This window comes from Vibrio sp. Vb0349 (assembly GCF_033338975.1).
Genome location: NZ_JAWOTS010000010.1, coordinates 1 through 115343, shown reverse-complemented (window position 1 = coordinate 115343; position 115343 = coordinate 1). Strand labels below are relative to the sequence as shown.

General features: G+C 44.5%; 102 protein-coding genes and 1 tRNA gene (1 of these 103 running past the window's edge). 50 read left to right on the top strand and 53 right to left on the bottom strand.

The window, feature by feature from the left end; genetic code table 11:
• The 9 genes in view from hutH to R7Q47_RS13325 are tightly spaced (at most 20 nt apart) and all read left to right on the top strand, a layout consistent with a single transcriptional unit that may run on beyond the window.
• Window positions 1-346: the 3' portion of a histidine ammonia-lyase gene (gene hutH, locus R7Q47_RS13365; RefSeq protein WP_169628622.1), read on the top strand. Its footprint begins 1208 nt before the window's first position; 346 of the gene's 1554 nt are visible here — the last part of the coding sequence; the start codon falls outside the window, past its left edge; the stop codon is at window positions 344-346.
• Complete coding sequence (locus R7Q47_RS13360) at window positions 346-792, top strand: acyl-CoA thioesterase (RefSeq protein ID WP_213893653.1); 447 nt, start codon at window positions 346-348, stop codon at window positions 790-792. The genes hutH and R7Q47_RS13360 overlap by 1 nt, the downstream gene beginning before the upstream one ends.
• Window positions 792-1412, top strand: a complete 621-nt coding sequence (locus tag R7Q47_RS13355; protein ID WP_318089133.1) for an outer membrane lipoprotein carrier protein LolA — start codon at window positions 792-794, stop codon at window positions 1410-1412. Before R7Q47_RS13360 ends, R7Q47_RS13355 begins: the two co-directional genes overlap by 1 nt.
• Window positions 1384-3726: an MMPL family transporter gene (locus R7Q47_RS13350; protein ID WP_239932230.1), complete on the top strand. Its 2343-nt coding sequence runs from the start codon at window positions 1384-1386 to the stop codon at window positions 3724-3726. Before R7Q47_RS13355 ends, R7Q47_RS13350 begins: the two co-directional genes overlap by 29 nt.
• The gene (locus tag R7Q47_RS13345; RefSeq protein WP_158173734.1) at window positions 3723-4334 is read left to right on the top strand and encodes a DUF3261 domain-containing protein; all 612 of its coding nucleotides are present in this window, start codon (window positions 3723-3725) and stop codon (window positions 4332-4334) included. The genes R7Q47_RS13350 and R7Q47_RS13345 overlap by 4 nt, the downstream gene beginning before the upstream one ends.
• Before the next feature lie 20 nt (window positions 4335-4354).
• Complete coding sequence (locus R7Q47_RS13340) at window positions 4355-5542, top strand: beta-ketoacyl-[acyl-carrier-protein] synthase family protein (protein ID WP_005388320.1); 1188 nt, start codon at window positions 4355-4357, stop codon at window positions 5540-5542.
• Complete coding sequence (locus tag R7Q47_RS13335) at window positions 5535-5999, top strand: hotdog family protein (RefSeq protein WP_005388322.1); 465 nt, start codon at window positions 5535-5537, stop codon at window positions 5997-5999. Before R7Q47_RS13340 ends, R7Q47_RS13335 begins: the two co-directional genes overlap by 8 nt.
• Window positions 5996-6721 (top strand): 3-oxoacyl-ACP reductase FabG, encoded by a 726-nt coding sequence (gene fabG, locus R7Q47_RS13330; RefSeq protein ID WP_005388326.1) that lies wholly within the window; start codon window positions 5996-5998, stop codon window positions 6719-6721. Before R7Q47_RS13335 ends, fabG begins: the two co-directional genes overlap by 4 nt.
• Window positions 6718-7941: a beta-ketoacyl-ACP synthase gene (locus tag R7Q47_RS13325; protein WP_042523982.1), complete on the top strand. Its 1224-nt coding sequence runs from the start codon at window positions 6718-6720 to the stop codon at window positions 7939-7941. Before fabG ends, R7Q47_RS13325 begins: the two co-directional genes overlap by 4 nt.
• 94 nt (window positions 7942-8035) lie before the next feature.
• Here R7Q47_RS13325 and R7Q47_RS13320 read toward each other — a convergent pair whose 3' ends face one another.
• Complete coding sequence (locus R7Q47_RS13320; RefSeq protein WP_005382296.1) at window positions 8036-9727, bottom strand: class I SAM-dependent methyltransferase; 1692 nt, start codon at window positions 9725-9727, stop codon at window positions 8036-8038.
• Between the two features lie 163 nt (window positions 9728-9890).
• Window positions 9891-9967 (bottom strand) — tRNA-Arg (locus R7Q47_RS13315).
• 203 nt (window positions 9968-10170) lie between these two features.
• Here R7Q47_RS13315 and folD point away from each other — a divergent pair.
• A complete protein-coding gene (gene folD / locus R7Q47_RS13310; RefSeq protein WP_005382297.1) occupies window positions 10171-11031 on the top strand; it encodes a bifunctional methylenetetrahydrofolate dehydrogenase/methenyltetrahydrofolate cyclohydrolase FolD in 861 nt (286 codons plus the stop codon).
• 68 nt (window positions 11032-11099) lie between these two features.
• Here the strand turns inward: folD and R7Q47_RS13305 are convergent, their stop codons facing one another.
• The 4 genes from R7Q47_RS13305 to R7Q47_RS13290 form a co-directional block, all read right to left on the bottom strand.
• Entirely contained in the window at window positions 11100-12299 is a 1200-nt protein-coding gene (locus R7Q47_RS13305; protein ID WP_005382298.1) for a NupC/NupG family nucleoside CNT transporter, read from the bottom strand.
• 257 nt (window positions 12300-12556) lie between these two features.
• On the bottom strand, window positions 12557-13501 hold the full coding sequence (locus tag R7Q47_RS13300) for a LysR family transcriptional regulator (protein WP_017634801.1): 945 nt from the start codon (window positions 13499-13501) through the stop codon (window positions 12557-12559).
• An 88-nt stretch (window positions 13502-13589) separates the two neighbouring features.
• On the bottom strand, window positions 13590-14561 hold the full coding sequence (locus R7Q47_RS13295; RefSeq protein ID WP_005388330.1) for a lytic transglycosylase domain-containing protein: 972 nt from the start codon (window positions 14559-14561) through the stop codon (window positions 13590-13592).
• Between the two features lie 48 nt (window positions 14562-14609).
• Entirely contained in the window at window positions 14610-14891 is a 282-nt protein-coding gene (locus R7Q47_RS13290; protein ID WP_005382303.1) for a YcgL domain-containing protein, read from the bottom strand.
• Between the two features lie 197 nt (window positions 14892-15088).
• Between R7Q47_RS13290 and minC the strand changes: the two genes are divergently transcribed.
• From minC to minE, 3 genes are read left to right on the top strand one after another with little or no spacing between them, the layout of a single operon-like run.
• Window positions 15089-15751 (top strand): septum site-determining protein MinC, encoded by a 663-nt coding sequence (minC, locus tag R7Q47_RS13285; protein ID WP_005382304.1) that lies wholly within the window; start codon window positions 15089-15091, stop codon window positions 15749-15751.
• Window positions 15752-15768: 17 nt separating this feature from the next.
• Window positions 15769-16581: a septum site-determining protein MinD gene (gene minD, locus R7Q47_RS13280; protein ID WP_005388331.1), complete on the top strand. Its 813-nt coding sequence runs from the start codon at window positions 15769-15771 to the stop codon at window positions 16579-16581.
• A 2-nt stretch (window positions 16582-16583) separates the two neighbouring features.
• Window positions 16584-16847: a cell division topological specificity factor MinE gene (gene minE, locus R7Q47_RS13275; RefSeq protein ID WP_005388332.1), complete on the top strand. Its 264-nt coding sequence runs from the start codon at window positions 16584-16586 to the stop codon at window positions 16845-16847.
• A 77-nt stretch (window positions 16848-16924) separates the two neighbouring features.
• Here the strand turns inward: minE and rnd are convergent, their stop codons facing one another.
• From rnd to R7Q47_RS13240, 7 genes are all read right to left on the bottom strand, one after another.
• Window positions 16925-18043 carry a ribonuclease D gene (gene rnd, locus R7Q47_RS13270; protein ID WP_031777213.1) on the bottom strand — a complete coding sequence of 373 codons (1119 nt, stop codon included), beginning with the start codon at window positions 18041-18043 and terminating at the stop codon, window positions 16925-16927.
• Window positions 18044-18122: 79 nt separating this feature from the next.
• Entirely contained in the window at window positions 18123-19814 is a 1692-nt protein-coding gene (fadD, locus tag R7Q47_RS13265; RefSeq protein ID WP_005382216.1) for a long-chain-fatty-acid--CoA ligase FadD, read from the bottom strand.
• Between the two features lie 106 nt (window positions 19815-19920).
• Window positions 19921-20775, bottom strand: coding sequence for an alpha/beta fold hydrolase (locus tag R7Q47_RS13260; RefSeq protein WP_005382215.1), 855 nt, complete (start codon window positions 20773-20775; stop codon window positions 19921-19923).
• 6 nt (window positions 20776-20781) lie between these two features.
• A complete protein-coding gene (locus R7Q47_RS13255) occupies window positions 20782-21339 on the bottom strand; it encodes a Slp family lipoprotein (protein WP_005382214.1) in 558 nt (185 codons plus the stop codon).
• Window positions 21340-21380: 41 nt separating this feature from the next.
• Entirely contained in the window at window positions 21381-21686 is a 306-nt protein-coding gene (locus R7Q47_RS13250; RefSeq protein ID WP_017819942.1) for a hypothetical protein, read from the bottom strand.
• A gap of 60 nt (window positions 21687-21746) precedes the next feature.
• On the bottom strand, window positions 21747-22448 hold the full coding sequence (gene tsaB / locus R7Q47_RS13245; protein WP_017819943.1) for a tRNA (adenosine(37)-N6)-threonylcarbamoyltransferase complex dimerization subunit type 1 TsaB: 702 nt from the start codon (window positions 22446-22448) through the stop codon (window positions 21747-21749).
• Window positions 22449-22477: 29 nt separating this feature from the next.
• Entirely contained in the window at window positions 22478-24418 is a 1941-nt protein-coding gene (locus R7Q47_RS13240) for an ATP-dependent DNA helicase (protein ID WP_005382210.1), read from the bottom strand.
• A gap of 218 nt (window positions 24419-24636) precedes the next feature.
• Here R7Q47_RS13240 and purU point away from each other — a divergent pair, with 218 nt between their 5' ends.
• The 3 genes from purU to R7Q47_RS13225 all read left to right on the top strand — a co-directional run bounded on the left by purU (window position 24637) and on the right by R7Q47_RS13225 (window position 27670).
• The gene (purU, locus tag R7Q47_RS13235) at window positions 24637-25470 is read left to right on the top strand and encodes a formyltetrahydrofolate deformylase (RefSeq protein WP_005382206.1); all 834 of its coding nucleotides are present in this window, start codon (window positions 24637-24639) and stop codon (window positions 25468-25470) included.
• 207 nt (window positions 25471-25677) lie between these two features.
• Window positions 25678-27297, top strand: coding sequence for a S1 family peptidase (locus R7Q47_RS13230; RefSeq protein WP_054576706.1), 1620 nt, complete (start codon window positions 25678-25680; stop codon window positions 27295-27297).
• Between the two features lie 4 nt (window positions 27298-27301).
• Complete coding sequence (locus tag R7Q47_RS13225; protein ID WP_005382200.1) at window positions 27302-27670, top strand: hypothetical protein; 369 nt, start codon at window positions 27302-27304, stop codon at window positions 27668-27670.
• 72 nt (window positions 27671-27742) lie between these two features.
• On the opposite strand, the gene R7Q47_RS13220 is transcribed toward R7Q47_RS13225, so the two are convergent.
• The gene (locus R7Q47_RS13220; RefSeq protein ID WP_025766980.1) at window positions 27743-28339 is read right to left on the bottom strand and encodes a VOC family protein; all 597 of its coding nucleotides are present in this window, start codon (window positions 28337-28339) and stop codon (window positions 27743-27745) included.
• Between the two features lie 220 nt (window positions 28340-28559).
• On the opposite strand from R7Q47_RS13220, the gene argS reads away from it, so the two are divergent.
• From argS to R7Q47_RS13205, 3 genes are all read left to right on the top strand, one after another.
• Window positions 28560-30293, top strand: coding sequence for an arginine--tRNA ligase (argS, locus tag R7Q47_RS13215; RefSeq protein WP_005388349.1), 1734 nt, complete (start codon window positions 28560-28562; stop codon window positions 30291-30293).
• A gap of 124 nt (window positions 30294-30417) precedes the next feature.
• Window positions 30418-30846: an HIT family protein gene (locus tag R7Q47_RS13210; RefSeq protein ID WP_005382194.1), complete on the top strand. Its 429-nt coding sequence runs from the start codon at window positions 30418-30420 to the stop codon at window positions 30844-30846.
• 150 nt (window positions 30847-30996) lie between these two features.
• Window positions 30997-31518: a YqhA family protein gene (locus R7Q47_RS13205; RefSeq protein ID WP_005382193.1), complete on the top strand. Its 522-nt coding sequence runs from the start codon at window positions 30997-30999 to the stop codon at window positions 31516-31518.
• A 108-nt stretch (window positions 31519-31626) separates the two neighbouring features.
• Here the strand turns inward: R7Q47_RS13205 and R7Q47_RS13200 are convergent, their stop codons facing one another.
• The 5 genes from R7Q47_RS13200 to znuA form a co-directional block, all read right to left on the bottom strand.
• Window positions 31627-31857: a FeoC-like transcriptional regulator gene (locus R7Q47_RS13200; RefSeq protein WP_005382192.1), complete on the bottom strand. Its 231-nt coding sequence runs from the start codon at window positions 31855-31857 to the stop codon at window positions 31627-31629.
• Window positions 31854-34130: a Fe(2+) transporter permease subunit FeoB gene (feoB, locus tag R7Q47_RS13195; protein ID WP_318089128.1), complete on the bottom strand. Its 2277-nt coding sequence runs from the start codon at window positions 34128-34130 to the stop codon at window positions 31854-31856. The genes R7Q47_RS13200 and feoB overlap by 4 nt, the downstream gene beginning before the upstream one ends.
• A complete protein-coding gene (locus R7Q47_RS13190) occupies window positions 34130-34357 on the bottom strand; it encodes a ferrous iron transport protein A (RefSeq protein WP_005382190.1) in 228 nt (75 codons plus the stop codon). The genes feoB and R7Q47_RS13190 overlap by 1 nt, the downstream gene beginning before the upstream one ends.
• An 833-nt stretch (window positions 34358-35190) precedes the next feature.
• Window positions 35191-38568, bottom strand: a complete 3378-nt coding sequence (locus tag R7Q47_RS13185; protein WP_318089126.1) for a helix-turn-helix domain-containing protein — start codon at window positions 38566-38568, stop codon at window positions 35191-35193.
• 202 nt (window positions 38569-38770) lie between these two features.
• A complete protein-coding gene (gene znuA / locus R7Q47_RS13180; RefSeq protein WP_033906913.1) occupies window positions 38771-39658 on the bottom strand; it encodes a zinc ABC transporter substrate-binding protein ZnuA in 888 nt (295 codons plus the stop codon).
• 78 nt (window positions 39659-39736) lie between these two features.
• Here znuA and znuC point away from each other — a divergent pair, with 78 nt between their 5' ends.
• Window positions 39737-40525 carry a zinc ABC transporter ATP-binding protein ZnuC gene (gene znuC / locus R7Q47_RS13175; protein ID WP_005382185.1) on the top strand — a complete coding sequence of 263 codons (789 nt, stop codon included), beginning with the start codon at window positions 39737-39739 and terminating at the stop codon, window positions 40523-40525.
• Complete coding sequence (znuB, locus tag R7Q47_RS13170) at window positions 40518-41303, top strand: zinc ABC transporter permease subunit ZnuB (protein ID WP_005382183.1); 786 nt, start codon at window positions 40518-40520, stop codon at window positions 41301-41303. The genes znuC and znuB overlap by 8 nt, the downstream gene beginning before the upstream one ends.
• Window positions 41304-41422: 119 nt before the next feature.
• On the opposite strand, the gene sucD is transcribed toward znuB, so the two are convergent.
• From sucD to sdhC, 8 genes are all read right to left on the bottom strand, one after another.
• Entirely contained in the window at window positions 41423-42295 is an 873-nt protein-coding gene (sucD, locus tag R7Q47_RS13165) for a succinate--CoA ligase subunit alpha (protein WP_005382181.1), read from the bottom strand.
• The gene (gene sucC, locus R7Q47_RS13160) at window positions 42295-43461 is read right to left on the bottom strand and encodes an ADP-forming succinate--CoA ligase subunit beta (protein WP_005382179.1); all 1167 of its coding nucleotides are present in this window, start codon (window positions 43459-43461) and stop codon (window positions 42295-42297) included. Before sucC ends, sucD begins: the two co-directional genes overlap by 1 nt.
• Window positions 43462-43674: 213 nt before the next feature.
• Window positions 43675-44883, bottom strand: a complete 1209-nt coding sequence (gene odhB / locus R7Q47_RS13155) for a 2-oxoglutarate dehydrogenase complex dihydrolipoyllysine-residue succinyltransferase (RefSeq protein WP_005382177.1) — start codon at window positions 44881-44883, stop codon at window positions 43675-43677.
• Window positions 44884-44911: 28 nt separating this feature from the next.
• Entirely contained in the window at window positions 44912-47737 is a 2826-nt protein-coding gene (gene sucA / locus R7Q47_RS13150) for a 2-oxoglutarate dehydrogenase E1 component (protein WP_318089124.1), read from the bottom strand.
• Window positions 47738-47908: 171 nt separating this feature from the next.
• Window positions 47909-48619: a succinate dehydrogenase iron-sulfur subunit gene (locus R7Q47_RS13145; protein ID WP_005382174.1), complete on the bottom strand. Its 711-nt coding sequence runs from the start codon at window positions 48617-48619 to the stop codon at window positions 47909-47911.
• Window positions 48620-48634: 15 nt separating this feature from the next.
• Window positions 48635-50401, bottom strand: a complete 1767-nt coding sequence (sdhA, locus tag R7Q47_RS13140) for a succinate dehydrogenase flavoprotein subunit (RefSeq protein ID WP_005382172.1) — start codon at window positions 50399-50401, stop codon at window positions 48635-48637.
• Window positions 50402-50746 carry a succinate dehydrogenase, hydrophobic membrane anchor protein gene (sdhD, locus tag R7Q47_RS13135; protein WP_005382169.1) on the bottom strand — a complete coding sequence of 115 codons (345 nt, stop codon included), beginning with the start codon at window positions 50744-50746 and terminating at the stop codon, window positions 50402-50404.
• Window positions 50740-51132: a succinate dehydrogenase cytochrome b556 subunit gene (sdhC, locus tag R7Q47_RS13130; protein ID WP_017634811.1), complete on the bottom strand. Its 393-nt coding sequence runs from the start codon at window positions 51130-51132 to the stop codon at window positions 50740-50742. The genes sdhD and sdhC overlap by 7 nt, the downstream gene beginning before the upstream one ends.
• Before the next feature lie 396 nt (window positions 51133-51528).
• On the opposite strand from sdhC, the gene R7Q47_RS13125 reads away from it, so the two are divergent.
• Window positions 51529-52818 carry a citrate synthase gene (locus R7Q47_RS13125; RefSeq protein WP_005382163.1) on the top strand — a complete coding sequence of 430 codons (1290 nt, stop codon included), beginning with the start codon at window positions 51529-51531 and terminating at the stop codon, window positions 52816-52818.
• 92 nt (window positions 52819-52910) lie between these two features.
• On the opposite strand, the gene R7Q47_RS13120 is transcribed toward R7Q47_RS13125, so the two are convergent.
• Entirely contained in the window at window positions 52911-53669 is a 759-nt protein-coding gene (locus tag R7Q47_RS13120) for a Nif3-like dinuclear metal center hexameric protein (RefSeq protein WP_213876688.1), read from the bottom strand.
• A gap of 232 nt (window positions 53670-53901) precedes the next feature.
• Between R7Q47_RS13120 and R7Q47_RS13115 the strand changes: the two genes are divergently transcribed.
• Window positions 53902-54675: a DUF1853 family protein gene (locus tag R7Q47_RS13115; RefSeq protein ID WP_318089122.1), complete on the top strand. Its 774-nt coding sequence runs from the start codon at window positions 53902-53904 to the stop codon at window positions 54673-54675.
• Between the two features lie 61 nt (window positions 54676-54736).
• Here R7Q47_RS13115 and pgm read toward each other — a convergent pair whose 3' ends face one another.
• Together pgm and seqA are read right to left on the bottom strand one after the other, a co-directional pair.
• A complete protein-coding gene (gene pgm, locus R7Q47_RS13110) occupies window positions 54737-56383 on the bottom strand; it encodes a phosphoglucomutase (alpha-D-glucose-1,6-bisphosphate-dependent) (RefSeq protein WP_005382154.1) in 1647 nt (548 codons plus the stop codon).
• 92 nt (window positions 56384-56475) lie between these two features.
• Window positions 56476-57018 carry a replication initiation negative regulator SeqA gene (gene seqA, locus R7Q47_RS13105; protein ID WP_005382149.1) on the bottom strand — a complete coding sequence of 181 codons (543 nt, stop codon included), beginning with the start codon at window positions 57016-57018 and terminating at the stop codon, window positions 56476-56478.
• A 92-nt stretch (window positions 57019-57110) separates the two neighbouring features.
• Between seqA and R7Q47_RS13100 the strand changes: the two genes are divergently transcribed.
• The 3 genes from R7Q47_RS13100 to fldA all read left to right on the top strand — a co-directional run bounded on the left by R7Q47_RS13100 (window position 57111) and on the right by fldA (window position 58794).
• Window positions 57111-57878, top strand: coding sequence for an alpha/beta fold hydrolase (locus R7Q47_RS13100; RefSeq protein WP_318089119.1), 768 nt, complete (start codon window positions 57111-57113; stop codon window positions 57876-57878).
• Window positions 57879-57990: 112 nt separating this feature from the next.
• Window positions 57991-58212 carry a DUF2788 domain-containing protein gene (locus tag R7Q47_RS13095; RefSeq protein WP_005393038.1) on the top strand — a complete coding sequence of 74 codons (222 nt, stop codon included), beginning with the start codon at window positions 57991-57993 and terminating at the stop codon, window positions 58210-58212.
• 48 nt (window positions 58213-58260) lie between these two features.
• Window positions 58261-58794: a flavodoxin FldA gene (gene fldA / locus R7Q47_RS13090; protein ID WP_005382146.1), complete on the top strand. Its 534-nt coding sequence runs from the start codon at window positions 58261-58263 to the stop codon at window positions 58792-58794.
• A 52-nt stretch (window positions 58795-58846) separates the two neighbouring features.
• Here fldA and R7Q47_RS13085 read toward each other — a convergent pair whose 3' ends face one another.
• The gene (locus tag R7Q47_RS13085) at window positions 58847-59350 is read right to left on the bottom strand and encodes a DUF4442 domain-containing protein (RefSeq protein ID WP_318089117.1); all 504 of its coding nucleotides are present in this window, start codon (window positions 59348-59350) and stop codon (window positions 58847-58849) included.
• Between the two features lie 200 nt (window positions 59351-59550).
• Here R7Q47_RS13085 and fcrX point away from each other — a divergent pair, with 200 nt between their 5' ends.
• Entirely contained in the window at window positions 59551-60000 is a 450-nt protein-coding gene (gene fcrX, locus R7Q47_RS13080; RefSeq protein ID WP_005382141.1) for a ferric iron uptake transcriptional regulator FcrX, read from the top strand.
• A gap of 222 nt (window positions 60001-60222) precedes the next feature.
• On the opposite strand, the gene glnS is transcribed toward fcrX, so the two are convergent.
• Window positions 60223-61893 (bottom strand): glutamine--tRNA ligase, encoded by a 1671-nt coding sequence (glnS, locus tag R7Q47_RS13075; protein ID WP_005382124.1) that lies wholly within the window; start codon window positions 61891-61893, stop codon window positions 60223-60225.
• A gap of 276 nt (window positions 61894-62169) precedes the next feature.
• Window positions 62170-63663, bottom strand: coding sequence for an N-acetylglucosamine-specific PTS transporter subunit IIBC (gene nagE, locus R7Q47_RS13070; protein WP_005384985.1), 1494 nt, complete (start codon window positions 63661-63663; stop codon window positions 62170-62172).
• A 489-nt stretch (window positions 63664-64152) separates the two neighbouring features.
• On the opposite strand from nagE, the gene nagA reads away from it, so the two are divergent.
• The 4 genes from nagA (at window position 64153) to asnB (ending at window position 70072) form a co-directional block, all read left to right on the top strand.
• Entirely contained in the window at window positions 64153-65289 is a 1137-nt protein-coding gene (gene nagA / locus R7Q47_RS13065; RefSeq protein WP_005384983.1) for an N-acetylglucosamine-6-phosphate deacetylase, read from the top strand.
• A gap of 2 nt (window positions 65290-65291) precedes the next feature.
• Window positions 65292-66506 (top strand): DNA-binding transcriptional regulator NagC, encoded by a 1215-nt coding sequence (gene nagC, locus R7Q47_RS13060; protein ID WP_005382105.1) that lies wholly within the window; start codon window positions 65292-65294, stop codon window positions 66504-66506.
• 81 nt (window positions 66507-66587) lie between these two features.
• Entirely contained in the window at window positions 66588-68177 is a 1590-nt protein-coding gene (locus R7Q47_RS13055; protein ID WP_005384981.1) for a cation:proton antiporter family protein, read from the top strand.
• 230 nt (window positions 68178-68407) lie between these two features.
• The gene (asnB, locus tag R7Q47_RS13050) at window positions 68408-70072 is read left to right on the top strand and encodes an asparagine synthase B (protein ID WP_005384979.1); all 1665 of its coding nucleotides are present in this window, start codon (window positions 68408-68410) and stop codon (window positions 70070-70072) included.
• A gap of 115 nt (window positions 70073-70187) precedes the next feature.
• On the opposite strand, the gene rfaH is transcribed toward asnB, so the two are convergent.
• Complete coding sequence (rfaH, locus tag R7Q47_RS13045; protein ID WP_213870012.1) at window positions 70188-70688, bottom strand: transcription/translation regulatory transformer protein RfaH; 501 nt, start codon at window positions 70686-70688, stop codon at window positions 70188-70190.
• A gap of 334 nt (window positions 70689-71022) precedes the next feature.
• On the opposite strand from rfaH, the gene R7Q47_RS13040 reads away from it, so the two are divergent.
• On the top strand, window positions 71023-72411 hold the full coding sequence (locus R7Q47_RS13040) for a peptide MFS transporter (protein ID WP_213874636.1): 1389 nt from the start codon (window positions 71023-71025) through the stop codon (window positions 72409-72411).
• A gap of 49 nt (window positions 72412-72460) precedes the next feature.
• Here the strand turns inward: R7Q47_RS13040 and hemH are convergent, their stop codons facing one another.
• The 3 genes from hemH to htpG all read right to left on the bottom strand — a co-directional run bounded on the left by hemH (window position 72461) and on the right by htpG (window position 76460).
• On the bottom strand, window positions 72461-73423 hold the full coding sequence (gene hemH, locus R7Q47_RS13035) for a ferrochelatase (protein WP_171344862.1): 963 nt from the start codon (window positions 73421-73423) through the stop codon (window positions 72461-72463).
• 167 nt (window positions 73424-73590) lie between these two features.
• The gene (gene adk / locus R7Q47_RS13030; RefSeq protein WP_005382094.1) at window positions 73591-74235 is read right to left on the bottom strand and encodes an adenylate kinase; all 645 of its coding nucleotides are present in this window, start codon (window positions 74233-74235) and stop codon (window positions 73591-73593) included.
• A 320-nt stretch (window positions 74236-74555) separates the two neighbouring features.
• Window positions 74556-76460: a molecular chaperone HtpG gene (gene htpG, locus R7Q47_RS13025; protein ID WP_213874635.1), complete on the bottom strand. Its 1905-nt coding sequence runs from the start codon at window positions 76458-76460 to the stop codon at window positions 74556-74558.
• Window positions 76461-76731: 271 nt separating this feature from the next.
• Here htpG and R7Q47_RS13020 point away from each other — a divergent pair, with 271 nt between their 5' ends.
• The 4 genes from R7Q47_RS13020 to R7Q47_RS13005 are packed head-to-tail and all read left to right on the top strand — an operon-like array spanning window position 76732 to window position 79239.
• The gene (locus R7Q47_RS13020) at window positions 76732-77610 is read left to right on the top strand and encodes a transcriptional regulator (RefSeq protein ID WP_158173724.1); all 879 of its coding nucleotides are present in this window, start codon (window positions 76732-76734) and stop codon (window positions 77608-77610) included.
• Between the two features lie 11 nt (window positions 77611-77621).
• Window positions 77622-78137, top strand: coding sequence for a transmembrane regulator ToxS (toxS, locus tag R7Q47_RS13015; RefSeq protein ID WP_005382091.1), 516 nt, complete (start codon window positions 77622-77624; stop codon window positions 78135-78137).
• 46 nt (window positions 78138-78183) lie between these two features.
• Entirely contained in the window at window positions 78184-78939 is a 756-nt protein-coding gene (locus R7Q47_RS13010) for a sulfite exporter TauE/SafE family protein (RefSeq protein ID WP_318089115.1), read from the top strand.
• Between the two features lie 21 nt (window positions 78940-78960).
• Window positions 78961-79239 (top strand): SelT/SelW/SelH family protein, encoded by a 279-nt coding sequence (locus tag R7Q47_RS13005; RefSeq protein WP_005382088.1) that lies wholly within the window; start codon window positions 78961-78963, stop codon window positions 79237-79239.
• Window positions 79240-79278: 39 nt separating this feature from the next.
• Here the strand turns inward: R7Q47_RS13005 and yfcE are convergent, their stop codons facing one another.
• From yfcE to R7Q47_RS12975, 6 genes are all read right to left on the bottom strand, one after another.
• On the bottom strand, window positions 79279-79824 hold the full coding sequence (gene yfcE, locus R7Q47_RS13000; RefSeq protein ID WP_213874633.1) for a phosphodiesterase: 546 nt from the start codon (window positions 79822-79824) through the stop codon (window positions 79279-79281).
• 75 nt (window positions 79825-79899) lie between these two features.
• Entirely contained in the window at window positions 79900-80109 is a 210-nt protein-coding gene (locus R7Q47_RS12995) for a hypothetical protein (protein WP_005382086.1), read from the bottom strand.
• A 149-nt stretch (window positions 80110-80258) separates the two neighbouring features.
• Window positions 80259-80666: a CBS domain-containing protein gene (locus R7Q47_RS12990; RefSeq protein ID WP_031781352.1), complete on the bottom strand. Its 408-nt coding sequence runs from the start codon at window positions 80664-80666 to the stop codon at window positions 80259-80261.
• On the bottom strand, window positions 80663-81013 hold the full coding sequence (locus tag R7Q47_RS12985; RefSeq protein ID WP_005382084.1) for a P-II family nitrogen regulator: 351 nt from the start codon (window positions 81011-81013) through the stop codon (window positions 80663-80665). Before R7Q47_RS12985 ends, R7Q47_RS12990 begins: the two co-directional genes overlap by 4 nt.
• On the bottom strand, window positions 81003-81794 hold the full coding sequence (locus tag R7Q47_RS12980; RefSeq protein ID WP_205390755.1) for a DUF1538 domain-containing protein: 792 nt from the start codon (window positions 81792-81794) through the stop codon (window positions 81003-81005). Before R7Q47_RS12980 ends, R7Q47_RS12985 begins: the two co-directional genes overlap by 11 nt.
• Window positions 81791-82525 carry a DUF1538 domain-containing protein gene (locus tag R7Q47_RS12975; RefSeq protein ID WP_005382077.1) on the bottom strand — a complete coding sequence of 245 codons (735 nt, stop codon included), beginning with the start codon at window positions 82523-82525 and terminating at the stop codon, window positions 81791-81793. The genes R7Q47_RS12980 and R7Q47_RS12975 overlap by 4 nt, the downstream gene beginning before the upstream one ends.
• Before the next feature lie 255 nt (window positions 82526-82780).
• On the opposite strand from R7Q47_RS12975, the gene R7Q47_RS12970 reads away from it, so the two are divergent.
• From R7Q47_RS12970 to R7Q47_RS12960, 3 genes are all read left to right on the top strand, one after another.
• Window positions 82781-83695, top strand: coding sequence for a TIGR01777 family oxidoreductase (locus R7Q47_RS12970; protein WP_318089111.1), 915 nt, complete (start codon window positions 82781-82783; stop codon window positions 83693-83695).
• Between the two features lie 44 nt (window positions 83696-83739).
• Window positions 83740-84567, top strand: coding sequence for an SDR family oxidoreductase (locus R7Q47_RS12965; protein WP_213912466.1), 828 nt, complete (start codon window positions 83740-83742; stop codon window positions 84565-84567).
• Window positions 84568-85039: 472 nt separating this feature from the next.
• A complete protein-coding gene (locus tag R7Q47_RS12960; protein ID WP_005388628.1) occupies window positions 85040-85894 on the top strand; it encodes a co-chaperone YbbN in 855 nt (284 codons plus the stop codon).
• A gap of 60 nt (window positions 85895-85954) precedes the next feature.
• Here the strand turns inward: R7Q47_RS12960 and R7Q47_RS12955 are convergent, their stop codons facing one another.
• Genes R7Q47_RS12955 through bcsQ form a run of 5 tightly spaced genes read right to left on the bottom strand, consistent with a single transcriptional unit; the run spans window position 85955 to window position 96507 of the window.
• Window positions 85955-89719 (bottom strand): cellulose synthase subunit BcsC-related outer membrane protein, encoded by a 3765-nt coding sequence (locus tag R7Q47_RS12955; protein WP_318089110.1) that lies wholly within the window; start codon window positions 89717-89719, stop codon window positions 85955-85957.
• Window positions 89710-90816 carry a cellulose synthase complex periplasmic endoglucanase BcsZ gene (bcsZ, locus tag R7Q47_RS12950; protein WP_161441528.1) on the bottom strand — a complete coding sequence of 369 codons (1107 nt, stop codon included), beginning with the start codon at window positions 90814-90816 and terminating at the stop codon, window positions 89710-89712. The genes R7Q47_RS12955 and bcsZ overlap by 10 nt, the downstream gene beginning before the upstream one ends.
• Window positions 90816-93101, bottom strand: a complete 2286-nt coding sequence (bcsB, locus tag R7Q47_RS12945; RefSeq protein ID WP_005388625.1) for a cellulose biosynthesis cyclic di-GMP-binding regulatory protein BcsB — start codon at window positions 93099-93101, stop codon at window positions 90816-90818. The genes bcsZ and bcsB overlap by 1 nt, the downstream gene beginning before the upstream one ends.
• Window positions 93091-95724: a UDP-forming cellulose synthase catalytic subunit gene (gene bcsA, locus R7Q47_RS12940; RefSeq protein ID WP_213874627.1), complete on the bottom strand. Its 2634-nt coding sequence runs from the start codon at window positions 95722-95724 to the stop codon at window positions 93091-93093. The genes bcsB and bcsA overlap by 11 nt, the downstream gene beginning before the upstream one ends.
• A gap of 3 nt (window positions 95725-95727) precedes the next feature.
• On the bottom strand, window positions 95728-96507 hold the full coding sequence (gene bcsQ, locus R7Q47_RS12935; protein WP_021484815.1) for a cellulose biosynthesis protein BcsQ: 780 nt from the start codon (window positions 96505-96507) through the stop codon (window positions 95728-95730).
• A 673-nt stretch (window positions 96508-97180) separates the two neighbouring features.
• Between bcsQ and bcsE the strand changes: the two genes are divergently transcribed.
• From bcsE to R7Q47_RS12905, 6 genes are all read left to right on the top strand, one after another.
• Entirely contained in the window at window positions 97181-98764 is a 1584-nt protein-coding gene (gene bcsE / locus R7Q47_RS12930; protein ID WP_213874626.1) for a cellulose biosynthesis protein BcsE, read from the top strand.
• Entirely contained in the window at window positions 98761-98937 is a 177-nt protein-coding gene (locus R7Q47_RS12925; RefSeq protein WP_213874625.1) for a hypothetical protein, read from the top strand. The genes bcsE and R7Q47_RS12925 overlap by 4 nt, the downstream gene beginning before the upstream one ends.
• On the top strand, window positions 98937-100562 hold the full coding sequence (gene bcsG / locus R7Q47_RS12920) for a cellulose biosynthesis protein BcsG (RefSeq protein WP_318089105.1): 1626 nt from the start codon (window positions 98937-98939) through the stop codon (window positions 100560-100562). Before R7Q47_RS12925 ends, bcsG begins: the two co-directional genes overlap by 1 nt.
• A 153-nt stretch (window positions 100563-100715) precedes the next feature.
• The gene (locus R7Q47_RS12915; RefSeq protein ID WP_005382060.1) at window positions 100716-101633 is read left to right on the top strand and encodes an SPFH domain-containing protein; all 918 of its coding nucleotides are present in this window, start codon (window positions 100716-100718) and stop codon (window positions 101631-101633) included.
• A gap of 3 nt (window positions 101634-101636) precedes the next feature.
• Window positions 101637-102098, top strand: a complete 462-nt coding sequence (locus R7Q47_RS12910; protein WP_167415062.1) for an NfeD family protein — start codon at window positions 101637-101639, stop codon at window positions 102096-102098.
• 324 nt (window positions 102099-102422) lie between these two features.
• Window positions 102423-102602 (top strand): hypothetical protein, encoded by a 180-nt coding sequence (locus tag R7Q47_RS12905; protein WP_086046573.1) that lies wholly within the window; start codon window positions 102423-102425, stop codon window positions 102600-102602.
• A gap of 336 nt (window positions 102603-102938) precedes the next feature.
• Here the strand turns inward: R7Q47_RS12905 and R7Q47_RS12900 are convergent, their stop codons facing one another.
• From R7Q47_RS12900 to zipA, 3 genes are all read right to left on the bottom strand, one after another.
• Window positions 102939-104348: a hypothetical protein gene (locus R7Q47_RS12900; protein WP_005382055.1), complete on the bottom strand. Its 1410-nt coding sequence runs from the start codon at window positions 104346-104348 to the stop codon at window positions 102939-102941.
• A gap of 510 nt (window positions 104349-104858) precedes the next feature.
• Window positions 104859-106871, bottom strand: a complete 2013-nt coding sequence (gene ligA, locus R7Q47_RS12895; protein WP_318089102.1) for an NAD-dependent DNA ligase LigA — start codon at window positions 106869-106871, stop codon at window positions 104859-104861.
• Window positions 106872-106961: 90 nt separating this feature from the next.
• On the bottom strand, window positions 106962-107918 hold the full coding sequence (zipA, locus tag R7Q47_RS12890) for a cell division protein ZipA (RefSeq protein WP_065274252.1): 957 nt from the start codon (window positions 107916-107918) through the stop codon (window positions 106962-106964).
• Between the two features lie 251 nt (window positions 107919-108169).
• On the opposite strand from zipA, the gene cysZ reads away from it, so the two are divergent.
• The 5 genes from cysZ (at window position 108170) to crr (ending at window position 113100) form a co-directional block, all read left to right on the top strand.
• Window positions 108170-108913 carry a sulfate transporter CysZ gene (gene cysZ / locus R7Q47_RS12885; protein WP_025998633.1) on the top strand — a complete coding sequence of 248 codons (744 nt, stop codon included), beginning with the start codon at window positions 108170-108172 and terminating at the stop codon, window positions 108911-108913.
• A gap of 164 nt (window positions 108914-109077) precedes the next feature.
• A complete protein-coding gene (gene cysK, locus R7Q47_RS12880) occupies window positions 109078-110046 on the top strand; it encodes a cysteine synthase A (RefSeq protein WP_047009545.1) in 969 nt (322 codons plus the stop codon).
• Window positions 110047-110346: 300 nt separating this feature from the next.
• The gene (locus R7Q47_RS12875) at window positions 110347-110604 is read left to right on the top strand and encodes an HPr family phosphocarrier protein (RefSeq protein WP_005382043.1); all 258 of its coding nucleotides are present in this window, start codon (window positions 110347-110349) and stop codon (window positions 110602-110604) included.
• Window positions 110605-110744: 140 nt separating this feature from the next.
• Window positions 110745-112469 (top strand): phosphoenolpyruvate-protein phosphotransferase PtsI, encoded by a 1725-nt coding sequence (gene ptsI, locus R7Q47_RS12870; protein WP_005389298.1) that lies wholly within the window; start codon window positions 110745-110747, stop codon window positions 112467-112469.
• Window positions 112470-112590: 121 nt separating this feature from the next.
• Entirely contained in the window at window positions 112591-113100 is a 510-nt protein-coding gene (gene crr / locus R7Q47_RS12865; RefSeq protein ID WP_005382041.1) for a PTS glucose transporter subunit IIA, read from the top strand.
• Window positions 113101-113196: 96 nt separating this feature from the next.
• Here crr and R7Q47_RS12860 read toward each other — a convergent pair whose 3' ends face one another.
• Together R7Q47_RS12860 and R7Q47_RS12855 are read right to left on the bottom strand one after the other, a co-directional pair.
• Window positions 113197-114321 (bottom strand): flagellin, encoded by a 1125-nt coding sequence (locus R7Q47_RS12860; protein ID WP_137281775.1) that lies wholly within the window; start codon window positions 114319-114321, stop codon window positions 113197-113199.
• Between the two features lie 116 nt (window positions 114322-114437).
• On the bottom strand, window positions 114438-115343 hold a 906-nt coding region (locus tag R7Q47_RS12855), incomplete at its 5' end, for a flagellin (RefSeq protein WP_318089099.1).

Genomic DNA, 115343 nt, shown 5'->3' with positions numbered 1-115343 from the left:
GTTGAAAAACACCATGCCAGCAAGCGTTTTTTCTCGCTCAACCGAATGTCACAACCAAGACAAAGTGAGCATGGGCACCATTGCGGCTCGTGATTGCTTACGCGTACTTGAGTTAACAGAGCAAGTTGCTGCGGCTTCACTCCTAGCAAGCGTTCAATCGGTTGAGATTCGTCGCCGTCATAACGAATTGGACGAACACCACATGAGTCAGAGTTTGCGAGTAATTCGTGACGCCGTACTGAGCGAGTTTGAATTTGTGATTGAAGATCGCCCATTGGAACAAGATTTGCGCCATTTCATTGAACGCATTCAGCAACGTCATTGGCCACTCTACGCGGAGGTATAATGCAAGAGCAGGTTCTCTACCCATTAGAAGCGGAGGTGACTATGGTCACCTCTTTTCAAGATGCTGACCCAATGGGCGTGATTTATCACGGCAACTTCTTTCGATATTTTGAAGAAGCGCGTCGTGTGCTGATGGAGAAGATCCAATACAGCTATCGCGATATGCAAGACTCTGGGTACATGTGGCCGATCATCGACACGCGCGTTAAATACGTGAAGGCGATTCCGTTTAATCACACCATTCGTATTACCGCGCAACTCACTGAGTGGGAAAACCGCTTGCGTGTGGATTACGTGATTTACGACGCCGAAACGAATCAACGTATGTCCAAAGCGCATACAACGCAAGTCGCCGTATCCATTGAAAAGCAAGAGATGTGCTTTGTGTCTCCAGCAGTCTTTTTAGATAAAGTAGAGCAATGGCACAACCATGGGAGCCTGAACTAATGCAAAAGTGGTTAATCTCTTTTTTGTTGATATTTTCTGTTCCAGCATTGGCCACACCGACAGCAAACGTAACGGATTTGGCGTCGCTTCAACAGCAGTTGTCTCAGCATGAAATAGTACGCGGAGATTTTACGCAGCAGCGTCATCTGGAAATGTTCAGTCAACCTCTAACCTCTAAAGGTCAGTTCACACTGAGCAAAACACATGGCTTGTTGTGGCAACAAACAGAACCTTTCGCAGTCAATTTGGTATTGACGGAAAACAAACTTCGTCAGACTTTTGCCAACCAAGATCCGAAAACGATCTCTGCTGAAGAAAACCCAATGGCGTTCTACTTTAGCCATGTGTTTTTATCCGTGTTCCACGGGGATACTTCTGCACTGCAAGAACAATTCACACTCGATTTTTCAGTTGAGAACAATCAGTGGCAGCTCGTTTTAGTGCCCAAACAGTCACCATTAAATGCGGTGTTTAAAGCCATCACCCTTTCCGGTAAAACGCATATTGATCGCCTAACCCTGCAAGAGCTGCGCGGCGATAAGACCGAAATCACGTTTACAAACCAGACCTCTCTACCTCAGGAACTCACGGATGCCGAAGACGCTCAATTCCGTTTCTAAACTCAGTCTTGGCACTCACACCTTTGCTCTGGTTTGGCTCAATCTCGTTGTTTTAGCGGGCGCGTTGCTACTCAAACAATGGGTTTGGAGTGCAGAATCTCCGATTGAGACCAACATTTTAAAACTGTTGCCGAAGAACCAACAAAACCCGGTGGCTGAGCAAGCCTTTGAGTCGGTCTCGGCAAGTATGAGCGACAAAGTCATTTTCGTGATCACAGCGCCGGACAAAAATGCCCTTTTTGCAGCAGCCGCTGAATTTGATAAGGGTTTGCGTCAGAGTAATCATTTTCGCGATGTGGTGGGAAAAATCTCACCTCAAGAGCAGCAAGCTTGGGCGAGTTACTACTTTAAGCACCGCTTCCAATTGCTGACGCCTGAACAACGAGAGCGTTTAAGCCAAAATCCAGAACAGCAAGTGCAGCATGTGATTCAGTCGCTGTACAACCCGTTTTCTGGAGTGACCGGGCAAGAGTTACAAAATGATCCTTTCTTGCTATTTCGTGATTATTTGAGCCAAGTTACCCAGCAATCGTCCTCTTTCCGATTGGATAACGGCTATCTGTCCGTCGAAAAAGACGGTGCTCAATACTTGCTTATTACTGCCGAGCTAAAAGACTCGCCTTATAGCCTAACTGGGCAACTTGCAGTCCCTGATATTCAAGCGCTAGAACAAGGCGTCGCGCAGAAATATGGCGCTGAAGTCGCACATACTGGCGTTCTATTTTACGCTGACTTTGGTACGCAAAGTGCAAAATCGGAGATCAGCACCATCGGTGTATTCTCTCTACTCGGTATCATTGCATTGTTCTTGCTGGTCTTTCGGAGTGTGATGCCGCTGTCCCTAGCACTGCTTTCCATCACCATTGGTCTGCTCGTTGCGTTGTCCGTTACGACGTGGATTTTTGGAAAAGTCCATCTGTTCAGCTTAGTGTTTGGCGCAAGTTTAATCGGTGTGTCTATCGACTACGCATTCCACTACCTAACGGAACGTCTTGCGGCGGGAAATGAATGGGATAGCGAGCAAGGGTTAAAGCATATTTTCATAGCGATCACACTGGGCTTAATCACCAGTTTGATCGGCTATTTGGGCATGTTAGTGGCACCGTTTCCTGGTTTGCAGCAGCTTGCGCTGTTTTCATCCATTGGTCTGATTGCCGCTTACATCACCGTGGTGGCTTGGTATCCGATACTGGCTCGTAACCCATCGCGCACCATTTCGACTTTACCGGGACAATCACTGTTGGCGAAATGGTTAACGCTTTGGAATCAACCTCGTATTAAAGTCGGATTGCCGATGTTATGTGTGGTTGCGAGTGGCTTTTTCTTGCTGCAATTGAACTACGATGACGACATTCGTCTACTGCAAACGATGCCGAACGATCTCAAGCAGCAAGAAACCTTGATTACGACGCTCAGTGGCATGCAATCTTCACAGCAAATGTTGGTCGTTACCGCCGACGATGACGAAAACCTAATGAAAAAGCTGGAGTCTTTGACGCCAACATTAGAAGCGTGGAAAGCGGACAGCACCATCGAAAGCTACCAGAGCCTGAGCCGCTACTTGAGCTCAGTGGAACGTCAGCAACAAGACTATCAATTGATTCGCGATCTTTACGCGACACAATCCAGCCCACTTACTTCCGGGCTGGGCTTAAGTAAAAAGCCCAAAATGGACGCCGACTTTATCCCTGTTACGGTTGAACAGTACTTGCAAAACCCGGTATCAGCGCCTGTACGTTTTCTTCATTTGGGTAAAATTAAAGAAAAATCGGCAACGGTTGTGGTGTTAAACCAATTGCAAGACTCCGCTGTTGTTAAGGCATTTGCCAAATCACAGTCTGATGTTGTCTACCTAAACAAAGCAGAAGAAATATCCGCCCTATTTGGTGAATACCGAATTAAAATCATGGAGCTATTGGCAGCCGCCAGTGCTGTGATCTTTCTGGTATTAATCAAGCGTTACGGTCTGCAACACAGTTGGCGAGTTTTACTGCCATCATTGATTGCTTGCGCGTGCGGTCTGGCAACTGCTGTCGCGATGGGAACAACATTAAACCTGTTCAACTTGCTTGGCTTGGTGCTCATCCTTGGTATAGGGATCGATTATACTCTGTTCTTTGCCGAGAAAGCCCGCAGTGTGAGCACACTATTGGCGATCACCCTTTCGGCAATGACCACTGTATTGTCATTTGGATTGTTGTCACTCAGCCAAACTCACGCGATTCACAGTTTTGGCATTACGGTGTTAAGTGGTATTTTTGTCGCTTGGCTGCTCTCTCCGATTGCAATTAAAACAGAGGAAACGACGTCATGATTTTCAATCACGCCTTTCGCTGCGCGACGTTATTCGCACTGAGTCTGTTATTAAGTGCATGCAGCTTGGTACCTCACCAATCGACGCCTCAGGTCGACATTGACGAGCACACCCAAGTTAGCTTACCCACTCCCGCAAGCTTGGGCTATCAGTTGTCTGCCAGTCAGTTAATTACGGCTTCTTGGGCAATAGATGGTAAAACCACATCTGAGCAACTTCCGGTACAACTGCAAGTGACCAACAACGAAGTGGTGCTGGCAGGCTTCTCATCCTGGGGGACAAGAGTACTCTCACTGTCTTACGATGGAGAACAAATTCAAACCGAAGTGCTCAATGGTTTACAAGGTTCGCTACCGCAGCCAGAACAGGTATTATTTAACCTGATGATCACGCTCTGGCCGAGTTCCGCTTGGGAAGGATCGTTAAATGAGGTAAGGTGGCGAATTATTGATAAAAATAATTCTCGCGCCATCTTTGATAGCGACGGTGAAAAGATCATTGAGATTCAATACAGCTCTTCTAACAAGTTAGAGGGTAAGATTGATTTTCATCACCTCAAACATCAGTTTTCAATTTCTATTCAAACACTGCAACATCAGATTAACTAAGAACAATTTAGAATAACAATATGCCTATTCGCTCTTCTCAACCTTTGTATATTCAGGCCTGTGGCTTTCACTCTGCCATGGGACAAGATGACGCGCTCATCCACCAGTGTTTATCGGGAGCGAAGCCATCCAACATGGTGGTTGACCAAGATATTTTAAATTCAGGCCGCCAAACAGTAATCGGTCGAATTGCACAGACGTTACCGCAATTACCGACCGCACTCAGCCAGTTTGATACGAGAAACAACCGCCTCGCACTTTCGGCTTTGCTGCAAATCGAAGGCGACGTGCGTGACGCCATGGCTAAATATGGTCGTGACCGTATCGCAGTCGTGATCGGCACCAGCACATCTGGCATTTCAGATGGCGAAATCGCATTTGGTGAAAAGCTGGCAAAGGGTAATTTTCCTGCCGACTACCATTACACCAAACAAGAGCTTGGCAACTGCAGCGATTTTATTGCCGCCTACTTTGATTTGAGCGGCCCACATTACTCAGTTTCAACCGCCTGTTCTTCTAGTGGCCGTGTCTTTTTAACCGCACAACGCCTGATTCGCTCTGGCATTGTTGATGCGGTTATTGTGGGTGGTGTGGATACCATTTGTCGCCTCACACTAAACGGCTTTAACGGTTTAGAAGCTCTATCCGATACCCTTTGTAAGCCGTTTGACCAACATCGCAACGGCATCAATATCGGTGAAGCCGCAGCATTAATGTTGCTAAGCAAAACACCTGCGCCCGTTGCTCTTCTCGGAGCTGGCGACAGCTCAGACGCACACCATATTTCCGCACCACATCCAGAAGGGTTAGGCGCAGAAGAAGCGATGAGAAAAGCGTTGGCCAATGCAGGACTTACAGTGCAAGACATTGGTTACATCAACGCGCATGGCACAGCAACGCCGTTAAACGATGCGATGGAAAGCAAAGCCATTCATCGCTGCTTTGGAGACTCCGTTCCCGTAAGCTCGACAAAGCCACTTACCGGACACACATTAGGCGCAGCAAGTGCAACGGAAGCCGCGATCGCTTGGCATATTCTCAAGTACAACCTTGATTTGCCAATACAACACTGCGAAACCAAAGCAGACGATATCCATATATCGTTAGTTGAGACGCCAACCAAACTGGGTAACAAAGCGATTCTCAGCAACTCTTTTGCTTTTGGTGGCAATAATATTAGTCTTATTTTTGGTTACGCTCATGACTAAACTTCCTCCCATCGAACAACTTTTGCCACACGACAAACCAATGATCTTGGTTGATCGTGCTTTGGATGTTCAACAAGATACGATTCACTGCCAGGTTGATATCGCAGAACACAACCCGTTCTTCGACTCGACCTCTCAAACCGTGCCAGCTTACGTTGGCATTGAGTTTATGGCGCAATCTGTCGCGGCGTGGTCTGGTTACCACGCATTAATGAAAGAACAAGCGCCACCGATTGGCTTTTTGCTTGGTAGCCGTCGATACACGTCTGAATGCGATACGTTTTCTCGCGGACAGGTGCTCGATGTGTATGCTGAAAAAGTTATGGAAGATAACGGTATGGCGGTTTTTTCAGCCCGTATTGAGCTACAAGGAACTGTTGTAGCGACTTGCCAATTGAACGTTTACGTTCCATCAGAAGAAAAATTACAAGAAATGAAAATCAGGAGTCAACAATGACCCGACAAGTCCTCGTTACAGGTGCCAGCAAAGGCATCGGTAAAGCCATTGCCGTTCAATTAGCCAAAGATGGTTTCCAAGTCATTGTCCATTACATGGGCGATCAACAAGGCGCGCAAGACACCCTAAACACCATCGAACAGCATGGTGGTAGCGGTCGTCTTATCCAATTCGACATCAGTGACCGTGCAGATTGTCGTGAGAAGCTAGAAGCCGATATCGCCGAACACGGCGCTTACTATGGCGTCGTAAACAACGCTGGCATCACAAAAGATACCGCTTTCCCTGCGATGACCGAAGAAGAATGGGATGGTGTGATTCATACCAACTTAGATAGCTTCTACAACGTTCTTCACCCTTGTGTTATGCCAATGGTGCAAAAGCGCAAAGGCGGCCGAATTGTTACGCTTGCATCAGTCTCTGGCCTAATGGGGAATCGTGGTCAAACTAACTACAGCGCAGCGAAAGCGGGCGTAATTGGTGCAACAAAATCACTCGCGCTTGAACTGGCAAAACGCAAAATCACCGTCAACTGCGTTGCTCCAGGGCTTATCGACACAGGCATGGTAGACGAACACGTGAAAGAACATGCGATGCCGCAAATTCCTTTGCGCCGCATGGGAGAGCCAGAAGAAGTTGCTGGTTTAGTCAGTTACCTTATGTCTGACATCGCAGGCTATGTAACTCGCCAAGTCATTTCGGTAAACGGAGGCCTAGTATGAGCCATCGAGTTGTTGTAACCGGAATGTCGGGTGTGACTGCGTTTGGTAACGATTGGCAATCTGTCGAACCAAAACTGCGTGACTGCCAGAACGCGACGCAATACATGCCTTCTTACGAACAGTATGATGGTTTGAACACCAAGCTCGCGGCACCAATTTTAGACTTTGAACTGCCAAAGCACTACAAGCGCAAGCAAGTACGCGGCATGGGGCGTGTTTCCAAATTGGCGACCGTCGCAACAGAAAACGCACTGAGCCAAGCAGGTTTGATTGGTAACGACGTACTCACCAATGGTCAAACGGGTATCGCATACGGCTCATCAACAGGCAGTACTGATGCAATCGGTGCATTTGGTGTCATGCTGAATGAGAAAACCACCAAAGCGATCACCGCAACGACTTACGTGCAGATGATGCCGCATACCACAGCAGTGAACGTTGGTCTATTTTTCGGTTTGAAAGGCCGAGTGATCCCAACCAGCAGTGCATGTACCTCTGGCAGCCAAGCAATCGGCTACGCCTACGAAGCGATCAAACATGGCTACCAAACGGTAATGGTTGCTGGTGGCGCTGAAGAATTGTGCCCAACGGAATCCGCTGTCTTCGATACCCTTTTTGCCACCAGTCTGAAGAATGAAGACCCGAAAAGCACACCAAGACCTTATGACTCCGATCGCGATGGTTTGGTGATTGGTGAAGGTGCGGGAACGCTAGTTCTGGAAGAGTACGAACACGCCGTCGCTCGTGGCGCGAAAATCTATGCAGAAATCATCGGTTTTGCCAGCAACTGTGATGCCGCACACGTCACTCAACCACAGATGGAAACCATGCAAATCTGTATGGAAATGGCTTTGCAAAACGCGGGCATTCCTGCTGAGAAGATCGACTATGTATCTGCTCACGGCACTGCCACCGACCGCGGCGATATTGCGGAAAGCAACGCAACAGCGAATGCTCTGGGCAAAGTGCCAATCAGTTCACTCAAGAGCTACTTTGGCCACACACTAGGCGCCTGTGGCGCGATTGAAGCGTGGCTAGGTTTAGAAATGATGCACACAGGCTGGTTCAACCCAACGCTCAACCTAAAAAACCTCGACGAGCAATGTGGTGATTTAGACTACATCGCCGGACAAGGCCGAGAGCTGGACGTGAAATATTTGATGAGTAACAACTTCGCCTTTGGCGGCATCAACACCTCCATCATCTTTAAAAAGATGTAATGCCCTTAGTAAATGCAAAAGCGCTGGTTAACCAGCGCTTTTTTGTTGGTTGCCTATCAGGTTCATATATCACGCTGTAACGGCAAACAAGACATTACCATTCCGCGATACAAAGGCGACTTTTAACACCACGAATTTGTAATCCCATCGCTTCAAAGACATGCTCAAAATCTTGACAAGATGCAGGCACATTAGGTAGCGACAATGAAGCCTCGGTAAAAAACGTCCGACTCAAATTATCCGTCTCTCCCCAAGCTAACTGCCACCAATCCAAAATTCGCGGCTTGGATGCGTTTAATCGATAGCTAGCAGGAATACGATCACGCTTGTTTAGGTTTTCAACCTTAGATGTTGGTAGTAAGTTCCACTTATCATTGTTGGGCCAATAAGCAAATGGCAAACAGTGATCAACGTGATACTCATTTCGTAATTTGCTTCCACTCCATACACTGACAATGTCGCAATGGCTGAGCTTCAACTGTTCAATTCTCTTTCGCACGACTCGCGTATCATGGTCTTTATCAATCCAGACCAAACAATCATGATACGTTTGCAGTGGAATACCCCGCTCTTGATTAGACCGAAATCGTTGCATTTCCATAATCCATTGGTTGACCACCAGCGGCTCAATCCAAGAGTTATACAATCGAAAACAATCCCAAAGGCTTTCATCCAACACAAACAGCCCATAACCTTCGAGGAACTCGCTATCCACAACAATTGAACGTTTTGGCTTCTTAGCTGAACGAATCATTTCAAAGTAAGGGTTTGATTTATCACCTTGATAGGTAAAAGTGACGGGACCATCTTTTATGGTTTTTAAGCTGTCTTTTATCGCTTTATCAAGCGCCACTGCATCTTCACCAAAAAATGTCGTGCCTATAGCAAGATCATCAGGACTTAAATGGGAAAGTCTGCCCCAGCCATCGGGCTTTATAAAACCTAGCCCTTTAGACGAGTTCGAGCTTTGCTGGATGTTCTCTTTATCGATTAAACGCTTAAATTGACGAATCCAATATAAGCCAACTAATCCTAATGGGATTGCAACTTTACCTTCGCTGCGATCAACCACTGCACCAGAATGAGCGTCTGCAATACGTAGTAAAGTACGTAGTAGTGCGAGCTTATAGGTAGCCGATTTGGAATCATTGACGATAATGTGGCGAACCTTATTCAGATCACCGGAACCATCATCAGGCAAAGACATCACTACAGTTTGCCAAGATACACCCGTTCGCTTTAACTGATCGTCATCGAGAGATACGTTTCTCACCATTAAAGCGCTATTCTTTGCAAACTTTTCGAGCTCTTCAACCGATACGGGATAAGCTTTACGACCGTCAGAAAAGTCACCGTGACGAAGGCTAATCACCAATCGACCATTAGGCGCTAACAAATTTGCAAGTTTGCGAAATGCACGTTCACGGTGCGTAGGCGCAAGATGCATCCATACCGCACTGACAAGAATTAAATCGAAGCGAAAGCCAAGATTAATGGTTTTCTCAAGCTTAGGTAATGCATCTTCAAGCCAAGTAACGGAATCGCCACAGTAAGACTTACCAAGCCTTAGAAGTGCTTGAGCAGGCTCAATCGCAACAACTTCACACCCATGCTCAGCCATCCATTTCGCGTCTCGACCAGAGCCCGCGCCAACATCTAACACACGATCTCCAGCCTGGGGCCAGAAGACTCTCCAACTCGCGTGGACATCCTCAAACTGGATCGATGTGTATTGCTTCGCGAAAGAGTCGGCGTGTCGGTCATAAAAGTTAGAAGTGGCAGGCATAAAGGTTAACGAAAGGTAATTAATATGCGTCCATATTAATTGCTAGAAATTGCAATGGCTAGAATGCCATTCAAAAGTTGTAGATAGAGTGGCAATTACAGCCAAAAACCTAAAAACGACAAAGCCCCGACAACTCAAAGAGTTATCGAGGCTTTTGAATAAATGGCACGCCCTATTGGATTCGAACCAATGACCACATCCTTAGAAGGGACGTGCTCTATCCAGCTGAGCTAAGGGCGCGCTACAGGGACAGGATTATACGAGTTCAAACGGGTAAATCAACGGGTTTTCATAACATTCTGATCTGAATGCCTAAAAAAAGTCCATTAAAACGCTTAATGTTCAAAAACACCACAAAGCAAACGTTTGCGTATGGATGTTGATAAGAAATTCTGCGACAATGCGCCGCAGATAATCTGCCTTCTTAATTTATAAGGAAAGTCATGACTGCTCAAAATATAGACGGAACTCTCATTTCCCAAACTGTTCGATCCGAAGTGGCTGCACGTGTTAAAGCACGTGTTGAAGCTGGGCTACGTGCTCCTGGTTTAGCAGTGGTTCTAGTTGGTGAAGATCCTGCTTCTCAGGTTTATGTCGGTAGCAAACGCCGCGCATGTGAAGAAGTTGGGTTTGTTTCTAAGTCTTTTGACCTTCCTGCGTCTAGCTCAGAAGAAGAGTTACTAGCGCTGATTGATGAATTAAACAACGATGATGAAATTGACGGCATTCTAGTGCAATTACCCCTTCCTGCGGGCATAGACACAACACATGTTTTAGAGCGCATTCACCCAGAGAAGGACGTGGATGGCTTCCATCCTTACAACGTTGGTCGTCTTGCGCAGCGTATTCCAAAGCTTCGCTCTTGCACGCCAAAGGGCATAATTACCCTACTCGACCGTTACAACATTGAGCTACGTGGTAAACATGCGGTTGTGGTTGGTGCATCAAACATTGTTGGTCGTCCAATGACACTTGAGCTGCTGCTTGCGGGCTGCACAACAACAACATGTCACCGTTTTACCAAAGACCTAGAGAGTCATGTGCGTCAAGCTGACGTTGTCGTGGTTGCGGTTGGTAAGCCTAACTTTATCCCTGGTGAGTGGATTAAAAAAGGCGCAGTGGTGGTCGATGTCGGTATTAACCGTCTTGATTCAGGCAAACTAGTTGGCGACGTGGAGTACGACAAAGCACGTGAAAGTGCGAGCTTTATTACTCCTGTTCCTGGTGGCGTTGGCCCAATGACCGTCGCAAGTTTAATTGAGAACACGATGCTCGCTTGCGAACAGTTCCACACAGACAAATAACGTAAAACTTCAGATACGAAAAAGGCTCCGCAAGGAGCCTTTTTGCTAATTGTTGATATCTATTTCAATTACAGACTTAAAATCACGCCCGCAATCGAAGCGCTCATTAAGTTCGCCATGACACCAGCGATAATCGCACGGAAACCATGCTTAGAAACAAATGCACGCTTTTCTGGTACCAATGAGCCCAACCCACCAATCAGCATCGCCATGCTTGAGATGTTTGCAAAGCCACACAAAGCAAACGTCACGATTGCTTGTGAGTGTTCACTAAGTTGAGACTTCACTTCTGCAAGCTGGATGAAAGCGACGAACTCATTCACCACAATCTTGTTACCAATCAGCGAGCCTGCTGTGGTTGCTTCTTGCCATGGTATACCCAACAACCAAGCGACTGGCGCAAACACAAAACCTAGGATGAGCTCAAAACTTAATGGTGTCCCAATAAGATCACCTATCCAGCCTAACATGCCGTTTAGCATTGCAATGACACTAATAAACGCCAGTAACGTACCACCGACCGATACAGCAATGCGTACACCCGCCATGGCACCATCGGCTAATGCTTCTACTACGTTGGTTGCACGTGGAATTTCAACTTGGCTAATGTCGATATCTGCTGCTTTATCCGTATCTTCTGGCATTAAAATTTTTGCCATCAACAAGCCGGCAGGTGCTGACATAAATGCAGCAGCAATAAGATAGTTGAGGTCGACACCCAGTGATGCGTAACCAACCAACGTTCCGCCAGCAACTGACGCTAAACCACCGGTCATAACTGCAAAGAACTGCGAGTCAGTCATGTGTTTTAGGTAAGGCTTTACCATTAATGGTGCTTCAATGGTGCCAACAAAGATATTCGCCGTAGCAGACAAAGACTCAGCACGACCGATACCCAGCAGCTTTTGAATACCACCACCGATAAAGTTAATGATTTTTGGCATCACACCAATGTGATAAAGACCTGAGATAAGAGAGGAGAAGAAAACGATGATACCCAGAACATTGATCGCAAAGGTGAAGCCCCCTGTAGCCAAATTACCGAATAAAAACGCAATGCCCTCTTGACCATAGTTGATCAAATTCGACACAACACTGCTCACTGAATTCAGCGCATCTCGTCCTGCTGGTACATATAAAACCAACAACGCAAACAGTACCTGCAAAGCAAACGCAAACGACACCGTTCTCAGCTTTATATTTTTTCTATTTGTAGAAAGTAGCCATGCTAGGAATAGTATGGCTACGATACCAATAATTGAGTTCATAAAATGAATCCGACAGAAGGGGGATATGGAAGGCACCGGATTGTATAGCGGACTCAAAATGCTGCAAGTTGAGGATGTTAACAGTGTGAAAAGTTTAAGCGACCAATAACTGACCAACAAAATAACCAATTGAATTTATTGAAGATAAACGTTTGCTTATTTTAATTATTTCCATATGGAAAATATGTTTCTGATTCAGGAAAAATTTTTGTGAAGTGAATCACCTTATGTGTCGTTCTACAACGTCATTGATCCTGTTATTTAGGAATAGAGATGTAAGGCGCCAAACGTTGGTCCCAATGACAAGGGTTGCCGATCTTCTGTTTGATAAAGTTAATCACTGCGGATATTTTTTTTGGCATATGTTGGCGGCTTGGGTATACCGCATAAAACGGCATCGACTGGCTGGCTTTCCAGTCAGGTAACAGCTGTATTAACTTACCCGTTCTGAACTCATCACCCAGCAAGTAAGTGGCAAGGTAGGCAATACCCCAACCTGCAATAGCAGCATCCCGGACGGCTTCTGCCAGATCTACTGAATAGTTACCCGAGACTTTTACGTTCAATTCTTGCTGATCTTTGGTAAACGCCCACCCCGTATAGTCACGCTCCCAGCTTCTGTATATGAGGCAGTTGTGAGCAGATAGGTCATCCGGTTCTGTTGGCGTGTCATGTTTCAATAAGTAATCTGGCGATGCCGCAACAACAAACTGGCAATCCGTCAAACGCTGCGCAATGTAACCTTCAGGCAAATGCTCGTTGTTGGTTACCCATAAATCGAGCCCTTCGGCTAACATATCGACCTTATAGTCAAACAGATGTACTTCCACTTGAAGTTGAGGATACAGTTCGCGTAACTCTTGAATCGCTGGAATAATGTGTAAGGTACCAAATGATTGCGACAACCCAAGACGTACCAAACCTGCCACTTCATCCCGCTGGGTTTCCATCTCTAATGTGGCGCTGCTCACCGCTTGTACCACTTGCTCACAGTGATGAAAAAAGGTTTTCCCTGCCTCAGTCGGCGTAAAGCTTCGCGTAGTGCGTTGAACAAGCTTGATACCAAGAGACGCTTCTAACTGACTCAACTGTTTACTCACATGAGACACCGACACGCCTAAGCTCTTTGCAGCAGCTGTGAAGCTTTTGTGTTTAAGAAGAGCGGAGAAAATCACCATTTGTGCGGCACGTTCAGATAACACGCTTTACCTCGATTTGGTTATAGAAAAAACAAAGGGCTCCGAAGAGCCCTTGTATTGAAGACTGAATGCCAAATTGTTTGATGGCAGATCAGTATTTAATGCGGTCAGCCAAGTGACTCACAGCAAGTGCGAAGTAGTAAGAACGGTTCCACTTCATCAATACGTTGTAGTTATTGTAAACCAGATACGTACGACCATTCTCGTCGTCCGGCATGATCAACCATGCTTTGATGTCTTCATCCAGTTTTGGCAACGGGCTACCGTCATATTTTGTGATACCTAATTGGCTCCACTCTTGAAGGTATTTGCCTTTTTCAGCCGTGCGCCCTTCTAGGCTGCGATCAATATTTTTAGGAACCTTAACTTGGCGACCCCAGGTATATTTATCATCCCAACCAGACTTGCTCAAATAGTTAGCGGTTGATGCAAACACGTCCGCTTCAGATTGCCATATGTCTTTTTTACCATCCCCGTTGCCGTCAGCAGCAAAACGAAGGAAAGAGCTTGGCATAAACTGGCATTGACCCATAGCACCAGCCCATGAGCCTTTAAAGTTCTCTAGCTCAATATGGCCTTGATCGAGGATCTGCAGTGCCGACATAGTCTCTTTACGGAAAAACTCTTCACGACGGCCTTCAAATGCCATTGTGGATAGTGCATCAATCACTTTAAAGTTGCCGGTAAACTTACCGAAGTTACTTTCAACTCCCCAAAGTGCCACAATAAAGCGCGGGTGGACACCGTACTCATCGCCTATACGCTTTAGCTCGGTGTAATGCTCTTTGTAGAGTTGTCTGGCTTGCTTAACCTTCCATTCAGGCACCGCGCGAGGAATGTACTCATCCAATGTCAGTTTCTTTTCTGGTTGGTTTCGGTCCGCTTTTACTGCTCGGGGCTTGTACTCAACATTAGCAAAAGCAGCACTAATGACCTGCTCTGAGATACCTTTATCACGAGCTTCAGCACGCAGCTTATTCAAGTATTCATCAAAACCCTCGCTACTTGCAAAAGCCGAGGTACACATACCAACGCTAAGCATGGTAGCCAGTATTTTTTTCATATTGCCCTCCTTGAGCAAGGCAGAAATCCCAGATGAAAAACGATGACGTTATTCGCCTTTCTGCTGGGCTTTTTGTTCTTTGTACTTTTCTAATAGGTTCTCCGGCGGTGGTGGAACCTGAAGAAAGAAGCCATCATTTTGTAATGAAGCCTTCACTTTTTCGATATCAACTTGTGCCAATTTACGGCCATCAAGTTTAATCGTCATGACAGCGATAGGCTTACCGAACATCTGCATTAAGGTGTCAGGAACCTGTGAAAAATCATCCTTTTTCGGAATATAGAGATAAGTACCTTCTTTTTTCGAGCTTTTATAAATAGAACAAAGCATGACACGCCTTTTATGCTGATTTAGCCGCGTTGAGTGCGGATTAGGTTGTAAACGTCAAATTCTCGCAAACTTAATAGCAAATTTGAGATTAATTCACCTATTTGCCCCCGAGAGAACTTGCTGCGTCAAAGGATGAAATATAACATGACATACCTAGTTTAAGGCAACGCTCTTTCAATAAAGGCAAGAAGTCCACGATGACCCATTCACCAGACCTTAAAGGTAGCAGTTTTACATTGTCAGTTTTACACCTTTCTGACAATGAGATCGCAAAGACTGTCGAATTTTTGCAAGAAAAAGTTTCTCAAGCACCTTCTTTTTTTGCATCCGCGCCTTTGGTAATCAATATAGCAAAAGTACAAGGCGACATTGATTTCCCTAAGCTTAAACAAGGCATCTCAGATGCCGGTTTTATTCCGGTCGGTGTAACGGGCTGTAAAGACAAGCGTGTACAAAACCTTGCTTCCGAAGCTGGCTTCGCCATTATGTCGGCGAGCAAATCGCCAAGCCAAGCACCTGCCAAAATGGCACCAACGAAAGTAGTTCGTACGCCTGTCCGCTCAGGACAACAGATCTACGCAAAAGATGGTGATTTGGTGGTGCTAGCGCACGTCAGTGCAGGTGCTGAAGTCATTGCTGACGGCTCTATTCATATCCATGGCACACTTCGAGGTCGTGCGATTGCAGGAGCAAGTGGTCAGCAGGAAGCGCGTATTATTTGCCACGATTTACAAGCAGAACTGGTATCCATTGCGGGTGACTACTGGTTAAGCGATCAAATTGAAAGCGAGTACTGGCAAAAGAAAGTAATGATCAGTAAAGCCGATGAATCATTACATTTAGAAGTTCTCGCGATTTAATCTAAAAAGGAAAAAAAATGGCACGCATTATTGTAGTAACGTCTGGTAAAGGTGGCGTTGGTAAAACCACTTCAAGCGCAGCCATCGCCTCTGGTCTAGCTCTTAAGGGGAAAAAGACCGCGGTGATCGATTTTGACATCGGTTTGCGTAACCTCGATCTAATCATGGGCTGTGAGCGCCGCGTCGTGTATGACTTTGTGAACGTCATTAACGGCGAAGCGACATTAAACCAAGCGCTGATCAAAGATAAGCGCACGGACAACCTATTTATTCTTCCTGCTTCTCAAACTCGTGATAAAGACGCACTGACAAAAGATGGTGTTCAGCGCGTATTCGGCGAACTTGATGAAATGGGCTTTGATTTCATTATTTGTGATTCACCAGCAGGTATCGAGCAAGGCGCGTTAATGGCCTTGTACTATGCCGATGAAGCCATTGTCACAACGAACCCAGAAGTCTCTTCTGTGCGTGACTCTGACCGCATTCTCGGTATTTTAGATTCCAAGTCACTGCGTGCAGAACAAGGGCTAGAGCCAGTAAAACAGCACCTTCTACTGACTCGCTACAACCCATCTCGCGTCACTCAAGGCGAAATGCTAAGCGTTGAAGACGTTGAGGAGATCTTACATATTCCACTACTGGGCGTGATTCCAGAAAGCCAAGCCGTGCTTAACGCGTCAAACAAAGGTGTGCCAGTCACTTTTGACGATAACACCGATGCGGGTATGGCTTATTCTGACACCGTTGATCGCTTATTAGGCAATCAGGTTGAATTTCGTTTCCTTACTGAGGAGAAGAAAGGACTCTTTAAACGACTCTTTGGAGGCTAGACATGTCATTATTAGAATTTTTCCGTCCACAGAAGAAAACTTCTGCGAATCTAGCTAAAGAGCGTTTGCAAATCATTGTCGCAGAGCGCCGCAGCCAAAATGATCCTGCGCCGTCTTACTTGCCTCAATTAAAAGAAGACATCTTGAAGGTGATCAGCAAGTACGTAGCAATTGATCCAAATATGGTTGACTTAACATTTGAGCACAAAGACGACGATATCTCAGTTCTTGAGCTGAATGTGAAGCTACCAGACGAAGAAAAGTAATCAGTTTCTCTCGCCAGACGAATGCTCTAATTAGAACGAAAAAGGTTGGCATCGAGGCCAACCTTTTTCATCTTTCATTACTTTAATGCTTTGTTCATCTTGTCGCCGAGTAAATCCAAACGCCACCCTTGCATCAAATCAGGCAATACTTCTGGGTCACGATCTTTTTTCCAAACCCAACTGATCAACTGATTGATCTGCTTTTTAGAGGCAAGGAACTCCGTGGCTAAACCTGACTTCTGCGAAGCCGATTTCACCAAGTCTTTCATATTTTTGAAGACCTGCTTGTAACCCGGATAGTCCATTAAACGCTCAATTTTCGCAGGATACTCTTCAGAAGGTGTTTGCTTCGCTTGCTTAACAATCGCGGCAATCTTCGCGCCATGGCGGTTAATCGCTCGGATATCAATATCTTCTGCTTCCATCTTCTTAAAGTTCGTTAAACCAAGACGAGCGACCGTTAATAGATCACCTTCTTTGAAGATAAAGTTCAGCGCTAAATCTCGTTTGATTGCTTCACGATAACGCCACGTCGCCAATGGCTTTAAAATCGCCAGCTCAGAAGGTTTTAATTGCCAAGCGCCCTTAATATCAAGGTAGGCATTCTCTTCATTGGTTACGCGAATACGTTTCGAAACGAGTAAATCACTTTCTTGCTGTACAGCTTCCCACCAACCTGCTTGCGTCACCTTATCGAACAGCTTTTCGTATAACGGTAACAAGTAATGAACATCTGCGGCAGCATAATCTAATTGCTTTTGTGTCAGTGGACGAGCCATCCAGTCGGTACGTGATTCACTTTTGTCGAGCTCTACGCCTAAATATTCTTCCACCAGCGATGCGAAGCCTGTCGATAGGCCGTGACCGAGAAAAGCGGCCATCAGCTGCGTATCCACCATAGGGAATGGTGTACAACCAAAAGCGTTTTGGAAAACTTCTAAATCTTCACCACATGCGTGCAGCACTTTTAGCACAGAAGTATCTTTTAATAGCGCTACAAACGGCGTCATATCCGTTAATTCAGTCGGATCAATCAGCGAGAGGCGATTACCATCGAAAAGCTGAATCAGACCTAACTGCGGGTAGAAAGTGCGAATACGAACGAATTCGGTATCCAGCATCACTACGTCTGCCTCTCGGGCATGAGTGCAAACCTCTTCTAGGTCTTTGTTTTTAGTAATAATTTGATAGTTCACATACTTCTCGCTATAAAAAATGCCAGCAAAACGCTGGCATTCTATCATTTTTTAAATCTCTCGACTCGACGAAATCGGCTTATGCGCTTTTCTTTGCAAGTTCAGCGTCATTCTCTTCGCGTAAAACACGACGCAAGATCTTACCGACATTGGTTTTAGGTAAGTCTTCGCGGAATTCAACCAACTTCGGAACTTTGTAGCCAGTTAGGTGTTCTCGACAATGCGCGATCACTTCGTCTTTGGTCAAGCTCGGATCGCGTTTCACGACATAAATCTTCACTAATTCACCAGACACTTCATGCGGCTGACCAATAGCAGCAACTTCAAGTACTTTGCCGTGTAGTGCTACAACGTCTTCAATTTCGTTCGGGTAAACATTAAAGCCTGATACTAAGATCATGTCTTTCTTACGGTCAACGATATGCAGGAAACCTTCGTCATCGAACTTAACGATGTCGCCAGTTGATAGCCAGCCGTCTTCGTTAATCGTATCTTTCGTTGCTTCAGGTCGTTGCCAGTAACCTTGCATAACCTGAGGACCACGAACTTGAAGTTCGCCAGTTTCAGTATTCGCAAGAGCGTTACCTTCTTCGTCCACGATACGAACTTCTGTTGATGGTACCGGCAGACCAATAGAGCCATTGTATTCAACAAGATCATGCGGATATGCCGCCACCAACGGAGAACACTCTGTTAGACCGTAACCTTCGAGCAAATAGCAACCCGTGGTCTTTTGCCATCTTTCTGCCACTGAGCGCTGCACTGCCATGCCGCCGCCAACGGCTAAACGTAGATTACTGAAATCCAACTCGTGGAAATCTTCATTATTGACCAATGCATTAAATAAGGTATTCACGCCCGTAATCGCAGTAAATGGATGCTTTTGTAGCTCTTTCACGAACCCTGGAATATCTCTAGGGTTCGTAATAAGTAAGTTACGACCACCCATTTCGACAAACAGCAGACAGTTTACGGTAAGAGCAAATACGTGATACAGCGGTAATGCTGTTACGACTAATTCACGCCCCGGAGATAAAACCGGTCCGTACGCGCCTTTTGCCTGTAGAACGTTCGCAATCATGTTGCGGTGAGTCAGAATCGCGCCTTTCGCGACACCTGTCGTCCCCCCCGTATATTGCAGGAATGCAATGTCATCCCCAGACATAAACGGTTTAACGTATTGTAGACGACGACCTTTACGTAGAGCCTGACGCATTGAGATTGCACCAGGTAAATCGTACTTAGGCACCATGCCCTTAACGTACTTCACGACAAAATCGACAATCGTACCTTTCGCTCGTGGCAGCATTTGACCAAGACTGGTTAACACTACGTGTTTGACTGGTGTTTTATCGACAATTTGTTCTAACGTATTCGCAAAGTTAGACACAATCACAATCGTCGTCGCACCTGAGTCATTCAATTGGTGTTCAAGTTCACGAGGAGTGTAAAGTGGGTTAACGTTTACGGCGATACAACCTGCACGCAAAATACCAAACAACGCCACTGGGTATTGCAGTAGGTTTGGCATCATCAGAGCAACACGGTCACCCTTTTGCAGTTTTAACTCGTTTTGCAGATACGCTGCGAATGCGCGACTACGCTCTTCCAATTTACGGAAGGTCATAACCGAGCCCATGTTCATGAATGCTGGTTGGTCTGCATATTTTTGTACAGACTGTTCAAACATTTCTACCAAAGACTCATATTGCTCTGGATTAATGGTTTCAGGTACGTCACTTGGATAACGTGAAAGCCATGGTTTATCCACGATGTTACTCCTCGTTTATAACTGGCTAAAAAATAGCGTCCTTTTTATTTTGAAAGCTATTACAGCACAGCGAACGTGCTTGAGCACGCAACTCTCAAACACTTGTTTAAATTTTGTTAACTACACCAAGAATTCGCGTTGCGACCTCGAGTATTTGCTCTAAATGACAGTGATGACCACCCTTGACAGAAACCACTTGCGGTGGGTTCTCTCCCCAATCAGCTTGGTTAGATGGTAAATTCTGAAATCCTTGATCGCCTAATACAATCAAATGAGGACAACGTATTTGGCTGGTAATCGAGTTAGCATGCGCTTGCGCCATTCGGTAAAGCGACGCACATTTTAACTTGGCGTCATGCCGCCAATACCATTTATCTCCTCGCTGCTCTGTTCCACGCTCGACTATCGGTAGAAGTTGCTCAGCGGTTAATTGGTTGGCTTGCATGCGTAATTTTAACGCCAGATCGAAGGAGGCAATGGCTCGCTCTGGCTTGTTTTGCTGTCTTATTCGACTTAAAACGCCATCGCGAAGACGAGGCAAACTGTTAGTAGGATCCTCATGAAGAGGTCCTGCTCCCTCAATTTGCACAAGAGCTTCGACCTGCTCTGGAAACGCTGCACTATAGCAACTTGCGATTAAAGCACCAAGTGAATGCCCTACTAATATCAGTCTGTTTGGTGATAATTCGTCCAAAAACTGATACAAATCGGCAATATAGTCGTGAAAGGGGTAATAATTATCGTGAGATTTATGACTCGATAAACCGTGACCAAAATGATCGATGGCGAGGAGGTGTAAGTGAGGATTAAGTTGATTCAACTGCTCCATGAGCGCTTTAAAGCTGCCCGCATTATCTAACCACCCATGAAGAAAAACGACTGACAAGTCAGCCGTTTTCTCGTTCCCTATCTCAAGGGCTGCCATTTTGCCGGCAGGAAGCTCGAATTGACGCTCATGCATCGCAGATTATTTGACCTGTTTTATCACTTTACCGTCTTGCGGGAAATCATTACGCCACATGCGGCAGTTAATCGAGTAACATGGGTAAAAGTAGGTTGGCGAGTCATACATGCGTACACGTTCTTCAATTTTCCATAAACGGTACCCTTCCCCCTTAATTACTGGGAAGATGTAACCGTGCTCACCGATCTTTCCTTCTTCTTCCCCTGCTCCTTTGCCTACAACCGTCACCAAACGGCCTTCACTAAAGGCGACAGGCTCTAAATAGCCATCAAAATAGGCGACAAAACGCCCCGTAGGCTCTTCATCAATATCAGGTTTACCAGACTTACTGATAGGAAGGTTTACAATCTCTAGACGCGTTTTATCTTTAAAGTTATCCACTTTAGCGATGATTCCACCAAGGCGAACATCTTCACTCACTTGCCCCTGAGACTCAGCAAACGCTTTATAGTCTGTAACGACCAATTCTGTGCTTGCATTTAGCTCCTCTGGCAAAGAGCTACACGCAGACAAACCAACCGTAGCAAATAATGCGAGAAAAAACCGTCCAAAAACCTTCATAAACCACCTTTCAATATTAGTAACCCCAAGCTGGGGAGATCTCACACGTAAATATCGACACCAAGTAATTGAGCCAGTTCCTCTTTTTTAGCTCGATTCATGACATCCATGTACTGCTCCATTGCTTTACGTGCGCCCCCTTCAGGAAGGTCATATTGCACTTGAGCTCGGTGAATTTGGGACTCATCCACGTGTTTTATGGAGTGCGCCACGGCGTTAGCAACCTTTGAAGGCTGACCTACAGGCTGCTTTGTTTGTGATTTATTTACCTGCTTCTTTTGACTGGCTTTATGAGTGCGATTTGCACCGGGAATCAAAGAAGGAGGCAAGCCATTAATCGACGCCATAGCACTCCATAAAAATACAGGGCAAACGCCCTGCTTTTTGTCAGGTTAATGAAAAACGGACTATTCGCGACCAGGAAGTTTTTTCCATGTCACATTATCACGTAAATAAACAGGGCTCGAATCTTCGACCGGCACGGTATTACCCTTTTTAAATTCTTGTTCAGCAAGAATCACGATGTCTTGTGAATCAGGGTACAGAACGTCACTATGCGTCAAATTAAACGGTAGGTCTGCTAATACTTCTTGGTAAGCATCCCAACCAGTACCTGCTGTCGTCCACGTTTTGTCGTCTGCTTGTGCTTCTTCAACGAGACGTGCTGGTGGAATTACGCACTCTGCATCCATCTCTGCCCACTCACCGTTTGCTTGGCGAGTGTAACGTGCCCAGTAAACTTCACCCATACGTGCGTCAATAGCCACAGCGACATCGGTCACACCATGTAAGCGATAGCTACCTTGAGCCATTGCAGCCAGCGTTGAAACGCCGATCATAGGTAAGTCAGCACCGAACGCCAAACCTTGTGCGATACCAATACCGATACGAACGCCAGTAAAGCTACCTGGACCACGTCCAAACGCTAACGCATCCAGCTCTTGTAGAGTCAGGCCAGCTTCTTTGAGTACTTCATCAACCATTGGCAGTACTTTTTTGGTGTGATCGCGTGGTGCAACCGCGCTACGTGAAATCACTTGATCATTAGCCAACAACGCAACTGAACAGTTTTCAGTCGCTGTATCGATAGCAAGAATTTTTGCGCTCATTTAACTCTCTACAACTCTCATTTATTGGGTTATGCCTCAGCACTTGCGTCTGTGACAGATTGTTCTGCTTTCAGGAATGCTTTGATTCCATCTAAGTCTCGCGTCCTTGGGATAGGTGGTAGACTTCCGAGGAAAATACCACCATAGTCTCGCGTGACGAGGCGATTATCACAAATGATCAACGCACCGTGATCCTTCTGATCTCGAATTAATCGCCCGACTCCCTGCTTTAACGTAATCACTGCATCCGGGATTTGTACTTCAGCAAATGGTTCACCGCCACGTAATCGACAATCCTCGATACGGGCTTTGAGTAACGGATCGTCAGGGGCGGTAAACGGTAATTTGTCGATAATAACACAGCTCAGCGCATCACCTCTAACATCAATCCCTTCCCAGAAAGCGCCCGTCGCCACGAGTAAAGCGTTACCCAGTTCCATAAACTCCGCCAAGGTTTTCTGCTTACTCATCTCCCCTTGCATTAACACAGGCAGCTCAAGTACTTCTCGGAACTTCTCACCTAGTTCACGCATCATGCTGTGCGAGGTACATAAAAAGAAGCAGCGACCATCATTTTCTTCAATCACCGGAGCAAGCATTCGGACTAACTTATCCGCTAAGCCGTTACTGTTTGGCTCTGGCAAATACCTTGGCACACAAAGGCGCGCTTGCTTTTGATAATCAAAGGGGGACGGCAGAGAAAATTGCTTTGTAGGCTTGAGGCCAAGGCGCTCAGTAAAGTGCTTGAAATCGCCCGATACGGCTAGGGTTGCTGACGTGAAAATCCAAGCGCCTTGTTTAATCTCTATTTGCTCATGGAACTTGTCCGCGACAGAAAGAGGCGTAATGTGCAGAGCGAAATGACGAGGCGAGGTATCGTACCAGTATGAGTAACCGGTAATATCGACATCACAGACGCGGTCGATACGGCCTTTGATCAAATTTGCTCGTTCAAAGGCGGTATCCAGTAATTGACTGCGCCCTAAGGCTATTTTGAGTACATCAATCGCCAATTCGAGGCTGTCAGTTAAGCGCAATAATTCTCGCTTAATAGAACCTGATTGCAACGCCTCACGCCAGTTGCCACGAAAGCCTGGCTCACCCAATACAATCCGCATGTCCATTGCGCTTTGCATGAGTTTGTCGCCCACTTTTTGCAATTGACGCATATCTTTGGCTTCGGTGCGATAGGCTATTTCAATGTCTTTGGCAAGATCGTGAATTTGGCGGCTTGAAACTGACTGGCCGAAATATTCGCTCGCAATATCTGGCAACTGATGAGCTTCATCAAAAATAAACACATCGGCTTCTGGAATCAGTTCACCGAATCCTGTTTCTTTGATCGCTAAATCAGCAAGAAACAAGTGATGGTTCACTACAACAATGTCGGAATCCATGGCTCGCTTACGCGCTTTCAATACAAAGCAATCAGTGTAGCTCGGACATTCTTTACCTAAACAGTTATCATTGGTTGAGGTGATAGTCGGAATGATCATGCTGTCTTCTGGCAGATCATCACAATCACCAAGGTCACCTGTTTTGGTTTCTGATGACCAAGCACGCACTTTAACCAGTTGAGTTAATAACGTCGGGTCAGATTCATTAGTGTGGCTTTCGACCATTTGGCGGCTCAAACGATCCAAACACAGATAATTAGAACGCCCTTTTAATAACGCCACTTGGCCATAAAAACCAAGCGCATTGACCATGAGCGGTAAGTCACGATGGTACAACTGCTCTTGCAAGTTTTTCGAGCCTGTACTGATGATCACTTTTTTACCGCTTAACAGCGCAGGGACTAAGTAGGCGAAGGTCTTACCGGTTCCGGTTCCTGCCTCCACCACCAACTGGGTTTGATCTTTGATCGCACTGCTGACGGCTTCCGCCATATCGATTTGTGGCTGACGAGCTTGAAAGCCAGGAATGGCCTTACCTAACGCGCCATCAGAGGAAAAAGTTTTTGCGATCATGCTTGGTATTGAGTTTGAAAAATTATCGAGAGTATATCAGAGGAATAGGAGTGACATCAGCCCACAATCTGACCAGCTTGCGGCGACACGCGGATATTTTGTTGAAACCAACGTAAGAATAGATTATTTATGGTGAAACATGGCAGTACAGTTACACCCGCCAGGGAATAATAACAAATTCGTACGCTAAAGTATTAATGCATGGAAGTACCTGATTTATGGAAAAGAAAACACTGTTGACCCACTGTTCTGACGCCCCGGGTCTCATCTCGAAAATTACTAATATCTGTTACAAGCACCAACTCAACATCGTTCACAATAACGAATTTGTTGATAATACCAGTGGCCACTTTTTCATGAGAACGGAGTTGGAGGGGTACTTCAACGATCAAACGTTTCTTGCCGACTTGGACCAAGCTCTCCCGCAAGGTGCTAAGCGTAAATTGGTTGGCTCTCGCCGTAAGCGCATCGTCATTCTCGTCACAAAAGAAGCGCATTGTTTAGGCGATATTCTGATGAAAACCTACGATGGAAGCCTAGATGTTGAGATCGCCGCTGTGGTGGGGAATTACGACAAACTGCAAACTCTCACTGAACGCTTCGACATTCCTTACCACCATGTGACCCATGAAAACCTTAGCCGTGAAGAACACGAGCAGAAGATGCTAGAAGTGATCGATCAATACGATGCTGACTTTTTGGTGCTAGCTAAATACATGCGCGTATTAACGCCGACGTTTGTTGAGAAATATCACCACAAAATCATTAATATTCATCACAGCTTCTTACCTGCTTTTATTGGCGCGAAGCCATATCAACAAGCTTACGATCGCGGTGTGAAAATCATCGGTGCAACAGCACACTTCGTGACTAATGATTTAGATGAAGGGCCGATCATCAAGCAAGACGTAATTCCTGTCGACCATACATTCAATGCCCAAGATATGGCGCAAGCAGGACGCGATGTAGAGAAGAACGTATTGAGTAAGGCTTTGAATAAAGTGATCAATGACCACGTCTTTGTTTATGGGAATAAGACCGTGATCCTGTAATCCCTCCGTACTAGTTACAACGATAGTGAAACCCGTCCAACGTGGCGGGTTTCATCTTTTCAGAAGATCCCCCCCTCCAATTCTAACCATCAAAGTTAAACCGATACGTTATAATTTTTCATTTCTCTACAACTATTTACTGAGAGAATGATTCCGTTTATCATTTGTCCTTCTTATAATAAACCACGTTAATATTACGGAATTAAAATGAAAAAAACGTTAGTGGCTTTTCTGATTGGGCTGACTTTACCAGCAACCACAATCGCAGATACTCTTGAGCCTGTTCAGAATGATGTATCCACTCGCATTATCGGCGGCGAACCTGCCAACACTTCCGACTGGAAATTTATTGCTTCACTGGTACGTAAAGGACAACCTACATCTATTGGTCACTTTTGTGGTGGCAGTTTCCTAGGTGGAAAATACGTATTAACTGCTGCGCACTGTGTGGAAGGTCTTAATGCGGACGATCTGGATATCGTTCTTGGTCTTTATGACAAAAACAGAGAGTCTCAAGCACAGCGCATCGCCATTAAAAATATCTATTCACATGATGAATATAACAACATAACAACGAACAATGACATCGCTCTTATTGAATTAGAACGCAATATCGATAGCGCAACTATTGACCTGGCAACGCCAGAACTTTTAGATAGCGTACGCGTAGGAGACAAGTTGCACGTGGCTGGATGGGGAAATACGTCCACGACAGACCGAATATACCCAACCGTTTTACAACAAGTAGATTTGGAATACGTAGATCGAGCTACCTGCCAAAACCTACCAGGAAACTACTCTAATGTATCAGATGACGGTATTTGCGCCGGATACTATTGGGGAGGTAAAGATAGCTGCCAAGGAGATAGCGGCGGTCCACTCATCGTTGATGATAACGGTATCAACAAATTGCTAGGCGTGGTCAGCTGGGGGGATGGATGTGCTCAACCAAACGCTTATGGTGTTTACGCCAACGTCGCTCATTTTCAACACAATGGATGGATAGATAGCCATCGCAATACTATCAGCTTCACTAAGTACCAAGATCTTCGTTTCGTTGAGCGAAAAGCGCAGCAAGAGACCTTTACTATTCGTAATGACGATACTATCCCATTCAACATCTACCAAAGCACAATATCATACGGAAGTACCATCGAGAAAAGCACTTGTACTGGTACCTTAAAGCCTTCGCAAAGCTGTCAAATTACCGTCGGCTACCAACCTAGCTATTCGGGATCAGAAACAACGATAGAGCTCTTTACCGATCATCCGAAACTGTCCAGACTCACAACAACTTTCGAGTATTCAGGTGTAGATAAAGCAAGCAGATCAGTGCGTAATGCCATTCCGCTAGCAGACGCAAATGTTTATACCGGTCAAAACGCTTGGACGGCTGAAAATGGTGAACTGCAATCAGCGGATATGGGAGCTTATCCTGGTGTATCTGAGCTGGTTTTGACCGATCTTCCGAAGGGCAAACTTACCATGGATCTCAAAGTAATGTCCGATGGTTTTGATTACTTGTTCATCTTAGTTAATGGTGAAATTTACGATAGCACCAACCAACTCCTCGATTATAAAGAGATCCAGATCGATCTTTACAAAGCATCTAATACGATAACGTTTGAATACGTCCAACACCCGTTTTCAAGTGGCATTTACAGCGCGCAAGCATTTGTTCGCAACATAAATATGTCAGTCAGCACAGATAATACGGGCGATGCTGGTAACGACGTTAATAAAAAGTCTAGTTCAGGCGGCAGTTTATCTATTGGCCTACTGGTGTTAATGGCTGCAGGTTCATTCGTACGACGCAAAAAAAGGTAACGAGATGAAACATAGACTCAAGATATTCCTACTTGGTTTGGGCACTATCAGTTTAACTGCATGTTCAGCAAACGCAGGACTGCAAACAAACCAGACGTCTGAGCACCAAGCAATGATGGTAGAGACTTATAGGACAAGTGAGAGTCAAATTTCATTTATCACAGAGTCTAACGGCTGCAGTAAGAACGATGATTTTAGCCTAAAAATAGAGCAAAGCTCACAGACAGAAGCTCTTATTACTATCGTTAGAGACAAGGCGGATCATTGTAAACGAATGCCGTTTGCCAAAACTTTTACACTGCCTTTAGATGAAGAGTTGAAAGGCAAAAAACTTTCCATTACCAACCCAAAAAGCAAGTCACTGGCTAAATAGTGATTCGCTTACGAAAGGGAGCCTCGGCTCCCTTTTTGCCTATCGCAACTCAGCAATTCTCACCCTAGCGTTTTACGCCTGCTCAGACTCCACAATACGCTTAAGTGAATGCGGGTGCAGTTTGATACAAATGCCTTGGTACTTAAACGCCACTGTTGGGTTATTCAAGCGTTCGCCATCCCCTTTCGGGCTCGACAGTTTGATCTTCACACCCAGCTCTTCTAACTCATTAAAGCGTGCGCCAAACGCTGGATAAGTGTGTCTCAAATCAGCAAGAAACTCATCTGCGGTTTCGGCATGAGACGGAATCACAAACTCCACATGTTCCCAGCTTTCAGTTGGGTAGATTTTGCCTTCCGCAGGGTATGGCAGCTCCAGACACTCAATCTTCCAGCCACGACTTTCCAACGCTTTATCGAACTCAATAACAATAATTGGGCGACCGTTGATTTTCGCTTGTGAAATCACCTTTCCGTATTGACTCCAAGCCTCATGCGCAGCTTTTGCGGTATCAGTATCGTTAATACGCAACGCAATATGGTCAGCTTGAGCAAAGCTCAGATCCAGTTTTAACAGGGATGCAAACTCTTCAATCTTCGCCATAAATGCATCCAAATCTTGGATCATCAATTCAGGCGCTAGGCGTTTTTCAACTAGTTGAGTCGTCATTGTGGTTCTCTTTTGGGGCGATTTATCTCATTACTCTGAGCGCAATAGTAAACGCAAACCAAACCACATTTCCATTCAATCGAAAAAGTATAAATTTCCCCAATTCCTCTCTGTATGAAAAGCAATAAAGTTGTTATCATTAGCCCCATTTTTGTGAACTCCAACAGAACTCGGCACTTACTTCGCCGAGTTCTTCGTCCTTGAATTGAAGGAAACGCGTGTGAATATCCAAGCACTTATTAATGACAAAGTATCTCAGGCTCTAGAAGCCGCTGGCGCACCTGCAGGCAGTCCTGCGGCAGTACGCCAATCAGCAAAGCCACAATTTGGTGACTACCAAGCAAACGGCGTAATGGGCGTTGCTAAAAAACTGGGTACTAACCCACGAGAATTTGCACAGAAAGTACTGGATGTTCTAGACCTAGATGGTATTGCAAGCAAGACAGAAATCGCTGGTCCTGGTTTCATCAACATTTTCCTAAGCGAAGAGTTCCTAGCAAAACAAGCGGAAGCAGCACTGGCTGACTCACGTCTTGGCGTTGCAGCAGACGAAGCTCAAACTATCGTTGCTGACTACTCTGCACCAAACGTAGCTAAAGAAATGCACGTTGGTCACCTACGTTCAACCATCATCGGTGATGCGGTGGTACGTACTCTTGAGTTCCTAGGTCACAAAGTGATCCGTGCGAACCACATCGGCGACTGGGGTACTCAGTTCGGTATGCTTATCGCAAACCTTGAACGTGTACAACAAGAGTCTGGCGAAGTTTCTATGGAGCTTGCGGACCTTGAAGGCTTCTACCGCGAATCGAAAAAGCTGTACGATGAAGATGAAGACTTCGCAGTAAAGGCGCGAAACTACGTTGTGAAACTGCAAAGCGGTGACGAGTACTGTGCAGAAATGTGGAAAAAACTCGTTGATGTAACCATGATCCAAAACCAGCGCAACTACGACCGTCTAAACGTGTCACTGACTCGTGACGACGTGATGGGCGAGAGCATGTACAACGACATGCTTCCTAAGATCGTTGCAGACCTAAAAGAACAAGGTCTTGCCGTTGAAGATGATGGCGCGCAAGTTGTATTCCTAGATGAATACAAGAACAAAGATGGCGAACCAATGGGCGTTATCGTTCAAAAACGCGATGGCGGTTTCCTATACACAACAACAGACATCGCATGTGCAAAATATCGTTATGAAGAGCTAAGCGCAGACCGTGTGCTTTACTTCATCGACTCACGTCAACACCAGCACCTAATGCAAGCTTGGACAATTGTTCGTAAGGCAGGCTACGTACCTGAGTCAGTATCTCTTGAGCACCACGCGTTCGGCATGATGCTTGGTAAAGATGGTAAGCCATTCAAGACTCGTGCGGGTGGTACCGTTCGCCTTGCCGACCTTCTAGATGAAGCAGAAGTTCGTGCAGCACAACTGATCGAATCTAAAAACCCTGAGCTAGATGCGGAAGAAAAAGAGAAGATCTCTAAAACAGTTGCAATGGCAGCGGTTAAATACTCTGACTTATCTAAACACCGTACGACTGACTACGTGTTCGATTGGGACAACATGTTAGCGTTTGAAGGTAACACAGCACCATACATGCAATATGCATACACTCGCGTAGCTTCTATTTTCGCTAAAGCTGGTGTTGCTATGGACGCTCTCCAAGGCGACATCAAAATCACTGATGAGAAAGAGAAAGCACTTATTGCTAAACTTATGCAGTTCGAAGAAGCGGTTCAATCTGTCGCTCGCGAAGGCCAACCGCACATCATGTGTAGCTACCTATTCGAACTAGCAGGTCAGTTCTCTAGTTTCTACGAAGCGTGCCCTATCCTAGTTGCTGAAGACGAAGCTGTGAAACAAAGCCGTCTGAAACTAGCTGCGCTAACAGCGAAGACCATCAAGCAAGGTCTGTCTCTACTAGGTATTGATACTCTAGAGCGTATGTAATCCGCTTTTACGTAGGTAGCTTAAGTAGCACAAGCTAAATGATGACAAAGGTTGACGTGAAAGCGTCAACCTTTTGTTTTATCTGGCGTATACTGATGTCATTCAATTCAAATCGGACAACATAATGAGTTTTGAACTGCACCCTCAACTGGCAAAAGACACCACCGTTATCGGCCACTTCCCACTGTGTGTGGCGCTTCTGCATAAAGATAACGCCGTGCCATGGGTTATCTTGGTCCCTAAACGTGCAAACCTAAAAGAGCTTCACCACTTGCCAATGCAAGAACAGCAACAGTTTTTGCTAGAGTCTCAAGCGGTAAGCCAAGCACTGGAAGCAACATTCCGTCCAGACAAGCTAAACCTTGGTGCGCTAGGTAATATGGTGCCACAGCTGCACATTCACCATATTGCTCGCTTCAAAGATGACGTAGCATGGCCGGGACCGGTTTGGGGTAACACCAAAGGTGAATTCCGTACAGAAGAAGAGCAAAACGAATTGCTTGGTCGCATTAAAAATGTGCTGTCACTGAGTTCTATTTTCCAAAAAGCATAAGCACTGCTAGCGAAAATAATTCGCCTTTGAATACGGCTGAAATAGACAGAGAAAGATTAATACGTATTTGTAACAATCTTTCTCATTTTTCTGGGATTATCACTAAAATAAAACTTGTTTAGACTACCAGCTCAGTTAGAGAGGGTCATCATGAAACAAGTCTTCAACACATTCCGATACGTCAGCTGGATCGCCATTATCTGTTCTATGGCTGCTTCATTCTTGCTTTTTCTTATGGGTGCAGCAAAAACCTATTCGGCATTTGCGGTCTTCATTCTCAATCAAACACCTCCAGAAGCACTCGCACATTTAGATAAAGCAGACATCGCGATCGCTTATTTGATCAAGTCACTGGATACGTTTCTTGTCGCACTAGTTTTGTTCATCTTTGCTCACGGCATCTACACACTATTTATTTCCAACAAAGCTAAAGCGAAAACACAAGAGCAGTCGGTTTTGCATTGGATCAGAACCCCAAACATCGGCCATCTAAAAAACATTTTGGCTGAAGTCATCATCGTGATCTTGTTTGTGAAGTTCTTAGAGCTCGTGCTGATTAACTTCGACAGCTTAGATTGGACGATCTTAACATTACCTATTTCGATTTTAGTTTTAAGTCTTGGTTTAAAGTTCCTAGAGTTAGGCGCGACTAAACACTCTGAAGAACATTAATTTCGCTGTATTCACAAACAATAACCAGCAAAATAAAAGCCGCATCATTGCTGATGCGGCTTTGTCGTTTTTACGTGATAATTTTTAGGTGACTAATTTTGATAGTCGCTACATGGTGACTGTCAGAGACAAACCATCTTGTTTAGTCACTGAGTAGCGAACACGAGTCACGTCATGAGCTTTATTAGTGTCGACTAGGCGGCTAATTTTGCCCTTCTTAATCCACACGTTTAACATCGCGTCGGCGCCATCTTCACTCATCCCAAACTGTTTAGCCAGATCTGACTGGGAGACGGTTCCTTTGTCTGCAATGTATTGATAAAGCTCTTTTAAAATCATGCTACTTGCGCCTCTAATGCACCGTTTTGTTTCTTACCAACTTGTTTGAACACACGGTATGTGCCAAAGAAGATAGCTACGATCACAGCCATCCAAATACCACTTGTTACTGGGCTATCTGCGAAATGCGTCAATTGGTTGTAGAACGTCGCACATAGGTAAGCCAAGCCCATTGTCCAAACCGCGATAAAGCGTGCGAACTTATGACCAAACTCACGTACGTAAGCACCCATCGCCGCCACACAAGGAGTGTACAGTAGGATAAAGATTAGGTAAGCAAATGCGGCATTGCCAGAAGCAAACTGCGATTTAATGTTACCGAAGATAGAAGCATCGACTTCTTGTTCTTCGGCAACGGCATTTGAGTCAGTTAAGTCACCCACTTCAATGCCTAGTGGATCTGAGTAGCTCAAACCGGCTAAGTTTTCAGGGATACTCATTACTGCCTCTTCTAGGCTGCCCATTAGATCAAATTCTGCGTCTTCACCGTCACTTGGCGTGGTGTATAGACTGTTAAGCGTACCAACTACCGCCTCTTTTGCGAAGATACCGGTAATGATACCAACCGTCGCTGGCCAGTTATCTTCTTGAACACCGATTGGCGCGAATACTGGAGTTACAACTTGCGCAGCTTTAGAAAGCACCGAGTTTTCGCTGTCTTCATTACCAAAACTGCCATCAGTACCCAATGAGTTGAAGAAACTCAGAATAGCAACAACGATAACGATGGTTTTACCTGCACCAAGTACAAAGCGCTTTAGCTTTTGCCAAGTTTTGATCACCACGTTTTGTAGCGTCGGAAGCTCATAGTCTGGCATTTCCATTACTAGGCTATCACTGCTACCTGGGTAAAGCGTATACTTAAGGAAGAGGCCCGTGAAGATCGCTGCCACAATACCAAGTAGGTAAAGTGCGAATACAATGTTCTGACCAGAGCCTGGGAAGAATGCCGCAGCGAATAGTGCGTATACTGGTAGACGAGCACCACATGACATAAATGGCGCCATAGATGCAGCTAGTTTACGCTCACGTTCTTGGTCTAGAGTACGAGTTGCCATGATTGACGGTACGTTACAACCGAAACCAAGAACCAACGGTACAAATGCTTTGCCCGGTAGACCAATCTTCTGCATCACTTTATCTAGTACGAATGCGGCACGAGCCATGTAGCCTGAGCTTTCAAGTGCCGCTAAGAACAGGTACAAACACGCGATAACTGGAATAAAGGTTGCAACCGTTTGGATACCACCACCAATACCATCAGCAAGCACCGTCACTAACCACACAGGCAAATGACCGTCTAACAAGTGGTGTCCACCATCAACCAACAATGCGCCCACACCAATGTCAAAAAAGTCGATAAATGCACTACCGATGTTAATCGAGAACATAAACATCAGGTACATAACAACAAAGAAGAAAGGAATTCCAATCCACTTGTTCAAAATAAACTGGTCGAGTCTTTCAGTCACACTACGACTTAACTTGCCTTCGCTTCGGCGAACTTTTTTACACTGTTCATGCAGATGCGTGTACTTAGTATCCGCGACATGCAAATCGATATCCAAATCTAACGTCGTAATGACTTCCAAGACTTTGCTTCTATCAATATCAGAAAGACTATTGAGCACCATTGTGTCTTTTTCAAGCGCACGAATCGCTAGTGCACGATGAGCGACGTTTTGGTCGTTAAAAAGTGCGGAAACCGTTTGAATTGCCGACTCCATCTTCTCACCGTAATGCAAAGACAATTCTTTAAGTGGCACTCCTTGAACGATGGATTTATGGAGCTTTTCTTTAAACTCTGCCACTTGAGTTTTATTGGTTGCAGATAAACTGACAACCGGACAACCTAACGTTTTCTCAAGCTCTGCAACGTTAATCATCTGACGTTCACGCTTTAGCGCATCCATCTTGTTGAGGACTACAATCATAGGGCGACCAAGTTCGCGAAGTTGCAGCGTCATATATAAGCTGCGCTCTAAACTCGTAGCATCCACCACGTTAATAATGAGATCAGCAGGATGAGTTAGAACCGCACGCGATGCGATGGATTCATCAATACTATTACTATCATTACCACTGTCTAATGAGTAAATACCCGGAAGGTCAGTGAGCAAAAACTCATCCCCAGCATGCTTGAATTGTCCTGTTTTCTTTTCAACCGTGACGCCTGCCCAGTTACCAACTTGCTGTTTTGCGCCAGTTAAACCATTAAATAGCGTCGTTTTACCACTATTAGGGTTACCTACGGTTAGCACTTGATATTGCATTACACTCGCTCCACTTCAATTTTCTGAGCAATTGTTTCTCGCAATGCGACAGACACACCACGGACTTCGACTTGTAAAGGATCGCCCATTGGCGCACGTCGAATCACTTTGACTTCTGTATTGGGAAGCAGCCCCATTACCATGAGTTTCTTTCTGATATCTGATGAAAGACCATCTAACAACCGAATCGTCACCGTATCGCCAGGATTAATCTCTGATAACTTCATAGTGGCCCTTAAGAGTATTGCTAATGAGAAATATTATTATTTAATAAGTTTAGGTTGCCAATATTACTCCCCTATACCCCTTCAATCCCTGTGTGAAATCAAAGATTCCGTAAATGTTTTCACGCTTTCAAACGTTAACTTCGTAAATTTCCTCTCGTTATTTACGTCAAAATTAACAATTAAAAATGACACCTAACGAAACAAAAATGTCATAAACCAAGATAGAAAACAAAAAATGCAAATTAAAACAATTGGTTAAGTAAAAAACCAAACATTGTCGCTTTTCTCATATAAACATGGCGTTATTTTTATAAGAAAAATAAGTAACCTCTCGTATAGTTACTCCATCGAGAGGGCAATCTCTCTAATAAATTCCAGAGGTGGCATGGCAACATGTCACTCCGGCAGCAAGCGAAGGTGTCCTTGACACCCGTGGTATAGTCCCCCCGGCTATACCACGATATTTTTTTTCACCTCTTTCAAAACGTCTTTACCTTATTCATCTTTTCAACACAGTTTTCGTTTTCACGAATGTCGCACACCATCATTCACCCAAATGAACAACGCTCTTTTGATACAGCAATACAACTGTCATTTATTTGTTGCAACTATCAATAAATCATTCTCTTGAAGCCATTTATGCTTATTGCTATGAACATCGCGACTAACAGATAGAACGTGATCGTGCTTACGTGTTGAGAATGGATTTGTAGGCTAGATGTGATGAAGAAACAATGAAACTCACTGCGTTAGCAACTACAGCAATAATAGAGCACTGTATGCAGCTCCCCAGCATCTTAACTATTAACTAGGGAGCGTATAATGAAGGTTTTCTAGTTAATTTCTTGGCTTTCTTGAGTCAAAGCAAACTTGGATGGGGGCAAACCAAAATGCAGCTTAAACTTTTGGCTAAAGTAAGATGGATCATTAAAGCCACAGTTAAAGGCGACTTCACTGATTTTCTCACCCGCCAATAACTTTTCACACGCCGTTTCCAAACGAACCTCTGTGACATAGTCTTTTAACGTTCTTGACGAGGCAGATTTAAAACGTCTCTGCAAAGAGCGTTCAGACATATACAGCATTTTAGCGGCTGACGCAGTGCCAAATTCAGGATCATGGTAATGCTCTGCCACTAATTGATAGACTTTTTGCAACCACTCTTTCTCTGGTGTGACTTGATCTTCTGCAATAGTTACAGGATTGAGTTCTTGCTGCGGTTCATCCAGATAACTCCTTTCCTTCGCAGATGGCCATGTAATCTCGACTTTGTTTTGAGCATCAGAAGAGAAGACAGCCAAATAACCACCACTCGTTGTCACTAATTGGGCAAGGTGGTCAATACTCAACTCAGAGTGATTTAAGTTAGATGGAAACCCAGTCGCGACTTTATTAGGTAATTGCGTCCCGTAATCAAGAAAGCTCAATGACACAATATCATGCCCCTCTTCTAGCATAATTCTAACCGTTTGACCTCGGAAAGAGCGCTTGATGATATTGGCAAAAATGCTATTGAAAATAACATCAAGATTAAAGCTTTCCAGAGCAACCCGGCTCTGCTTACTCTCATCTTCTAGCTCTACCAAAATACCCGCTTTTGCAAAGTCATCTTGCCATACATCAACCACTGACTGAGTTATCTGACTCAAGTTGTAGTTCTGACTCCCACCACTTACATCACTTGGAACACTTTTGAGTTCATTTAACTGCCAATTCGTTTTAGCCAAATGATCCTCTGTCGCAGTATCCAGAGGCATAGGTAGTTTCGCCACAATAAAGTCGATGCTTGATTTTATGGATAGAGCTACATGGTCTACGAGTAGGTTTCTAACTTGAATCTGTTTACGTAATTGCTGGTTGCTCGTAAGCAACACTCTACTTTGATGTCTTAACTGATTCGTTTTGAGAGTCACTTGAGCTGCTAGATCACGGTTAGCCTGTACAACGTAGCGAGAGCGCCAGAAAACAAGTAATGCGACGACCGCAATACTAGCTACGACAAAGCCTAAAATAGCAAATCGCGATAGATACCAAGGATGAAGGACGATAAAGTGAGATTCTAAACCAACGACTCCAGTGGCAACTTGAGACTCATTACTGACCTGCAAGTGATATTCACCGGAACTAAGGTGCTCGAGTGTCAGTTGGCCCCCCTCTAACGTTTGCCATGGGTCATCGTTGTTCAATCGATAGTACAAATTTTGACTGTCTGGTTTTGGCATCACACCGAATAAAAAACTCAGCGAAGATCCATATGGCAGTGTGATCCCATTCAGATCGGCACTACCAACTTGCAGAACTTCATTTTCAAGCACAACTTGGCTAACAATAAACTTAGACTCTGGGGGATTAGATACAAGCAGCTTGGATGCTTCTGCTTTTACGAGTCCGTACTTCGACCCCAGAACAAGCTCTCGCTCACCAATTTCTGTCTGCTGTATAACGCTACAAATACCAGGGAGGAACTCATTGTTCATTAAGCCTGATGACGATGAGTAATGTTTCACTAACTCACCCGAAAGGTGGTAATAGCTTAAACCGACAGAGGAAGCTAACCATACACCTTGCCTGTCTCTGATCAAGCAAGCAGGTCTGGCGTTGGGCTCACTCATTTCAACAACACGTTTTTCATCGCTTCGTGTATCAGTTTTAAACACACCATAAGATGAAGCAAACCACTGGCTGCCATCAACCGCCGTGGTCATGTCTAATGATTCACCAAACTTTTCTGAAAAACGGATAAACTGGATGTTGTCATTACTGTATTGGTATACGCCATGATCGGTGCCTATTAATAGGGCATCTTCAGTATCATATAGGCGCGTAACCTTAGCAGGCAAATACTGACTTACTAGCCACTCACTTCCAAAGTTTCGTACGCTTGGTGCAGCAGTATCAACATTGTAAAGATGGTATCCGCTTGATACCCAAAGACGGTCATCACCATCAACGGTCACATGCTCTACGGCATGTCCGGCCATAACCTGTAAATAAGGAAATGTAATCTTGTTGAGACCATTTAGCTCAAATATTTCCAGTCCTTTTGAGGTCGCAAGCCAAAGCATACCGTTTTGAAATGCAAATTCATTGATCTGCGACTCCAACTCTAAGACTTGGTTAATCCCACTCTTTCCTGAACGATAAATCTTTCGGTCATCAGCAAACCAAAGCGCACCATCAGGACCTTCAATAGTTTGCCGAATTCGTCCTGATAGGGTGTGTGAGTCATAACTACTAAAGGTCACTCGTTCAAATTTTTTACTAAATAGCGAGTAATAACGAATACCTTGGTTAGTCGCAATCCACATCCCTCCTATATTGTCGCTCAACAACGAATAAATCTTCGTGTTGTCTAACTCTAACTCAAGAAAACTTGCAGGCGCGACTTCGGTGACCTCACCTGAAAAAAATGAGTACAAATAAAGGCCATGCTCTGTCCCCACCCAATACTCTTGATTTGTCTCTGCGAATGTCAAAACATGTGAGCCGCCAATTCTAATCACTTCTTTATCAGGCTGGTAAATGTTGAAAATTAAAGCGCCACGCAATGTACCTATCAAAATTTCTCTTCGCGTGTGTGAATAATAGACTTTTTCAATGTAGTTTTGACCTGAGGCAGCGACATGGTCAAACTTATCACCTTCAGAAAGATAGAAGCCGGAAGTCGTTGCTAGTGCCCACTTCGTTTCAACTAGCACCGCATCATTAATGTAAACGTAGCTATTATTACTATGTTGATAGAGCTGCAATAGAGAGAAAGAGTTTAATTCGCTAGTGTCGATATTGTAGGTATAGAAATGCGCGCCATCACTCACCCAAATATAGTTCTTTGAAGACCCTATTTTTCTTATTTGTGAGCCTGGATTTAAACTAAAGACTAAACGTCGCTCCTGATTTGGATAAGTTCGATAGACCTCATTTTCAATAAAGGTCCAAAAAGCACCTTTATGATAAGCCAACTGCTTAGCCGACGTTTGTAGGAAGCTACCTGATTTAGGCAATATAGTTTGACCATCGTAAAACAGGACTCGTCCGTGTACGTCATGAATCCACAAACCGCCCTTTTCACCCAAGAACAACTTTTTAGCCGCGATAAAAGTACCCTTTGCCTGAGTTGGCAAAGGGTAAAAGATTGCATTTGCATTATGAAGTGCAAGTGCTTGGTAGGATAAGACAAAGCCCAATAGAGCAAGGGCTAATTGGCGTAGCAAGACGAAAACCTTTTGTATCAATTTGTGCTCAGAAAGTGACCGCTCATCGTTTGTAAAGCATGGATTGATACGGTTATTTTGAGCTGATAATTATTGGTAATGATATCTCAATTACTTTCTGAGAAAAGGCTCGCCTTACCAAAGGTTGTAATTCTTACTACTGGATCACGTTAAAAAGACTACTCCTACATTACGACAGCACTTAATCTGACTTTTTGTTCAAGCATTGCTCAAAACTATTCGCCATATTGTTGAGAAAAGTAAAGTAACTGCCAGGTTTTGCTTCAATTGTACTCCCTAACGGGTCAAGCTCGCCTTTAGCGACGTCACTGCCTCTCATTACGCTCTGAACGACAGCCGGGGTAAACTGAGGTTCAGAAAATACACAAGCCACATCTCCACCACTTAGCTTTTGACGAATTTGAATTAAGGTCTTCGCTCCTGGCTTGCGTTCTGGGCTCACAGTAAAATGCCCCATTTGATTTAGTTCATAACGATCTTCGAAATAACCGTAAGCATCATGGAATACAAAGTAACCTTTGTTTTTTACTGGTGCCAGCTTCTGCTTTATCTGTTGGTCAGTGTCTTTTAGCTCGAGTTCAAACTTTTTGAGGTTCGCTTGATATTGAGCTGCATTTTCCGGATCAAGTGATACAAGTTGATTCACAACAGCCTTGGCCACTTGTTGTGCTTGGCTTACACCTAGCCAAAAGTGCGGATCATGTGAGCCATGATCGTGCCCATCATGGTCATGGTTGTGCTCACTATCAAATTCACGCAATTCTAGATTTGGAATTTGACTAATAGTCAAAGTATTCGATCTATCCGAAACAACTTTCTCTAGAAACGGTTCAAGATCATGTCCGTACCAGATAACCAAATCAGCCGAAGCGACCTTTTTAACATCCGATGGACGCAAAGCGTAGTCATGGGGTGATGTGTTAGACTGCAATAACACGTCTGGTGAAGTTACTCCTTGAGTAAGCTCTGTTACTAACAACTGAATAGGTTTGATACTCGTCAGTACCGTTACTGCCTGTGCTGGCAGTGTTAACATTGCTGAGGCAGCAAGAATTAATGCTCTTTTCATAGTTTTACTTGGGATATGGCGTGGAAAGTGAGATAATGTTACATTATAACATTATTGATTTGCAAATGAGTTTCATTCATGTCTTCCTTAGTCCATCTTGAGCAGTTATGCGTCGAGTTCGATGGCCGCAGAGTTCTCGATAACATTAGTATGGAATTAGAAAAGGGCAAAATAACTACCCTAATTGGTCCCAATGGAGCGGGAAAATCAACGTTAGTCAAAGTTATCTTAGGTCTTCAAAAGCCGACTAGCGGCAAGTTGAACCGACAAAGAAAACTGAAAATTGGTTACGTTCCTCAAAAGTTGAAGCTCAATGACTCCCTTCCATTGAATGTAACCCGCTTCCTAAATTTAGCAGGAAAATACAGTAAGCAGGAGTGCATTGATGCATTAAGGCTTGTTGGCGCTGAACATTTACTTAATAGTAATATGCATCGCTTATCCGGTGGTGAAAACCAACGAGTGTTACTGGCGCGCGCTCTGCTTCAGCGTCCTCAGCTGTTGGTATTAGACGAACCAGCTCAGGGTGTGGATATCCAAGGTCAAATCGATCTCTATGACTTAATTGAGAGCATTCGTCACCGCTTTGATTGTGGCGTATTTATGGTGTCGCATGACTTACATTTAGTGATGGCGAAAACGGACGATGTTATTTGTCTGCATCACCATGTTTGCTGCTCAGGTTCACCTGCCACTATTACTCAGCACCCTTCTTACATCGCACTATTTGGCAATGCTGCGAGAGAGTCTCTCGCGTTTTATCATCACGACCATGAGCACCATCATCACGATTTATCCGGAACGCCAGTAAGCGGTGATGCGACATCATGCTCCCACCATAAACACGGACATCACCATCATGATTGAGTTTCTCCTACCTTCTATTCTTGCTGGTATTGGTATCGCGATCATTGCCGGTCCACTTGGGTCATTTGTCGTTTGGCGTAAAATGGCTTACTTCGGAGATACCCTAGCTCATGCATCGTTAATGGGCCTAGCGCTGGGCTTCTTGCTCAACGTAAATCTCTACCTTGCGCTACTCGTCTGCTGTTTAGCTCTGGCCGTTTTGCTTGTCACTCTGCAAAAGCAACAACTTGTGGCTACAGACACGTTGTTAGGTATCTTGGCACACAGTGCACTCTCTATCGGTTTAGTATCGGTTAGCTTTTTGGAAAACGTGCGCGTCGATTTAATGAGCTACCTATTTGGGGACTTACTTGCCGTCTCTCCACAAGATCTGATGTTTATTTACGCAGGTGTTGTTGCGGTAAGCGCGTGTTTGTACGTCTTCTGGCGCCCACTGCTTTCTAGCACTGTTAGTGAAGAACTTGCCGCTGTTGAGGGCGTGAATACAGACTTAGTTCGATTGGTGTTAATGCTAATGGTGGGTGTAGTAATCGCAGTAGGTATGAAGTTCGTTGGCGCGTTGATCATGACTTCGCTCCTAATTATCCCAGCAGCAACAGCACGTAAAGTCTCTTCATCACCAGAGCAAATGGCATTGTTCGCATCTATTATTGGCTCAGTGGCAGTACTGATGGGGCTTAGCCTATCATGGCACTTCGATACACCGGCCGGCCCTTCTGTAGTGATCAGCGCAACATCCTTATTTATGCTGAGCCAGCTGATTAAAAGCAAAGCATAATCGCATTGAGCATTAAACGCGAAAGGCCTTGCTAACAACAAACATAAATCCACTGAAACGGAAAAAGAAAAGCCTGCGAAATCGCAGGCTTTTTAATACTTATTAAGTAGTGTGGTCGATTACCAACCCGTCACTTCACGTAGACCTTGGCCAATCTCTGCTAGAGATTTCACAGTTTTAACGCCAGCCGCTTCTAGTGCAGCAAATTTGTCTTCAGCAGTACCTTTACCACCAGAGATAATCGCACCAGCATGGCCCATACGCTTACCAGGAGGCGCAGTTACACCAGCAATGTAAGAAACCACTGGCTTCGTTACATTTTCTTTAATGTACGCTGCTGCTTCTTCTTCTGCAGTACCACCGATCTCACCGATCATAACGATCGCTTCTGTCTCAGGGTCTTCTTGGAACAGTTTTAGGATATCAATGAAGTTTGAACCCGGGATTGGGTCACCACCGATACCAACACAAGTAGACTGGCCGAAACCTTCGTCAGTGGTTTGTTTAACTGCTTCGTAAGTTAGAGTACCGCTACGAGATACAATACCTACTTTGCCTTTCTTGTGGATGTGACCAGGCATGATACCGATCTTACACTCATCAGGAGTGATAACGCCCGGACAGTTAGGACCAATCATGCGAACGCCAGTTTCTTCTAGCTTCACTTTCACGTCGATCATATCTGTAGTAGGGATACCTTCAGTAATCGTTACGATTAGCTCGATACCCGCGTCAATCGCTTCTAGGATTGCATCTTTACAGAAAGGAGCTGGTACGTAGATGACTGTCGCTGTTGCACCAGTCGCTTCTACTGCTTCGCGAACTGTGTTGAATACAGGAAGACCTAGGTGAGTTTGGCCGCCTTTACCTGGAGACACACCACCAACCATTTGCGTACCGTATGCGATAGCTTGCTCTGAGTGGAAAGTACCTTGACCACCAGTGAACCCCTGACAGATTACTTTAGTGTCTTTGTTAATTAATACAGACATTATTTAGCCTCCGCAGCAGCAACAACTTTCTGAGCAGCATCAGTTAGCGACTCAGCAGCAATGATATCAACATCAGAATTAGCAAGAACTTCGCGACCTAGGTCAGCGTTAGTACCTTCAAGACGAACAACAACAGGTACGCTTACGCCTACCTCTTTAACCGCACCGATAATACCTTCTGCGATCATGTCACAACGTACAATACCACCAAAGATGTTAACAAGTACCGCTTTCACATTGTCATCAGATAGGATGATCTTGAATGCTTCAGCAACACGCTCTTTCGTCGCGCCGCCACCTACATCTAAGAAGTTAGCTGGTTTGCCGCCGTGTAGGTTTACGATATCCATCGTACCCATTGCTAGGCCTGCACCGTTAACCATACAGCCAACGTTACCGTCTAGTGCTACGTAGTTCAGCTCCCACTGAGCTGCGTGTGCTTCACGCTCATCTTCTTGTGAAGGATCGTGCATTTCACGAAGCTTAGGCTGACGATACAGTGCGTTTGAGTCGATGTTGATCTTACCGTCAAGACATAGCAAGTTGCCTTCGCCAGTAATCACAAGTGGGTTGATCTCTAGCAGAGCAAGATCGTACTGAGAGAACATAGTGCCAAGACCCATAAAGATCTTAACGAATTGTTTGATTTGGTCGCCTTCAAGACCAAGTTTGAACGCTAGCTCACGACCTTGGTAAGCTTGTGGACCTACTAGTGGGTCAATTGCTGCTTTGTGGATGAGTTCCGGCGTTTCTTCCGCAACTTTTTCAATTTCCACACCACCTTCGGTAGAAGCCATGAAAACAATCTTACGGCTAGCACGGTCAACTACCGCACCTAGGTATAGTTCGTTCGCAATATTTGAAGCTTCTTCAACAAGGATTTTTGTTACTGGCTGACCGTTAGCGTCAGTTTGGTAAGTCACTAGGTTTTTACCTAACCACTTCTGTGCAAACTCTTTAACGCCTTCTTTTGTATCGTGTAGCTCTACGCCACCCGCTTTACCACGGCCACCAGCGTGAACCTGACATTTAACTACTTTCTTGGCTGTACTAATACGGCCTGCGGCTTCAAAAGCTTCTTGTGGTGTATCACACGCGTAGCCTTCTGGCACAGGCAAACCGAATTCTGCAAACAGCTGTTTGGCTTGGTATTCATGCAAATTCATTTCGATATTCCGTTTGTTTTTCCCTTAAGGGATTTATTATTTCCATAACGCTGCAGTCTTGGCTGCTTGTACGTCTGTAGGGTCTTCTCAAATCAATCCTTCATCATGAGTTCTCATACTGAAGGATTCAAATGAAGGCCAAACGTTGAGCTAGTCTAGCCATTGAAATTTTTAACGTCTAGCTACCTACGATAACTAGACGTTTTAGCGATATTAAACGTCTAATAAGAGACGTGCTGGGTCCTCTAGTAACTCTTTAATCGTTACTAGGAAACCAACTGATTCACGACCGTCAATTAGGCGGTGATCGTAAGATAACGCTAGGTACATCATCGGCAAGATTTCAACTTTGCCATCCACTGCCATCGGACGCTCTTGGATCTTATGCATACCAAGAATCGCTGATTGAGGTGGGTTGATGATTGGTGTAGACATTAGTGAACCGAACACACCACCGTTTGTGATAGTGAAGTTACCGCCCATTAGCTCGTCTACCGTTAGCTTGCCATCACGACCTTTAATAGCCAGCTCTTTGATGCCTTTTTCAACATCAGCGAAACCAAGCTTGTCACAGTCTTTTAGGACAGGTGTAACTAGACCACGTGGCGTTGATACCGCCATGCTAATGTCGAAGTAGTTGTGGTAAACAATGTCATCGCCATCAATCGAAGCATTTACTTCTGGGTAACGCTTAAGCGCTTCTGTTACTGCTTTCACGTAGAAAGACATGAAGCCCAAACGAATACCGTGACGCTCTTCGAACTGATCTTTGTACTGCTTACGAAGGTCCATGATTGGTTTCATGTTGACTTCGTTAAACGTCGTTAGCATTGCCGTGTTGTTCTTCGCTTCTAGCAGACGGTTAGCAACTGTCTTACGAAGGCGAGTCATTGGAACACGTTTCTGACTGCGAGCTGCTGCTGGCACGTCAACCACTGCTGGCGAGTCTTCTTTTGACGCAGATTTAGCGTTCGCAAGATGCGCTTCAATATCTTCGCGCGTAATACGACCACCAACACCAGTGCCTTTCACTTGGCTTGCTTCTAAGCCATGTTCAGCCAACAAACGGCGCACTGCTGGGCTTAGTGCGTCATTACTTTCTTCGCTAAGCGCAGCTTTGTGACGCTTATCAGGAGATGCTTCAGTACCTTCTGTTTTGTCTGCAGTTGGTTCACCTGCAACTGCGCCTGGCTTCAATTTAGCAATGATTTGTTTAGAAAGTACTGTCGCACCTTCTGCTTCAACAATAGCTTCTAAAACGCCAGCTTCCGGAGCTGGAACCTCTAGCACAACTTTGTCTGTTTCGATGTCAACCAAAACCTCGTCACGCTCTACTGCGTCGCCTGGTTGTTTGTGCCATGTCGCTACGGTTGCATCAGCAACTGATTCAGGTAAATCTGGAACCAGAATTTCAATTGTCATATCTGTTTCTTCCTTTAACTTCTAGTTCTTAATTCGAAGTTTTTGAGTTCACGTTCAGAGCGTCTTCAACCAACGCTTTTTGTTGTTTCAAGTGCACCGACATGTAGCCAACTGCTGGCGAAGCAGAAGCTGGGCGACCTGCGTATTTAAGATTTGCACCTGCAGGAATAGCGGCACGGAAGTTATGTTGGCTACAGTACCAAGCACCTTGGTTCTGAGGTTCTTCCTGACACCACACGAAGTCTTCAACGTTAGTGTATTGAGCAATTGCTGCTTGTACTTCTTCCATTGGGAATGGGTAAAGCTGTTCAATACGCACGATAGCAACATCGTCTTGCTCGTTGTTACGGCGCTGCTCTAGTAGGTCAAAGTAAACCTTACCAGCACAGAACACGACACGTTTCACTTTGCTTGGTTCTAAATCATCTACTTCTGGAATTGCAGATTGGAATGTACCATCCGCCAAGTCTTCAATCGTTGAAGTACATAGAGGGTGGCGCAGCAAAGATTTCGGCGACATAACAATGAGAGGTCGACGCATTGGGCGTACAACCTGACGACGAATCATGTGGTACACCTGAGCCGGTGTTGAAGGAACCACAACCTGCATATTTTGCTCAGCACAAAGCTGAAGGTAACGCTCTAAACGTGCAGATGAGTGCTCAGGACCTTGACCTTCATAACCATGAGGTAGAAGCATAGTAAGACCGCACAAACGCGCCCACTTTTGCTCGCCTGACGAGATAAACTGGTCGATAACAACTTGTGCACCGTTGGCAAAATCACCAAACTGTGCTTCCCAGATAGTTAAACCACCTGGTTCGGCTGTTGCGTAACCGTATTCAAACGCCAACACTGCTTCTTCTGACAATACTGAGTCAAAGACTTGGAATGGCCCTTGGTTGTCATGAATATTCGCTAATGGAATGTAAGTGCTTGCATCGGTTTGGTTATGAAGAACCGAGTGACGGTGGAAGAAAGTACCACGACCCGAGTCCTGACCAGAAAGACGAATACGCTTGCCATCGTCAACCAATGTAGCATACGCCAATGTTTCAGCCATACCCCAGTCAATGGCTTTTTCACCGGTCATCATTGCTAGACGATCGTTGTATAGCTTATTAACACGGCTTTGCAGTTTATGGCTTTCTGGGTACTGACACAGACGATTGCCTAGCTCAATAAGGCGTGTCTTGTCGTATTTTGAATCCCACTCCATATCCCATTCGTGCCCTAAGTAAGGGGACCAGTCTACAGAGTGCAACGCCATTGGACGCCATTCTTTAACAACCACTTCACCGCGATCTAATGCATCGCGATACTCATTGACTAACTGAGTCGCCGTCTCGATATCTGACTCATTTTTGTCGATCAGAACATCTGAATACAATTTGCGTGGTGTAGGATGCTTTTTGATTTTCTGGTACATCAAAGGCTGAGTCGCATTTGGCTCATCCGCCTCATTGTGACCGTGGCGACGGTAACATACAAGATCGATCACGACATCACGCTTGAACTCGTTACGGTAATCCAATGCAATGCGAGTAACAAAAGCAACTGCTTCTGGGTCATCTGCATTTACATGGAAAATTGGCGCCTGCACCATCTTCGCGATATCGGTACAGTACATCGTAGAACGCGTGTCACGAGGATTAGACGTCGTAAAGCCTACTTGGTTGTTGATGACGATACGTACCGTACCACCAACTTGGAACCCACGAGCAAGAGACATGTTGAAAGTTTCGGCAACCACACCCTGACCAGCGATTGCAGAATCACCGTGGATGGTGATAGGAAGCACTTTGCTACCTTGATTATCACCCAAGCGATCTTGACGTGCTCGAACTGAGCCCATGACTACTGGGTTTACGATTTCTAGGTGCGACGGGTTAAATGCAAGTGCTAAGTGAACATCACCGCCTGGAGTCGCAAAATCAGCAGAGAAACCTTGGTGATATTTCACATCACCCGTACCCCAAGTTTCGTCGTGTTTACCGGCGAACTCATCAAACAGGTCTTGAGGTTTCTTACCAAGTACGTTCACCAGCATGTTCAAACGACCGCGGTGAGCCATACCGATAACCACTTCACGCATTCCACTTGTACCCGCATGACGGATCAACTCTTTCGTCATCGGAATCAGCGCATCACCACCTTCTAAAGAGAAACGTTTTGCACCTGGGAATTTCGCCCCGAGGTAACGCTCCAAACCTTCAGCGGCTGTTAGCTCTTCTAGGAATGTTCGCTTCTCATCTTTGTTGAATGATGGCTGGCCTACGACAGACTCAAGGCGTTGCTGAATCCAACGCTTTTGCTCTGTGTCAGTCATGTGCATGTATTCAGCACCGATGGAACCGCAATAAGTTTTGTTGAGGGCTTCATAGATATCTTTCAACTTCATGGTTTCTTGCCCAACAGCAAAAGAACCTACGTTGAAAGTTTCTTCGAAGTCATCTTCGGTAAGATTATGAAAAGCAGGGTCTAACTCCGCCACTGTTGGGCGTTGCCATAGACCTAGTGGGTCTAATTCTGCAGCTTCATGCCCGCGGAAACGGTATGCGTTGATTAGCTGTAGAACTTTTACTTGTTTTGCATCGACATCTGGGTCACTAACTTGGACATTGTAATGCTTTGTTTCTCTAGCGAGTCGTCGGAAGTAGTCACGGACACGTGAATGTGGTTGTTCTGCCACTTCTTCTGATGGCTTAGGCAAGCCTTCAAAAACACGTTTCCACTCCTCACTTACCAGATCGGGATCACTTAGATACAGTTCGTAGAGGTCCTCTACATACGTTGCATTGGCGCCAGCCAAGTGTGAAGACTCGAGCCATGCCTTCATCACGCCGTTGTGCATATTTTCCCTTAACCAGTAGTTTTCACGTTTGCTTCGGTCTTTGCCGAGCTATAAGAGCCGACTAAAAATACGGTCGGCAATTTCTGTATTCTTTACTCGAATATTACTGAAGCAGTGAAGCGGTCATATCGGGTGATCCGCAACACTGCGACACTCCTAAGAGCGAGTAAATTAAACCGAACGATTAACCAACATCGACTTAATGTGACCGATGGCTTTCGTCGGATTTAATCCCTTAGGACAAACACTTACACAATTCATGATGCCATGGCAACGAAAAACGCTAAATGCATCATCAAGATCAGACAAACGTTCATCTGTTGCCGTATCGCGGCTATCAATTAGCCAACGGTACGCTGCGAGAAGACCAGCTGGGCCGATGAATTTATCAGGGTTCCACCAGAATGATGGGCAAGACGTTGTACAACATGCACACATGATACATTCGTACAATCCATCTAAATGCGCGCGATCATCAGGCGATTGTAGGTTCTCACGTGATGGTGGTAATGCACCATCATCAATCAAGAATGGTTTAACTTTCGCATAGTTATCATAGAACTGCGTCATGTCAACGATAAGATCGCGCACGACAGGTAACCCTGGTAGTGGACGAATAACTATCTTATCGCCTTGTAGAGCAGATAACGGTGTGATACACGCTAGGCCGTTTTTACCATTCATATTCAAACCATCAGAACCACATACCCCTTCACGGCATGAGCGACGGAAAGCGATGCTTGGATCTTGCTCTTTTAGCAGAATCAATGCATCAAGCACCATCATGTCTGAGCCTTCGTCTACCTCAAGGGTATACTCTTTCATGTAAGGCTTAGTATCCACATCCGGATTGTAACGGTATAAAGAGAAGTTTAATTTCATAGTCGTATCCTCCCTTTAGTATGTACGTACTTTCGGCGGGAAAGCTTCACGATGCGTTGGCGTCATGTTCACATCACGCTTAGTCATCGCTTCTGTTTCCGGATTGTAGATAGAGTGACATAGCCAGTTCTCATCATCACGCTCAGGGAAATCGAAACGAGCATGTGCGCCACGACTCTCTGTACGGTAGTTCGCTGCAACGGCAGTTGAAAACGCGGTTTCCATCAGGTTATCAAGTTCTAGACACTCGATACGCTGCGTGTTGAACTCTGAAGACTTGTCCGCTAGATGCGCGTCTTTCAAACGTTCGCGAATCACTTTCAACTCTTCTAGACCGGTTGCCATCGCATCGCCTTCACGGAATACCGAGAAGCTGTTTTGCATGCATGCTTGTAGGTCTTTACGAATCTGAACTGGATCTTCACCACCAGTGCTGTTTTCCCAACGCATAGTACGCGCTAGAGACGCTTCAATATCAGATTCTGTTGCAGGACGAGCTTCTGCTTGCGCTGCTAGCGTTTCGCCAAGGTGCAAGCCAGTGGCACGACCAAATACGACCAAGTCTAGTAATGAGTTGCCACCCAGACGGTTAGCACCGTGTACCGATACAGAAGCAATCTCACCACATGCGTAAAGGCCTTGTACTTCCATCTCGCTACCGTCGGCCTTCTGCTTAATTGCTTGGCCAGAGACTTGAGTAGGTACACCACCCATCATGTAGTGACAAGTTGGAATTACTGGAATTGGCTCTTTCACTGGGTCAACGTGTGCAAATGTACGAGACAGTTCACAGATACCTGGTAGACGTGATTCAAGTACTTCTTTACCAAGGTGATCAAGTTTCAACTTGATATGTGGACCCCAAGGACCATCACAGCCGCGGCCTTCACGAATTTCAATCATCATTGAACGAGCAACCACGTCACGACCAGCAAGGTCTTTCGCGTTTGGTGCGTAGCGCTCCATGAAGCGTTCACCATCTTTATTTAGAAGGTAACCACCTTCACCACGACAACCTTCCGTCACTAGAACACCCGCGCCAGCAATACCTGTTGGGTGGAACTGCCACATTTCCATGTCTTGCATTGGAACGCCTGCGCGAAGTGCCATACCAACGCCATCACCCGTGTTGATGTGCGCGTTAGTGGTCGATGCGTAAATACGACCTGCACCACCTGTAGCTAGAATGGTTGCTTTTGATTTGAAGTAACAGATTTCACCCGTTTCCATACAAATCGCAGTACAACCCATGATTGCGCCGTCTTGGTTTTTCACAAGATCCAAAGCGTACCACTCCGAGAAGATGGTTGTTTTGTGTTTTACGTTTTGCTGGTAAAGCGTGTGAAGAAGTGCGTGACCAGTACGGTCTGCAGCAGCGGCTGTACGAGCAGCCTGCTCACCACCAAACTCTTTAGATTGGCCACCGAATGGACGTTGGTATATGGTACCGTTATCAAAACGAGAGAATGGCAGACCCATCTTTTCAAGCTCGATAACTGACTCAGGACCATTTTTACACATGTATTCAATCGCGTTCTGGTCACCGATGTAGTCGGAACCTTTAACGGTATCGTACATGTGCCATTGCCAATCGTCTTTGTGCGAGTTACCCAGAGCAACGGTAATGCCGCCCTGTGCAGACACAGTATGAGAACGTGTTGGAAATACTTTTGACAACAAAGCACATGATAGGCCTTGTTCTGAAATTTGTAGTGCAGCGCGCATACCTGCACCACCAGCGCCGATTACTACGGCATCAAACTCACGAACTGGAATAGACACTTACGCACCCCACAGAATAAATAGACCAGAGAAGACATAGCCGAATAGCACGGCAATAACACCAAGTTGTAGTGCGCCACGTAGTTTCGCGCACTTAATGTAATCAGTTAATACCTGCCACAAACCAACCCATGCGTGAATCAGGATCGAGACAAGTGCCAACATGGTGAATACTTTAGTGAAGGTACCACCAAAGAATTGGGTCCAAGATGCGTAAGAGATATCTGAAAATGCACAGAAGCTAATCAGATAAATCGTGTATAGCGTCATAATGATTGCAGTTGCACGAATTAGTAGGAAATCGTGTACACCATTACGACCAAATGAAGATACGTGTTTTACCATACCAAGATCCCCGCCAATAATGATAATACTGCTGTTGCACCAAACGCGACTTTAGCGCTCATCGTGCCTGAATCTAGTTCTTCAAAGTGACCTAGATCCATCAATAAGTGACGGATACCACCTGCGATGTGGTAGGCAAGTGCAGTAAGAATTCCCCACAGGATGAATTTTACGAAGAAGCTATCGACGATGTCAGCGGCTTCCATAAAACCCATTGGGGATGACAGAGAAATGGATAGTAACCACAGTAATATACCCACCGCAACAAACGTAATTACCCCAGACACACGGTGTAGGATGGATGCGATTGCTGTGATAGGAAAGTGGATGGTCTGTAAATCTAAATTAACAGGTCTTGACTTTCTTTCTTTCACGGGCTTGCTCACTCAGCTCCATTGAGCATTTATTGTTATAACCAATTTCAGCTTCCAAACGTACAAAAGTTAACATCTATTTAACAAATATCACGAGTAACCACTCAGATAATTGTAAACAAGTTGTTAACAAACGGAATCCAGCAACAAACCTCACTCTTTGTTTCTAGCCCCGAATTTATAAGGATTTAACTAAAATTTTCTTTGCCAATATACGGCGAGCAACATTCTAATACAATTGGTGTAACAAATTATGCTACATAGAACAGATTTTTAACGATTTTCATGAGAAAAATCATAACAAGTGCACACAAAGATGGAGAAAAATTGACTTTAAGCTTTAACAACAGTACAAAAATGGCACATAAACATCCTGGACGGATTAAATAATAAACAAAGGAGATTGTTATGGCGGATAAGAAAGCGACCCTTCATGTTGAAGGTCAAGCGCCAATCGAACTGCCAATTATGGACGGTACGCTAGGTACACCTGTAATTGACGTTCGTAAGCTGGGAGCCAATGGTTACTTTACTTTTGACCCAGGTTTTCTTGCCACTGCATCTTGTGAATCATCAATCACGTACATCGATGGCGGCAAAGGTATTCTTTTGCACCGCGGTTTCCCGATTGATCAATTAGCCAATAACGCAGATTACTTAGAAGTATGTTACATCCTTCTTTATGGTGAAGCCCCTACCCGAGAACAATACGAGCAATTCAAAACGACCGTTACTCGTCACACAATGGTACACGAGCAAATCGCAAGCTTTTTCCATGGCTTCAGACGCGATGCTCACCCAATGGCGGTAATGTGTGGTGTAGTTGGAGCACTTGCAGCCTTCTATCACGACTCTCTTGACATTAACAACGACGAACACCGCGAAATTGCAGCGTACCGTCTGCTGTCAAAAATGCCAACACTGGCGGCGATGTGTTACAAATACTCTATCGGTCAGCCATTTATTTACCCTCGTAACGACCTTAGCTACGCTGAGAACTTCTTGCATATGATGTTCGCAAACCCTTGCGAAGAGTATGAAGTAAATCCTGTGGTTGCCCGTGCGATGGATAAGATTTTCACTCTACACGCGGATCACGAACAGAATGCGTCGACATCAACTGTACGCCTAGCTGGCTCTTCTGGTGCGAACCCATTTGCATGTATTGCCGCTGGTATTGCATCCCTTTGGGGACCTGCTCACGGTGGTGCAAACGAAGCCTGCTTGAGAATGCTAGAAGAGATTGGCAGCGTCGATAACATCCCTGAATATGTAGACCGCGCGAAAGACAAAGATGACCCATTCCGCTTAATGGGCTTTGGTCACCGCGTTTACAAGAACTACGACCCACGTGCGACAGTAATGCGCGAAACGTGTCATGAAGTTCTCAAAGAGCTAAACATTCAAGACCCTCTGCTAGACGTTGCAATGGAACTTGAGCGCATTGCGCTTTCTGATGAGTACTTCGTGTCTAAGAAGCTGTATCCGAACGTAGACTTCTACTCAGGTATCATTCTTAAAGCGATTGGTATTCCAGTTTCTATGTTTACGGTTATCTTCGCGATTTCTCGTACCATCGGCTGGATTGCTCACTGGAACGAAATGCACAGCGATCCACTGAACCGCATCGGTCGTCCTCGTCAGCTATACACTGGCGAAACACAACGTGAGTTTTCTCCACTTCACGAACGTGAATGATCTTTTAGTACGAAGATAGACAAACAAAAGGGTTGAGATTTTCGTCTCAACCCTTTTTTCTTTTTTGCGTTTAACGTTATTAATGGAGAACGCTAAACCGGATTATCAATATCGATAAACTCCACATGTAGGCCATATTCATCCGCTAGCCATTTGCCTAAGGCCTGAACACCATAACGCTCAGTAGCATGATGACCTGCAGCAAAGTAATGAATGTCCATTTCACGAGCGGTATAAGTGGTGCGCTCTGAAATTTCTCCAGAGATAAATGCATCCAGCCCGTGCTGTACAGCAAGTTCAATGAAATCCTGCCCTCCACCGGTGCACCAGCCGACTGTCTCAATCATCTTATCGGTATTCTCTGGGGCGATATGCAGAGGCTCTCTATCAAGAACTTGGTTGATCTTACTCGCAAATTCAACACCAGACATCGGCTTTTTCAAGCGCCCAAACATAGCAACTGACTGAGGGTGCCCTTCAAGCCCACCTTCTACTTCGATTTCAAGTAAGCGAGCTAATTCAGCGTTGTTGCCTAGCTCTGGATGAATATCTAGAGGAAGGTGATAACCATATAAGTTGATATCATTTTTGATCAGGCTACGAATTCGTTTACCTTTCATGCCACGAATTGGCTCAGGCTCACCTTTCCAAAAATAGCCATGATGAACAAGCAATGCGTCTGCATTAAGCTCAATCGCTTTATCGATTAAGGCTTGAGAGGCGGTTACGCCAGTGATAACACGCTTTACCGCCGATTTCCCTTCTACCTGTAACCCATTTGGTGCGTAATCTTTAATTAACTGCGGTGACAGTTTGTCATTAAGAATCTGTTCTAGCTTTAAGTTATTCATTATTACTTCCAATTTCTAGCGCATGTAAACCTAAATAACCTCTCGATGGAATCAGACGAAAGAGTGCAACCTAGTTGATACAACAACGTTTTTGACATCTGGCACCTTGATATCATTTAGGTCTTTAAAGTGTATCTCGAACCCTAATATCGATGCTAGCCACCCTACCCTCAAAAGCAAATTTAGTTACAATAACAAAGCTTGTCGCCTCACCATAAATTTAGGGATACGGATGAACCAACTACAACGCTTTTACCAATGGATCGCCACTTCACCTCCGCTTTTCAAGTTAACCCCTCCGTTTGCAACCTTAGAAGATGTCTCGGTCAAACCTTTGAATAGCTCAGAACAATACAATGGTAATCCGAGACTGGGTTTTTTATATCAGCACCTATGCACTGCGGCTCTTTCTAATTCAGAACGATATCAGATTATTGCCGAAGAAATTCAGTTAAACGACGCGGAAGGTAAGACCATTGGTGCTGTCGATTTGGTGTTGAGGAATACAGAATCAAATCAGATAGAACATTGGGAAGTGGCGATTAAGTTTTATCTTCTTTACAACGGCATTTGGTATGGCCCGAATGCTCACGACCAGTTACATGCAAAATTGCATAGAATGCTCACGCATCAGCTGAAAATGAGCGATCGCCCGGAATTTCAAAAAATAATTCCTTTAAACGACTCTCCAGAAGAGCGCCTAATGATGCAAGGACGACTCTATATTAATCCGTTTACTCCAGAGCCAACTCCTAAGGAGTGCTTGGGTTATGAATTAAACCCAAGTCAGATTAGTGGTTACTGGTGCTATCAAAGTCAATGGGATTTAATTGGTAAACCCCTTTATCATTTACATAAGCCATGCTGGGCGATCGGTACAGGCGATTTCTCTCAACCTATTGAAAAGCCTTTAGATCGATTCATACACGCACAAACGGAAGACGGTCAATTCTGGTTTGTGGTACCAGATTCATGGCCCGGAGATAAAGCGGTTCGGGGCACTTAAACATGAAAGGGTTGATGTTTTCACATCAACCCTTTGCTAGATACATTGACCATTGGATGTTTTACAAACCAGCGGCTGCAAATACTTGATTAACTATTTCTTGTGCTTCAGCTTCGATTTGTTTCAGATGTTCTTCACCTTTGAAGCTTTCACAGTAAATCTTGTAGATATCTTCTGTACCTGATGGACGAGCAGCGAACCAACCGTTAGCTGTCGTTACTTTAAGGCCACCAATCGCAGCACCATTGCCTGGTGCATGCGTTAGACGAGCAGTGATCTCATCACCTGCTAGAGTTTCAGCCGCAACCATTTCTGGTGACAACTTCTTCAATACGTCTTTTTGTGGGCCATTTGCTACAGCTTGAATACGGTTGTACTTCGACTCACCGTGCTTCGCCGCTAGCTCTTCATAGTAATCTTGTGGGTTCTTACCCGTTACCGCAGTGATCTCTGCTGCTAGAAGGCATAGCAAGATGCCATCTTTGTCTGTTGACCAAGGCGTGCCATCTTTACGAAGGAAAGACGCACCAGCACTTTCTTCGCCGCCGAAACCAAACTTACCAGTGTACAGACCGTCTACAAACCATTTGAAACCAACAGGCACTTCACATAGCTCACGACCTAGATCCGCAACAACACGGTCAATCAGCGCACTTGAAACTAGTGTTTTACCAACAGCGACATCTTTACCCCACTCGTCACGATGACGGTACAAGTAGTCAATACAAACGGCTAAGAAGTGGTTCGGGTTCATCAAACCTTTTGGCGTAACGATACCGTGACGGTCGTAGTCAGGATCGTTACCAAATGCTAAATCGTATTCGTCTTTCAGTGCCAATAGACCCGCCATTGCGTAAGGAGAAGAACAGTCCATACGCACAACGCCGTCTTTATCTAGCGACATGAATTGGAAAGAAGGATCGATCGATTCACTTACTAGCGTTAGGTCTAGGTTGTATGCCTGACCAATTTGACGCCAGTAATCGATACCGCTGCCACCCAATGGATCTACACCAATCTTCAGGTTCGCTTTTTGGATTGCTTCCATATCGATAACGTTCACCAGGTCATCAATGTATGGCTTCACCAAGTCCATCTCTACAAACAGATCCGATGCTTTTGCTTCTGCTAGTGGTAGGCGTTTAACACCTTGTAAACCTTCAGCAATCAATTCGTTCGCACGATCTTCGATAGCTTGAGTCAACTCAGCTTCTGCAGGACCACCATGTGTCGGATTATATTTGATACCGCCGTCTTGTGGTGGGTTATGTGATGGGGTAATAACGATACCGTCTGCTTTTTCATCGTGTTTGATGTTGTAAGTCAGAATCGCGTGTGAAATACCCGGTGTTGGCGTGTAACCGTTGTCTTGTTGGACAATCACTTTCACACCGTTTGCAATCAGTACTTCAATCACACTTGAGAAAGCAGGCTCAGATAGCGCATGCGTGTCTTTACCCACAAACAACGGGCCAATTGTGCCTTGCTCAGCACGAACTTCTGCTACCGCTTGAGCGATCGCTAAAATGTGGTTTTCGTTAAAAGTGTGCTTGTCTGCAGTACCGCGGTGGCCAGAAGTACCAAATTGAACTTTGTGTTCTGCGTTTGCCGCGTCTGGTTGAAGTAAGAAGTAGTTAGCAACGAGTGCTGGGATATTGTGAAGATCTTCCTGCTGCGCTTTTTGCCCAGCACGAGGGTGCATAGCCATGTTTGACATCCTTTCTTTCAATACAAATAAAATTAAAAAAGCCTCATAATATCCGCTCACTGCGACGCATTATGAGGCTTCTATCAGGTTTCTTAGATTGAACCTGTTACTTTTTCTATTAAGTCAGGTTGGAACCCCATGTGTGCCATCACTTGTTCAACCATCTGTCTTTTACGACTTGTATTGTTATTCGTGATAACCCAAAACGGTGTGCCAGGAATGGCTTTTGGCTTGGTCGTATTACCGTTTGCTAGCAAGGTTTCTTCATTATCTGCAAAGTACACGCGTTTGCGTCCTTTTACATTCGTAGCCTGGGCGAAACCTTCTGGATTCAATTTATGTAAGGTCGATAATACCAACATAAAGCGATCAATCGCTTTTTTTAGACCGGCAAACTCATCAGAAATAAGCAGCGAACGCATTTCTTTCACTACATCAACAGATTCCGTTTTACCCGCATCTTTACTTACTACAATCCCTTGTGGCTTCTCTACTACAGGCGCGGCTTTAGCTTCCTGCAACTGACCATCAAGGTTTAAAAGGCGTCGCAAAATATCCGAGGCGCTTTCACCGATATGCTTAGTTTGACTAGCTATATAACGGTATAGATCCTCATCAACCTCAATTGTTTTCATTCGCTTTTCACATTCTCAATGTTTAAACTCTGGGGGATTATAACGAGATCCACGCGGATACTCCACGTTAAACCCATCACGAATAAGATAAAATGTCAGCATTACTCAACTATAAGCAGGAAGGCCAAGGCCAAACAGTTGTTTTGATTCACGGATTGTTTGGTAGTTTAAGTAATCTGGGTCTACTCGCCCGCGATCTTATTAAAGATCACACGGTGATCAGTATTGATCTGAGAAATCACGGCCTCTCTTTCCACTCCGAAGTCCATAACTATACCGATATGGCAAAAGATGTGGCTCAGCTCCTTCAGCACTTAAACGTTGAGCCATCTATTGTTATTGGTCACTCCATGGGCGGAAAAGTCGCGATGGCTCTTGTGGACATTGCGCCAAATGTAGTCAAGCAGTTAGTCGTTCTCGACATGGCGCCTGTTGCCTACACTACGAACCGTCACGATAATGTTTTTAACGGCTTACATACTGTTATTAATGAAAAACCAGCAAATCGACAGCAAGCCATGGATATCCTAGCTCAACATATTGAACTCGATGGTGTAAGACAATTTCTCTCTAAATCACTGTACAAAAATGGCGATAAGATGGATTGGCGGTTTAACGTACCGAGCCTTTTTGAGAATTATGACCAAATTATTGGCTGGCAAGAAATCACACCAACAGATATCCCAACTTTATTTATCAAAGGCGGGGACTCTGACTACTTAATGCCAGAACATCAGCCGGCAGTGAAGCGACAATTTAACCATGCTAAAGCACACATTATCGCTGGCACTGGTCACTGGTTACACGCCGAGAAACCGACAGAAGTAATGAGAGTCATTCGAAAATACATTTCGAGTTAACAAATTCGAAAAGCAACACTAGATTATTGAAATAACCCTTCTTGTAGTGCATTAACTTTACCGTTTAACAGTGGTATAGTGCGCCCAAGATTTTTCGGCATGAAGGGCTAAAATGCTTTACGACTATATGGATATGCTCGAGTCTATTGGGCTCGATCTTCTTTTTGCTGCTATCTTTTTTTTCATCGGGATGGCGATAAAAGATGTGCTAAAGCAAGGCAATGTACCTGTTTTTGGTCGTCGTATTGTGTGGTTAGTCCTTTTCCTAGGCTGTGCTGGCTTTATTGCAAAAGGTGTAATTCAGCTAACTTGGGAAGGCTCAGGGTTAGGTTAAACCCTTAGTAGCATCGCCAATAACAAACAATGTAAAGGTATAGACTCTATGGCAAGTGTAGGTATCTTCTTCGGTAGCGACACAGGTAATACTGAAGCCGTTGCAAAGATGATTCAAAAGCAACTAGGTAAACATCTAGTTCACGTTCAAGACATCGCGAAAAGCAGCAAAGAAGACATTGATAACTTCGATCTTCTTCTTCTAGGTATCCCAACTTGGTACTACGGCGAAGCACAATGTGATTGGGATGACTTCTTCCCTGAACTTGAGCAAATCGACTTCTCTACTAAGCTAGTGGCTATCTTTGGCTGTGGCGACCAAGAAGACTACGCAGAATACTTCTGTGACGCGATGGGCACAGTCCGTGATATCGTTGAATCTAAAGGCGGCACAATTCTTGGCCATACCTCGACAGAAGGCTACGAATTTGAAGCGTCTAAAGCACTTGTTGAAGGTGACGAAAGCCAATTCGTAGGTCTATGTATTGATGAAGACCGCCAACCAGAATTGACTGACGAGCGTGTTGAAAGCTGGGTTAAACAGATCTATGAAGAGATGTGTTTAGCTGAGCTAGAAGGCTAATCAAATTGAATGATACAAAGACCTCCACTTGGAGGTCTTTTTGTATGTATTGTCACACAGCATCGGTAAGTACTTCCTCTTCGCGATACTGAGGTTTCTTTCTTACATAAAGCTTGCGTTGAACCTCTGAAACCACATTCCCCTGTTTATCTTTTACATGAGTAATAAACTCAGGAAAACACTTTTCTCCATTCCGTGTCATTTGATAAATGTTTTCCAGCATCCCTTCAGTGATCTCAAATTCTGCAAACAAATCACTTTGCCCCGGCTTAATAAAGTTAATGCTTGCCTCTTTATCCCACACATAATATTCCTCTCGTAGAATCCCCATCAGCATCAACGAGTAAATAGGATCAGTTAAAGAGAAAATACTGCCGCCATATTGGGTGCGATTGGCATTTTTATTCCACCAGCGAAGCTTTAAACGTACCTTTACAGTACGGAAGTCTTGAGAAATATGTAAGATTTTAATACCCGCCCCCCAAAAAGGAGGCCAAATATTGAGTGCGAACTTTACAATTCCTGGTTTGTATATCTTCGCTAGTCGCCTATTCATCGCTATCCCTGCCCTCTCCAAGCTTAATGTTACACAATTGTAACTGGTCAGAGCTGTAATATAATGGACCTGTTTCTAATTTACAAAAAGATTCTATTAACCCTTTGAAGTTCGTGGTTTAATGTTCCGAACGCTTATCCTATAATGGTAGGAAGATTGAATTCTGTTAAATCGCTGCAGATGATCCAACGGGAAAGTATATGTCAGATAATAATCAGGCGCTGAAGGATGCGGGTTTAAAAGTAACCCTTCCGAGGCTAAAAATTCTAGAAGTACTTCAGCAGCCAGACTGCCAGCACATCAGTGCTGAAGATTTGTACAAAAAGTTGATTGATCTAGGTGAAGAAATTGGCCTAGCAACTGTTTACCGAGTTCTAAACCAGTTCGACGATGCTGGTATTGTAACTCGTCACCACTTTGAAGGTGGAAAGTCAGTCTTCGAATTATCGACTCAACATCACCACGACCACCTAGTGTGCCTAGACTGTGGTGAGGTAATTGAATTTTCTGACGATCTTATTGAAGAACGTCAAAAAGAGATTGCAGCTAAGTACAATGTCACACTAACAAACCACAGCTTATACTTGTACGGCAAGTGTAGCGATGGTGGTTGTAAAGACAATCCAGATGCACACAAACCGAAAAAATAAGGGTTTGTTAATTTAAAAAGTAAACGTCAGCACATGCTGGCGTTTTTTGTTTCTAGAAGTCAGTACCTTAGACGTCAGTACTTTGGTTACAGAACAAAAGCTACTAAACACCCATCTTTTTTCTCCACAGTTTTGCACATCTATATAGCACTCTGTGGGATTAGGTATAAAAAATGCCAGCGTTTGCTGGCATTTTTTCATCGTTCTCAGCATTAATTGAGATTATTGATTCTCAATTTTTGCCCAGGTATCACGTAGACCAACCGTGCGGTTGAATACTAGATTATCTGCTGAAGAGTCTTTCGAGTCTGCACAGAAGTAACCCATACGTTCAAACTGGTAACCTTTTTCTGCTTCTGCAGAAGCTAGGCTAGGCTCGACGAAGCCATTGATAACAACTAATGATTCAGGGTTGATAGTAGAAGCAAAATCTTCCGCTGCGCCTGGGTTTGGCACCGTAAATAAACGATCGTACAGACGAATTTCCGCAGGAAGAGCTTTATCAGCTGACACCCAATGAATAACGCCTTTCACTTTACGACCATCTGCTGGGTTTTTACCTAGCGTATCTGCATCATAAGAACAGAAGATCGTTGTGATGTTGCCTTCGGCATCTTTCTCAACGCGCTCAGCTTTGATCACGTAAGCACCACGTAAACGAACTTCTTTACCTAGCACTAAACGCTTGTACTTTTTGTTCGCTTCTTCACGGAAGTCTTCACGCTCAATCCACAATTCACGCGTGAATGGCACTTCACGCACGCCCATTTCAGGTTTATTTGGGTGGTTGGCAACTGTCAAGTTTTCTACTGCGCCTGCTTCAAAGTTTTCGATAACAACTTTAACAGGATCCAGTACAGCCATTGCACGCGGAGCGTTCTCGTTTAGGTCATCACGAATACAAGATTCTAATGAACTAAACTCGATCATATTTTCTTGCTTCGTTACACCAATACGCTTACAAAACTCACGAATAGATGCAGGTGTGAAGCCACGACGACGCAGACCTGAGACAGTCGGCATACGTGGATCATCCCAACCATTAACCAGTTTTTCAGTAACTAGCTGGTTAAGCTTACGCTTAGACATCACTGTGTATTCAAGGTTTAAACGACTGAACTCGTATTGATGTGGACGGCTTTCGATCGTGATGTTGTCTAGAACCCAATCGTACAGACGACGGTTATCCATGAATTCAAGCGTACAAATAGAGTGCGTAATGCCTTCTAATGCATCAGAAATACAGTGCGTAAAGTCGTACATTGGGTAAATGCACCACTTATCACCAGTTTGGTGGTGCGTAGCAAAACGCACACGGTATAAAACTGGATCGCGCATGACCATGAATGAAGAACCCATGTCGATTTTAGCACGAAGACACGCTTTACCTTCTTCAAATTCACCAGCGCGCATTTTTTCAAACAACGCCAAGTTCTCTTCAACAGAACGGTCACGGTATGGACTTGGTTTACCTGGCGCCTTTAGTGTGCCGCGGTATTCACGAATTTGCTCTGGACTTAGCTCATCTACATACGCTAAGCCTTTGTTAATCAATTCAATTGCATATTCGTAAAGCTTATCGAAGTAGTTTGATGAGTAACATACTTCACCACTCCACTCAAAGCCCAACCAGTTTACATCTTTCTTGATAGACTCAACGTATTCGATGTCTTCTTTTTCAGGGTTTGTATCGTCGAAACGCAGATTACATTGACCCTGGTAGTCCTGAGCAATACCGAAGTTCAAACAGATAGACTTAGCATGACCGATATGCAGGTAGCCATTTGGCTCCGGCGGGAATCGAGTATGCACGCTAGTGTGTTTACCATCCGCTAGATCTTTATCAATGATCTGGCGAATAAAGTTTGATGGACGAGCATCAGCTTCACTCATCTATAGCACCTCAAAAATATTAGTATTGTCAGAGAAAACGGAACCCTGTATCCAAGTATGGTTTCACAGAGTACATTGTTCCTAATGATCCACAATTCTAAGCAATTAGACAACAAGAACTCGCTCTAAAACGACAATATTTATCGAGTTGGCGTGAAAGCAAAGCAGATTCAAAGGGCCTAAACGAAAAAAGGCCTCCTGCGGAGGCCTTTTGCGATGTTGTAGTATCAATTGTTTGCAATACCAATAACAAACAATCGCACCACTATTAAACAGTTAAGCTGGTAACTGAACACCACTTAAGTCTTCATCTTTAGATACATTCTTCATCTCACCAGCAACAATCTCTGCTAGTGGACCAAGGATAACTTGTAGGTTGTTTGTACCTAGCTTCACAACTCCCATAGCTCCAAGATCTTTCAGAGTTTTCTCATTGATAACGCTCATATCTTTCACAGAAAGGCGCAAACGAGTAATACAGGCATCGATAGAACTTAGGTTGTCATGACCGCCAAGTGCTTTCAAGTACTGACGAGCAAGCTCAGAAGAATTGCTTGATCCAGCCACGTTAGATGAAGCTTCTTCATCATCTTCACGTCCCGGTGTTTTAAGGCCAAACTTAACAATCACGGTTCGGAACACGAAGTAGTAAACCGCAAAGAAACCAAGACCTTGTACAATGAGCATGTACCAGTTTACCGCTAGCGGGTTACGAGTTGACAATACTAAGTCGACTAAACCAGCAGAGAAACCGAAACCTGCAATCCACTGCATTGATGCCGCGATATAAACTGATAGACCAGTCAGCGCTGCGTGAAGAACGTACAGTCCTGGAGCAAGGAACATGAATGCAAATTCAAGTGGTTCTGTTACACCTGTAAAGAATGAAGCAAACGCAGCCGCAATCATGATAGATGCCACTTTCTCTTTATTCTTTGATTTCGCAGTATGGTACATCGCTAGAGCAGCGCCTGGTAAACCAAACATCATGATTGGGAAGAAGCCCGCTTGGTACATCCCCGTAACACCTACCGTTGCCGTGCCTTCAGCTAATGATTTCGCACCGCCAAGGAAGTTTGGAATGTCATTAATACCAGCAACATCAAACCAGAACACTGAGTTTAGTGCATGGTGCAGACCAACAGGAATTAGAAGACGGTTGAAGAATGCGTAAACACCTGCACCTGCTTCACCCATACCTTGAATGCTTTCGCCAAAACTGACCAGACCGCCGTAAACTGATGGCCAAACGTACATCAGGATGAACGCAATAACGATACCAGCAAAAGACGTTAGGATCGGTACAAGACGCTTGCCAGAGAAAAACGCCAGTGCTTTGTGCAGCTCTACGTGAGAAAAACGGTTGTACAACTCAGCAGAAACAATACCAACCAAGATACCTACGAACTGGTTATTGATTTTACCAAATGCAGCAGGTACTTCACTTGGGTCAATGCCTTGAATTTGTGATACTGCACCAGGGGCCAAAAGCGTTGTGACAACTAAGAAGCCCACGAAACCTGAAAGTGCAGCGGCGCCATCTTTGTCTTTAGACATTCCATAAGCAACACCAACAGCGAACAATACTGACATGTTGTCAATGATCGCTGCACCAGCTTTAATAAGAAATGCAGCAAGTGCACTGTTTGCGCCCCAGCCATTTGGGTCGATCCAGTAGCCAATACCCATGAGTATTGCTGCTGCAGGAAGTGTGGCAACCGGCACCATAAGCGCCTTACCCACCTTCTGGAAGTATCCGAGAATGTTCACCTTAAGTTCCCCCTATAGGATTAGATGTTATGTTGAATGACTTATTTCAGCCGTCCAATTTAGTCATCCTAAGTTTATGATATTAATTTTGCTCCGCAAATTAAAAGCTCACCGTTTGTGATCATAATCACCACAATTTGCCCTTTCGGAAGGTTTTTGCTAGCGAGATCATAAAACTTATTTTATTATACGAAAAAATGGCGTTTTAAAGATAATATTCTCGCACTTTATGCAAGGCAGAATCAGTGTTATTTTGGTATCTAGGCGGGTAAATCACTGTAACTTTGCTCTGAAAAAGAATCATAAAAAACCATACAATTATTACTTTTCAGTTAGTTACTATGACAATAACATCGATAAAACGCGACTTGCTGTATGTGACTCGTTATCTAATTCAGTGATACAAACTAAGTACCCATATGACTGAAGCAGTCTCTACTTAGATAACGATATAGAAATTGAATTCTCATCTATAAGGACTAGCTGACTATGTACGCGCTAAGTAACTGTAAAATTTATACCGGTAGTGATGTTCTTACCGATCATGCGGTCATCATCGAAAATGATCTTATTCAATCTATTGTGCCGGTTTCTGAGCTACCTCAAAGCATCGAAGTAAAAGACCTTGCAGGCGCTAATCTAAGTCCAGGCTTTATCGATCTGCAGTTGAACGGTTGTGGCGGTGTAATGCTAAACGATGCAATTACCCCTGAAACCATGCAAATCATGCACCAGGCAAACCTCAAATCTGGCTGTACTAGCTTCCTGCCAACACTCATTACGTCATCTGATGAAGATATGCGAACTGCAATTGCCGCAGCTCGTGAGTACCACAACAAGTATCAAAATCAATCGCTTGGTTTACACCTCGAAGGTCCTTACCTTAACGTCGCGAAAAAAGGCATCCATAACGTAGATTTTATTCGCCCATCAGACGAAAGCATGATCGACCTTATCTGCGCAAACGCCGATATCGTAGCGAAAGTAACACTAGCACCTGAGCATAACGACCCAGAGCATATTGCGCGATTAAAGGCTGCTGGCATCGTAGTTTCAATTGGCCACACAAATGCAACCTACGCCGAAGCACGTAAAAGCTTTGAAGCAGGCATTACTTTTGCTACACACCTCTTTAATGCAATGACACCAATGGTTGGTCGTGAACCAGGAGTTGTTGGTGCAATTTACGATACTCCTGACGTATATGCTGGCATTATTGCTGATGGTTTTCACGTCGACTACGCAAACATCCGAATTGCTCATAAAATCAAAGGTGAAAAGCTTGTTTTGGTGACGGATGCCACAGCTCCAGCAGGTGCTAACATTGATCACTTTATTTTTGTCGGTAAGAAAGTATATTACCGAGATGGTAAGTGTGTTGATGAAAATGGCACGCTAGGCGGCTCAGCTTTGACAATGATTGAAGCAGTTCAGAATTCAGTTGAGCACGCGGGGATCGCTTTAGACGAAGCTCTACGAATGGCCACGTTATACCCAGCAACAGCAATTGGTGTTGAGGATCGCCTTGGCCGAGTTCGAAAAGGGATGGTTGCAAACCTGACTATTTTCGATCGTGACTTTAAAGTAAAAGCGACGGTTGTTAACGGACAATACGAGCAAAATTAAGCATGAATGGCGGACAGATTGGTAATGTAGATTTAGTAAAACAGCTTAACAGCGCTGCGGTATATAGGCTGATTGATCAGCAAGGTCCTATCTCCCGTATTCAAGTCGCAGATGTGAGCCAGCTCGCACCTGCTAGTGTTACCAAAATAACCCGCCAACTTTTAGAGCGCGGCCTTATTAAGGAGGTCGCCCAGCAAGCTTCAACTGGTGGTCGTCGTGCAATCTCTCTGACCACCGAAGTCAAACCCTTCCACTCTATTGCGGTTCGTTTAGGTCGAGATTACGTACAGTTCAGTTTATACGATTTAGGTGGTACCGCGCTGGCAGAAGATCAGCATGAACTGCACTACACTAACCAAGCAGACTTAATCGCAGGACTTATCGATTTATTAAAAGATTTCGTAAGCCGTTGCGAAGACAAAATTGATCAACTCATCGCTATCGGCATCACTTTACCGGGCCTTGTTAACCCAACAACTGGCGTGGTCGAATACATGCCTAATACCGATATCGATAATCTTGCTCTCGGTGAAATTGTTGGAGAGAAGTTTAATACAGCATGCTTTGTTGGCAACGACGTACGTGGCATGGCGTTGGCTGAGCACTACTTTGGAGCAAGCCAAGACTGCCAGGATTCTATTTTGGTTAGCGTCCACCGCGGTACTGGCGCAGGTATTATCGTTAACGGCCAGGTTTTTCTTGGTTTTAACCGCAACGTCGGTGAAATTGGTCATATCCAAATTGACCCGCTTGGTGAGCAATGCCAATGTGGAAACTTTGGCTGTTTAGAAACCGTAGCTGCAAACCCGGCGATTATTCAACGAGTGAAGCAACTGATTACTCAAGGATACGAATCAAGCTTAACCGACCTTGAAAACATCACAATTGAAGCGGTATGTCAGCACGCAATGAATGGTGATGAACTTGCGAAACAGAGTTTAGTGCGAGTTGGCAACCAGCTAGGTAAAGCGATTGCGATTACGGTTAACTTATTTAATCCACAGAAAATTGTAATTGCTGGCGATATTACTGCAGCACAAGATATTGTTTTCCCTGCAATTCAACGCAACGTAGAGAATCAATCTCTTAAAACTTTCCATAACGACCTCCCTATCGTGGCTTCTCACATTGATAAGCAGCCAACGATGGGCGCATTTGCGATGATTAAACGCGCTATGCTAAACGGAGTTTTGTTACAAAAGTTACTGGAAGACTAAGTTTATACAACCAATTGAGTTACAATCTCGGGCTGTGTTTTCACAGCCCGTTTTTGTATATCAGGAATACAGCTTAACAGTATGGAAATTATTCTAATTACAGCCGCTTTTTTAGCTGGTTTTATTGCGCTTAAATGCAGCCTCCCTCCCCTCGTTGGTTTTCTACTAGCTGGATTTGGCTTGCATGCATTTGGTTACCAAAGCAATGACGTTATCGTCACTCTCGCAGATCTTGGTGTTACTCTTCTTCTGTTTACTATTGGACTCAAACTCGATGTAAAAACCCTGCTGTCCAAAGAAATATGGGGAGGGGCAACCGCCCACAACATACTCTCTACCGCTTTTTTTGCCCTAGCGTTATCCGGCTTAAAACTACTGGGCTTGACTTCGCTAGCCAGTATGGACGGCAGCCAAATCCTGCTTTTAGCTTTTGCACTATCGTTCTCTAGTACCGTTTTTGCCGTAAAAGCATTGCAAGAAAAAGGCGAAATGAACGCGACCTACGGCACACTCGCGATCGGTATCTTGGTTATGCAAGATATTTTTGCCGTAGTATTCCTGACTGCTTCAACCGGAAAAGTCCCAGAATGGTATGCCATCGGTTTGTTCGCACTGCCTTTCCTTCGTCCCCTATTCTATAAGCTGCTCGATAAAGTTGGCCACGGCGAAATGCTGGTGCTATTCGGTATTTTCTTCGCGCTTGTTGTCGGTGCTGGGCTATTCGAGTTGGTCGGGATGAAACCAGACTTGGGCGCGCTAATTTTAGGCATGCTACTCGCAGGTCACCCAAAAGCCTCAGAACTATCCAAGTCATTATTCAATATGAAGGAGCTCTTTTTAGTCTGCTTCTTTTTGAACATTGGCTTATCCGCCTCATTGAGCGTGAATGGCGTCGTTCTCGCCCTGCTATTTATCTTACTGCTACCAATCAAAGGACTCTTGTACTTCGTCACTATTAATCATTTTAAGTTTCGAGTACGTACCTCTTTGCTCGCCTCTTTATCACTATTTAACTACAGTGAGTTTGGTCTTATTGTTGCTGGGTTGGCCTATAAAATGGGCTGGATGCCAAGTGATATGCTTGCTGCGATTGCGGTTGCGGTGTCGGTATCCTTTGTAATTTCCGCGCCACTTAACCGCCTTAGCCATAAAATTTATCAACATTCAGGTAAGTGGCTGCAAGAGACAGCGGTAGAAAAGCTCAATCAACGCGACCAACTCATCAACCCAGGTCATGCCCAAGTATTGATCTTAGGTATGGGGCGTATTGGAACGGGCGCTTATGATGAGCTACGTTCACGCTATGGCAAAATTTCATTGGGTATAGAAATTCGTGAAGACGCTGCACATCATCATCGTTCAGAAGGAAGAAATGTGATTTCTGGTGATGCCACCGACCCGGATTTCTGGGAGCGAATTTTAGATACAGGTCATGTAAAACTGGTTCTGCTTGCAATGCCACATCATCAAGGTAACCAAACAGCACTTGAGCAGCTTAAACGCAGAAAATATAAGGGGCAAATTGCCGCTATCGCCGAATACCCAGATCAATTGGAAGGCTTACTTGAAAATGGCGTTGACGCAGCATTCAATATTTATAGTGAAGCTGGTAGCGGTTTTGCTCGACACGTCTGTAAACAACTTCAACCTAAATTCACACCAATTAAATAAGCAACAGCACTGATATTTTTCGGAAGGCTTTCTATTGATAGAAAGCCTTTTTTGTATAGTTTTTATACCAAACCTTGATCTCATTCACCAAAACAACGGTTGAGTTAAATATTTTCCATACAACAAGGCCTTTTATCATTTTTTTAATCACAAAACGTTGCTTTTTTTATTAGTAATGGCAAATTTAAACCATACCGATTAGAAATTGTTTAGTTTAGTAAGGATGTAGTATGTGTTCAGTATTTGGCATTTTAGACATTAAAAGCGATGCAGCCGCATTGCGCCCTATCGCATTAGAGATGTCGAAAAAACTTCGTCACCGTGGCCCAGACTGGTCTGGGATTTACTCTTCAGAGCGTGCTATTTTAGCGCACGAGCGCTTGGCGATTGTTGGTCTAAATAGTGGTGCACAGCCGCTATACAGCCCTGATAAGAAGCTCATCCTTGCCGTCAATGGTGAAATCTACAACCATAAAGAAATTCGTGCTCGTTACGAAGGAAAGTACGAATTTCAAACCGATTCAGACTGTGAAGTCATTCTTGCACTTTACCAAGATATGGGTGCAGATCTCCTTGAAGAACTAAACGGTATTTTCGCTTTTGTGCTCTACGACGAAGAAAAAGATGAGTATTTAGTCGGCCGTGACCATATTGGTATTATCCCTCTTTATCAAGGTCACGATGAGCATGGTAACTACTATGTGGCATCAGAGATGAAGGCTCTTGTTCCAGTATGTAAAACAGTAAGTGAATTCCCTCCTGGTAGCTACTACAGCTCTAAAGATACTGAGCCAACACGTTACTATGTTCGTGACTGGAACGAGTACGCAGCAGTACAAGGTAACAGCACTAGCAAAGAAGAATTGACGGAAGCGCTAGAAGCGGCTGTTAAACGCCAACTAATGACTGACGTGCCTTACGGTGTACTTCTTTCAGGCGGTCTAGATTCTTCTATTACATCTGCGGTAGCAAAACGCTTTGCAGCGATGCGTATTGAAGATGATGAAAAGTCTGAAGCTTGGTGGCCTCAACTGCACTCTTTTGCTGTTGGCCTAGAAGGCGCGCCTGACCTGAAAGCAGCTCGCGAAGTTGCCGACCAAATTGGTACCGTTCACCACGAAATGACGTACACGATTCAAGAAGGTTTGGACGCGATTCGTGACGTGATTTACCACATTGAAACGTATGACGTGACGACTATCCGCGCATCAACACCTATGTTCTTAATGGGTCGTAAGATCAAAGCGATGGGTATCAAGATGGTATTGTCTGGTGAGGGCGCTGACGAAATCTTTGGTGGCTACCTTTACTTCCACAAAGCGCCAAACGCGAAAGAGTTCCACGAGGAGACAGTGCGTAAACTGCTTGCTCTGAACATGTTCGACTGTGCTCGTGCTAACAAGTCGCTGGCAGCATGGGGAGTTGAAGGACGCGTACCTTTCCTAGATAAAGAGTTCATTGATGTAGCAATGCGCTTGAACCCAGCAGACAAGATGTGTGGCAACGGTAAAATGGAGAAACACATCCTTCGTGAGTGCTTCGAGCACTACCTGCCAGAATCGATCGCATGGCGTCAAAAAGAGCAGTTCTCTGATGGCGTTGGCTACAGCTGGATCGATACGCTGAAAGAAGTAGCAGAACAGAAAGTGACAGACCAGCAGATGGAAACAGCTCAATATCGATTCCCATACAACACGCCAACGACAAAAGAAGGCTACGTGTACCGTGAAATCTTTGAAGAGTTATTCCCACTTCCATCAGCAGCAGAGTGTGTACCAGGAGGCCCTTCAGTAGCGTGTTCTTCAGCGAAGGCGATTGAATGGGATGAATCGTTCCAAAACTGTGTTGACCCATCAGGTCGTGCAGTACAGACCGTTCACAACGACTCATACTAATTCTCTACGATAAAGATAAGGGTCGGTTCGTCCAACCCTTTTAAAACAGACAAAAAATTAGATACGATCAAAAAGAGGTGCTTTTGCACCTCTTTTTATGTTTGATGGAATTAGGCTATTTTAAATCTAAATCACTATTGTCTATGCTGACAGGCACACGCTTGGTGATCATCTGAACTAGCATAATTGAGCGTTTCTCACCATCTTGTTCTTGGAATATGGCATCTATGCCCGCAAATTGACCGCTTTTAACTCTAATTTGATCGCCTGGTTTTGGCATGCATTCAGAAACGGTATTGTCATTACAACACTTTTCTAGCTTCATCAATTCGAAGACCAAATCACCTTGAACTTCTTTCGGTTGAGCACCAAAACGCACAAAGTCAACAACACCTCGAGTAGAGCGGACTGAGGTGAAGTTTGGCCCTTGCTCATAATCAAAGTAAGCGAATACGTAACAAGGAAACAGCGGTTCCTCGACTTTTTGTCTTTTACCGCGCAAAATCTTCTCAACTTCTACAGTTGGATAAAAGCACTCCACACCTTGGTTTTCAAGGTGTTGTTTCGCCCTAACCTGCTCCCCACGTTTACAATAAAGTAGATACCAACGTTTCATCTTTTTACTAGCCAATTCTATTTTGTTTTTATCCTAGCATTAAGCCAAAGTTGAGTCATTGATATTCAGTTTATCTATAAAAGTATGATTATACATCGCTCGCATTAACGACATTTTTTCAGCAACTTACGATAAAGAAGTCCATAGGCAAAAATGGAAATTAAGTTTGTAACACCACCAATACACCATCATATAATCTGCAAATCCAATCAAAAACAGCTACTTAACAAACAAAAATAGTCGAATGGCAAAATTTTATTATTTGTCACTCGTTGAATTGCATTGTATACGTAGAAGTCGTTAAAAAATGTAATAACTATTATTAGAAGAGCTTATGTCAAACCAACATCAATATTTTGGTCATCCACGTGGCCTGTTCTTATTGTTCGGTACAGAACTGTGGGAACGCTTTTCTTACTACGCAATGCGTGCCATTCTCGTGCTTTACCTCACCGATACAACAATGAACGGCGGCCTTGGCTGGTCAACCAAAGACGCATTAGACCTATACGGCATATACACAGGGCTTGTGTATATCACGCCTCTTATCGGTGGTTACCTAGCAGATAACTATTTAGGTCAACGTCGCTCAATTTTGCTTGGTGGCGCGTTAATGGCCATCGGCCAGTTTACTCTTGCACTTCCTGCTGATGCTTTAGGTATTGGTTCGCTACACAGTTTCTATTTAGGTCTTGGCCTACTTATCACTGGTAACGGTCTCTTTAAGCCAAATATCTCAACCATGGTTGGCGACCTTTATCAAGAAGGTGACAACCGTCGTGACGGCGCATTCACTATCTTTTATATGGGTATCAACTTAGGTGCATTACTTGCCGGCGTCGTTTCTGGCTCTGTGACAACCTCTTACGGTTGGAAAGCAGGCTTTGTTGCCGCTGGTGTGGGTATGCTAGTTAGCCTAGTGATGCAAATGGTACTGGCTCAATCATGGCTTGGTGATATTGGTCGCGAACCAGCGGCGAAACGAGATCTAAACAACAAAAACGCCACCACGAAGCAGCCACTCAACAAAGAAGAAGTGAATCGACTAAAAGTAATTCTGGTCATGAGCTTATTCACTATTGTCTTCTGGGCAGGCTTTGAACAAGCTGGTGGTCTGATGAACATCTACACTCAACAATATACTGATCGCATGATTGGTGGTTTCGAAGTTCCTGCTGCGTGGTTCCAATCACTAAACCCATTTTTCATTATTACTCTAGCGCCAGTTCTGGCTGTCCTTTGGGTAAAATTGGGTAAACGTGAACCTACTTCGCCAGTGAAATTTGCGATGGCACTATTTTTCTTGGCGATTGGTTTCCTTTGTATGGTTGGCGCAGTGCTAGAACAAGGTGGAGATACAACAGTAAAAACATCGATGTTATGGTTGGTCGGCGCTTTCTTCTTCCACACATTAGGCGAGCTGTGTTTATCACCAATTGGTCTTTCATTGGTGACTAAATTAGCACCGCTTCGCTTAGCTTCACTTATGATGGGTGCATGGTTTGGCTGTAATGCGATTGCTAACTATGTTGCGGGCTATGTGGGCTCTCACGTAGGCGAGTTAGGCGCTATGGCTATCTTTAGTGGTATTGCGGTCAGCGCAACCGTAAGTGGCGTAATTTTGCTCCTATTCTCTAATACACTCGTTCGCTGGATGCATGGCGCTGAAAATACGCACAGCACGGCAGAGCAAGTAGAAGAGCAGCAAGTACAAGTTGCTTGATCGCTCAACTAAACGTAGAAAGGGTCGCTATTGCGACCCTTTTTTGTATCTAAAGTTTAGATTGAACTAACTCAACCATCATCTCGATATGAAGTTCACTATCGTTCAAACAAGGGATGTAGGTAAAGTTTTCACCACCAGCTTCAAGGAAAATCTCTTTACACTCTTCCGAGATCTCTTCCAACGTCTCTAAACAATCTGACGAAAATGCAGGGGTCACAACATTAATATTTTTCACACCCTTTGCAGGAAGTGCCTCTAGGGTCTTGTCGGTATAAGGTTGAAGCCACTCTTCTCTCCCAAATCGGGACTGATACGTCATGCCAATTTGTTGTTCGCTTAAACCTAACGCTTCCCCAAGCAAGCGAGTCGTCTCTTCACAATGCTGTGGGTAAACATCACCATTGTCAGCATAGCGTTTTGGAATACCATGATAAGAACACAGCAGGTAATCTCCCTGACCATTCTTTTGCCAATGTTCACGAACTGAATGCGCTAACGCTTCAATATATTTCGGGTGATTGTAATAATCACGAATAAAGCTAAAGCTTGGCATCACAGGCAGGTTTTTAAATGCTTTAGTGATTCCGTCAGAAACCGCTGCCGTTGTTGTTCCCGAGTATTGCGGATACAACGGTAAAACAATGACTTCATCAACGCCTTGCGCCAATAGGGCTTCAAAGCCTGATTGTAAACTTGGGTTACCATACGTCATACCAAGCTCTACAGGTATATCAAGCTTTTGTGCTAACTTTTCAGTTTGGCGTTTAGAGTACACCATCAACGGCGAGCCCTCTTCCATCCATACTGATTGATAGAGTTTGGCAACTTTAGGAGCTCGGATAGGAAGGATAACGCCGTGCAATAGTGGACACCAAAGCCATCGAGTCATGTCTACCACTCGGTGATCATGAAGAAACTGACTTAAAAAGCGCTTTACGGCAGGAGCGGTTGGTGCGTCAGGAGTTCCCAGGTTAACTAGGAGTACACCCTGTTTATTATTCTCTTTCATAACATCCTATTCATGGTAAACGGCTTGGTTCATATATTTAAGTAACCTCGAAGTAACGAATAGCCGAGCTGAAGTTAATTAGATATATGTTTACGAGTAAACTAAAAAAAGCGACCACTTGGGCCGCTTTCAATATATCAAAATATTAAATTTTTGACTTCAGCAAATTAAGATAGTGCTTTCTCGATATCCGCACTAACTTCAGCTACTTGCTTAGTACCATCAAACTTAAGGTACTTAGTCTTGCCTGCTTCAGCTTCTTTGCCGTAGTAGTTGATTAGCGGTGCAGTTTGCTCGTGGTAAACACCTAGACGAGCACGTACTGTTTCTTCTTTGTCGTCATCACGAACAACAAGATCTTCACCAGTTACATCATCTTTACCTTCCACTTTAGGCGGGTTGTAAACCACGTGGTAAGTGCGACCAGAAGGAAGGTGAGCACGACGACCAGCCATACGCTCAACAATTACATCGTCTGCAACGTCAAATTCGATAACGTAGTCTACGTCTACGCCCATTTCTTTTAGGCCGTCAGCTTGAGGGATAGTACGTGGGAAACCATCTAGTAGGAAACCGTTTGCACAGTCTTCTTGAGCGATGCGCTCTTTGATAAGACCAAGGATGATTTCATCAGAAACTAGCTGACCAGCGTCAATAACAGCTTTGGCTTGTTTACCAAGCTCTGTACCTGCTTTGATAGCAGCACGAAGCATATCACCAGTAGAGATTTGTGGAATACCGTATTTTTCCATGATGAAGTTTGCTTGTGTGCCTTTACCTGCACCTGGAGCACCTAGAAGAATGATGCGCATGATTTATCCTCTTTAATATTTAAGATTTATACCGAAGCTCACAATAGCTGACCTCTTAGACATCAAACCTGAGAAGCACCTGCAACGATAAGTTTCGGTATAACGTATATAGGCGAGCAAAAATACACGCCTTATTACTCACATTCAAGTCGCAGATTCTATCACAGGTTCTCTGAGCAAAGAGTGTATTAAGACTAAAGAATGTTAACAGTACCCTCTTTCACGCCCTATTGATTATTAACTCAGCACTTGAGATGCAAAATTTTGCGACAACAAACAAAAAGCTCGCGAAATGCGAGCTTTTTGATTTGCAGAGGTTATTACACCTTAGTCAAAAGTTGATTAACGGCTCCTAAGAACTCTGTTGGATCCTCAATAGAGCCTCGCTCCGCTAGCATTGCCTGACCAAGCAGAACTTCAACCCAGCGACCAAACGCTTCTTCATCGGCTTCGTCAGCCATACGCTTAACCAATTCGTGCTCAGGGTTTAGCTCAAAGATGTATTTCACTTCCGGCACAGCTTGACCAGCTGCCGCAAGAAGCTTCGCCATTTGAGTGCCCATTTCGTAATCGTCCGTTACCACAACAGCAGGCGTAGATGCGAGTTTGAAGGTCGTACGAACTTCTTTCACACGATCGCCTAGGTAAGACTTCGTGCGCTCTACAACCGACTTGAACTCTTCTTCGGTTTCTTTTTGCTTCTCTTTTTCTGCTTCATCTTCAAACTGACTTAGATCAAGCCCAGCTTTAGTGATTGACTGGAACTGTTTACCATCAAACTCAGTTAAGTAGTTCATCAGCCACTCATCAATGCGGTCGTACATCAAGATAACTTCAATGCCTTTCGCTTTGAACTGTTCTAAGTGAGGGCTGTTTTTCGCAGCTGCATAGCTGTCTGCCGTCAAGTAGTAGATCTTATCTTGACCTTCTTTCATGCGCTCAACGTAAGACGCCAAGCCCACAGTTTGCTCAGAAGAGCCCACTTCAGTTGAAGCAAAGCGCAATAAACCTGCAACTTTCTCTTTGTTTGCAAAGTCCTCCGCAGGGCCCTCTTTCATCACAAGACCAAACTCTTTCCAGAATGATTGGTATTTCTCTTCGTCATTCTTGGCCATACGCTCGAGCATCGTTAGCACGCGCTTAGTACAAGCATTACGTAGAGACTGAGTCACTTTATTGTCTTGTAAGATCTCACGCGATACGTTTAGCGGTAAATCGTTTGAGTCTATTAAACCACGTACGAAGCGTAAGTATGACGGCATAAATTGCTCTGCATCGTCCATAATGAATACGCGCTGTACGTACAGTTTCAAGCCTGATTTGTGGTCGCGGTTCATCATATCCCAAGGTGCTTTCGATGGGATGTATAGTAAGCTCGTGTAATCGTTTTTACCTTCTACACGGTTATGACTCCAGACCAATGGATCGGCAAAGTCATGTGATACGTGCTTGTAGAACTCTTGATACTCTTCTTCTGAAATGTCAGATTTGTTACGCGTCCACAGTGCTTGGGCTTTGTTGATTTGCTCCCACTTCTTCTCATCTGTTTCCTTGCCTTCGTCATCACGAACGACAGTTTGGATTGAAACAGGAATGCCGATGTGATCAGAGTACTTACTGATAACGTCACGTAGACGCCACTCATTCAAAAACTCTTTACCCTCTTCACGCATATGAAGAATGATGTCGGTACCACGTGACTCTTTGGTAATGTTTTCGATGGTGTACTCACCTTCACCCGCTGAGTGCCATTGTACCGCTTCATCAGCGGCTAGACCCGCAGCGCGAGTGCGCACGGTAACGGCGTCAGCAACGATAAATGCCGAGTAGAAACCAACACCAAACTGACCAATAAGCTGAGAGTCTTTGCTCTGCTCTTCAGATAGCTTTGAGAAAAACTCAGCTGTACCAGATTTTGCGATTGTTCCTAAGTGCTCAATCACATCATCACGGCTCATACCGATACCGTTATCAGAAATGGTTAAGGTATTTGCGCTTTCATCAAACGACAGTTTCACGCAAAGGTCTGCATTACCTTCGTATAGATCTGGGTTAGATAACGCCTGAAAGCGCAGTTTGTCTGATGCATCTGATGCGTTAGAGATCAGCTCGCGCAAAAAGATCTCTTTATTTGAATAAAGAGAATGGATCATTAAATGCAGTAGTTGTTTTACTTCTGATTGAAAACCACGAGTTTCTTTATTTTGAGATACGGTTTCGCTCATGTGTGCTCCATAACATCTAAACTAATTGGCTTTTTCATAGGGACAAGTTTGTGACTTTCCCCTTGAAATCACCTTACCGAGATGTCATTTAACATGTGGCTGACAAATGTAAATTCAAGGTCAATATTGCTAAAAACGGTGTTTTTTTAGAAAATTTTAATTATCCTACCCGTCTAAAAGCATCTAAAATGTCGTGCGCACTCCAAGCGCCCCGGTAATTTTGTGACATAAATCACCATAATTACAACATCATCCATCTAAGAAGAACTAAATGACTAACATTGGCACCAAATTTCTACTTGCTCAAAGGTTCACCTTTGATCCAAATAGTAATTCGCTCGCTGACCAACAAAACGGCAACGACGTTGTACGATTAGGAAGCAACGAAAGCCGTATACTTCTGATGTTGGCAGAGAGACCAAACGAAGTTTTAACCCGTAACGAGCTTCACGAGTTTGTTTGGCGTGAGCAAGGTTTTGAGGTGGATGACTCAAGCCTGACTCAAGCGATTTCTACTCTGCGTAAGATGTTGAAGGATTCAACAAAATCTCCAGAGTTTGTTAAAACGGTACCTAAACGTGGCTACCAACTCATTTGTTCAGTGGAACGCTTGAGCCCATTTTCTACTGACTCTAACACTGACGTTGAAGAAACCGCTTCTGAACAAGAAGCGCCAGCAGTGGAGTTAGAAGCGAGCGATACACCACCAACAGAGATAGTGACCGATACTACTGCTGATCTTGAGCCTCAAGTAGAGCCGACTAAAACTCAGCCGAAGCCAGCATCTAACACGATTAACTGGCTACCGCGTGTCATTATCTTTTTATCTCTGCTGCTTCCTGTTTGCGTATTGTTATTCACGAACCCAGCGGAATCCCAATTCCGTCAGATTGGTGAGTATCAAAATGTACCGGTGATGACACCTGTAAATCACCCTCAAATCAACAACTGGTTGCCCTCAATAGAGCAATGCATTGAGCGCTACGTGAAGCACCATGCAGAAGACTCGTTGCCAGTGGAAGTGATTGCCACTGGCGGACAAAATAACCAGCTGATTCTGAACTACATTCATGACAGTAACCACTCTTACGAGAACGTAACACTGCGTATTTTCGCAGGTCAAAACGATCCAACAGACATCTGCAAATAAAGGAGGCCAATATGAAGATTAAATTAGCATCTGCGGTTTTGGCCGTATCCGTTCTTTTCAGTAGTTGGTTGTATTGGGGAAGTGACCTAAAAGTGGAACAGCTCCTCACAGCAAACGAATGGCAGTCGACCATGGTGACAGTCATTACAGACAGCTTGCCTGACGATACTGTCGGCCCACTACGCCGAGTTAATGTTGAATCAAACGTGAAATATCTCCCTAATGGTGACTATATTCGCGTAGCAAATATAAAACTATTCGCTCAAGGTTCAACCGCAGAATCAACGATAAATATCTCGGAAAAAGGCCGCTGGGAAGTAAGTGACAACTATTTGTTGGTCTCGCCTTCGGAGTTTAAAGATATTTCATCTTCTCAATCAAAAGACTTTTCCGAAGCACAGCTACGTTTAATTACTCAAATTTTTAAGCTAGATGCGGAGCAAAGTCGTCGTATTGACGTCGTGAACGAAAAAACACTATTGCTCACTAGCTTGAACCACGGTTCTTCGGTACTGTTTAAAAACTAATTTTGATTGGATGATAAGGGGGCAAGACGCCCCCTTTGTTTTGCTTATGGATTGGCTAGATACCACTACTCTCTTTTTCGGTTCACTAATCGCCAACACGATGGCTTCACTTTCTGGTGGCGGAGCAGGCTTGCTTCAATTCCCTTTACTCATCTTTCTCGGCTTACCGTTCTCCGTTGCGCTAGGCACACATAAGGTGGCTTCGGTTGCTTTAGGCTTAGGCGCAGCAAGCACGCATTTAAGATCAGGCACTATTAAATGGAAAATCGCGCTCTATCTTATCTTGTCCGGTAGTATTGGCGTGATTTTAGGGGCTAACTTAATTGTACAGATCCCTGATGGTATCGCGGAAAAGATGCTCGGCACGATGATCCTAGCGCTAGGTATCTACTCGCGATTTAAGACATCGCTAGGCCAAGCTGAAGTAATACGTAACCGTCATCCTATCGGTTGGGTTATTGGTGGAATTGGCTTACTGTTTATCGGCATCATTAACGGATCTCTTGCCGCAGGTTCTGGTTTGCTCGTGACACTATTTTTGGTGCGCTGGTTTGGTTACGACTACAAACAAGCCGTTGCTTACACCATGATTTGTGTCGGCCTGTTTTGGAATGGCATTGGAGGCATTGCCGTCGTACAGGCAGGGGCGCCTATTCACTGGGCTTGGTTACCTGTTTTATTGTTAAGCTCTTTTCTAGGCGGCAGTTTAGGCGCATGGGCCGCGACTCGATACAGTAACAGAGTGATTAAAGTTGCATTCGAAATTCTCACGTTTGCGGTGGGCATCAAGTTGCTGGTTTAAAAAGATTAAAAGGAAAGTTTCATGGATAAAGCAATCATTGATATTTATTACTGCCGCCAGTGCAACTGGATGTTGCGTTCAACTTGGCTATCGCAAGAATTACTGCATACTTTTAGCGAAGAAATAGAAACAATCAGCTTACACCCGGACACAGGTGGTCGCTTCGAAATTTTCTGTAATGGCCAGCAAATTTGGGAACGGAAAAAAGACAGCGGCTTTCCTGAAGCCAAGGTGCTAAAACAGCGCGTTAGAGACATTATCGACCCAGAACGCGATTTAGGACATTCAGACACAAAATAGGGAGCAATTCGCTCCCTATTTTTTTACTTAGTAAAACCGTTAAATCATTGTTTGTGCTAATACTTCGCCTTCTGGCGTTTTTACCGTTAGCTTATTGTCTTCTAGAGTACCAAAGCTTCTCGGTAAGCCATTACGTGGGAATGTCATCGAGCCTGGGTTGAATATAATGGCTCCGTCTTGCATCTCTGCGACGGGAACATGTGTATGACCGTGGGCGATGATATCACCTTCACGCAGTGGCGGCCGTTTTTCAGAGTTGTACAAGTGACCATGAGTCAAAAAGATTCTCTTGCCAGATTCAAGTAGCACCCATGAGTAATCCATCATCATTGAAAACTTCAATAGCATTTGGTCCACTTCACTATCACAGTTGCCACGTACAGAAATAATTTGATCACTGTATTGGTTCAATAAGTCTGCTACCTGTGGAGGGTTGTAGCCTTCCGGAATAGGGTTTCGCGGCCCATGGTTTAGCGTATCTCCTAGCAAAATCAGGTGGTGCGCACCAGAGGCCAAAAATAGATCAATGGTTTCTTTAGTTGCTGGCAAAGAGCCATGCAGGTCTGAGGCAAAAAATAGTTTCACGACATCGTCTCCTCAAAAAGTATGAGGTCATTCTACGGCATTTTTTTAGCAGCTCAACCTACGACGGTTTGAATACTACTGATAGCGCAATGATTCAATGACCATAGGCAAAACATAGAACCATGCTGCATACGCTGTTCCAACCAACACCAGTATCCAAAACACCATCGACATAAATTTTGATTTGGCTAGATGGTGCAGCGGATCGGGCTCTCCGCATCCTGGACATGCATGAGCGCGTTTTGAGATTTGTTTCTCACACACGGGGCAAGAGACTAAAGGCATGATACAGATTCCTCGACATTAGGCTTAGGGCGCAAAGAATAATGGTGAATTAACACATATGCAACCTAACATATATTAAATATTTTAGTTCTTTGTAACAGTCGCTGACTTGAGAAAAAATTCGTTGATTTTTCATTTATATCAACCTATTACACTTCTTCTCGCACCATACCATTGATGACAATATTGTTATAACTCACCATCCCAATGACCTCGCCACTTTCAATGACCGGCGCTCTGCTTATGCCAAATCGCTCAAACAAACGTGCACAATATTTTACGTTCATATCTGGTTCGACACACAAAGCGGGCTTGGTCATGATTTCATAAATATTTGTGCGCTGAGGAGAACGATTATTCGCCAGCACCTTTTTGGCGATATCATTCATCAACACGATGCCATATTCATCATTATCATCTCGCTTTTTCACCACCAGCGCTTTGACTTGGTATTTTTTCGCCAACGTTATGCCTTCATAAACTGTCATTAGCCCATCAACCATGACATAAGTAGCCGCCATTACATCTCGAACTCTAATTATCGTTTGACTGCTCATAACTCATCCTCAACCACTTTGGTCAACGTTTCTACTTGATGCGCGACACCGACTGCATCTTCAATATCGATCTGAATAGCAATGCCCTGCCCCGACTCTCTGTCGAATTCACCAACCTCATTAATGGTTTCTAATATGTGTCGAGAGAGATGTTCCTCGACCACAAACAGCAGCACATCTTTTTGCACTTCTAGCGTTAAACCAAAAAACGTTCGCTTTTGATTTAAACCTTGCCCGCGAGCATTGTTAATCACTGTAGCACCGGTCGCACCAGCATCGCGTGCAGCGTCCAACACCTTGTCTGTTTTGCTGTCTTCAACAAACGCAAGTATCAATTTAAAGCGCATTTTCTTCTTCCTCCGAGACGTTTTTATTCAGCCACTGGGTTATTTGCGCATAGCCCATCACAGAGATCATAGGAAACAGACTGGCAAACGCGATCAAGCCAAAGCCATCAATCATTGGGTTTCTTCCAGGGACGGTCGAAGCAAGCCCTAACCCTAATGCAGTTACAAGTGGGACAGTGACGGTAGAAGTTGTTACGCCTCCAGAATCGTAGGCGAGTGGAACAATAAGCTTAGGAGCGTAAAACGTTTGAATCACAACGACGATGTAACCCGCGATGATGTAATAATGAATGGGATCGCCCACGACAATCCGGTAACTACCTAATGCAATACCAATTGCCACCCCAAACGCAACGGCTACGCGCAAGCCGTTAATACTGATACTGCCTCCAGAGACTTGGTTTGCTTTTATCGCTACAGCGATTAAAGAAGGCTCTGCAATCGTGGTACTAAAGCCTATAAAAAAGGCGAAGGTGTAAACCCAATAATAGTCGACCCACATTAAGGCTTTCCCTACCGATACTTTGAACTCTTGTAAAAACTCCGGCGCCGTTAATTGCACAGCCATCGTCTCCCCAAGTGGAAACAATGCCATTTCTAATCCAAGTAAAAAAAGAGCTAGCCCGAGAATCACATAAACGAACCCAAGCAAAACTTTCTTAAGGTTGCTAACAGGACGCCTTAAAACCGCTAACTGAAAACCAAAAATAATGCTGGCGATGGGAACGACGTCTCGAACGGTCGATAATAAAGTGTCTAGGAAATGATCAATTGAAATCATGTTACGACCATTCCGTAAACCATCACAAACATCATCGGTAACAGCGAGGCAAAAGCGATTAAACCAAAGCCATCCACCATAGGGTTGCGCCCTTTAATAGAAGACGCTAAACCGACGCCCAGTGCAGTGACCAAAGGTACTGTTATGGTGGACGTGGTTACACCTCCGGAATCGTAAGCGACGCCAATAATGGCTTCAGGTGCAAACCACGTCAGTATTACAACGCCGACGTAGCCACCAATGATCATGTAATGAATCGGCCACCCTTTTAAGATACGCAAAACGCCGATAACGATGGCTATCCCCACAGAGAGAGCTACTGTTACTCGAAGTCCTTCTCCGTAATCCTGCATGGACTGCTCTGAGTTAGCGATCATTCCGCCCTCTGCCGCAACTTCTGAGGCTTCTTCCGCTACCGCGGTTAATGCAGGTTCAGCTATCGTGGTGCCAAACCCCAAACAAAACGCAAAGACTAATAACCAAAACACGCTGCCTTTTTTTGCGAAGGCTTGAGCCATACTCTCTCCGATAGGAAAAAGACCAAGTTCTAGGCCAAAGATAAAAAAGGTTAATCCTAAAACGACAAGCAACAAGCCAAAAAGAATGGAGACCAGGTTGGGCAGCGGCTCTTGCAAAACGACTAATTGGAAAAAAGTGATAACAATGATGATGGGTAATAAATCACGAGCACTATTGAGGAGCGCTCGAAAAAGCGCAACAAATGCTTCCATGCCTATCCTCCTTGATTGTGCAAACTGATTACGCTCGTTCCAATGAGCGATAACTTCTAGTCTGGCATAGATTTCACTCTTCTACCGTGAATGCACTAGCGCCATCTATAACATTTAGTTACATATTTTCTAATATGTGAAGTTAATAGCCTCTCTGTCAGCTTGTCACTATCCTAGAAATAATGGTGTTGAGATGATCAAGCTAAGCACAAAACGACTATAATGTTCTAATACGTGTACATTCAAAGAGATAACATGAAGATATTACTCACAGGTGGCACTGGGTTTATTGGCTCGGAGTTGCTCAAGCTGCTATCAACTCACCAGGTTATGCTACTTACACGCTCTCCAGAGCGAGCAAAACAACGCCTACAGCATGCTGATCTGGGTAATATCGAATACCTTGACTCGCTCGAGTCGTTCGCCGATCTCAATCACGTTGATGCCGTCATTAATCTTGCAGGTGAGCCTATTGCGGATAAAAGGTGGACCAGCGAGCAAAAAGAAAAAGTCTGCAAAAGTCGTTGGAAAATTACCGAGCAAATTGTTGAGCTGATCCACGCAAGTACCGAACCTCCTTCTGTTTTTATTAGTGGCTCGGCAGTTGGCTACTATGGTGATCAACAAGATCATCCGTTTGATGAGTGCTTACATGTTAATAGCGACGGCTTTCCTCACGAGGTATGTGCAAAGTGGGAGCAAATAGCCAAGCGCGCAGAGTCGGAACAAACTCGGGTTTGTCTAATGAGAACTGGCGTGGTACTCGGCCTTAATGGTGGTGCGTTGGCAAAGATGCTATTACCTTACAAGCTTGGCGTAGGCGGCCCACTTGGGAACGGTAATCAGTACATGCCTTGGATTCACATCCTAGATATGGTCCGCGCCATCATGTACTTGCTTGAAACACCACATGCCCACGGTGCATTCAATATGTGCGCCCCCCACCCTGTGACTAATCGTATATTCAGCGGCACACTAGCTAAAACGCTAAAACGTCCGCATATCTTGTTCACGCCTAAATGGGTGATGGAACTCCTAATGGGAGAATCTTCCTGCTTATTGTTCGATAGCATGAGAGCCAAACCCAAAAAACTCACCGAACTGGGCTTTAAATTTAGCTACTCCAGAATAGAGCCAGCACTCAAGCACTTGCTTCATGACCGGAGCTGATGAATGATGGCTCTAATCAAGGTTTCTGAGTCTTAAATTAAATTATGAAAAAGTCGATTCTTATTACGGGTTGTTCAACCGGCATCGGTTACGTGTGCGCTCACGCCCTACAAAACAAGGGATTTAATGTCATTGCATCTTGTAGGAAAGAACAAGATGTCCAGCGCCTAATTAATGAAGGGCTAACCTGCATCAATCTAGACCTAAACAGCCCAGAAAGCATTTCTTCGGGCGTGAAGCAAGCGCTAGAGTTAGCAGAAGGTAAGCTTTACGCAGTGTTCAATAATGGTGCCTATGGTCAGCCCGGAGCACTGGAAGACTTACCCACCGAGGCTCTTCAAGATCAATTTCAGACCAACTTTTTTGGTTGGCACCAGTTGGTCAGAGAAGTGCTTCCTCATATGCGCCTGCAAGGCGAAGGACGCATCATACAAAACAGCTCTGTTCTTGGTTTTGCCGCAATGAAATACCGTGGTGCCTATAATGCATCAAAATTTGCCTTAGAAGGCTGGACAGATACGCTCAGGCTAGAGCTTGCGGATACGAATATCAAAGTGGCATTGATAGAACCAGGACCGATCGAAACTCAATTTAGAAACAATGCATTACGAGCCTTTGAGAAGTGGGTTGATATTGAATCTAGCCCCCATCGTCATGCTTATGAAGGACAAAGAGAGCGACTCAACAACGACAAGTCTAATAATCGATTTGTTTTGCCTGCAGAGTCTTGCATCGCACCAGTTCTTCATGCATTAACTAGCGTTTCACCGAAAATTCGTTATCGAATTACTACACCGACTAAATTATTCGCAGTCTTGAAAAGACTATTACCAACCCATGTACTTGATAAAATTTTGCGACAGGCTGCATAAAAAAGTTTTGTCGAAATGTAATTTCACCGTAACAATGTGATGTCATTATGAACATGTAGGTTAAAAAAACCTCAACTAAACGAATCAATTTCTACGCAATTCAGCGGGGATTCTTTCGCCCAAAGTGATTGAGTTGCTTAGATTTGGTATCGCCACCCATTACGTTTTGTAGCAATGTTTATACTACTGCGAGGCAACAATGACATTAAATCAGCTTAACTGGCTTAGTGTGGGTGTAGTGTTGACCATGTTCATCCTATTTTGATACCGCACTAACAAATAGCATTAGAATTGCGCTGCTTCGGCAGCGTTTTCTTTTTATCTAACACCTGAGCAGCAATAACCTCACTCTATTACCTCACGTTTTCTCAAAATAGAATGATTCATTATTGATGGTGAATGTCGCTTGAATTTCACCTAAATCAACTCCATATCTAATATCAACGACAAGACACAAGGCAAGGATACTCTGATGCAATCCCCATTTATCGTTGAGATAACAGAACAGAACTTTCGCGAAACGCTTGAAGGATCAATGAACACGCCCGTTTTGATCCACTTTTGGGCCAACGCTCAGCCAGAAAGCGCACAGATACTCCCTGAGTTGCAATCTCTTGCTCAACAGTACAACGGTGCATTTACGCTTGCTCTACTAAATTGTGAAGATCAGCCCGCTTTAGCGTCTCAATTTGGCGTGCAAGTATTGCCAACTATCGCGCTGTTTATAAATGGTCAAGCCGTCGATGGTCTGGGAGGCCCCCAGCCAATTGATGCCATTGCTACCATGCTACAAAAGCATTTGCCAAGCCCAGATGAACAACTATTAAAACAAGTCAGTGAACTTCTTCAGCAAGGTGAGCATGCTCAGGCTTTGAGCATCATCCACACTTTGCCGCCAGAGCTGCAAGAGCGTGGTGATGTGAAACTCGCGATGGCTGATTGTTTGCTAGAAACCAAACAATTTGATATTGCCCAAGAACTACTGAACGCTATCCCTCTCGAGTATCAAGATAACTACTACAAGAGCCTAATAGCCAAGCTCGAGCTGCATTTGCAGGCTGCAGATAGCCCTGAGTTACAGCGACTAGAACAAGCATACGCAGCAGACATGGCAAACTTCGAACTCGCTTGTGAATTGGCGGTACAATACAACCAAGTTGGTCGGGATGAAGAAGCGTTGGAACTGCTGTGGAATATTCTTAAAAAAGACTTGGGCGCCCAAGACGGTGACGTGAAGAAGACTTTTATGGATATTCTCAGTGCGCTAGGTCAAGGTAACGCATTAGCAAGCAAATATCGTCGCCAGCTTTACTCAATTTTGTACTAAGCGCCGCATTCTTCTAAGAATAAGACAACAAAGGCCGGGATTTCCGGCCTTTGTTTTTTGTTAGAAGTCGCTATACAACGTTGGTGCTGCTGGCGGATACTCTATTGGTTGCCAACGATCATTAAAGGTGTACTTGGCATAAAGCATGAAATGGTTTGGTGTATAAAACTCAGAACGTTGTACATCGACTAACGCACCAAGATACCAACGTTTGCTGACTCGCTTTTCCACCGCCGCTTGCAACGACGTACCAAAACCACCACCTTTGTCTGACTCCGCTACTGTCGATAAGTATGGCGCGTCTTCCTTAGTCCAAGAGTTAGAGACGGATGCACTCAATTGATATGACCAAGAACTGTTGTATCGGCCATAAAAGTTGATAGGTAAAGACACCGAGAAGTAACTTTGCGGGCTGTAGTAGCCACCGTGACCTAGCGTGTACTCACCCAGATTTTTGTCGTAATCAAGGTACATTAAGTTCGTACCTATACTTAAACGCTGGTCATCCGTTGCAATTAACTTGTAGTACGCTCCACCTAGCACGCCTAAACGAGTGTTGTCCTCAACCTTTTCACCAGTCAAAACATGATACTGCAAGCTACTCCAAAAACCGTAAGGGCCACCAATGTCCCAACTTGAGCTCAACTTCACACCAGTACGAGCAACTCCGCCCCATTTAGTCCCTTGAGGGTCAGTCGTGCCGCTAGGGACAGACATTCCAGCATAAGAAAGCGTGCTGCTAGTCTCTGGGCGACGCGAAGCTTCTGCCGTCCAACCGAACTCACCCAGGTCCCCATTGATGCGCACACCACCAACCCATGTGGTATGGTCGAAACCAATTGGTGTCGTGCCGATATCGACCAACCAATCTTCAGCCTGCCAGCCCACTCCAAATGCCATACCTGATGCGTCATTTTGGAACGAAGTGCTGTCAGAATCGGTGGTTTTTTCATAATAGTCCAACTGACCTGAATCGATAGAAACATAATCGGCTTTTAGCAACAGGTGCCCATCCCAGCTCTCTATCGGGATTCGGGCTTCTATGGGCACTTGATTCGAAGTATTACGGCCATCTCGTGCACTGTAATCCCAGCCAATCATGACATGCCCATCACTCCGATCATGCAGTTTATCGATGTCCGATTTGACGTTACGAGTCAACCAGTAGTCGTCAGCAGTATCATATAGCTCGCGTAAGCTTAGGGGTTCTTTTTTCGCCTCTTCAGTTTCACGATTTTTATCCATTCGGTCACGATTTAAGGCTTGATAGGCGCGTGTTTCAGCTAACGCCCACTGTTGATTTTCCATTGCTATAGACATGCTATTGCGAAATGCTAATGCGTCGGCATCAGGCATCGCATCCAACAACTGATTTAGCGCATTAGCGTCATTTCGATAGCCTTGTTGATTAAACACCGCGGCCACTGTCATCAACTGTGCCGCAGTTAAGCTATCGCGCTTTTTATTCAAAATGAGGTGCATGTCGTGATACGTCGCTTCATATCCAGTCAAAGCACTAGCTTGCAACATGCCAATTTCTGCTTGAGTTTTAAATGGCTCAGGCTTTAAAGAAACTTGTTCATACAAATCCAACGCAAGCTTAGGCTGTTGATTAACCAGCATCAGATCCGCTTGACTCAACAGTCGACGGGTTTTGAGTTCATCAAGCTGTAATGCTTCCGAAGCACTTAAATCTTGTGTTGCGGAATTTAATGCTAAGATCGCATACCAACGATCAAAATCTTCAAAGTGATTCAAGCTTACCATCATGCTGCCGTAAGCCAGTTTGTCATCGGTTGACCAATCTTCTGCAAACGAAATGCTTTGGAAAATCCTCTCAGCTTCCTTAACTTCATCAATGTCTAACCACGCACTCACTAGACGAGCGAGCGGTTGAATTTGACCTTGATAATCCGACTCTAGCGCACGTAATGTCGCCGTTACTGATTCAGGAGAAGCTAAGTAACGCGTTTGAATCTCTCTCAACTGAGCATCAAGCTTCAAGCGAGTTAAATTGCGCTGCATTGCGTCTGTCATGTCATGTTGTGCGATGCTCTCTAGCTCCGCGATGGCCTCATTCACTTTGAAGTCCTGCGCGAGATAAAGCGCGTAAGCAAATTTCATTTCAGGGTCATTACTAGATGTAGCCCAATCGGACATCAGCGTATCCGCGCGTACTTTGTCGCCCATTGAATGAACCACGTCAGCAATATCAAGCCTTAACCATGGGGAGGTTGGCTGTAGCGCAATCAATTCCTCTACGGACGCTTTCATCGTTGCCTGATCATTTTGAGCGATTGCGATCCGCAGACGAGTCAAAATAACTTCCGACTTGATGCTCGCTATTTTTTCAGCGACCACTTTCTGCTGTGGGGCTGAGTAACTGCGCGCGAGTGCTTCCGCGCCAGACCAATCTTGCTGCTGAATACGAACATCTAAGCGACCACGCAATGCGGAACTATTGCTGCTATCCAGTTGCAAAGCTTGTTTGAAAACCTTCTCTGCCGCGGCATAATTTTCTTGTACCAGATACAAAGAGCCTAATGATGAATAAGCATAAGGTTGGGATTTATCTACTTGAATCGCTTTTTGATAAGCGCTTTCTGCTTGCTTAAACTGGCCTTTTTCGACCAAGGCATCACCTTGATCAAGATACGCCCAATATTGAGAAGTCTCGATTAGCGCTGCCCATTTTGAGGCCGAGTCAGGATTATGATCTAAGTGCTGAGCCTGTTTAAAGTATCCGAGCGCTTTTTGTTGCTGCCCTCTACGTAGATAAACCTTACCCATAGCACCAAGCAATTCAGGATCTTGCGGACGAGTCGTCAACGCATAACGCAGCTGAGCTTCTGCTTGGTCGGTTTTATCTTCCTCGAGCAACGCTAACCCTTTGAGCTTGGCGAGATAAGTGGGGTCTTTGCGTAGTTCCTTTTCCTTTTTCCAGCGATCTTTCGCGCTTTGATTCGCTCTTTGTATCTCCATGTCAGACGGGTAGTAGCTAGCTAAGATGGCATATTGCTGAACAACTTGATCTGAAATAGGCAATTGATCCAATGCACGCAACCACGACGTTGCCGCATTTGTTCCAACCGAAGGAGCAAGCGCTAACTTTTTATAGGTATCGAGAATCCATGGATCGGCAGGATTCTCTTTGCGAATGTGGTTGGCTAACGCGAGTTGAAAAGACGGAACACTAGGATAATTTGCATTTAAACGTTCCAGTCCCTGTTTCACCGAGATCCAACTGCCTGGCAAATTACTTTGCAACTGTAGGAATTCCAGTTGTAACGCTGGTGATGGCATTCCATTTGGGAAAAGGGCTTTGTAAGCTTGAATCGCTTCATCGTAACGACCAGATTTTGCAAGCAACTGAGCGCGCTGATAATCCGCTCTTTTCTCTCCCTGAATAGCCATAATCGATGACAAGTTTTTCGCTTGAGTCGAATGAGGCGCCTGTCTGATTAAGCGCTCAAATACCGGTTTTGCTAATTCTGGCTGCTTACGTTTCAGATACATATTCGCTTGATAGAAAAGCCCCGTTGGATTGCTTTCTTCAATCGCGAACAGCCTCTCCAGAGTACTCTCGACAATATCATCTCGGCCAATCGCATCCGCCAGTTTTAGCTGCTCAACCAACCACTCAACCGAGTCAACTCGTGCTAATGATGTGGAAAATTGAACCAGCTCGATAGGCTTGTAGACCTGTGCGAGCTGCGACTTTGTCAGAGGTTTTGAGCTAAAGCTTTCTGCATGCACAGTGCCGACGCCACCAGCCGCCAAAGCAACCAGTGGAATCCACCATAACACGCGTCCTGTTACTGACATCTCTCGCTCCATACAGGAAGCAATTCACCTTGCACACCAAAACGGTAACGTTCTTCATGCCAACCAAGCCCAAATAGACTTAATACGTTGTCGTAATAATGATCGTTTTTGTCCACCACAAGTTCATTTTGAGCACGACGAAACTGCGTCTCCAACAGCGTAGATTCACCAGAAGCCGCGAGTAAAGGAAGAGCCGCAGCAGAAAAACCTGCGCTTCCTGCTTGGGTATATTTACCCGTTTCAGTATTTACTTCTCTCGCTGGCGCACCAAGGGCTTTGGTTGCCGCGACAAACGGCTGCATTTTTTGTACTAATACTGCTTTTTCTGAAACTTGGTCATTTAGCATACCCGCCCAAAGATAAGTGCGGATCGCGTTGTAACTGCCCATCGGCCCTGTAACCACATCTGAGCTATAACGACCATTTCTCAATGCTGCCCAGTCTGGGCTAAAGCCAGCTGGCATCGTTTTCTCTAGCATGTGAACACTTGCCTTGTACATTGAATCCCAGTTGTATTGCGGGTACAGCGACTGCATACGAGCAATCAGTTGTAACGGAACATAACTCGGATTCACACGGTACTGGCCGTCGGCATCAAAGCCCGTTGGAGCTGGCAACAATACCGTTCCAACTCCCGCTATGTTGACGGTTTCTTCACGTAAAATACGACTCGCGATCAGATGTCCAAGGGTCTGATAGTAGTAGTTATTCCATAATCTCCCCGCCTCAACAAGGGAGTAAGCTATCCACAAATCAGAATCTGACGCTGGGTTAGAATCCAACACTCCGAACTGACCATTTTCTTTTCTTCCCCACAACCAAGCGGGAAGCCTTGCCGTCAAATCCCCACCAGCCAAATGTGATTGAGTCCATTTTAAAACCTGATCGAAGGTTTTAGGGTCATTGGCAACCAAGGCAAAAAACAATGCGTAAGATTGGCCTTCCGAGGTTGTAATCATACGCTCGTCACTGCCATCAACGACTCGGCCTTGCTCCATGTATACCGACTTAAATGTTTCCCATTGTGGCCACTCGCAGGTGTTAGCCCACAAGTAAGGAGACACGAACAACATAAGGAATGAGATGAGTTTTTTCATTATTCCTCTTCCTCAGTTTTTTCTAAACGTCTAGACGCGACTTGACGTAATACACGCCAAAGCACAATGGTTACAATCACCACTAGCAAGGCGGCAAAGCACGCAACGATGACTGGGTGATTAGAGAAGTGATACCAAACGAGCTGCCACACAGGAAGCTTACCAACATAGTAGTGCGAACCCACGTTGTAGCTTGCTACTTCGTTATTTCTCAACGTCACTACCGAGCCAAACATGTGCTCCACTTTACCGGAGTCAGCCAACGCGCGATCAACCGACGCAAAATCTGACGGGTGAGCCGCCATAATAGAAATGACGCTGCGTTTTTTCGTAAATGGCGATTCTGCACCATAAATAGCAGCAAAAGAGCCTTCTGCCTCAACAGAAACATAATCCGCGGCCACTTGACGAGCATCACTTGGACTCATCCAGTTCATTCCGAGCTGCTTTTCATTTTTGCTTGGCAGGCGAATTTGTCTCTGACCTTCTTTAACCACTAAGTTAACTTGGTCAGGGTTATTAGCGGCTTCTTCTAGTGCATCCACAACACCAATCGTCAGGATGTCTTTATTTTTTAGTTGCTCAGCATTCCATTTATCTGTCAAAAGCACCTGAATACCTGGGTACCCAGAATCACTTCCTAACGAGCCCATGACGTTTAAGAAGGTCTGCAACACTTCTTTTGGAGCTCTCTCTGGAACAACAATCGCAGTTTCTGACAAATCGGCCATGCGTGTGTAAGGGAAGCCAGAAGTAGCAAAAGCGCGCATATTTGGCATTTCGATGTAGTGAGGGAAACCACTAAAATCAACCGTAGAGTCACCATCAATGACCGCGTATTGCTTACTTGGCTGCGTCACCTGACATTGCCCATCAGTCACCGACGCAAAACCAAACTCAAACTCGATTTGGTTTTTACTGCCAACTTTAAATGCCGGAATACGAACAAGCGCATCACCACTCAGAATACTGTCATCTAACAGAGGAACACGCACACGGTTAGACTCACCACCTTGGCCTTTTGTGGTTAAGTTAAACGCCTCAATGAACTGGTCATTGATGCTCAAAGTCAGGCGAGAACCAGAATGATCCGCAGCTGGTGGCGAATACCTATAGTTAAGATCCATCGGTATACCACGGCTCTGCCAAGTAAAGAGATCGGGTGGTAAGCGCAAACTCACATTGATTGGAGGAGGCGTTCGACCTTCCACTTGCAACATGCTTTTTTGTTCGACTAATTCAGATAATGCAACGGGACGAGCCGTACTCACCCAGTTTGGCGCATCGTACGGGACTCGTGGTTTGATTTGTTTGACTTCATTAATCTTCGCGATTGGCCCAGTAAGAAGTTGGTTTCCCAACGCCAAACCTTGCACCGCAACGTTAAGATCCTTACTGTCACGGCCTATCACTAGAAGAAGCTTCACGTACGGGTCAGTTGGGTGAGTGATGACTTGAAGACGAGGCCCATCCGTGTCTGGAAAATCTCTCAGAAACTCAGGTTTGTTGTCATTGGTAACAAAGACAATGGCGTTGCGCTTAGGTAACGTGTCGACACTAAAAGGGAATTGAGCGCCACGCCAACCCGCAAGAGCACCAAAGTAAGAGCTCAAGACACCGGCAGCTTTGACATCATCCAGATCGTATTTGCCGCCCATAACGACAGGCAGATTTAACTGGCTGAAATCACGGACATCAAAAAACGGCGCTGGCAACAAGCTCAAGTCACTTTCCAGCATTGTCTTTTGGGCGAACATTTCAATTCGACTGCTTTGGCTGATCTCAGCCCAAATGCTCGAGTCATTTGGATTGGCACACTCTTTCTGAGTATTCCCAATCAACTCAAAGCGAATTTGGTTGTAGTTACTGAAGTAACGAGTATCCAGCGGCATCGATAAGCTCAATTTTTTACCTTGCTGACCATCGACGATTGACGCCACTCCCATAAGCTCGTTGTTCAAATACACTTTGACGTGAGAAACCAAAGAGAGCAACGCTGGTGAAGGTGTGATGTCAAAGTACAACGTGGCATTAGACACCACCTCATCGAGTCGCGAACCGAAACCAATATAAGCACTGGCCTCACTACCTTGAATAGCAATTGAACCACTGTAACCCAATTGACTAAATGGAATGACACGCTTAAATACGGTCGAATTTTCAGCATCTTGCTGTGCCAAAGGCGTTGGTTGTTGCTGACTTACTTCTTGTGCCGCGAGACTGCCCGACATACACATGAGAGTGATAGCCGTCGTCAACGCTGTTAGTTTTTTATTATTTAGCATGACTTGAGGTCCTGATTGGGACATAACGAGGTCTTAGTGACCAAATAAATTCGATACAAAATAAAAGTGCATCCACACTGGCCTGAACAAATTTAGGACAATGTTGCAGCAAGCGTTTGTATCCATTAAAGCCGACTTGCAGTACAGCCTGCATACTCGATAGAGGTTTATCTGATTGATAGCCTTGTTGCCATTTCGCCCACGTATCTGCACGTGCAAATGTACATTGGACGTATTGGATTTGTTGTTGATGAGACAATTCGTTGAGTTGTAAACCAAATATCCCCTTATGAGCATAGGCAACCGTCATCGGGAACACGAACTCTTGACCACCGCGATTGAGGATCACTTCTAAGGTTTGGCCAAGTAGGTACGCACAGGTTGGTTCATCGACTCCGTCTATTTCAATGCGCACGCCACCCAAAGAGAAATCCTTCATCTGCGCTTGAATCAAGTGTCCTGAGTGAAGCCTTACCGCGACAGGAATCGCCACCTCTACTCGGTGATCTTTTCGCACTTGTTTGGCTTCTACCGCAACGGCGACAGCAGCACCTAAAATCAACAAGTTGTACATCGTCCAAACGAGGTTCACGATAACCGTACCGATTTCGTCTTGAGGCCCCCACCCCATTCGGTAAATCCCTACAGCGAAGCCCAAAATATTGAGTGCAACCAAAACCAAATATGGTCGGGAGATCACCCAATCGTAGTGAGACTTTTCAACCAAACCGCCTTTTGCCGTTACGTTGAATGTCCCCTTATGGGGCGCAAACAAAGCTACTGTTGTTGGCCTTGCGATGTACCAAGCAAGCACGGTTTCGTATACCTCACCCCAAAACGAATAACGGTAGTCACCCTGCATACGAGAGTTGGTCATGCTGGCGTGAATCATGTGGGGTAATACGTACAAAATGATCGCCAGCGCTGGCGCATAAATCACGTAGGAATGCAGCAACAAATAAGCCAAGGGTGCGATCAGGAATACAATCCTCGGGATACCAGATAGAAAGTGCAGCATGGCATTGACGTAACAAAGCCGTTGAGAGAGCTTAAGCCCCTTTCCAGTCAATGGATTATCTACCCTAAATATCTGCGCCATCCCGCGAGCCCAACGAATGCGTTGCCCAACATGTGCAGACAATGTTTCTGTCGCCAAACCAGCAGAAATCGGCTGCTTAAGATATGCAGAACGATAGCCTAAACGGTGCATGCGCAGAGACGTGTGCGCATCTTCCGTCACGGTTTCGACTGCAATACCACCGACTTCCTCTAAAGGCTCTCGACGTAAAATAGCGCACGAGCCACAGAAGAAAGTCGCATCCCATAAGTCGTTACCATCTTGAATCAGGCCGTAAAACAAGTTGCCTTCGTTTGGCACGTTACGAAAGTTCGATAAGTTACGCTCAAAAGGATCCGGTGAGAAAAAATGGTGCGGCGTCTGAATAAGCGCCAACTTTGGATCTTTCAGGAACATCCCCATTGTGAGCTGAAAAAATGCTCGTGTAGGAATATGGTCACAGTCAAAAATCGCAACAAACTCACCGCTGGTCTGCTTCAACGCATAGTTAATGTTACCGGCTTTCGCATGTTCATTCGTTGGGCGGCGGATGTAGTTCACCCCTACACTTTTGGCGAAATCTCGGAAGCTATCACGCTTGCCGTCATCCAGAATGTGGATGTTAAGTTTGTCTTTCGGCCAATCGACACCTAACGAGGCATAAACCGTCGCTTTCACAACATCGAGATCTTCGTTGTAAGTAGGGATCATCAAGTCAATGGTTGGCCAAGTTGACTGATCCGGTGGCATCGATACTGGTTTGCGATTCAATGGCCAGATATTTTGGAAATAGCCAAGCATCAGCACAATCCAAGAATACGTCTCAGCTAGAAGTAAAACGCCCCCTAGAAACAAAGCAACAGGATCGTCCCAGTTCAGGGTAGACGAATAGCGCCACCACAAGTATCGACATGAGGCCGTAACCGACAAGATGATCAAAAGCATGGTAGGAAAACGACCCGGCATGCGACGGACCATCATCGCTAATGCCCAGAGTAACAACACAAAGACAGTCTGAGCCTGATAACCAAATGGCACCGTAAAACACAGCAAAGCGATTAACACCACGAAAAACAGCAAGGTGTAGTTCAACGCCATCGCTGACTTACTTGCTTTAATACGCTCTCGAACTTGCGGATCTTTGATGTTGTTCGCTGTCTGTTCTAACCAGCGGACGCCTTTTGCAACCAATTCAAATGGCAAGTAGAACGCATTGCGAATTTGCTCGGCTAAAGTCATCGCTAAGCTGCTGGTTTTTTTGGACCATGCTGTATTTACGTTTTGCTTGAAGCAAAGCAACCACACGCTTTGGATAATAAAACGTACAGGATCAAACCATCTTGGCGCAGCAAAATTAACGTTTGGATAGTAAACCAAAGGCAGTTTCCATGAGGGAACACCCGAAATAGCCGGCTTTAAAAATACAAAACTCAATGAAAACCAAAAAGACAAAGCACACTCACCAACCCAGTTTGTTTTGCAATTCCAGGCTTGCTCGTAAGCGTTCTTCTGCAGTCTGAATTGGTCCACTACCCAACGTTGGAAAATCAGATTAAGACTTCGCATAAATTAGCTTTGGTCCTGAGCGCTTGATAACGCTGATACACACCAAAAAGCAAAAGACTGAAAATCTTTTGCGGCTTGGCTCGATGGCGAATAGTGTTGAACGGTCGTCAGGTTTGCCACACATTCAAGCAATGCCGTATCTCGATGAATCGAAACAGGAATCAAGGATTCGCTAAGTTCCTTTTTCAGCACCAACATGAAATCACGACCAATTTCGGTTTCTGGCTGATACTTATTCACCAAAAAACGTAATTTGTCAGAGCGAAGCAATCTCGATAGCTCTTCATGTTGTAGCCAAGATTGAAGAGTGAGATAACTCAGGGCGTCTGCCGTTACCACCACCACAATCATATCCATTGAGTCGACAAAAGATCGCACTTCAGGATCAGTAAGCTCTGCTAAGTCGGCGTGAAAAAGCAGCCACTGTTCACCACGGTTTTCGCTCACTTGCAACGTCATTTCACCTAGCATTGACAGGTAGTGAGAACGCTCGTTAAAAAACGCTTTTAACTGCTCAGAATTCAGATGGCCAAACGGTAAAAAAAGTGCACCTTGTGGGCTTTCATAACCAGCCTGGGTCCAAGGTTTATCTGAAAGAAGTTGTTTCGCCCAGCCATCTTTCTCTTCCTGCGGCAAGCCAAGATGAGTTTGCAGTAAACTGTTAGGCACCACCTCAATGGCCAGTACTTGTTTGTTTATCTTAACTAATGCTTGTGCCAAGTTCGCAGCGACGGTCGTTGAGCCACAACCACCTTTTAAACTAACAAAAAGAAGGCGTTTCATATCGCTTCAGTCTCTAAACCTGTCTGCTTAATACGCACTTGAAACAGGGCATTACGAGCACCGTTGGCTTGAAAGACCAACCACTTATTTTTAGCTTGCACGTAAGACTCGTTTTCTGTTGTTTCAATATACTTATGTTGAGTTAAGTTATAAGAAGAGTAGATCGAATTAATATCTTTTGCAGACTCAGTCACAACATTTTTTTCACAATATAACGGTGTTTAAACTGCGGTAATGGCAATCCCGCCAATTACTCTTTGCAGTATAAATTCCATTGTTAAAAAATTGACGCATCGAACTATGCGTCTCATATTTACAGAATGCTAATGAATGTGAACAGGGCTGTTTATTAGTTCACATAATTAATAAATCCCTAAATGATGTTTGACTTCAGAAACAGGGGTTATGAAGGTGAATTGTAATTATCCATTTACGACATATAAGTGCAACAAATAATTTACAGCAAAATCATAGGCTTGAAAATTATTGAATTTAAACTTATAAACATCATATGAAGCAATGCTATAACTATTTTAATTTTTGATCAATTTCGTTTAATATCTTGGCGTCATTTTCTTGTCGCTAAGAAAAGTTAACATTGTAACGATTAGCATACAGCGGATTGTAAGCCACAACGCACAACGACAGTAAACCATTGAATATAAGGCCTTTTATGTCAGCAATCTCCGGGTTATCCGCTATTACTTCTGAAAAAGAGATAAGTTCTGTTTATGTAAACTTGTTTACACATAAGCAAATGGTCATTGATTATTTGTTCAGTACGCTACCAGAAAATAACAACACTTCACTTACAAGCTTTACAGACAAGGAAACTTTTTTGTCTGCATTGAATGATGAAGCCTTATGCAAATTCAATGAGTTATCCACACTCCATATTGAACAGTGTTTCTTTCTTAGCAACAAATTCACAAATAAAGCGCCGAACGCTATAAATCTTGTGAAAGACATTCGCCAAACAAATATAAAGAAACTCTCCACATATATATTAGTAGTTCCAGATTCACTATTATCATCAAGTGATGATTATTTCGTAAGTATTTTCCTACGAGACTTAAATGAACTAGCAAATAATAAAAAACTCACTATTAGTGTTTGTATATATGGGCATCTGACGACTTCACTATTAAAGCCCATTCTTATTTCTCATAATAGATACATCGCTGGCTTGGCGACCATGACATCATTAGATGATGCTCGCTACTGCTATCTTGTGGATTTTTGGTCCAATAAACACGGTGTAATTTCCCAAGACGAATACCTTCTCTCTAACACTAAAGATAAGAAGCTAAAAGCAACGTCTTACGAAACGCACCAGCCTCGTGCCATACAGGAAGACAAATCGGATAGTGATAGAATATATATCAGCAGAAGAGCCTTCAGAGAAAGCGAGAAAGCCCCAAAAGGGATGAGTATGGCTGAGAGTAATCAAGAGCTCATAGCGATGTTAAACAACCCTCGCTCTTCAACTATTGTTTTCAGCTGTGATAACCAAAGCGAAGTTCAACAGATCGCGTTAGATTGCTACCGTTTAAGGTCCGCGTATGGCCGTCAGCTAAAGATTATTGTCAGGGAGACCCAACAATGTCTGAGATATGCAGATGAAAAGTTCTTACTTCGCTCGGGGGCAAACTTCATTTCTCACGCGCAAATCCCACCAATGCGCTTTATGACTCAGGTTGAAGCAATTCAAGGCCAGATGCTTACACGCCCAATTCCTGACAGTTTAGAGGCGCTCTTAAAGTATGACCTTAAGTTTGGTAGCAAAGGCTACTTACAAAACCAGGACTTTAGCCAATACTGTATTGACGTCATTTCCCACTCAACACACTCAAATGTGAACTTTGCGCTTATCAAGCTGAACTTATTACCAGGTATGACGGCAGAGGAATGTTTACGTCTTTGCCATATTCGAAGAGATGGCGACGTTGTGACAGCCTGCAACAAAGCTCTATATGTCTTGTTCAGTGCTATTCGACATAGCGATATTGACATTGCACTCAACAATATATTTGAGTTCCCAGTGAGAGACTTATTTCACTCAACTCACACGTTTGATACTCAATTAGATATCGAAACAGAGTTAAAATTCATCGTTCAAGATGAAGCCGTCATATCCGACGACGTTTCAGCTCTGGCGACAGAGAGGAAAATATTCCATAACGCCATTAATTCTATGGTTGATGTTCCTCCTTTGTTTGCTGTGAAAAAAACCATTGAGCTCAAGGAACGTTCATGAATATTAACGATTTTTTACTGACCGTGTGTGTCAGTTCAGGTATTGGCCTACTCCTAGGATACTTTCTACGTGACCTAGTAAACGCTACCCGACGCTTTTACCACAAACACTTAAAACGCTCGCGCTATTTTGAGCTAGATACATCAGCCACTAACACCAAGAAGCTTAAGTAATGACATCGCATTCTCATGACTCTACCCCCCTCACTATAGGATTGGGCTGGTGGAACATTTACTTTATCGCAAAAACAGCGCTCTATTTTCAAGGAATCATCGATTTCCATCCAATGGAAAACTTTGCGCTGTTGATCTTCATCTTGCTTCCTATCTCGATGAAAAGCCTAAATGCGGTGCGCCATATCGTTTCATTTGTCGCCGCAGCGTGGCTCTTGCATTACGATTCTTATCTCCCTCCTCTAGACCGTCTTTGGGCTCAAGCAGGACAGTTAATGCAGTTTGAATTGAGTTATCTGGTCGAGCTTTTGGGACGATTTTTATCATTCCAAGCAATACTCGGATTGCTCGCTTTGTGTGGTGCGTACTTTATTTTGAGCAAGTTCGTTAGAGTTTCAGTCTTTGTGGTTATTGCGATGGTCTATATAAGTATTCCTATGACGACTGAACCTCAGACAACAGTGGCTGCAGAAGTAGCTCAACAACAGCCGACAACCGAGGTTACTGCTAGCAAACAACCTCAAATAACGGAAATTAATGATGCCAGTCTCAACACGTTAACTGCAGATTTCTTTTCTAAAGAAGCTTCTCGACGTGTGGCATTCGATACCAACAGCGCAATGGATGCTCCTTTCGATTTGTTGTTCTTGAGTATTTGCTCGGTCGCGTGGGATGACATCGAAATTGCAGGACTGGCCGATCATCCTCTATTCAAAGAATTTGACATCATGTTCGACAACTTTAGCTCTGCAACGTCATACAGCGGGCCTGCGGTCATTCGTCTGTTACGAGCCAATTGTGGTCAACAGGAACACAGTCAACTGTTCCAGCCAGCACCATCAAAGCAGTGCTACTTGTTCGAAAGTTTGAAAGAGCTAGGCTTCACAGAAAATTTACTGATGAACCACAATGGTGTCTTTGATAGCTTCCTTGAATTGATCAAAAAAGACGGCGACTTACAAGGGGCTCTTATGTCTCAAGAAGGCTTAACTCCTTACCAAAAATCTTTTGATGGCTCTTCGATCTTCCGCGATAAGCAAGTATTGGATAACTGGTGGCAGCAAAGACTTAACAGTAGTGACGACAAAGTCGTGGCACTCTACAACTCAATTTCACTACATGATGGCAACAGGATCATCAATACGAACTCAAGCACATCTATTGCTAGCTACAAAATGCGCCTTAAGAATTTGCTTGATGACCTCCACGCGTTCTTTAAAACCTTAGAGACCTCAAAACGCAACATCGTTGTCGCTTTGGTACCAGAACATGGTGGTGGTATGCGAGGAGACCGCATGCAAATTTCAGGTATGCGAGAAATTCCTGCACCGACAATCATTCATACACCGGTAGGAATTAAAATCTTCGGAGAAGGAATTCAGCGTCAGGGCGACACCGAACACGTAAGCGAGCCATCTAGCTATCTGGCATTGTCGCAGCTCGTTTCGAATATCCTGGATAAAAACATTTATCAAAGTAAGACGTTTAGCCCTTCAATATTGACAGAGAACCTACCAGAAACACGAATTGTCGCGCAGAACTCAGGCTCTACTGTGATTGAAGTACAAGGGAAGTATTATGTTTCTCTTGATGGTTCAAGTTGGATTGAATACCCCGCGAAATAGCGAGAATAAAACCATGCAATGACAAAGGCCGGTGTTTCCGGCCTTTGTCATATAAAAAACCAATAACCTCTCAAAGGTCTCAGAACTTCAATTGTCTATTGTCTATAAATAGGTAAAAATGGATCGAACATTATGCACTTAAGGGAATAACTCATGCCAATTGATTCACTGATCACCATCGGTATTTTCGTCGTTCTTGCTGTCGTTATCTTATCTTCAGCCATTAAAACGGTTCCGCAAGGAAACAACTGGACAGTTGAACGCTTCGGACGCTACACCCACACATTAAAGCCGGGTTTAAACTTGATCATTCCATTCGTTGATAAAGTTGGTCAAAAAGTAAATATGATGGAGCGCGTTCTCGATATTCCTGCGCAAGAGGTCATTTCAAAAGATAACGCTAACGTGGTTATTGACGCTGTCGGATTTGTTCAAGTGATCGATGCTGCCAAAGCGGCTTATGAAGTCAACGACTTAGAACACGCTATTAGAAACTTGACCCTTACCAACATTCGTACCGTTTTAGGTTCAATGGAACTGGACGAAATGCTGAGCCAACGCGACATGATCAACTCCAAGCTGTTGGCGATTGTTGACCAAGCAACAAACCCTTGGGGCGTAAAAGTCACACGAATTGAGATTAAAGATGTCCAGCCACCAGCCGATCTGACCGCTGCAATGAATGCGCAAATGAAAGCCGAGCGTAATAAGCGTGCGGAAATTCTTGAAGCAGAAGGGGTTCGCCAAGCTGAGATATTAAAGGCCGAAGGTCATAAACAATCAGAGATATTAAAAGCTGAAGGCGAAAAGCAGTCTGCTATTCTCCATGCAGAAGCACGTGAGCGTGCCGCGCAAGCAGAAGCAAAAGCGACTTACATGGTTTCCGAAGCCATTGCAAAAGGTGACATGCAAGCCGTCAATTACTTCATTGCACAGGGTTATACCGAAGCGATCAAGAGCATTGGTCAAGCCGAAAATGGTAAAATCATTATGCTTCCATTAGAAGCAACCGGACTAATGGGCTCGGTTGCAGGGATAGCAGAGATGTTTAAACAACAAGATAAAGAATAATTTATGGACTTTTTTAGTTTGTTGGAAGGTATCTCTTTCTGGCATTGGCTAGCGTTTGGCTTTGCTCTTTTAGCAGTTGAGCTACTTGGTACCGCTGGGTATTTTCTCTGGCTCGGGATGTCTGCACTTATCGTTGGAGCAATCATGACCGTTTTGCCAATGAGCTGGCAATTGCAATGGCTTTGCTTTGCAAGCTTCAGCTTAATCACCACCTGGCTTTGGTGGCGACGACAATGGTCTAAAGACAAGCAAGAAGACCAAGAAAGAGATCTGAACCAAAAGTACAAGCAGTTAATTGGGCGTACTCTTATCCTTGAAGAAGACTTTTCCGTCGGACTCAATCGCATCAAGGTAGCCGATACCACATGGTCCGCACAATCGGATCAAGCACTTCCAGCCGGTACCCGCGTAAGAGTCACTGATGTGGAAGGTATTATTTTAATCATTGAGCCTGATTCTAATTAATTTATGCCAAAGTAATGGGGCAAATCATGCTCCATTACTTTAATCTAAACAACTGCTTTCATTTCATTACCTTAATTAAAATCGAGAAAAAAATAAGTATTAGTAATATTATTAATACCCTACCTCCCATTTCCTATTATTTAATTATTCAACACACGACAATCAATAAGATAGAAATATATCTAGGTAAATTATCGATCTAAATTTATTTTAAAAAATAAAACTTTATTGAATTATTTTTTGATCTTTTTATCCTCGGATACATACTTAACGCATAAGCATTTAAGTTGAGTGCTTTTTATTTGGTAAGTAAGAGGATGTACTATGAATAAGCTTCTCTTTTTAATGATGTGCGGTATTTTTTCTTTTTCTTCCTTTGCCTACAACAACGGAAACGGCGGTACAACTAATTTGGGACCTATAGTCGAATGTAAGATGCCAAGTGGCGACGTTACGAATATTCCAAGTGAAATGTGTCGATTTAGAGGTGGGGAATGGGAATAGTAAAGAAGTAAGAGATTAGTTTGATATAAGAGCCCTTTTCAACCTTACCTTTCTGCGTAGTCACGGTTTATACAAGTACGTAGATATTTAAAGTTTATATTGAGGTGATGATTATGAGATTTTTATCTGGTCTATTAGTAATATCTTTTGCCATAATTCCGTTAACCACTCATGCTAATGGTGCATCCGGTGGTCGTACGTTAGGCCCAGAGATAAAGTGTGAGTTGCCAAACGGTAATGTACATATGTTGCCACCGTTATATTGCAAAATATACGACGGCCGAGAAGTGAAATAGAAAAGGAGCCTAGCGGCTCCTTTTATTATTTCACTAAGTATTAGTGGAAGCTGTAAGGGATAAGAACTTGTAGACGTAAGTCTGTTTCATCCGCATCGCCAGCACCTGCGTACTCATCACGTTCTAGGATTGTACCGTGTAAACGAATGGTAGAACCTTTAAGCGCGCCACTTTGTAGTGAGTAAGATACTGTTGCGTTAACTGCGTATTCGCTTTCGTAATCCCAGTCACCTGATGCTCCGCTTGCTGCAGAGTCAGCGCCAGTACCGTAACCAAAGCCTAGGTAGTAGTTCCAGCCGTTACCTTGGTTGTAAGATAGACGGTTGTACCATGCTAGCTCACCCGCTTTGTTCCAGTCAGATAGCGCGTCCCACCACTGAGACCAAGTACCATTGTTCATACCATATGTATGAATAGTACGAGGAACGAAGTCCGCACGGTTATCTGTGTCTGTGTAGCGCAACTCAGACATCCAAGCTAGCTTACCGAAAGATTGATTCAAAGATAGACCAGTGTGGAAACCTAGACCATCGTATTTCACATCATCGTCAACACCGTAGAAATCAAATGCTAGAGTTGTACGGTCACTAACAGTGTACTTCAAGTAAGCCTTGTAAGAAGTGTTGTCAGTTTCGTTGTGGTAGCTAGTCACTTGACCTGCCCCCCAGTCAACACCATTTGCATATTGAACGCCAGTTGCTTGGCCTAGGCCAAGTTGCATAAACAGGCTGTCAGTTAGGTTACCATTTAGACCTAGAGAGTGTAGGTAGCTCCATGAAGTGTCAGACCAAAGCGCTGGTGCGTAATCATCTTCGTGAAGCAGCCAAGGTGCTGTAAATTGGTCTGCGCCAAAGTAGCTTAGGTTGAAATCACCAAGTTTAGCGTTCAGTTCGAAACCACGGTAAGTACCAGGTACAAAGCTCCAAACGTTACCGATTGTACCGTTACCACCAGCCTGTAACATACCGAAACGAGCATTAAAGTTTTCGTTTGCTTTGAATTTCAGCGCTGCTTTGTAAACTTTAAGCTGCTGACCATCACCTGCACCCCAGTCTAGGTTGTTACAAGTTGAGATTTCGTTACATAGGTAGCCTTCGTTTGAATTGTAAAGACTATCGTTGTAAAGATCGCCAGAGTAGTAAGCCGCAACATCTGCGCCCACCCAACCATCGTGGTAGCCAGAAGTGAAGTCTAAAATTGCGTTGTAAGAAGAGTAGTTTAGACGACTCCAACGGTCACCATTTTCACCGCCGGGCTTACCTGTTGTACGAGTTCGTGAACGAGTATCAACTATGAATAATGCATTCAGACTTGAGTCTTGCATAAATTCGTTCACTTTCTCTACGTACTCGCCACCTGCTGCACTTTCAGTAGACGCTGTAGCTGGAGCGACAGCAACAACACCAAACATTGCTGCGGTTAACGCTGAAACCTTAAAAAATTTGTCCATGGAAAAACTCCTAAAAATGGATATAGCTGTATTTTTCTATCTCACCTTTAGTTGGCCGCCGAAGGAGAGAAGTAAATTCCTGATCAAACCTCATTATTTCTAATTTGGCTTTTTTTAGTTCCTGCATACACACCGTGTATCCACGTGATTAAGACTAACTTCGCAGCTAAAAACATCCAAATGGAACTTATTTTTTTTCTAAAAAAATATGAGCCACTCCAAAGTTCCATATAACTTATTGATCCAGATCTTATTTTTAACAACATCAACACAAGACAATAAATTATTATTTAAAATCAAACACTTAAATTGAACTTAAAAGTATCAACTTGAAGTCACTCGCAGACTAAAAAAGTCAAAAAAACCAATAACCCAAGGTTCGATCTTGATCACTGAAAAGAACAAAGGCATCAATTACTCAATAAAAAAACACTTAATTATGAACAAGAAAAAGCCCCGTATGCTTACCATACGGGGCTTTTAGTTATTTTTTAGCTTTTTTGAGAAGACTTAATTCATCAGTTCGAGTAAGTCTTGTTCTGTTTTAATTTCGATACCCAGTTCTTGTGCCTTTGCGAGCTTCGAACCTGCATTTTCACCAGCAAACAAAATATCGGTTTTCTTAGAAACACTACCCGTCACTTTAGCCCCCAGTGCTTGGAGGGCTTCTTTGGCTTCTGTACGCCCCAGTTGAGAAAGTGTTCCCGTTAATACTACTGTTTTACCTTCTAATGGTAATTCCCCCACCTGCTCAGTAGTATTAATCTCTGGCCAATGAATTCCTTGTTCAAGCAAATCTTTAACCACCGCTTGGTTCTGTTCTTCACTAAAGAAAGTCGTAATATGTTGAGCAACCACAGCACCGATGTCTTGCACTTCAATCAACTGCTCTTCGGTAGCATTTTGGATCGCTCCCAACGTTTTAAAGTGCATTGCTAAGTTTGCTGCGGTTGCCTCGCCAACTTCACGGATCCCCAGTGAATACAAAAACCGAGGTAAAGTTGTTTCTTTGGATTTTTCTAACGCATTCACAATATTCTGCGCAGACTTTGGCCCCATGCGATCTAGTACGGTTAAAATCCCCGCTGATAACTTAAACAAGTCAGCAGGAGTTTTCACCATCTCACGATCAACAAGCTGCTCGATCACTTTATCGCCTAAACCGTCAACGTCTAACGCTTTACGAGAAACAAAGTGTTTTAGCGCTTGTTTGCGTTGGGCTTGGCAAACTAAGCCCCCCATACAACGTGTTACCGCTTCTCCTTCGATCCGCTCAACATGCGAACCACAAACAGGACACTGAGTTGGGAAAACAATATCTCGAGCTGTTTCTGGTCGACGCTCTTTGATGACAGATACGACTTGCGGAATAACATCGCCAGCACGGCGGATCACAACGTGATCACCAATCTTGACCTGCAGACGTTCTATCTCATCTGCGTTATGAAGCGTCGCATTACTTACCGTTACCCCGCCAACAAATACAGGCTCTAGCTTAGCAACAGGTGTAATCGCACCAGTGCGACCGACTTGGAACTCCACTTCATTCAGTGTCGTCATTTCTTCCTGTGCTGGAAATTTGTAGGCAATCGCCCAACGTGGAGCGCGAGCAACAAACCCCAGACGCTCTTGCACGGCAATATCGTCAATTTTAATAACGACACCATCGATCTCATAAGGGAGGGCATCACGACGCTGCAATATATCTTGGTAGTAAGCTTTTACATCCGCCAAGCTTTCAACTCGCTTAGTTTCCGGACACATTGGCAGTCCCCAAGATTTGATTTGCAAAAAGCGTTCGTAATGACTTGCTGCCAATTCTGCGCCTTGCACCACGCCTACACTGTATGCATAGAAGCTAAGCGGACGAGAAGCCGTAATACGTGAATCCAATTGTCGTAAGCTACCTGCCGCAGCGTTACGTGGATTCACAAAGATTTTCTCGCCTTTCTTCCTTGCTAATTCATTGAGCTTTTCAAACCCAGCTTTCGGCATAAAGACTTCACCACGAACTTCAAGACGATTTGGCCAGTCATTACCCCTGAGTTTTAAAGGAATAGCTTTAATCGTACGCACATTCTCTGTGATGTTTTCACCCGTAGTACCATCGCCTCGAGTGGCCGCCTGAACTAACACGCCATTCTCATATAACAAACTTACGGCGAGTCCATCCAATTTAGGCTCACAACAGTATTCTTTCACACTCAGGCTGCCCACGCGCTCTTGTGCGCGCTTGTGGAAACTATCGAGTTCACTATCATCAAACGCGTTATCAAGCGAAAGCATCGGTACTTCATGTGTCACTTGGCTAAACGCAGAGAGAGGCTGTCCACCGACACGTTGGCTTGGCGAGTCTACGGTTATTAAGTCAGGGTTCTCAGATTCAATATCCAGTAACTCTCGCATTAAACGGTCGTACTCGGCATCAGGGATCTCTGGGTTATCTTCCACGTAGTAACGCACAGCGTGGTAATGCAACGACTCTTTTAGTTCTTCTAGTCGCTGAAGTACTGATTCAGACATAGTAAAGCCCCGTGTATTTTCAATCGGTGAGGTTGGGAAATCCAAGAAAAAGGGCTCCATCCGGAGCCCTATTATTATTTGCTGTTAAGATTATGCGTTAGCGGCATTAAACTCAACTATTTGACGTCGATAAGATGCTAAACGATCTGGCGTCATTAAGTTGCGCTGGTCATCAAGTACGTTACCACCTAAATCATCAGCAATTTGCTGCGCAGTTCGGAGCATTAAGTTGAAGTTCTGTTCAGCCTCGCCATAACAAGGCAATGTCATGAAGAATGAAATACCCTTCGTTGTAAACTCAGCAGGATCAGCATGTTCAAACGTACCAGGGTGCATCATATTAGCGACGCTAAACAGCACTTTGCCGTTACCGGACAAGTCGACATGACGGTGGAAAATATCCATCTCGCCATAAATTAGACCGTTTTGTTGCATACTTTCAAATAAAGCAGTACCAACAAATGGCTCTTCACCAGCACAGTGCACATTCAATACAATCACTTGCATTTCAGGTTCTGGCTTTGGCTCTTCCTTAGGCTCTGCAACGACAGGCTCACTAACCGTTTCGACTTGCTGTTCTTTCTCCGTAATATCAAACGCGGCGGGAATAGCGTCTTCTTCCACAGCGGGTTGGAATGGCTCTTCAGCTACTGTTGCTTGAACAACAGGCTCAACGTCCTCTTCTTTATCTTTTTCTGCAACAAATGAAGGGATGTCATCCGGCTCCTGCTGCGTCTGTTTGACTTCAGATGGGCCACCGAATAACGGGTCAGATTCAAACTTGTTGTCGAAAGAATTCGCCATCCCAAAATCTGGTTCTTTGCGATCTTTGCGAATGATCTCAAAGTCATCTTCAGGAGCGGGAGCGAAGTCTCGTTCTTTCTCAACAAGATCATTTTTGTCTTCTTGGTCAACATCCAGCTTACCAAGTGGCTTGTTACCAAACTTTGCTTTGCCTTCTTTTTTACTGCTCCATAAACCATGAAACAGTAATGCCGCGATGGCTAATGCGCCAACAACAATGAGTACGAATCGCAATTCCTGCATTATTTACTCTCAATATACTTGTTTTTACTACTCGCAGTTCCTTGAGCAGCAACCCAAGTGCAATAAATCTGAATGATACGTTTACTTTACCAAAACTATATGTAGATTTAGAACAACTTAATGCAAGAAGTTCCGTTTTTTGTTGTGATTCTTGCCACGATTCCACTTAACAAGACGTCATTTGTCAGGGCATTGAAAGAAAAGTCCTCACAGGTACAATGAGTTTTCATTTACACGAAGCCAAAATAGACATGAAGCAAAACAATCAGCAGAGAACCGGGTTCGGTTATTTTCTATACGGGATACAATTGGCACTTGCCCCTAAAATCAGGCGCTTTGTCATCTTACCTCTACTTGCAAATATCTTGCTTGTAGGTGGTGCCATCTTCTATCTATTTTCAAACCTTAATATATGGATAGAAGGCTGGATTGGGCAGCTGCCTGAGTTTTTATCCTGGTTAACTTACATTCTTTGGCCTTTACTCGCTCTGACGATACTCGCTACCTTCTCCTATTTTTTCAGCACGCTCGCGAACTTTATCGCCGCGCCATTCAATGGCCTCTTGGCTGAAAAAGTGGAAGAGTACTTAACGGGACAAAAAGTAAATGATGATGGTTTCACTGCCGTCCTGAAAGATGTTCCTCGCGTTTTAGCTCGTGAGTGGAGAAAGCTCCTTTACATATTACCTAAAGCAATAGGCCTATTCCTATTATTGCTCATCCCTGCCCTTGGACAAACAGTAGGCCCATTTTTATGGTTTATCTTTACCGCCTGGATGCTCGCGATTCAATATTGTGATTACCCGTTTGATAACCATAAAATCCCATTTAACGACATGCGTTACAAATTGAAACAAAAGCAAGGTAAAGCCTATGGCTTTGGTGTGTTGGTTTCAGTATTTACAACGATTCCAATTTTGAACCTCATTGTCATGCCTGTAGCAATATGTGGTGCAACCGCGATGTGGGTCGCGGAGTTTAAGCACCAACGATAGTCGATTAGAGATTAAGGAAAGGGATCAGCGCCAGCTTTTCCCTTTTCTTTTATCAAGTTCTGGGCCAACCTAATAAGATATAACTTTTTAATCCTTTTCCCTTTTTTTCATACCGCATATTCTTCTATCCATATTCACACAACGTGTAATGAAGGAACATCACTATGAGCAAAATCTACGAAGATAACTCTCTTACTATTGGTAATACACCTCTCGTTCGTCTAAACAAAGTAAGCAACGGCAAAGTTCTTGCGAAAATTGAAGCGCGTAACCCTAGCTTCAGTGTTAAGTGCCGTATCGGTGCAAACATGATTTGGGAAGCAGAGAAAGCGGGGCTTCTTAAGCCAGGTGTAGAGCTTGTAGAACCTACCAGTGGTAACACAGGTGTTGCTCTAGCATTCGTAGCGGCCGCTCGCGGTTACAAGCTAACATTGACCATGCCTGAATCAATGAGCCTAGAACGCCGTAAGCTACTTAAAGCACTGGGCGCAAACCTTGAGCTGACTGAAGCGGCGAAAGGCATGAAAGGGGCGATTGCTAAAGCAGAAGAAATCGTAGCAAGCAACCCTGAGAAATACCTACTTCTTCAACAATTTGACAACCCTGCGAACCCAGAGATCCACGAAAAGACTACGGGCCCTGAGATTTGGGAAGCGACAGACGGTGAAATCGACGTATTCGTTGCTGGTGTTGGTACGGGCGGTACTATCACAGGTACAAGCCGTTACATCAAAGGTGAAAAAGGCAAAGCCATCACTTCTGTTGCAGTTGAGCCAGCAGAGTCTCCGGTTATTGCACAAGCACTTGCTGGCGAAGAAATCCAACCTGCCCCACACAAAATTCAAGGTATCGGTGCTGGTTTCATCCCTGGTAACCTCGATTTAGACATTATTGACCGTGTTGAGCAAGTTACCTCAGAAGAAGCGATTGAGATGGCTCGTCGCCTAATGGAAGAGGAAGGTATCCTAGCTGGTATCTCATCTGGCGCAGCGGTTGTTGCAGCGAACCGACTTGCGGAACTACCTGAATTTGAAGGAAAAACAATTGTAACTGTCTTGCCAAGTTCCGGTGAGCGTTACCTAAGTACAGCACTCTTTGCAGGTATCTTTACCGAAAAAGAGAACCAACAATAATATGTGTTCAAATCAATTTTTAGTTTAAAAAAGCCCCGTTTAGGGGCTTTTTTGTTGATCCCTGCCCTACCTTTGGTAATATCAGGGTGTTTTATTTCTAGCTTCAAAATAAAGAAGCAGAACACAAAAAGGTTTCAAAGTGATTACGCACGCAAACAGTTGCGTAGTTACCAAACTTTTGACTAGTATCAGAACTGACGCGCTTTGAACTCTTCCCGTGCTAGCGCACAAGATGTAAAGCAGTTAAGCTAAAATCTGGTCACAAACTAACAAAAAAATACATTTATTGGGGTATATCACATGTACGAGAAGCAAGTAGAAATCACAGCAGAAAACGGCCTTCACACTCGTCCAGCTGCACAGTTTGTTAAAGAAGCAAAAGCATTCGACGCAGACATCACTGTGACTTCTAACGGTAAAAGCGCTAGCGCTAAGAGCCTGTTCAAACTACAAACACTAGGCCTAGTAAAAGGTACTCAAGTTACTATTTCTGCTGAAGGCCCACAAGCTCAGCAAGCAGTTGACCACCTAGTTGCTCTAATGGACCAACTACACTAATCCGGTCTCCTACTCCAGAAGCCATTTTGTGAAAGCAAAATGGCTTCGTTGGAAATAGGCTCAAAACTAAGCTAAAACTATTCGTTAGCGCACCCATTATTCTCCCGTTTTATAAAGTTGACCAAACTTAAGGTAAGGCTATGATTTCAGGCATCCTAGCATCTCCTGGTATTGCAATCGGTAAAGCACTACTACTTCAAGAAGATGAAATTGTCCTAAACACAAACACTATTTCTGACGATCAAGTAGAAGCTGAAGTTCAGCGTTTCTTTGACGCTCGTAACAAATCTGCAGCTCAGCTAGAAACTATCAAGCAAAAAGCGCTTGAAACGTTTGGCGAAGAAAAAGAAGCGATCTTTGAAGGTCACATCATGCTTCTTGAAGACGAAGAGCTAGAAGAGGAAATCCTAGCACTTATCAAAAACGACAAGATGACTGCTGATCACGCTATCCACTCAGTGATCGAAGAGCAAGCATGTGCTCTTGAGTCTCTAGACGACGAATACTTAAAAGAGCGTGCAACTGACATCCGCGATATCGGTTCTCGTTTTGTTAAGAACGCACTAGGCATCAACATTGTTTCGCTTAGCGATATCAACGAAGAAGTAATTCTTGTTGCTTACGACCTAACGCCATCTGAAACTGCACAAATCAACCTAGACTACGTGCTTGGTTTTGCTTGTGATATCGGCGGTCGTACATCTCACACTTCAATCATGGCTCGCTCACTTGAGCTTCCAGCTATCGTTGGTACTAACGACATCACGAAGAAAGTTAAGAATGGCGACATGCTGATTCTTGACGCAATGAACAACAAGATTGTTGTTAACCCATCAGAAGCTGAGCTAGAAGAAGCGAAAGCGGTTAAAGCAGCATTCCTAGCTGAAAAAGAAGAGCTAGCGAAACTGAAAGACCTACACGCAGAAACGACTGACGGTCACCGTGTAGAAGTTTGCGGTAACATCGGTACAGTGAAAGACTGTGACGGTATCCTTCGTAACGGCGGTGAAGGTGTTGGTCTGTACCGTACTGAATTCCTATTTATGGACCGTACTGCGCTACCAACTGAAGAAGAACAGTACCAAGCGTACAAAGAAGTTGCGGAAGCAATGAACGGTCAAGCTGTGATCATCCGTACTATGGATATCGGCGGCGATAAAGATCTCCCATACATGGATCTTCCAAAAGAGATGAACCCATTCCTAGGCTGGCGCGCTGTACGTATCAGTCTAGATCGTCGTGAAATCCTTCGTGATCAGCTACGTGGCATCCTACGTGCTTCTGCACACGGCAAACTGCGTATCATGTTCCCAATGATCATCTCTGTCGAAGAAATCCGTGAGCTTAAGAAAGCGATCGAAGAGTACAAAGAAGAGCTACGCGCTGAAGGCCACGCGTTCGACGAAAACATCGAAATCGGTGTTATGGTTGAAACTCCTGCTGCTGCTGCGATCGCACACCACTTAGCGAAGGAAGTGTCTTTCTTCTCTATCGGTACAAACGACCTAACTCAGTACACGCTAGCGGTTGACCGTGGTAACGAGATGATTTCTCACCTATACAACCCATTATCACCAGCTGTACTTACTGTGATCAAGCAAGTTATCGACGCTTCTCACGCAGAAGGTAAATGGACTGGTATGTGTGGTGAACTTGCAGGTGACGAGCGTGCAACACTTCTACTTCTAGGTATGGGTCTGGACGAGTTCTCAATGAGCGGCATTTCAATCCCTAAAGTGAAGAAAGTAGTTCGTAACTCTAACTTCGCAGAAGTGAAAGCAATGGCTGAAGAAGCCCTTTCTCTACCGACAGCAGAAGAAATCGAAGCCGTGGTAGAAAAGTTTATTGCTGAGAAAGCTCAGTAATCGGTAGTACCAAGTAATTCAATACTTAATGGCCATTAGACGGCGAAAAAAGTCGTCTAATGAGCTATATTGGTATACTATAATTCGACAGAATAAAACCAAACCTTAGGAGCATGACACAATGGGTCTGTTTGACAAACTTAAGAAGCTTGTATCTGATGACAGCGCTGACGCTGGTGCTATCGAAATCATCGCGCCACTTTCTGGTGAGATTGTAAACATCGAAGACGTGCCAGATGTTGTTTTCGCTGAGAAAATCGTTGGTGACGGTATTGCTATCAAGCCAGCAGGCAACAAAATGGTAGCTCCTGTAAACGGTACTATCGGTAAGATCTTCGAAACTAACCATGCGTTCTCTATCGAGTCTGACGACGGTGTTGAGCTTTTCGTTCACTTCGGTATCGACACAGTTGAACTAAAAGGCGAAGGCTTCACGCGTATCGCTGAAGAAGGTCAAACTGTTAAAGCTGGCGACACTGTAATTGAATTCGATCTAGCTCTTCTAGAAGAGAAAGCGAAGTCAACGCTAACTCCAGTTGTTATCTCTAACATGGACGAAATCAAAGAGCTAAACAAGCTTTCTGGTTCTGTAACTGTTGGTGAAACTCCAGTTCTACGTGTAACTAAGTAATTTTTACTTAATCGAACACGAAAAAACGCTGCCATTGGCAGCGTTTTTTATTACCTGAAATTTTGTTTCTAATCGACTTACATCAATGAAATCCGCTCAGCTAAGTAATCCAAGTGCCGAACTCGGCCTTTGCTTTGCCTGAGCCAATAACGCTGTTGTCGCATCTTGGAGCACTTGAGAACGCACCATTTCCGTAGATTCTCTTGCGAAGTCTGTATCTCTTATTCGACTCTTGGATTCTGTAACACTCCGATTCACAGTATTTAAGTTATCCATCGAGCCGTTTACACGGTTCTGAAAGCTGCCAATTTCACTTCGGTGCGAATCAACGTACTTAATTGCTGCATCAATCACCCCAACTGAAAGCTGAGCCTTACCTGCCGTCGACATATCGATGTCATCCATTGTGACTAATTGACCAGCGCTCACATCAAGCTCATCCGCTAAACTCCCTTCGAGAACCACACCCTCTGGCGCCTTCATCGTAGAAGCGAAGAATTGCAGTTCGTTGTTTTCCGTTACTGAAGCATTCACTATCGATTGTTGAGCATTGATGTAAGTGGCGACCTGTTCTATACGGTCACCCAATTTGAGTCCAATGGATTCCGTTTGGGTTTGCCCTTTACTGTCTTGATATTCGACTTTTAGGGTTTGGTTATCTTTAGTGACTCGCCAATCTTTATCGACCGCATCACCAACATAATGCTGCCCTCCCATCTCTGGGATATGGCTACGCATGTTACGTAACGTCAAAGAGATTGAATTAGCGTTCGCGCCAATATGGAAACTTTGTGAACCGTAAGATCCATCAAACAGGTTTTTATCCGCAAATGTTGTCGTGATCGCGACACGATCAAGCTCATCTTGCAGCGCTACGACCTCATATTGAATACTTTGCCGATCACTTGAGTCATAACTGCCGTTTGCTGCTTGAAGCCCCAGAGAGCGTAAGCGTTGCAATATGTCACTGCTTTCGTGCAATGCTCCCTCCGCTGTTTGAGCAACAGAAAAAGCGTCGTGCGCATTTCTTAAGGCGACATCAAGCCCTCTCGTTTGTACATGGAGAGTATTCGATATCTGTAAACCTGCCGCATCATCGCTCGCCGAGTTGATTCGAAACCCCGAAGTTAGGTTGCGTTGTGACTCAACATTTTGCGCAGCTGCTTGACTCAGGTGTCTCTGCGCCACCATCGCAGAAACATTGGAATTTAAAGAGATCATCTAATCGATATGAGTGCCTTATCGAACATACTGTCAGGACACATCTGAATCGTTATAGCCAATAAGCAAAAAGCCAGGGATGAGCCTGGCTTTGGTTTCTTGCTTTGTTAAATTGATTAACCTAGCAGACTTAGCGCTGAGTTAGGCGCTTGTTTCGCTTGCGCTAGGATTGAGCTTGACGCTTGCGATAGAATTTGTGATTTGGTCATTGCCGTCGTTTCTTTCGCGAAGTCAGTATCTTTGATACGGCTCTTAGACGCATTCACGTTCTCGTTAATGTTGTCCAAGTTGCTGATTGCGTGGTTGAAACGGTTCTGGAAAGCACCTAGCTCTGCGCGGTGGCTGTCTACATATTTCAGTGCCGCATCGATGATGGCAACAGATTCTTGTGCGCCACCAACTGAGGTTACGTCGATAGTATCTACCGTTACCTTTTTGCCTTCGCCCAAACCTAGTTCACCAGATAGACCACCTGAAAACTCGACCTCGCCCTCAACTTTGTTGTTGCCAGCGAAGATTTGCAGTTTACCATCTTGGTCTACTGATGCTTTCACTAGGTCAGTTTGGCCGTTAATGTAAGTCGCAAGCTCTTCGATATCGTCACCCGCTTTTGCGCTGATGTTGATTTCTTGCTCTTGGCCGTAGCTGTCCGTTAGGTTGATTTTTAGGTCATTCTTACCTTCAGCAACGTTCCAATCTTTACCTTTACCGCTTTCTGCTTGGTAGCTTACACCGCCCATCATTTTGTTGTCTGAGCGCATGTCTTTTAGCTCAAGCATTACCGCTTCGCCGTTATCCGCACCGATTTGGAACGATTTCGCGCCGTGAGTACCGTTTAGCAGCTTGTTACCACCGAAAGAGGTTGTTTCTGCGATACGGTTTAGTTCGTCGTTTAGCGCGGTCACTTCTTCTTGAATCGCAACACGTTCTGCTTTCGAGTTTGAGCCGTTTGCTGATTGCAGAGACAAGTCACGCATACGTTGAAGAATATTAGTGGTCTCATTCATTGCACCTTCAGCAGT

Excerpts from the sequence above, each read along its gene's own strand:
- R7Q47_RS13360 (WP_213893653.1), top strand. The coding sequence starts at position 346 with ATGCAAGAGCAGGTTCTCTACCCATTAGAAGCGGAGGTGACTATGGTC.
- R7Q47_RS13355 (WP_318089133.1), top strand. The coding sequence starts at position 792 with ATGCAAAAGTGGTTAATCTCTTTTTTGTTGATATTTTCTGTTCCAGCA.
- R7Q47_RS13350 (WP_239932230.1), top strand. The coding sequence starts at position 1,384 with ATGCCGAAGACGCTCAATTCCGTTTCTAAACTCAGTCTTGGCACTCAC.
- R7Q47_RS13345 (WP_158173734.1), top strand. The coding sequence starts at position 3,723 with ATGATTTTCAATCACGCCTTTCGCTGCGCGACGTTATTCGCACTGAGT.
- R7Q47_RS13340 (WP_005388320.1), top strand. The coding sequence starts at position 4,355 with ATGCCTATTCGCTCTTCTCAACCTTTGTATATTCAGGCCTGTGGCTTT.
- R7Q47_RS13335 (WP_005388322.1), top strand. The coding sequence starts at position 5,535 with ATGACTAAACTTCCTCCCATCGAACAACTTTTGCCACACGACAAACCA.
- fabG (WP_005388326.1), top strand. The coding sequence starts at position 5,996 with ATGACCCGACAAGTCCTCGTTACAGGTGCCAGCAAAGGCATCGGTAAA.
- R7Q47_RS13325 (WP_042523982.1), top strand. The coding sequence starts at position 6,718 with ATGAGCCATCGAGTTGTTGTAACCGGAATGTCGGGTGTGACTGCGTTT.
- R7Q47_RS13320 (WP_005382296.1), bottom strand. The coding sequence starts at position 9,727 with ATGCCTGCCACTTCTAACTTTTATGACCGACACGCCGACTCTTTCGCG.
- folD (WP_005382297.1), top strand. The coding sequence starts at position 10,171 with ATGACTGCTCAAAATATAGACGGAACTCTCATTTCCCAAACTGTTCGA.
- R7Q47_RS13305 (WP_005382298.1), bottom strand. The coding sequence starts at position 12,299 with ATGAACTCAATTATTGGTATCGTAGCCATACTATTCCTAGCATGGCTA.
- R7Q47_RS13295 (WP_005388330.1), bottom strand. The coding sequence starts at position 14,561 with ATGAAAAAAATACTGGCTACCATGCTTAGCGTTGGTATGTGTACCTCG.
- R7Q47_RS13290 (WP_005382303.1), bottom strand. The coding sequence starts at position 14,891 with ATGCTTTGTTCTATTTATAAAAGCTCGAAAAAAGAAGGTACTTATCTC.
- minC (WP_005382304.1), top strand. The coding sequence starts at position 15,089 with ATGACCCATTCACCAGACCTTAAAGGTAGCAGTTTTACATTGTCAGTT.
- minD (WP_005388331.1), top strand. The coding sequence starts at position 15,769 with ATGGCACGCATTATTGTAGTAACGTCTGGTAAAGGTGGCGTTGGTAAA.
- minE (WP_005388332.1), top strand. The coding sequence starts at position 16,584 with ATGTCATTATTAGAATTTTTCCGTCCACAGAAGAAAACTTCTGCGAAT.
- R7Q47_RS13260 (WP_005382215.1), bottom strand. The coding sequence starts at position 20,775 with ATGCATGAGCGTCAATTCGAGCTTCCTGCCGGCAAAATGGCAGCCCTT.
- R7Q47_RS13255 (WP_005382214.1), bottom strand. The coding sequence starts at position 21,339 with ATGAAGGTTTTTGGACGGTTTTTTCTCGCATTATTTGCTACGGTTGGT.
- R7Q47_RS13250 (WP_017819942.1), bottom strand. The coding sequence starts at position 21,686 with ATGGCGTCGATTAATGGCTTGCCTCCTTCTTTGATTCCCGGTGCAAAT.
- tsaB (WP_017819943.1), bottom strand. The coding sequence starts at position 22,448 with ATGAGCGCAAAAATTCTTGCTATCGATACAGCGACTGAAAACTGTTCA.
- R7Q47_RS13240 (WP_005382210.1), bottom strand. The coding sequence starts at position 24,418 with ATGATCGCAAAAACTTTTTCCTCTGATGGCGCGTTAGGTAAGGCCATT.
- purU (WP_005382206.1), top strand. The coding sequence starts at position 24,637 with ATGGAAAAGAAAACACTGTTGACCCACTGTTCTGACGCCCCGGGTCTC.
- R7Q47_RS13230 (WP_054576706.1), top strand. The coding sequence starts at position 25,678 with ATGAAAAAAACGTTAGTGGCTTTTCTGATTGGGCTGACTTTACCAGCA.
- R7Q47_RS13225 (WP_005382200.1), top strand. The coding sequence starts at position 27,302 with ATGAAACATAGACTCAAGATATTCCTACTTGGTTTGGGCACTATCAGT.
- R7Q47_RS13220 (WP_025766980.1), bottom strand. The coding sequence starts at position 28,339 with ATGACGACTCAACTAGTTGAAAAACGCCTAGCGCCTGAATTGATGATC.
- R7Q47_RS13210 (WP_005382194.1), top strand. The coding sequence starts at position 30,418 with ATGAGTTTTGAACTGCACCCTCAACTGGCAAAAGACACCACCGTTATC.
- R7Q47_RS13205 (WP_005382193.1), top strand. The coding sequence starts at position 30,997 with ATGAAACAAGTCTTCAACACATTCCGATACGTCAGCTGGATCGCCATT.
- R7Q47_RS13200 (WP_005382192.1), bottom strand. The coding sequence starts at position 31,857 with ATGATTTTAAAAGAGCTTTATCAATACATTGCAGACAAAGGAACCGTC.
- feoB (WP_318089128.1), bottom strand. The coding sequence starts at position 34,130 with ATGCAATATCAAGTGCTAACCGTAGGTAACCCTAATAGTGGTAAAACG.
- R7Q47_RS13190 (WP_005382190.1), bottom strand. The coding sequence starts at position 34,357 with ATGAAGTTATCAGAGATTAATCCTGGCGATACGGTGACGATTCGGTTG.
- znuA (WP_033906913.1), bottom strand. The coding sequence starts at position 39,658 with ATGAAAAGAGCATTAATTCTTGCTGCCTCAGCAATGTTAACACTGCCA.
- znuC (WP_005382185.1), top strand. The coding sequence starts at position 39,737 with ATGTCTTCCTTAGTCCATCTTGAGCAGTTATGCGTCGAGTTCGATGGC.
- znuB (WP_005382183.1), top strand. The coding sequence starts at position 40,518 with ATGATTGAGTTTCTCCTACCTTCTATTCTTGCTGGTATTGGTATCGCG.
- sucD (WP_005382181.1), bottom strand. The coding sequence starts at position 42,295 with ATGTCTGTATTAATTAACAAAGACACTAAAGTAATCTGTCAGGGGTTC.
- sucC (WP_005382179.1), bottom strand. The coding sequence starts at position 43,461 with ATGAATTTGCATGAATACCAAGCCAAACAGCTGTTTGCAGAATTCGGT.
- odhB (WP_005382177.1), bottom strand. The coding sequence starts at position 44,883 with ATGACAATTGAAATTCTGGTTCCAGATTTACCTGAATCAGTTGCTGAT.
- sucA (WP_318089124.1), bottom strand. The coding sequence starts at position 47,737 with ATGCACAACGGCGTGATGAAGGCATGGCTCGAGTCTTCACACTTGGCT.
- R7Q47_RS13145 (WP_005382174.1), bottom strand. The coding sequence starts at position 48,619 with ATGAAATTAAACTTCTCTTTATACCGTTACAATCCGGATGTGGATACT.
- sdhD (WP_005382169.1), bottom strand. The coding sequence starts at position 50,746 with ATGGTAAAACACGTATCTTCATTTGGTCGTAATGGTGTACACGATTTC.
- R7Q47_RS13125 (WP_005382163.1), top strand. The coding sequence starts at position 51,529 with ATGGCGGATAAGAAAGCGACCCTTCATGTTGAAGGTCAAGCGCCAATC.
- R7Q47_RS13120 (WP_213876688.1), bottom strand. The coding sequence starts at position 53,669 with ATGAATAACTTAAAGCTAGAACAGATTCTTAATGACAAACTGTCACCG.
- R7Q47_RS13115 (WP_318089122.1), top strand. The coding sequence starts at position 53,902 with ATGAACCAACTACAACGCTTTTACCAATGGATCGCCACTTCACCTCCG.
- pgm (WP_005382154.1), bottom strand. The coding sequence starts at position 56,383 with ATGGCTATGCACCCTCGTGCTGGGCAAAAAGCGCAGCAGGAAGATCTT.
- seqA (WP_005382149.1), bottom strand. The coding sequence starts at position 57,018 with ATGAAAACAATTGAGGTTGATGAGGATCTATACCGTTATATAGCTAGT.
- R7Q47_RS13100 (WP_318089119.1), top strand. The coding sequence starts at position 57,111 with ATGTCAGCATTACTCAACTATAAGCAGGAAGGCCAAGGCCAAACAGTT.
- R7Q47_RS13095 (WP_005393038.1), top strand. The coding sequence starts at position 57,991 with ATGCTTTACGACTATATGGATATGCTCGAGTCTATTGGGCTCGATCTT.
- fldA (WP_005382146.1), top strand. The coding sequence starts at position 58,261 with ATGGCAAGTGTAGGTATCTTCTTCGGTAGCGACACAGGTAATACTGAA.
- R7Q47_RS13085 (WP_318089117.1), bottom strand. The coding sequence starts at position 59,350 with ATGAATAGGCGACTAGCGAAGATATACAAACCAGGAATTGTAAAGTTC.
- fcrX (WP_005382141.1), top strand. The coding sequence starts at position 59,551 with ATGTCAGATAATAATCAGGCGCTGAAGGATGCGGGTTTAAAAGTAACC.
- glnS (WP_005382124.1), bottom strand. The coding sequence starts at position 61,893 with ATGAGTGAAGCTGATGCTCGTCCATCAAACTTTATTCGCCAGATCATT.
- nagA (WP_005384983.1), top strand. The coding sequence starts at position 64,153 with ATGTACGCGCTAAGTAACTGTAAAATTTATACCGGTAGTGATGTTCTT.
- nagC (WP_005382105.1), top strand. The coding sequence starts at position 65,292 with ATGAATGGCGGACAGATTGGTAATGTAGATTTAGTAAAACAGCTTAAC.
- R7Q47_RS13055 (WP_005384981.1), top strand. The coding sequence starts at position 66,588 with ATGGAAATTATTCTAATTACAGCCGCTTTTTTAGCTGGTTTTATTGCG.
- asnB (WP_005384979.1), top strand. The coding sequence starts at position 68,408 with ATGTGTTCAGTATTTGGCATTTTAGACATTAAAAGCGATGCAGCCGCA.
- rfaH (WP_213870012.1), bottom strand. The coding sequence starts at position 70,688 with ATGAAACGTTGGTATCTACTTTATTGTAAACGTGGGGAGCAGGTTAGG.
- R7Q47_RS13040 (WP_213874636.1), top strand. The coding sequence starts at position 71,023 with ATGTCAAACCAACATCAATATTTTGGTCATCCACGTGGCCTGTTCTTA.
- hemH (WP_171344862.1), bottom strand. The coding sequence starts at position 73,423 with ATGAAAGAGAATAATAAACAGGGTGTACTCCTAGTTAACCTGGGAACT.
- adk (WP_005382094.1), bottom strand. The coding sequence starts at position 74,235 with ATGCGCATCATTCTTCTAGGTGCTCCAGGTGCAGGTAAAGGCACACAA.
- htpG (WP_213874635.1), bottom strand. The coding sequence starts at position 76,460 with ATGAGCGAAACCGTATCTCAAAATAAAGAAACTCGTGGTTTTCAATCA.
- R7Q47_RS13020 (WP_158173724.1), top strand. The coding sequence starts at position 76,732 with ATGACTAACATTGGCACCAAATTTCTACTTGCTCAAAGGTTCACCTTT.
- toxS (WP_005382091.1), top strand. The coding sequence starts at position 77,622 with ATGAAGATTAAATTAGCATCTGCGGTTTTGGCCGTATCCGTTCTTTTC.
- R7Q47_RS13010 (WP_318089115.1), top strand. The coding sequence starts at position 78,184 with ATGGATTGGCTAGATACCACTACTCTCTTTTTCGGTTCACTAATCGCC.
- R7Q47_RS13005 (WP_005382088.1), top strand. The coding sequence starts at position 78,961 with ATGGATAAAGCAATCATTGATATTTATTACTGCCGCCAGTGCAACTGG.
- R7Q47_RS12995 (WP_005382086.1), bottom strand. The coding sequence starts at position 80,109 with ATGCCTTTAGTCTCTTGCCCCGTGTGTGAGAAACAAATCTCAAAACGC.
- R7Q47_RS12990 (WP_031781352.1), bottom strand. The coding sequence starts at position 80,666 with ATGAGCAGTCAAACGATAATTAGAGTTCGAGATGTAATGGCGGCTACT.
- R7Q47_RS12985 (WP_005382084.1), bottom strand. The coding sequence starts at position 81,013 with ATGCGCTTTAAATTGATACTTGCGTTTGTTGAAGACAGCAAAACAGAC.
- R7Q47_RS12980 (WP_205390755.1), bottom strand. The coding sequence starts at position 81,794 with ATGATTTCAATTGATCATTTCCTAGACACTTTATTATCGACCGTTCGA.
- R7Q47_RS12975 (WP_005382077.1), bottom strand. The coding sequence starts at position 82,525 with ATGGAAGCATTTGTTGCGCTTTTTCGAGCGCTCCTCAATAGTGCTCGT.
- R7Q47_RS12970 (WP_318089111.1), top strand. The coding sequence starts at position 82,781 with ATGAAGATATTACTCACAGGTGGCACTGGGTTTATTGGCTCGGAGTTG.
- R7Q47_RS12965 (WP_213912466.1), top strand. The coding sequence starts at position 83,740 with ATGAAAAAGTCGATTCTTATTACGGGTTGTTCAACCGGCATCGGTTAC.
- R7Q47_RS12960 (WP_005388628.1), top strand. The coding sequence starts at position 85,040 with ATGCAATCCCCATTTATCGTTGAGATAACAGAACAGAACTTTCGCGAA.
- R7Q47_RS12955 (WP_318089110.1), bottom strand. The coding sequence starts at position 89,719 with ATGTCAGTAACAGGACGCGTGTTATGGTGGATTCCACTGGTTGCTTTG.
- bcsZ (WP_161441528.1), bottom strand. The coding sequence starts at position 90,816 with ATGAAAAAACTCATCTCATTCCTTATGTTGTTCGTGTCTCCTTACTTG.
- bcsB (WP_005388625.1), bottom strand. The coding sequence starts at position 93,101 with ATGCTAAATAATAAAAAACTAACAGCGTTGACGACGGCTATCACTCTC.
- bcsA (WP_213874627.1), bottom strand. The coding sequence starts at position 95,724 with ATGCGAAGTCTTAATCTGATTTTCCAACGTTGGGTAGTGGACCAATTC.
- bcsQ (WP_021484815.1), bottom strand. The coding sequence starts at position 96,507 with ATGAAACGCCTTCTTTTTGTTAGTTTAAAAGGTGGTTGTGGCTCAACG.
- bcsE (WP_213874626.1), top strand. The coding sequence starts at position 97,181 with ATGTCAGCAATCTCCGGGTTATCCGCTATTACTTCTGAAAAAGAGATA.
- R7Q47_RS12925 (WP_213874625.1), top strand. The coding sequence starts at position 98,761 with ATGAATATTAACGATTTTTTACTGACCGTGTGTGTCAGTTCAGGTATT.
- bcsG (WP_318089105.1), top strand. The coding sequence starts at position 98,937 with ATGACATCGCATTCTCATGACTCTACCCCCCTCACTATAGGATTGGGC.
- R7Q47_RS12915 (WP_005382060.1), top strand. The coding sequence starts at position 100,716 with ATGCCAATTGATTCACTGATCACCATCGGTATTTTCGTCGTTCTTGCT.
- R7Q47_RS12910 (WP_167415062.1), top strand. The coding sequence starts at position 101,637 with ATGGACTTTTTTAGTTTGTTGGAAGGTATCTCTTTCTGGCATTGGCTA.
- R7Q47_RS12905 (WP_086046573.1), top strand. The coding sequence starts at position 102,423 with ATGAATAAGCTTCTCTTTTTAATGATGTGCGGTATTTTTTCTTTTTCT.
- R7Q47_RS12900 (WP_005382055.1), bottom strand. The coding sequence starts at position 104,348 with ATGGACAAATTTTTTAAGGTTTCAGCGTTAACCGCAGCAATGTTTGGT.
- ligA (WP_318089102.1), bottom strand. The coding sequence starts at position 106,871 with ATGTCTGAATCAGTACTTCAGCGACTAGAAGAACTAAAAGAGTCGTTG.
- zipA (WP_065274252.1), bottom strand. The coding sequence starts at position 107,918 with ATGCAGGAATTGCGATTCGTACTCATTGTTGTTGGCGCATTAGCCATC.
- cysZ (WP_025998633.1), top strand. The coding sequence starts at position 108,170 with ATGAAGCAAAACAATCAGCAGAGAACCGGGTTCGGTTATTTTCTATAC.
- cysK (WP_047009545.1), top strand. The coding sequence starts at position 109,078 with ATGAGCAAAATCTACGAAGATAACTCTCTTACTATTGGTAATACACCT.
- R7Q47_RS12875 (WP_005382043.1), top strand. The coding sequence starts at position 110,347 with ATGTACGAGAAGCAAGTAGAAATCACAGCAGAAAACGGCCTTCACACT.
- ptsI (WP_005389298.1), top strand. The coding sequence starts at position 110,745 with ATGATTTCAGGCATCCTAGCATCTCCTGGTATTGCAATCGGTAAAGCA.
- crr (WP_005382041.1), top strand. The coding sequence starts at position 112,591 with ATGGGTCTGTTTGACAAACTTAAGAAGCTTGTATCTGATGACAGCGCT.
- R7Q47_RS12860 (WP_137281775.1), bottom strand. The coding sequence starts at position 114,321 with ATGATCTCTTTAAATTCCAATGTTTCTGCGATGGTGGCGCAGAGACAC.